The following is a 114,774-nucleotide window of genomic DNA, read 5'->3' on the forward strand; positions in this document are numbered from 1 at the left end:
CGCTGATCGGGTCCTGCAAATCGACATCCATGGGAATCACCGCATCGCCGGTGGCATATTCCAGGCCGGCGAACAACGCCGGTTCCTTGCCGAAGTTGCGCGAGAAGTTGATCAGTAGAACTTGTTCATCGGCTTGCGCCAGGGCCTTGACCTCTTCAGCCGTGCGGTCGGAACTGCCATCGTTGATGAACACGATCTCGACCTCAGCCTGGTCAAGCCTCAACTCGCGACGCACGGCCTGATAGAACAGGCTGATCGCCTGTTCTTCATTGAATACCGGAACGATCAACGAGACTTTCATGCGTTACGCTCGCGAAAGACCACGTACTTTGAAAACAGAAAGCCGAGCACCAGGCTCAATGCTGAAAAGATAGCCACCGTCAGCAGGCCGTGAAGTCTCCACACGTCGCCTGCATGGCCGACGCCCAGACTCAGCGCCCCCATGGCTCCCAAGAATAGAAGATAACCGCCGACCGACGCCTTGGCATCGAAGGTGTACAGCGCGTTCATATAGAAGGAAAACGAGGCGGCAACGCAGAAGGCTGCCAGGTTGCTGACAGCCTGACTGAAGCCGGCCCCCACGCTCAGCAGGAAGAAGATTTGCCAGTGGATCAGGGTGTTGGCGACCCCGACCACCGTGTAGCTGGAAAATCCTTTCCACAAAAGTTTCATGGTGAGCCTCCTGTTTCACGTCATAAAACTTTGAACCTGTCTACTGTCAGAAATCACAGGTTGGACCGCCTTTCAGACCAGCGGTCAGGGCTTGCCTCAACGCCAGGAGACATCCCGTAATATCCCGGTTTTGCAATTACCCGCGAATCACGCCACCCTGCGCGCCGCCGATGTGCCGCGCTACCTTTGGCACCTCGGTTACTCCTTATCTCAACACCCGTTCACGAGCCCGCCGTCATGACGTTTGAGCGCGATCACCGAATCGACTTTTTTCGCGGCCTGGCACTGATTTTCATTTTTTGGGATCACGTGCCTCAAAACCCCCTTGGCCAAATCACCCTGCGCAATGTCGGATTCAGCGATGCCGCAGAAATATTCGTGTTTCTCGCCGGCTACGCGGCCGTTCTGGCTTACGGCAAAATCCTTGGGCGCGATGGTTACCTGATCGCCTGCGTGAAGATTCTGCGGCGCGCCTGGGTGCTCTACGTGGTCCATATTTTCCTGCTGGCCATGCTGATGGGCATCGTGTTCTTCGCCAACAGCCATGTGGAAACCCGCGATCTGGTGGAGGAAATGGGCCTGCATCACTTCATCACCAACCCCCAGCAAGCGTTGACGGATGAGTTACTGCTGCGCTTCAAGCCGAACCTGATGGACCCGCTGCCGCTATACATCGTGCTGCTGGCGGGATTGCCACTGGTCCTGCCGTTGCTGGTGCGCAAGCCGTGGGCGGTCGTCGCGGTGTCATTGGCGGTGTACTTGCTGGCACCGCGGTTTGGCTGGAACCTTGCGGCCATCAAGGACGGTGTGTGGTACTTCAACCCCGTCACCTGGCAACTGCTGTTTATCCTCGGCGGCTTTGCGGCGATTCACGGGCTGCGGCCACGGTTGCCCGACACTCGCCCGCTGTTGCGCCAGCCCTTGTTTGTCAGCGCGGCGGTGTACGTGGTGGTGACCGGCGTGATTACCGTCTCCTGGCGCTGGCCGGAAATACACGATGCCGTGATGCCCGCCAGCCTGAGCAACCTGCTGTACCCGATCAGCAAGACCGATCTGTCGCCGGTCCGTCTGCTGCACTTCCTGGCGCTGGCTTATGTCACCGCCAGGCTCTTGCCCGGCAACGGCTGGACGCAAAACTGGCTGGCGCAGCAATGCTGCCGTATGGGGCGCTACTCACTGGAAGTTTTCTGCCTCGGCGTGCTGTTGGCACCCTTGGCGGACATGCTCAACGCCCTGACCGACGATGCGTTTGCCATGCAGGTTTTCACAGCGTTGGTGGGTGCCGGGGTGATGGCGTTGCTGGGGGCGTGGCTGGATTTCAACAAGCGGTTGAATCGGCCAATGTCGGTGGCGGCCGCTTAAGATCCAAACGCAAAAGCCCCGGCCAATGGACCGGGGCTTTTTCATTTCAGGCGTTACGTCTTACGAAGCCGAACGCACCGCACCCTGCGACACATTGGTCGGTTGCAGCTTGAACACGTAGAACAACACCGTCAGCAGGACCAGGAACGCCGGGCCCACATAGAGCGCCACGCGAGTGTCCGGGAAGTACGCCATCAGGCCGACCACCAGCACCAAAAACGCCAGCGCCAGGTACGAGCTGACCGGGTACAGCCACATCTTGTATTTCAGGCCGGCACGTTCGCTGGCGCTCAGGCCTTGGCGGAACTTGAGTTGGGCCAGCAGGATCATCACCCAGGTCCAGATCGCGCCGAAGGTGGCAATCGCCGTCACCCAGACGAAGACTTTTTCAGGCACCAGGTAGTTGAGCAGCACACCCAGCAACAAGGCACCGATCGACAGCAGCAAGGCGCGACGCGGCACGCCATTGTTCGAGGTCTTGGCAAAACCGGCCGGGGCCTGGCCGTTCTGCGCCAGGCTGTAGAGCATGCGCCCGGTGCTGAAGATGCCGCCGTTGCAGGACGACAGCGCCGCGGTGATCACCACGAAGTTGATGATGCCGGCGGCGGTCTTGATGCCCAGGCGCTCGAAGGTCATCACGAACGGGCTGCCCTGGGTGCCGATTTCGTTCCACGGGTAGATCGACAGAATCACGAACAACGCGCCGACGTAGAACAACAGAATCCGCCAGAACACCGAGCCGATCGCATTGGGAATGGTCTTCTGCGGGTTCTTCGCTTCACCGGCGGTCAGGCCGATCATCTCGACGCCGAGGTAAGCAAACATCACCATTTGCAGGGACATCAACACGCCTTGCACGCCGTTGGGCATGAAGCCGCCGTGCGCCCAGAGATTGGAAATCCCCAGCGCCACGCCGTCGTTGCCGAAGCCGAAAGCGATCACGCCGATACCGCCGAGCACCATCGCAATGATGGTGACGATCTTGATCAGGGCGAACCAGAACTCGAACTCACCGAAGGCTTTCACCGCGATCAGGTTGATCGAGCCCATGCTGATCAACGCAGCGAGTGCCCAGATCCAGCGCGGCACATCGGGGAACCAGACGCCCATGTACACCGCCACCGCGGTGATTTCCGCCACGCAGGTCACCAGCCACAGAAACCAGTAATTCCAACCGGTCAGGAAGCCCGCCAATGGGCCGAGGTAGTCTTGAGCATAACGGCTGAAGGAGCCGGCGACCGGGTTGTGCACCGCCATTTCGCCGAGGGCGCGCATGATCACCAGGATCGCCAGACCGCCGATGATGTAGGACAGCATGATTGCCGGGCCAGCCATCTCGATGGCCTTGGCCGAACCGAGGAACAGACCGACGCCGATACAGGCACCGAGCGCCATCAAGCGAATATGCCGTTCGCCGAGTTCGCGTTTGAGCGGGCCGCCTTGAGCGGTCTCGCCATGGGGCAGGTGATTGCCTGGCATAGGGGTACAACCTCGTCTTGTTATTGGATATGACCACCGAGTGTCGAAGCGTTGACCGGTAAGCCAATGCTTTTCTGAAACCGGGCCTGCTTCGTGGGCAAACCCGTCTTGTAGGACAAAACCTGCAAGATCAGCGGGGCGTGCAGTATAAAAAGCTTCTTACAGGGTTTTTCACTCTATAAACCACAACATTCAGCGAGAACTCTCGGGAAAAGCACGGTTTGCGGAGGGGCATTACCTGCCTAAAGCGGGATTATTCGTAACTTAAACGGCGCGGAGTATTGCACGGTAATGGTGCATCGTCATGCCCCTATCCAGCCAGCATTCGCACGGTGATGGCTCTAGCTCAACCATTCCAGCACACATCAATACTGTGGCGAGGGAGCTTGCTCCCGCTCGACTGCGCAGCAGTCGCAACACCTGTAATCCATATTTGTCAGACCGATCACGATTGCAGGGTTTAGGGCCGCTTCGCAGCCCAGCGGGAGCAAGCTCCCTCGCCACAGGAATCTCCTTCGAAAGTTTCAGAAATTTCACTCAGGAGTTGCAGCCACTTGGGAATGATTGGATAGCTAAGGTGAATTCGAACAAATACTTAAATAAGGACGCAAAGGAATGCATCCACGCCCAAATTCACATCTGTTACGCCATGGACGCTGTTCAGAACAGGGTCGGGCCTATCTGATTACTGCGGTTACTCATCAGCGCTGCTGCATTTTCACCGATTGGCGGTTGGGTCGTTTGCTGGTCGCCGAACTCAGGCGAGCTCATGAACAGGAATGGGTCAACTCGATAGCCTGGGTCGTCATGCCGGATCACTTCCATTGGCTGGTGCAACTCGAACAACGCACCTTGGCGCAACTCATGCAGGCCATCAAATCACGCAGTACTCTCACAATTAACCAAGCGTCAAACCGCCGAGGGGCCTTCTGGCAAACCGGCTATCACGACCGGGCAATTCGAGATGGCGAAGAACTCCTGCCGTTCGCTCGATACATCGTCGCAAATCCATTACGTGCAGGCCTGGTGGAAAAAATCGGTGATTACCCGCTCTGAGATGCCTGCTGGCTCTAAACACTTCCTGAAGATTACTTTGCATTGTGGCGAGGGAGCTTGCTCCCGCTCGGCTGCGCAGCAGTCGCAAAATCTGTGAACCGCATTTATCAGACCAACCGCGGTTGCAGGGTTTAGGACCGCTTCGCGACCCAGCGGGAGCAAGCTCCCTCACCACAAGGAATGATGGGAATTCGATATTTGTGTATTCACAATTTTTTCACCGAGGCCAACCACCGTCTAAGCTTCAGACAAGTCCTCTCAATCTGCGTGAATGGATCAGTCGACTATGGGCGTTTTGTGGCAAACAGATCCGAGAAAGAATGTGGTTCCGACTGAATGTGTGGATGAAGCGCCTATACCTGAAAAACCCCCTCGCAGTCGCACAAAGCACGGGTGGGGGGCGTTCTGGTTGTTGTTGCTGATAATACTGATTGTCCTGGGGCTGGCCGCGGCCAAGGAAATGCGCACGTCAAAGTTTCAATCCCGGGAACTCAGCCAATACGCCGCCACCCTGAGCTACGAGCTGAAACCCGGTCCCAGCGATGCCATTCACTATCCCGGTGCCGGTCCTTTCGACCTGCGTCTGGGTTATAGCTCCCTGGGTGAATTCCTGCCGCGACTGATCAAGCGTGACTACGTCGTGGAGTCCCAGACCCGGTTTTCCAAAAAGTTGATGGACTACACCGACAAGGGCTTTTTCGTGCCCTACGCGGAGAAAATCCAGGCTGGGTTGTCGATCACCGATTGCCGTGCGGCACCGCTTTACCAGTACAAATACCCACAACAACTGTATTCAAGCTTTGCAGCGATCCCCCCGGTGGTGGTCAACAGTTTGCTGTTCATCGAAAACCGCTTTCTGCTCGATCCCCGTCAGCCCCGGGCCAACCCTGCCGTGGATTGGCCTCGGTTCGGCATGGCGGCGTGGTCACAGGTCGCCAAGTTAATGCACTTGCCGGGCCAGTCGGCGGGCGGCAGTACCCTGGCAACGCAACTTGAGAAGTACCGGCACTCACCCGATGGCCTGACCGTGTCCGGTGCGGAAAAAATCCGTCAGATGATTTCTGCCAGTGTGCGCGCCTATCAGGCCGGACCGGACACCCTCGAAGCCCGGCAGAACGTGATTCGCGATTACCTAAACAGCGTGCCCCTGTCGGCAGTACCGGGCCACGGTGAAGTGCATGGCATGGCCGAAGGTTTGCGCGTCTGGTACGGCGCCGATTTCAACCAGGCGAACGAGCGGCTGGCCAGCAAGGAGACAGATCCGAAAAGCATGTCGGAAAAAGGTCTGGCCCTGCGTGAGATGCTGTCTTTGATGATTGCCCAGCGCCGTCCTTCCCACTACCTGACCAAGGGCCGCGATGAACTGGCCGAACTCACCGACAGCCACATTCGCCTGCTGGCACTGAATGGCGTGATCGATGCGCCACTCGCCGCATCGGCATTGGCCAGCAAAGTGACCTATCGCGACTGGCAGACACAGCCGACCATTCAGCCGATCGAAACCAACAAGGGCATCAGCGTGGCACGCAGTCGTCTGGGCGGGTTGCTCAACCGTCCGCTGTACGACCTCGATCGCCTTGATCTCTCCGCCACCAGCACCCTGCAAGGCGAGTTGCAAGCCCAGGCTACCGAGTACCTGAAGCATCTGGCCGACCCTGTGTTTGCGGCGCAGATCGGCTTGATGGGCGAACGCCTGCTGACCCCCACCAGTACCGCCCAAGTGCGCTACAGCTTCACGCTGTTCGAACTGACCCCGGACGGCTCGCGGGTGCGGGTACAGACCGACAGCACCGACCAGCCGTTCGATATCAATGAAGGCAGCAAGCTGGAACTGGGCTCCACCGCCAAGATGCGTGTGCTGACCACCTATTTGCAGATCATGGCCGAGTTGCACGATAAATACGCAACGATGACCGTCCCGGAACTGAAGAAGGTCGACGTCCCTGAACAGGACCGCCTGAGTCGCTGGGCCGTCGATTACCTGATCCAGAACAAAGACCGTAACTTGCCAGCCATGCTCGGCGCGGCCCTGGATCGCAAATACTCGGCCAGCCCCGGCGAAGCTTTTTTCACCGGTGGCGGGCTGCACACATTCGTTAACTTTCGCAAAGAAGACAACGGCCGCCTCCCTACCCTGCGTGATGCCCTGCGGGAGTCGATCAACCTGCCGTTCATTCGGTTGATGCGTGACCTGGTGCGCTACACCACGTATTCCGGCCCCAGCAGCAGCGCCGAACTGCTCAAGGACGACCGCGACCCTCGGCGTCAGGAATACCTGGCCTCGTTCGCCGACCGCGAAGGCACGTCGTTCCTGCTGAAGTTCTGGAAGAGGTACAAGAACAAGGACACCCAGGCGCGGCTCGAGACCTTCCTCGACGGCATGCGCCCGACCCCGATCCGCATGGCCGCGGTGCATCGTTATCTGTTGCCACAGGCCAGTCAGGAAAGCTTCAACATGTTCGTGCGCTCGCACCTCTCCGGCGCCAAGCTCACCGAGAAACTGACCGACGAACGCCTTCAACGGCTCTACGAAAGCTACGGCCCTGGCGCCTACGACCTGCCGGACCAGGGCTTCATCGCCAAGGTTCACCCGCTGGATCTATGGTTGATCGGCTACTTGTTGAACAACCCCGATGCCAAGTTCAGCCAGATCGTCAAAGCCAGCCAGTTCGAACGCCAGGAAGTCTACAGCTGGCTGTTCAAAAGCCGTCACAAGGGGGCCCGCGACAGCCGCATTCGCACCATTCTGGAGATCGAGGCGTTCCTCGACATTCACCAGCGCTGGCAGAAAGTCGGCTACCCGTTCGATCACCTGGTACCGTCGCTGGCCACCGCCATCGGCAGTTCCGGCGATCGCCCCGCAGCCTTGGCGGAATTGATCGGTACCATCCTCAATGACGGCGTGCGCATGCCGACGTTGCGCATCGACAGCCTGCACTTCGCAGCGAACACGCCGTACGAAACCAAACTGATCAATGACCCGGATGTCGGTAAACGGGTGATGCCTTCCGAAGTCGCCGCCGCCATGCGCGAAGCGTTGTCGCAGGTGGTGGATGCCGGCACAGCCAAACGCATCTCCGGCAGCTTCGTAACGCCCGATGGCAAACCGTTGGCCATGGGCGGCAAAACCGGTACGGGCGATAACCGCATCGAAGCCTTCGGTTCGGGTGGGCGAATTCTGAGTTCGAAATCCATTAACCGCACCGCGACTTTCGTGTTCTACATCGGCGATCGTCACTTCGGCACGATGACGGCGTTCGTGCCCGGGCAATCGGCCGAAACGTTCAAGTTCACCTCGGCCCTGCCCGTGCAAGTGCTCAAGGGGATGGCGCCGATCCTCACGCCCTATTTGCAACCGGGCAGCGCGTCACGCTGTCTCCCGGTTGAAGCGTCGAAAGTAGCCGCAGCGGATAAACAGCATTGAATAATGGGTATGCATTGCAATATTAAATGAGTCCCTTGTTTCACCCAGCACCGGTGTGGTCGCCATGCCAAGCACCGCCGCTATGGCCCCCCGGTTAGATGCCACACACTCATGGATTCACCGCTTCGAACATCAGGTGCACCGTCCCGAAGTACGAACCGGGGACGTAACCATCGGCCGGCTTCACCGCCTCGATCTCCAGCTGTACCCGCTGCCCGGCACGCGCCTGTTCGTCATTGATCACCGGCGTATCGAGCAAGGACAACAACTCCCGGTTGAACCGCACGTTCAGCTCGATACGCTCGCGCCCATTGAACAGGTAAGGCATCGCCGCCAACCGTGCAGAAATGCTGCCGTTCACATTCTTCACATCGAACGGTTCGCGCAACGAACGCAATTGGGCGGTTACCGGATTCCAGTGCATGACCTGTTCCTGCTCCAGAAACCCCGCGTTCACCGGCAGCACATAGAACGCATGGTTGGGGATGGTGACCGAGACATGAAATACCTCTTCTTCACGGATGCCCCACGCCAGGCTGCTGACCAGCAGCAAGGCTGCCCCCACCATCGTGCCAATCCCTGGTCCCGGGTAACGATTCACCCTTTCACCTCATGCTTTTTCAGCTCACTACCTTCCACCAGCGTGAAGTTGTAGTGCCGACCAGCCTGCTTCTCGAAGCTGAAGGCCTTGCCTGGCATCACATGACTTTTGATCACAGGACGGCAGTCGTTTTCATCCTTGACTGCGCAGTCCTTGAACTCGTCGACCACCACCACCGTATTACCCTTATTGGTCAACGTATAGCTAACGGCGCCGTCGTCAATTTGAGTGCTATAGCGTGTGTCCTTGGGGCGCACGAAAAAAATCGTGCCGTAGCCCGCCAGCACATTGACCCCGGCCGACAGTGATTGCTTGTATTGCTCCCGCTCTTCGGCGGGGATCGCGAATTCGTCTTCTTTTTCGGGGACGACCGGGACAAAGCGCACCCGAAAATAGCGCTCGCGATCACGCGGGCCCATGAACAGCAGTCGCGTACCCTGCATGCCGTTGGCCGGGACAATCAACCGCGCCGGGCTGGCCATCAGGCCGTCTCGGGAAGCCGCGTCGCTTTGCGGCTTGAGCTCCACTTCTTGGGGTTTACCCTGGGCGTCGTAGATGATTTCCAGAATGTTGACCTTGACGAAGGCCGTACTGTCACCGCCATTGAATACCCGTTTCAGGTAAGTACTTTTATCCCCGTCCAGGTAGTCGTAAACCACCCCTACATTGATTGCCGGTCCGGCGTGGGCGATCAGCGGCAACAATCCTGCAAACGGCAGTGCCCATCGATAGTTCATGTGCTTGTCCTCTTGGTCATATAACAGGGGGCGGGGGCAGGCGGTCTGGATAATCAGATTTCAGAATCCCAGATCACCGTGACGTTTCCGGAGTAGGTTTTGGCGGAACCGGTGAGCATTTCCTCGACTGCCGGGCGGGCGATTTCGAAGTGCAGGGTGCCCGGTTTTCGATCAACGTAATGACCGGGTTGAAAGAGTTCGGTGCCGCTGCCATCAAGCAACAACCGGCGTCGGTTGACCGGTTGACCAGCCGCGTCGGTCATGCCGTTGGGCAGCGTGACGGCGATGTCCACAGGCACCGCGCCCCCGGAGTTCAGGTCATACACCATGCAGGTGTTACCACCGTCGCCGTACTGACACTCGAGGCGCATCTTGAAGCGGCTGGAGGCCGACAGATTGAAGGTCTGATCCCGGAACAAACGCTCCGGTTTTCGGTTGCGTTGCAACCAGGCCTGCCAGCCACCTTGAGGGACCAACTCAACCCGGTTACCACCCGGAGGCACTTCCACCTTGAGGGTGTGCTCGACATTCAGGGTGAAGTTGAAGGTCATTTGGCTATCCACCGGGATCATGATGTCGCCAAAATCGAAATCGCCCCCTGGGACCATCGTGTAGGTCAGGCTGCCGACATATTGCCCGGTGGACATTTCCAGCGGCTTGGGTGTTTTAAGTTCGTAGGCATATTCGAGCGTACGATATTCCAGAGACGGGATTTCGATTCCTGGAGTGACCGTACAAGCGCCGGCACCTTCCGGCACCACCCAGAAAAAGTTGGCATTTTTGATATCCGCCGTAAAGAAGCCCGTTGCAACACAGGGCGATGGCGGCGCCCGCCAGGGTCGGTCCCAACTAACGCCAGGCCAAGCCCAAACCCCTACGCCAGGTGATCTCCAATGGCTTCCAATCCCGGCAATACGCACCTCAACCGTCGCCACTTCGCCGGTACCGACATGGGTGACTTGCACAGGTCGAAATTCCGACGGCACCTTGAACATTGCCGCACGTCGAGAATCAGGCCCCGCCGCCAGTGCAGGCATCGGTCCAGAGGCCAGCGCCCTAAAGGCCTCATCTCGCAGACTGAAAATCCCCAGCCGCTCGCATTGAGTCGGAATATGCCCCCGGCAAATGGAACTGATGGGGGTGGTGTTCTTGAATTTATTCACCTGAGGATTATTAGGATCTGGCCGAAACACTGCCGTGATCTCATGGGTCACGGCGCGTGCTGGGTCAGCGAACAGCATGCCGATTAACAGCAAGCCCCGAATGCCTTGCTCAAACTGCTTTTTCATCATCACCCCGCCTTTTGAACATTGAGAGTCGAGTCGGCGAGCGTGTCCGGCGTGCAACGCAAGTCGCCAATCATCAGAACATCCTGCTCGACGCGGGCCTTGCCCGGATCAAGACGGAACTGACACAGCAGTTGATTGCCTGAACGCACTTCCAGCGTCGGCGAACCGGCGTTCATTTCCATCGAAAAGAACCCGTCGACCTCGGTCACACCCCGACTGGCGTGGTTGATGATGTGATGCCCTCTGAGCGGTTGGCCCTGAGGGTCGACCAAGCGACCGAGCACGCTCACGGTTCTCATCACCTGCACCTTGCGATAAGCCACGCCGCCCTTGTTCAGGTGGTAGTTCATGCGGGCCGGTTGAATGGTGGCGGCCGGCACGTGATTGCCTTCGAAATCGAAGCTCACGGAGCTGTTCTTGTAAGCCGTAATCGGCACAAAGTTGCGCCCTGGGCGCAGGGCCGTGCTGGCGCCGCTCAGGTCGTCGGCACGCAGGGCGATGCCATCCACGTCCGACTCCACATCGATAATCATCCCGGCGCCGCGTCCAGTGTGCTGGCTGGTGAGAGCGATTTTCTGACCGCCCACGGCCAAGGTGCTGTTCAAGTTCAGGCCGCCGGTGAAGTCGTCGCTGAAAGAAGAGCGTTGGACGAAGGCGTCGCCTATCAGGGTGTCCGTCATGAAATTCGCGGTGCCGGACACGCCCACACCGTAAGTGTCGGTAATACCGGTGGCCGAGACGCTTTGCAGCACATGGTTTTGCAGGTCTTTGCGGTAAGTCAGCGATGCATTGTTGTCGCGCCCGCCATCGCGCGACGTACGCGAACCGATGCTGCCGGAGATTTGCTCCCCCGGTGCCCCAAGGGCCAGGCTGACGCTCAGGTCCACGCCCCGGTTGCGGTCATTGCCGCTGCTGACACTGCCCGGTCGATCAAATACGGTAAATCGCCAATTGGCATCGCTGCCAAACAGGTTGCCGCGCTGACTCCATCCCAGGTCCAGGCCCATGCCCTCGACGTTGCCTTCGCTATGCGACACGCGGGCGTTGAGCGAGGTGCGCTGGCTCAAACGATGGCTCAGCGATAACGACGAATTGCTGGTTTGGCCGTTGAAAACATTACGCTGACGAATGCGCGTACCGTCGGGCAGGGTTTCGTAAGTGTTGCGCGTATCCAGCCAACTACGATTGTGACTGGCCACCACGTTGCCCGAGCCATAGCTGTAGAGCGTTTGTAAATCGAGGCCAGTGCCGTGGTTCTGGGTTTGATAGACGTTGGCGAACAGGCTGGCGTTGTTGGCCACCGTCCAGTCGACCGAGGTGCCCAATTGCAATGAGTCGCGAACCTGACGCCCCGACATCCCAAGGATCACCCGTGGGTGCAACAGGAAGTTGAACGCGGCACCGGCCGTCATGTCGCCCTCGGCCTGTTGCTCCCAGTTGCTCAGCAGTTTGCTTTCGCGACCGGCAAACAGGTTGTAGCGCCAGCGTTCATCGTGGTTACGCCAGTTGTTGGGCTTGTAAACCAGTTCCTGGGTGGTGGAGGTGATCTGGCCGTCTTCGATCAGGCGTATTTCGACTTCATAAATACCGCCGGGCAATGGCCGGGTATCGAGGGTCTGTAAACCGGCAGGTACCGGCTGGGTATTGATCAACAAACCGTTGCGATAGATTTCCACCGACCCCAGACGATTGGCCGTGACGTAAATCGGGTAGACGCTGGGTGTGGGGGTGTTGACCGCCAGGCTGTCGGAACTGCCGTACATCACGCCGATCGCGGTATCCGGGCTGGCACCAAACGCACGCGGCTGGCGACTCAAACCCTCGGAGTTAGGGGTGAAATACCCCAGGCGCACAAACGTGCCCTGCAATTCGCGCTGGCTGTAGAGTTCGTACACCGCGTGATAGAGCTTGTCATCCTGGCCCCCCAGGCGAGCCAGTTGCATGTTCACGCTTTGGGTCCAGTTGCCCAGGCTGCCGCTGGCCTCAAGACCATAACGACCGCCCAGATCCTGCCCCTGCCCACCGTTGAGGTTCATCTGGTTGTGCAAGATCAGGCCACTGCTGCCGCCTTCGGGCAACTCGTAGTGGCGTTTGGCTTCAGTGTCGCGCTCAGCGTTTTCAGTAACGATCGATACCAGCGAATTAGCCAGGTTGTAATGCACGGCCAGCATCTGCTCTGGGCAACTGCCTTCGCAGGCGCCCAAGGCCACGCCTTTTTGCAAGTAAGCCGACCAGACTTCACGTTCACTGGCATTGAAGTGACTGTCGCTGCTATCGGTGAATTCAAGCAAGGTGATGCGATCATCGCGCGTTAAAACAATCATCGCCTCACCCAGATTTTGTTGGTCCAGTTCCACCCGAACAGCCAGCGGCACGTCAAAAAAGTGCTCTTCGAATTCCGCAGGCAAACCTTTGGCTTGTGCGAGCAAACCTCTAGGAGTTGTACTGTCTTTAGTGGGCGCAGCTAATGCACTTGCACTTGCGCACGCCCACAAAATAAGCGCAGCCGCGATCGGCGTCATCGGGAACATGAACGAAATACTCAAGTTTCGGAAACTTAAAAAAGATCCGACAGGCCGCCGATAACGACGACCTTTCGGTTTACACCATCAAACAACTAATGCGTGTAAATCACGGCTTGATGACAGGTTCATAAACGACGGTGAACGTCCCGGCAAAGTTACCGGTCTGGCTTTTCGTCGGCGTGGCGGTCCTGATCGACATTGCGCGTTGTACGCCGGCGACGGAGTCCGTTTCGTTGACGATTTCCACAGAGTCGTCAGTCAACATAACACCGCCCATGTAAACCGCCATTGGAATACCGCTAGTGCCATTGTAGAGGGTCGCAGCAGCCTGACCACCCTCGATGTAAGCATTAATCGCGCCTTTCGGATCGGTGTGCTTGAGGTTATGAACGGCACTCACAGGTCGAAAACCGGCACTGCTGTCGTTGTTATCGACCAGGACAATTTCCAGGTCCTTGCCGAAGTCGACATCCTGCGGCGCAACGTTAAAGGTGGCCGTCGGAACGAATGCACGTACGTTAATGGATTGCGAGATGGGCTCAACAGCAAATGCCATGGAAGTGTTCAGTGCCAACACAGCCAGCGGGGAGACGATTGCGAGTTTCTTGAACATTATTCTTTACCTGTTTTTCAAATTGATCGGGCCGTCGAATTGAACAAGCTGCCTTAGCCGCCACCGCTTACGAGATGATGGTGATTTGCCTCATTTCGACGCCGGGAATAGTCGATCAATTGTTCCGGAAAGTAAGCCGGAAAGTTCCTAAACCCCTGTAACCATAGTGCTATAACGCCCGAGTGAAAAAACTCTAAATAACGCAAAAGAGAAAGTACTGCTGTAAGAGACAGACTACAAAGCGCGGAGACTCGGCAATTAATGGTTCACACTCACTAACTAGCATCTGTAAGACAAGTACCACATCTACCGCAAATATTGGCTCCGATGAATCAATTAGAGAGTTTGCACTAATTCAACTTATTTACTTCAACTAAAAGCGCTGACTTTTCCAATCAATAGGTTTTTCGGCGGGGCCTGCCGGGCAAGCGGGTGGAAAGCCATTCGTCGGGGGGCATTGATCTTCAGATAAGATATATCTTAAGTTGTATCTAAACACGACGAGAGCAAGCAGAAAATGAGAGACCATCATTCCCCCCACCGCGAACACGGTGACGGCCACGACGGCTTTGAGAAGCGCCCCGGCCGCGAACGGGGTGGCCGAGGCCCGCGGGTGTTCGCCCCCGGTGACCTGAAACTGCTGCTGCTGGCGCTGATCGCCGAGCAGCCCTGCCATGGCTACGACCTGATCCGCCAGATCGAAAGCATGTTCGACGGCGCGTACAGCCCCAGCCCCGGTGTGATTTACCCGACCCTGACCTTCCTTGAAGAAAGCGAAATGATCCTGGGCGACGCCGAAGGCGGGAAAAAACGCTACACCATCACCGACGCCGGGCGACTGTCGTTAAGCGACCAGGCGATCGCACTGGATGGCGTACGGATGCGCATCGAGGTCAGCAAGCGCTCATTGCGCGGCCATGACCGCCCCGCCGAGATCCACGAAGCAGTGCATAACTTGCGTCATGCCTTGCAGATGCATCACGGCCGCTGGAGCCCGGAAGAAATCCTGCGGGTGCGCGACCTGCTCAACAACACCGCTAAAGCCATCGTCGATGGCTCTGCCGTTCAACCCGCTCAGGAGCAAGCCGAATGACTGAAGTGATCGTGCAAACCATTCACCGCGTCATGCATGAAATCAAACGCCGTCGGCTGCAAGTCGTGCGGGTGGTCGACCTGACGCCGCGCATGCGCCGCATCACGCTGGGTGGACCGGAGTTGGCGGGCTTCGTCAGTCTCGGCACGGACGACCACGTCAAACTGTTGTTCCCTCAAAACGCGGCGGAACAAGCCGCCCTGGAAACCCTGGTGCTCGGTGCCGGCAAAGACAACGGGCCGATGCCGGCGATGCGTGATTACACCCCGCGGCGCATTGACCTCGACGCATTGGAACTGGACATCGACTTCGTGCTGCACGGCGACGGCCCTGCCGCGACTTGGGCCGAGCAGGCCAAACCCGGCCAATTCCTGCACATCGGCGGCCCACGGGGCTCGATGATCGTGCCGGACATCTTCGACAGCTACTTGCTGATTGGAGACGAAACCGCCCTGCCCGCGATCGCTCGGCGGCTGGAAGGCCTGGCAGCCAATCGCCGTGCATTGGTGATCGTGGAAGTCGAGAACGGCGCCGAACAGCAACGACTGGAAAGCGCCGCGCAGATCAATGTGATCTGGGTATTGCGCGAGGGCGGTCGGAACAACTTGCTCAAGACTGTGAAGCAGCTGCAGGTGCCCAGCGGCAATCTGTACGCATGGGTGGCGACCGAGAGCAAAGTATCGCGGCAGATACGCCGGGTGTTGCTGGATGAACACGGGCTTAGCGAGCAGTCCGTCAAAGCCGTCGGCTACTGGCGGCTGGATGACAGCGACGAAGATTGATTCTGGCTGGCGGCGCTATCGGCGCCGCCCAAGCTGACGGTCGATCCCCATCACTAGCAAGGCAATCACCACAAACCCCACCAATAACCCCCCGGCATTCACAAACACCTGTGGATAACCCAGCTTGGCGACATCAATGAACGGATAGGGATAAACCGCCAGCAGATGCCCGCGCCACAACGAGTATGCGAAATACACCACGGGATAGATCACCCACGCCGCGACATGCCGCAGTCGCAATGTGCCTTTCGGTACACAGCACCACCAATACGCCAGAAACAGCAGTGGCATGACGTCATGCATCAGCTCATCGGCCAGCCATTGCCAGCCTTGCGGATGCCATAAATGGCGCAACAACACGTTGTACCCCAGGCCGACCACGGCGATGCTCACGGCAATGCCGCTACTGACCCACGGCTGTAAAAACCAGCGTCGCGCGGCCGACTCGCGGGACGTCAGCTCACACGTCAGCACGGTCGCCACCAGCGTATTGCTCAGCACGGTGAAATAGCTGAAGAAGCTGATCAGCCCACCGAGCAGGCTGGCTGCCAGCGTCCAGCGTGAGTAGAAAATCAGGTACAGCTGAATGGCCAGTCCCGCCCAGCCGAGCACCGCCGCCACAGCGACAAAACGACGCCTCGCGGCAGAACCTGGCGTCGGTGGGTTGACCATGCTCAGACCGGTCGCTTGGTGCGCATCAACTTCACGTACAAGCGTTCGACCTTCTCCCGCGCCCACGGAGTTTTGCGCAGGAAGGTCAGGCTCGACTTGATGCTCGGATCACTCTTGAAGCAGCGGATATCGATGCGCTCGGCCAGCCCCGACCATTCGTAGTGTTCAACCAGCGCGTTGAGGATTTGCTCCAGCGTCACGCCGTGCAGCGGGTTGTTGTTCTGTTCGGTCATGCCGGGCCTTCGAGCGGTGAAAGAATGGGAAGCCGCGCACCTTAGCCGAGGGGCTGGTCAGGTGGAAGGGCTCTGTGCGCTATCTGTTAAATGTAGGTGAACCCGCAAAGATCGCCTCCCGGCACTGTTACCGAATACGAAAGAATTCATGTCGTTAAAAGCGCTTTCTCTATTTGTAACAGGACATTATCCTTGCGCCCGTCAAGCTGAAACGCTTCCGCTGCCCGCGACATACTGCCGCTTCAGTTCATTTCCCAGAAAAAGACCCAGAATTACTTCCCCTATGCCTTATTTTCAAACTCCGCGAGACAGCGCTGTCTGCACCGCTATTGCCCATCGAAAAGCCCTGAACCTGATCGGCGGATTCACCGCGCTGGGCCTCGCTACTTGCACCCAGGCCGCTCCGGCTTTCGATAGTGATTCGCCGTGGATGCTCGGCGACTGGAACGGCACGCGCACCGAACTTTCGGAAAAAGGCTACGACTTCAAAGTCGATTACACCGGCGAAATGGGCAGCAATCTGCACGGCGGCTACGACCATGACCGCACCGCTCGCTACAGCGACCAGTTTGGCCTCGGCACCCACATGGACCTGCAGAAGATTCTGGGCTGGGACGACGCCGAATTTCAGCTGACCATCACCGAGCGCAACGGCAACAACATCAGCAACGACCGCATCAATGATCCGCGCGTAGGCGGGTTCACCTCGGCTCAGGAAGTCTGGGGTCGCGGACAAACCTGGCGCCTGACGCAGATGTGGTATCAGCAGAAATTCTTCGATCAAAAGCTCGACATCAAGGTCGGTCGTTTTGGCGAAGGCGAAGACTTCAACAGCTTCCCCTGCGACTTCCAGAACCTGGCGTTCTGCGGCTCGCAAGTCGGCAACTGGGTCGGCGGCATCTGGTACAACTGGCCGGTCAGCCAGTGGGCGATGCGGGTCAAATATCACCTGACGCCGGAGCTGTATGCGCAGATCGGAGCGTATGAGCAGAACCCGTCGAACCTCGATCGCGACAATGGCTTCAAGCTCAGCGGCAGTGGCACCCAGGGTGCGATCCTGCCGGTGGAACTGGTGTGGTCACCGAAGCTCAACGGCCTGCCGGGTGAATACCGCGCCGGCTATTACTACAGCAGTGCCAACGCCACCGACGTTTACAAGGACAGCAACGGTCAGCCGGCCGCCCTGAGCGGCGAGGCTTACCGCAGCGCGTCGAGCAAACACGGGGTGTGGCTGGGTGTGCAGCAGCAATTGACCAGCCGCGCCAGCGACAACTCCCGCGGCCTGAGCGTGTTCGCCAACGGCACGATGCACGACAAGAAGACCAACGCCATCGACAACTATGTCCAGGCAGGTGTCGTCTACAAAGGCTTGTTCGATGCACGCGCCAAGGACGACATCGGTTTCGCCCTGGCCCGCGTTCACGTCAACCCGGCCTTTCGCAAGAACGCCGAGGCGACCAATCAGGCCCGCGCGGTCTTCGACTACAACGACCCGTCCTTCCTGCCACCGCAGGACACCGAATACAGCGCCGAACTCTATTACGGCGTGCACGTCACGAACTGGCTGACCGTGCGCCCGAACCTGCAATACATCCGCCACCCCGGTGGCGTGGACCAGGTCGATGACGCGCTGATTGGCGGGATCAAGATCCAGTCCTCGTTCTAACCAACACCACAAACCCTGTGGGAGCGAGCTTGCTCGCGATAAGGCCAGCACAGCCAATATTGATGTTGTCTGACCCACCGCTATCGCGAGCAGGCTCACTCCTACAGGGAATGCATCAACCCAACCATTTTTATATGAACCCTGCCCGCACCGGATCGTCATCTACAGTGAACTTGCGCGGGACTACTTAAAACGTCACGGAGAACCACACTATGAGCACTGATGGTGCTTTGAGTCGAAGCCGTCTGCTGCCGAGCCTGCTCGGTATCCTGCTTCTGCTAATGGGCCTGGCCATGCTGGCCGGGGGGATCAAGCTGAGCATGCTCGGCGGCTCGCTGTATTACCTGCTGGCCGGTATCGGCCTCGCGCTGACAGGGGGGCTGCTGATCGCTGCCCGCCGCTCTGCGCTGGGGCTGTACGCAGTGGTGCTGTTCGCCAGCACCGTTTGGGCCCTGTGGGAAGTCGGCCTCGATTGGTGGCAACTGGTGCCGCGTCTGGCGATGTTGTTTGCCCTCGGTATCGTCCTGCTGCTGCCGTGGGTCCGCCGCCCGCTGCATCTCGGTGAGTTCAATCCGGTCGGCACGGGTGCGCTGAGCGCTGCCGTGGTGATTGCCGGTGTTGCCGCGCTGGCCAGCCAGTTCACCAACCCCGGTGAAATCAAAGGCCAACTGGACCGCGACGGCGTGCCGGGCATGACCAACACCGCCCCGGCCATGCCCGACGGTGACTGGAATTCCTACGGCCGCAGCGCTCACGGCGATCGTTACTCGCCACTGGCGCAGATCACCCCGCAGAACGCGAACAAGCTCGTTCCGGCCTGGACCTTCCGCACCGGCGACCTGCCAGGGCCGAACGACCCGGGCGAAACCACTGCCGAAAACACCCCGCTGAAAGTCAACGGCATGCTCTACGTCTGCACGCCGCACAGCCAGGTGATCGCGCTGGACCCGGACACCGGCAAGGAAATCTGGCGTTTCGATCCGAAGCTCTCCACGCAAAATGCGGCGAACTTCAAGGGTTGGGCGCACATGACCTGCCGTGGCGTGACGTATCACGATGACGCCGCCTACGCCTCCGAGCAAAGCCCGACTGGTGCCGCCAGCCCTGCGCCGGTCAGCAGCGTTTGCCCGCGTCGCATTTTCCTGCCGACTGCCGACACCCGTCTGATCGCCCTCGACGCCGACACCGGCAAGATGTGCGAAGACTTTGGCGACAAGGGCCAGGTTGATCTGCGCGCCAACATCGGCGGCTTCACGGCGGGCGGTTACTACTCCACCTCACCTCCAGCGGTCACTAAAGACCTGGTGGTGATTGGCGGCCACGTGACCGACAACGTTTCCACCGACGAGCCAAGCGGCGTGATCCGCGCGTTCGACGTGCACACCGGCAAACTGGTGTGGAACTGGGACAGCGGCAACCCGGACGACACCACGCCGATTGCTGAAGGCAAGGTCTACACCCGCAACTCGCCGAACATGTGGTCCATGTTCGCCGTCGACGAAAAACTCGGCATGCTTTACCTGCCAATGGGCAACCAGACCCCGGACCAGTTCGGTGGTGCGCGTACCCCTGAATCGGAACTGCACGCCGCCGGCCTGACCGCCCTCGACATCGCCACCGGTAAAGTGCGCTGGCACTTCCAGTTCACCCACCATGACCTGTGGGACATGGACGTCGGCGGCCAGCCAACCCTGATGGACCTGAAAACGGCTGACGGCGTGAAGCCAGCGGTACTCGCGTCCACCAAGCAAGGCAGCATCTACGTGCTGGACCGCAGCACCGGTAAAGCGATCGTGCCGATCAACGAAGTGCCGGTGCCGCAAGGCGCTGTCGAAGGTGATCACACTTCGCCAACCCAGCCGAAGTCCGACCTGAACCTGATGCCGCCGCCGCTGAAAGAGCACGACATGTGGGGCGTCACCCCGTTCGACCAACTGATCTGCCGGATCGACTTCAAATCCATGCGCTACGACGGCCCGTTCACGCCGCCATCGCTGCAAGGTTCGATCGTTTATCCAGGCAACTTCGGCGTGTTCGACTGGGGCGGTATCTCGGTTGACCCGGTGCGTCAGATTGCTTTCATGAACCCGGACTACATGGCGTTCAAATCGAAATTGATCCCGGCCGCCGAAATCGCCGCCCAAGGCCCGCGCAAAAGCGAAACCGAAGGCGTGCAGCCCAACAAAGGCGCGCCATACGGCGTCATCCTCGAACCCCTGCTCTCGCCACTGGGCCTGCCGTGCCAGGCACCGGCCTGGGGTTACGTGACAGCGGTCGACCTGACCACCAGCAAAATCATCTGGAAACACAAAAACGGCACCGTGCGCGACAGCTCACCGGTTCCGATCCCGTTGAGCATGGGCGTGCCTAGCCTGGGCGGTACCTTCGTCACGGCTGGCGGCGTTGGTTTCCTGAGCGGCACCCTCGACCAGTACCTGCGCGCCTACGACGTGAAAAACGGCAAGCAACTGTGGGAAGGCCGCCTGCCAGCCGGCGCGCAAACCACTCCGATGACCTACACCGGCAAGGACGGCAAGCAATACGTGCTTGTTGTTGCAGGTGGTCATGGGTCGCTGGGCACCAAGCAAGGTGACTATGTGATTGCGTATAAACTGTCCGAGTAAGTTTTAGCGGCGGTTAAAGGAAAGGCGACTCCTGTGAGGGGGTCGCCTTTTTTTCTGGCCGCTGGATTTCCGATCCACCGCACATCCCCTGTGGGAGCGAGCCTGCTCGCGATAGCGGTGTGTCTGTCGACATCAATATTGAATGAACAATGGCTATCGCGAGCAGGCTCGCTCCTACAGTTGAATTGGGTACATCTGCAAGATATTGATCGGCTGTCAGGCCGCCTTCGCGAGCAAGCCCGCTCCCACAGTGGGACGGTGTACACCCGAGGCTTCTCACCACTCATCAGGCCGAGCGTTAGCTCGCCTGCAGCTCTTGATCTTGATTCACCCGCCCCTTCACGCCCTGAGCCTGTCCGTCAACCTGTGACTACCTCCATCGGCGCCTCTACCAACGTTGATCCGCGCCACGTCAACCGCACCTGTCAAAACCCTGAACACACACCCAGAAATATCCCCTGCCATTGAAACCACCCCCCACCTGCCCCATCTAAGACCCATACCCCATTGCGCAGGTGCCCCATGAGCGACCAGCAAGAATTTCCCGAAGACCCGAGCGAATACGCCGACCCAGAGAACGCCGAACACCACTCCACCGGCAAAGGCCTCGCCCTGCCAGGCCAGAACCTGCCGGACAAGGTCTACATCATCCCGATCCACAACCGCCCGTTCTTCCCGGCCCAAGTACTGCCGGTCATCGTCAATGAAGAACCGTGGGCCGAAACCCTCGACCTGGTGAGCAAATCCGATCACCACTCCCTGGCCCTGTTCTACATGGACACGCCTCAGGAAGATCCGCGCCATTTCGACACCTCGGCCCTGCCGCTCTACGGCACCCTGGTCAAGGTGCATCACGCCAGTCGCGAAAACGGCAAACTGCAATTCGTCGCCCAAGGCCTGACTCGCGTGCGCATCCGCACCTGGCTCAAGCACCATCGCCCGCCGTACCTGGTGGAAGTCGAATACCCGCACCAGCCCACCGAGCCGACCGATGAGGTCAAGGCCTACGGCATGGCGCTGATCAACGCGATCAAGGAACTGCTGCCGCTCAACCCGCTGTACAGCGAAGAGCTGAAAAACTACCTCAACCGCTTCAGCCCCAACGACCCGTCGCCGCTGACCGACTTCGCCGCGGCCCTGACATCGGCCACCGGCAGCGAGCTGCAAGAAGTGCTCGACTGCGTCCCCATGCTCAAACGCATGGAAAAAGTCCTGCCCATGCTGCGCAAGGAAGTCGAAGTCGCGCGCCTGCAGAAAGAAATTTCCGCCGAAGTTAACCGCAAGATCGGCGAGCATCAGCGCGAGTTCTTCCTCAAGGAACAACTCAAGGTCATCCAGCAAGAGCTGGGCCTGACCAAGGACGACCGCAGCGCCGACATTGAGCAGTTCGAACAACGCCTGGAAGGCAAGGTTTTGCCGGCTCAAGCGCAAAAACGCATTGAAGAGGAAATGAACAAGCTGTCGATCCTCGAAACCGGTTCGCCGGAGTATGCGGTCACCCGCAACTACCTCGACTGGGCGACCTCGGTGCCGTGGGGCGTGTACGGTGAGGACAAACTCGACCTCAAGCACGCGCGCAAGGTCTTGGACAAACACCATGCCGGCCTCGACGACATCAAGGACCGCATCCTTGAGTTCCTCGCCGTCGGTGCCTACAAAGGCGAGATCAGCGGCTCCATCGTGCTGCTGGTCGGCCCGCCGGGCGTGGGTAAAACCAGTGTCGGCAAATCCATCGCCGAATCCCTCGGTCGGCCGTTCTACCGCTTCAGCCTCGGTGGCATGCGCGATGAAGCCGAGATCAAGGGCCATCGCCGCACGTACATCGGCGCGCAGCCGGGCAAACTCGTCCATGCGCTGAAAGATGTCGAAGTGATGAACCCGGTGATCATGCTCGACGAGATCGACAAGATGGGCCAGAGCTACCAGGGCGACCCGGCCTCGGCGCTGCTGGAAACCCTCGACCCGGAACAGAACGTCGAATTCCTCGACCACTACCTGGACTTGCGTCTGGACCTGTCGAAAGTGCTGTTCATCTGCACCGCCAACACCCTGGATTCGATCCCCGGCCCGTTGCTCGACCGGATGGAAGTGATTCGCCTGTCGGGTTACATCACCGAAGAAAAAATCGCCATCGCCAAACGTCACCTGTGGCCGAAGCAACTGGAAAAGGCCGGTGTGTCCAAAGGCAGCCTGAGTATCAGCGACAGCGCCCTCAAAGCGTTGATCGACGGATACGCCCGTGAAGCCGGCGTGCGGCAGTTGGAAAAACAACTGGGCAAACTGGTGCGCAAAGCCGTTGTGAAACTGATCGACGAGCCGAAAGCGGTGATCAAGCTCGGCCCGAAAGACCTCGAAGCCTCACTCGGCCATCCGGTGTTCCGTAACGAGCAAGTGCTGTCCGGTACCGGCGTCATCACCGGGCTGGCCTGGACCAGCATGGGTGGTGCGACCTTGCCGATCGAAGCCACACGTATTCACACTTTGAACCGTGGTTTCAAACTCACCGGGCAATTGGGTGACGTGATGAAAGAGTCGGCAGAAATCGCCTACAGCTACGTCAGCTCCAACCTGAAGTCGTTTGGCGGTGATCCGAAGTTCTTCGATGAAGCCTTCGTTCACCTGCACGTCCCGGAAGGCGCCACCCCGAAAGACGGCCCGAGCGCCGGCGTGACCATGGCCAGCGCCCTGCTCTCGCTCGCCCGAAACCAGGCGCCGAAAAAAGGCATCGCCATGACCGGCGAACTGACGCTGACCGGGCATGTACTGCCAATTGGCGGGGTGCGCGAGAAGGTGATTGCGGCGCGGCGGCAGAAGATCTTTGAATTGATTCTGCCGGAGCCAAACCGCGGTAGCTTTGAAGAACTGCCGGATTATCTGAAGGAAGGGATTACGGTGCACTTTGCCAAGCGCTTTGCGGATGTGGCGAAAATTCTGTTCTAACCCCTGTAACTGATCGTTCCCACGCTCTGCGTGGGAACGATCATCTCCCGTAGCGCCGTCACAATTTGTCTCATCTTCGGTTATGCTCGCCGTTCGTCGTGAATGCCGGAGCCACTGACCTTATGTCCCCCACCCGCCTGTTTGTCCCCCTCGCCCTCTCCTTGCTGGCCGCGTGCGCCACGCAACCGAAACAGAACGTGACCGTGGAAAAACAAAGCGAATGCCCGGTGCAACTGCACAGCGGGCAAAACCTGATCCTGACCCTGCCAAGCAACCCGACCACGGGTTACCGCTGGGCGATCCAGGATTCCGCCGGTGGCGTTTTGCGCGCACTCAGCCCCGAGGTTTACAGCAATCCGGAAGACGTGGGGATCGTCGGTAGCGCCGGCCTCTCGACCTGGCGCTTCCAATCCTTTGCCGCTGGCACGGGCCGTTTGCGCCTGACCTACTCACAACCATGGGCGCCGGAAGTACCGGCAGTGCAAACCTTCGACTGCGCAATCTCGGTTAACTGATCGTGGGCTGGCTGATTCTGGCGCTGATGGGCGCGGTGACGTTCCTCTACGGCGTCAGCGTGCATGCGGCGTTGCTCTGCCTGCTGGTCAAGCCGCTGCCGGTTTTGGCCTTGCTCGGCTGGTTGCATGATGCACCGCCCACCGAGTATCGCCGCTGGATCAGCCTTGGATTGATTTTCTCCCTGCTCGGCGATGTGTTGCTGGCGTGGCCGGGGGATTTGTTTGTGTTTGGGCTCGGGGCGTTTTTGGTTGCCCACTTGGCGTATCTGAAGGCCTATTTGAGCGATTGCCGGCGCGTGGCGCTTTTACCGTTGATCATCGCTTTGGGCGTCGGCGCGGTGTTGTTGGGCATCTTGATTTCCAATGGGCTGGGTCCATTGCTCATCCCGGTGATCGTCTACGGTCTGGCCATCAGCGCCATGCTTTGGCGGGCGCTGGCCCGGCTCGGCACTGACGTGCCCAAACGCTCGGCGCTACTGGCGGCGGCAGGTGCGGTGGCGTTTGTGTTTTCCGACAGCGTGATTGGCATCAATCGATTCGTCGCGCCGTTTCATGCCGCGCCTTACGTAATAATCCTCAGCTATTGGCTGGGGCAATGGGGGATTACGGCGTCGGCCTTTTCTCAAGAACAACGCTGACCCCTGTGGCGAGGGAGCTTGCTCCCGCCCGACCGGGCTGGCGCACCAGTGCGCAGCGCTCGCCAGATTTGGGGCTGCTGCGCAGCCCAGCGGGAGCAAGCTCCCTCGCCACAATGGATTGTCACTGTCCGCAGCGGTTTATCAGACAACCCAAGCATCCCCCCGTCAATTTGGCTAAAATGCCGGCCTTTTCCACCTATGCCGCTGGAACCGCCGTGAGCAAAGAACCCGATCGCCTTTTCGCCCAGCCTTTGGCCCAGGTGCCTGACTTCGCCTTTAACGAGGACGTGGTGCGGGTGTTCCCGGACATGATCAAACGCTCGGTGCCGGGTTATCCAACCATCGTTGAAAACCTTGGCGTGCTTGCCGCGCAGTTCGCCCAGCCAAACAGCGTGCTTTACGACCTGGGTTCGTCTCTCGGCGCCGTGACTCAGGCCCTGCGCCGACATGTACGCACTGACGGCTGCCGGGTGATCGCTGTGGATAACTCGGCGGCGATGGTTGAACGCTGCCGCGAGTACCTCAACGGTCAGGACTCGATGTTCCAGGAGTTGCTGCCGGTGGAAGTGATCGAAGGCGACATCCTCGCCCTCGAATTCCAGCCAGCCTCGGTGGTGGCGCTGAACTTCACCCTGCAATTCATCGCCCCGGAACAGCGCACGGCGTTGCTCTCGCGCATCCGCCAATCGCTGTTGCCCGGTGGCGCGCTGATTCTGTCGGAGAAGCTGCGCTTCAACGATCCCGAAGAACACGCGCTGCTCACTGATCTGCACGTCGCGTTCAAACGCGCCAACGGCTACAGCGAACTGGAAATCGCCCAAAAGCGCAGCGCCATTGAAAACGTCATGAAGCCCGACAGCCTCGAAGAACACCGCGAGCGCCTGTTGGCCGCCGGTTTCTCGAAAGTCGTGCCGTGGTTCCAGTGTCTTAACTTTGCCTCGTTGATTGCCTTGCCATGATTGATCTGTCCCCCCTCGCCCGCCGTTTGGCCGGCACCCCGCTGGCCGATTGGGCCAACACTCTGCAAGCTCAGCTCGACAAGAAAATGGAAAAGGGTCATGGCGACCTGGAGCGCTGGCAGAGTGCGCTGAATGCTTTACCGAAGATTCAGCCGAGCGAAGTCGACTTGCTCAATGGTCTGACGCTAGACACCGATTGCGACGACGAAACCCGCGTTCAGATGCGCACTGCGCTGATGGGTTTGTCGCCATGGCGCAAAGGGCCGTTCGATCTGTTTGGTGTGCATGTCGACACTGAATGGCGTTCGGACTGGAAGTGGTCGCGGGTTGCACCGCATCTGGATCTGAAGGGCAAACGCATCCTCGATGTCGGTTGCGGCAACGGCTACTACATGTGGCGCATGCTCGGCGCGGGTGCCGACAGCGTGATCGGCGTCGATCCGAACTGGCTGTTTTTCTGTCAGTTCCAGGCAGTGCAGCGTTACTTGTCCGAGCCCAATGCCTGGCACCTGCCGTTCCCTTTCGAAGACTTGCCGCCGAACCTGGAAGGCTTTGACACGGTGTTTTCCATGGGCGTGTTCTATCACCGTCGCTCGCCGATCGAGCATTTGCTGGCGCTGAAGGATTGCCTGGTCAAGGGCGGCGAACTGGTGCTGGAGACACTGGTGATCGAGGGCGATCAGCAGCAGGTATTGGTGCCGGAAGACCGTTACGCGCAGATGCGAAATGTGTGGTTCCTGCCATCAGTGCCGGCGCTGGAACTGTGGCTGCGCCGGGCAGGGTTCACTGATGTTCGTTGTGTGGACGTGAGCGTGACGACGGTCGAGGAACAGCGCGGGACGGAGTGGATGAAGTATCAGTCGTTGAGCGATTTCCTTGACCCGGAAGATCACAGCAAAACGGTTGAAGGGCTGCCGGCGCCGATGCGTGCCGTGATCGTCGCCCGTAAGTAGTCGTTACTTGCCCAGACGCTGAAGATCCCCTGTAGGAGTGAGCCTGCTCGCGATAGCGGAGTATCAGTCAATAGTGATGTCGACTGACACACCGCTATCGCGAGCAGGCTCACTCCTACAGGGGTCGGTGTTTAGTCTGTGGGTTTGGCTCTACGGGCCTTGAAGAACTCGCTCAGCACCGCCCCGCACTCCTCGGCCAACACCCCGCCTTCGTACAGCACCCGGTGATTCAAAAAGCCCTGGGTAAAAAACTGCCCCTGACTCTGCACAATCCCGGCCTTCGGCTCCAGCGCCCCATACACCACCCGCGCAATCCGCGAATGCACGATCAGCCCGGCGCACATGCTGCACGGCTCAAGCGTCACGTACAGCGTGCTGCCCGGCAGGCGATAGTTGCTGGCCGCCAACGCCGCCGCGCGGATCGCGACCATTTCGGCGTGAGCACTCGGGTCATTGCCGCTGATCGGGCAATTGAACCCCCGACCGATGATTTCACCGTCCTGCACCAGCACCGCGCCCACCGGCACTTCACCGAGCGCCGCGCCTTGAGCGGCCAGGGCCAGGGCTTCGCGCATGAAGTCACGGTCACGGCTGCGGTCGATGATTGCGGTGGGACGTATCTGACGCATCACGCCACCTCGATGGCGGCCATCAGGCCGGTTTCCATGTGGTCGATCACATGACAGTGGAACATCCAGATCCCCGGGTTATCCGCCACCAGCGCCACCTGCGCGCGCTCGTTCTTGCCCAACAGGTAAGTGTCGGTGAAATAGGGGATGACCTTGTGCCGGTTCGAGGCGATGACCTTGAAGCTCATGCCGTGAAGGTGAATCGGGTGTTGATACTGAGTCATGTTCTTCAATTCGAAAATGTAGCTCTTGCCCTTCTCGAGCTTGGCAATCGGGCGGTCGGCGCAGGTTTTGTCGGTGATGTCCCAGGCCTTGCCGTTGATCTGCCACAGGCTCGGCGGCTTGCCATTGTCGGCGTTCACCGACACCGAGCCTACCCATTCGAAATTGAAGTTGAGTTTCTCGGCATTGGCCAGGTCCGGCTCGGCCACCGGGTTGGCGGGCAGCGCGGGCGGCCATTCGGTCGGTGCATCGGTGTTCACCACCGAACGGAACGTGCCCAGTCGTACCGGGCCGTTGCGCAGGGACAACTCTCCACCGGCCGGCGGTGCCTTGATCGCCAGGCAAATGCGCATGCCCGGGCCGAGCCAGTATTCCTTGCCCAACGGGCGCGGTTCGATGGGGTTGCCGTCCAGCGCATAGATCTGCGCTTCGACGCCAGGAATGTTGAGTCGGTAGGTCAGGGTGTTGTCGAGGTTGAGCAGGCGCACCCGGGTGATCTGCCCGGCGGGCAAGTCGATCACCGCTTGCGAGACGCCATTGATCGTCGACAGGCGCCCCGCCGTGCCACCACGGGCCGCTTCGCGAGGAATGCTGAATGCGACAAAAGCGCCCTCATCATCGACGTGCCAGCTCTTGAGGCTCAGGGTCTTCTCGTACTTGAAACCGGTAGGCTCGCGCTCTTCGATGATCAGCGGGCCGACCAGCCCGCGACCGAGTTCTTCGCTGCTGTTCACATGCGGGTGATACCAGTAGCTGCCGGCGTCGGGCACGCGGAATTTGTAGTCGAAGTATTCGCCCGGCAGCACTGGAAGCTGCGAGACGTAGGGCACGCCATCCATTTCCAGCGGCAGGCGAATGCCATGCCAGTGAATGGTGGTCGCCACCGGCAGATGGTTGATGAAACGCACCCGCAGCCATTCGCCCTGACGCACCCGCAACTCGGTACCCGGCGCCGACGGGCCGAACGCCCAGGCTTCGGTCTTGTGCCCGGCCACCAGCTCAACGTCCAGCGGTGCGGCGATCAGCTCGTAGTCGTGGCCCGCGTCGGCGTCGGCCATTTTGCCCAACCAGTACCGCGACGCGCCGCCCGCTCCGACACCAACGACAACAAGACCGGCCAGGCCACCGAGGATTTGGCGACGGGTAAAGGACATGAACTCAACTACCTCTCGTATCAGCGACAGGCGCGGGGGCCTGCAAAAGGCGAATACGATACACCTGCGGATGAGAAACAGTAAGGGCAGCGCGGCGTTCTGGGACAAGTTCAAAGGCCACCCCTCACCCTAACCCTCTCCCCAGGGGGTAGAGGGGACTGACCGAGTTGTTCTTGGAGCTACATCGACCTGAAAAATCGAGTCGAACTCAGGTTTTTTCCTCGCGATTTCATGCCGAACTTTAAACCTGAAAACTATGGAGATCTGCTCCCTTCCCCCCTCTCCCCCGTGGGGAGAGGGCTGGGGTGAGGGGTGGATCTTGAATCTGATCAACTAGCGTCCGGCGACCACCGCCCCCATCAACAAATGCACAACGCCTTCGTCCAGCATCATGACTCCCGGCACACCGGCCATATTCAAAGCCTGCCGATCCATCCGCCCCACATCCCGCAACTCCACTCGCACCCTGGTCAACGCCACAGGCTGCTGCGACTTGAGGTTATCCACTCCGCCCAGTGCGGCGACGATATCCGGGGCCAGACCAGAGACAGGCTGAGCAACCACTTTCGGTTCATCCACCACCAGATCCGGGGTCAACGCTTTCCAGAACGCTCGCTGCATTTTCTCGAACATGCTCAGTTCTCCAGTACCAGTGAAGTATCGACCGTCGCCTCGTGATACAGCCGCAGCGCCTCGCGCACTTGATCGGCGCTTTCCAGGCCCAGCACTTGCTGGGCGATGGCCTGGCAGTCCAGCAGATCCACTTCGCGAACCGTCGCCTTGATCGCCGGAATCAGCGGCACGCTCACCGACAGTTCATCCACCCCAAGTCCCAGCAACAACGGCACCGCCAGCGTTTCGGACGCCATGGCGCCACACACACCGACCCATTTGCCATGGGCGTGGGCGGCCTTCACGGTGCTGGCAATCAAACGCAGCACCGACGGATGAAAACTGTCAGCCTGACTGGCCAGGCGCGGGTGATCGCGGTCCATGGCCAGGGTGTATTGGGTCAGGTCGTTGGTGCCGATCGAGAAAAAATCCACTTCAGGCGCAAACAGATCGGCCATCAGGGCTGCTGCCGGCACTTCGATCATGATCCCCAGTTTCGGCAGCTCGGTAAGGCCCAATACCAGCGCCTCTTCCTCAAGCAGTTGCCGGGCCTGTCGCAACTCCGACAGCTGCGTGACCATGGGCAACATGATGTGCAGACGGGCCAGCCCGGCGCTGCTCAGGATCGCCTTGAACTGATCGCGCAACAGCTGCGGGCGCTCCAGGCACAAACGAATCCCGCGCATGCCGAGGAACGGGTTGGTTTCGCGGTCCATCGGCACGTAGGCCAACGGTTTGTCGCCGCCGACATCCAGAGTCCGCACCACCAGATTGCGCGCCGGCCCGAGTGCTTTGGCGATGGCGCTGTAGGTTGATGTTTGCTCGTCATGGCTCGGCGCATGATTGCGATCCAGATAAAGAAACTCCGAACGCAGCAAGCCGACGCCCTCGCCTCCCAGTGCCACGGCCTGCTCCGCTTCAGCCAGCGAGGCGATGTTGGCTGTCACTTCAAAGTGGTGACCATCGCGGGTACAAGCCGCCAGCGCAGCGTGCGACAGTTCATGTTGATGGCGCTTCTGCTGACGCTGACGATTGGCTTGCAGCTGCTCGATGGCCGCCAGATCCGGGTCCAGATGCAGCTCGCCCTTGTCGGCGTCGAGCAACACTTGGGTGCCGTTGGCCAGCCCCAGGACCTGAACGGGCAACCCGCAGATCACCGGCAAACCGGACGCCCGAGCGAGGATCGCGACGTGGCTGGTAGCGCCGCCACCGACCGTGGCGAACCCCAGTACCTTGCGGGTATCGAGCCCGGCGGTCTGTGACGGCGTCAGTTGATCGGCGATCAGGATCGCCCCTTCAGGCAGCTCCATCGCCTGATCCTGTACGCCGAGGATCAGCTTGAGCACTCGCTGGCCGACATCGGCCAGGTCTGCCGCCCGCTCCGCCAGCAAGGCATTGCCCAGGCTTTTGAACAGGGTTGCCACCGACTCGGTGGCCGCGCGCCAGGCGAACCCGGCACTTTTGCCTTCGATGATCAGCGCCTCGGTCTGATCCAGCAGGCTCGGGTCTTCGAGCAGTTCTTGATGCGCCTTGAAAATCTCTGCCTGGGCATCCCCGGTGGCGTTGTCACGCAGCTGCTGCAAGGCCAGCACCGCTGCGGCCAAGGCCCGAGACAGATGCTCTCGCTCAACCTGCGGACCGACGCCGAACTCGCTGACTTCAAGTGTTTGCTCGGCGATCTGCACAACCTGGCCAAACGCCGAACCCGCCGAGGCACAGACTCCGCGCAAAACGTTCAGCGATGACGCTTCAACCGTCTCAACTTCTGCCATCGCGGCGACCGTCTCGCCACACCCGGCGGTCAGCAATTCGGACAGCGTCTTGATCGCCGCTTCAGCGTCCGGCCCCGCCGCGCTGACTTGCACAACGTCACCGTGAGCCGTCTGCAAACCCATGATCGCCACCAAGGATTTGGCGTTCGCACTCGCCTGCTGTTTATGCAGGTAAATGCTCGCCGAAAAACCTTTCGCCGCCTGAGCGAATACCGCTGCCGGTCGGGCGTGCAAGCCGTTCGGATTGGCCAGCGTCACTGGTTTGGAAAACAGTGCTTCACCCTCTTCCGGCACCGGCTCATCCGTTGCCTGCTCGATAGGCTTCAAATTCAGTAGCGGCTGACCACTGTCGACCAATCCCGCTTCCGGTGTCAGCCAAGTGAATGGCTCACCGCTGACCACCAGCATCAACGTCAGCAGGCTGCGGGCATTCAATGCAATAAAGTCGGCATCGAATTCGATCAGCGACTGCCCCACGTCAACCTGCTGGCCCTCCTCCACCAACCGCGTGAAACCCTTCCCCGCCAGGTTCACCGTGTCGAGCCCAATGTGCATCAACACCTGCACACCGTTTTCGTCGGTGATGCTGATCGCATGCCCGCTGGCCTGCACATTGCTGACAACCCCTGCCAGCGGCGCGCACAACGTCGTTGAAGTCGGATCGATGCACAGGCCATCGCCGATCACGCGGCTGGAAAACACCGGATCGGGCACAACGTCCAGTGGCATCAATACGCCGGACAGGGGCGCGTGCAGTTGCAATTGTTGGGGTGTGGCCATGACGTCACCTGCTGTTTTGTTCTTTGAAGTGCCGATGGAGCGCGAGGCTCCGACAGCATCGCTTATTTCCACCAGTACTCGACCTGCAATCCGACGTTCGAACCGTGTCGCGCCGTGCCAAAGGTGCCGGTGTCGGACAATGCCGAACCCGCCGCCAGTTCATTGGCCGCCCGTTTGGCCGCCTCGTTCCAGCTCGCATAGGTGTAATACAGACGCACCTCGGGGCGCGCCCAGAATTCCGGGCCTTTGGGCGACCAGGTCGGGGCGAAGGTGAACTTGCTCAGCTTGCGCGTGCCGCCCGTGGCTTCGACCTGATCGTGACCCAGTTCGGTCACCAGTTTGAACTGCTCGGTGATCGCATAGGTCGGGCGCACGCCCAGGGAAATCCAGTTCTGATCACTGCCGTCCTGGCGAATGTCTTTCTGATAGACCGCCTCGACCTGTCCGCCAAATCGCGGCGTCACTTGCCAGTCGAAGAACTCCACCACCCGGTAACTTTTGTTGCTGTCGTCCAGCTTCACGTTACCGGTATAGCCCAACCCGGTGCCGGGGCCTTCGCCGTACTGGAAGGCCAGTTTGTTCTTGCCGCCCAGAAAACCTTTCTGCACATGCTGGGTGGTGATCGCCCAGCCACGGTGAGCGTCGCGGCTGTCGGGTTTGTCGATGTAACTCAGGCCGAACTCCAACGCACCGCCAGGGTTGGTGTTGAAGCCGGCGACGTTGAAATCGTGTCGGTTGATGTAGTCCTTCTGGTACAGGTTGTCCTTGCGCGAGAAGGCATAGCTGTATTTCAGATCGCCGATCAGTACGTCCTCGATACCGCCGCCGGTGGCGCTCTGGTTCCAATAGTAGAAATCGGAAATGTGGATGTCGTTCCGTTTGTAGTATCGCCGGCCAGCCCACAACGAACCGCCGTTCAGGCTGGGCATGTTCGACCATTGCGCGTACGCCTGCGGCATGCGCACCGAGCCGTTGTCACCGTTGAAGGTCAGGTCCTTGTCGTACTGGTTGTACAACGAAGCCATGCCATCGACGCTCAGCACCGAACCGTCATCCAGGGTGTACAAATCCTGGCGCAACTCCAGTTCGGCGTACTGCTCACATTCGTTGCCCAAGCGGTATTTGGTCTGCGCACCCGGGAGTTGGAAACACTGCTGTTTACCGCTGTTGACCGAGGTCCCGACGCCACTGCGCAAGTAACCGGCGAACTCCAGCGCCTGGGCCGAAAGAGGCAAAGCCAGGCACACGCCCGCCACTACAAGGCTGCGATTTATTGTTGTTTTCAAGAGCTACCCCATTATTTTTATTGTGTGCAGCGGCAAAATCGGCGCGCAAAACTCCCCCGCGCAGCGTGCTGCGTATTTTTTTGAGTCGGTGTTTTTTTGTGGTCGGTCAGTCGGTCATGTGCAGCACGAACGACTCATAAGGCCGTAAGAGGACCTGACTGTTTCGCACCGGACTGTCCGGGTAATTACTGATGACCAGACGCTGGGCCATCGCTTCTCTGATCACTTCATCCGGCAGTTCGACTTCGCATGGCGTGCCGTAGAAGTTGTTCAGCACCAGCAACCGTTCGCCACTGCCCTCACGCACGTACGCCCAGATTTGCGCGTGCTCTGGCAACAACTGCCGATAGACCCCCTCGGACATCAGCGCCTCAGTGCGACGCAAGGCGATCAACTGACGGTAGTGATGCAGCACCGAATCCGGGTCATCGAGCTGAGCGGCAACGTTGATCTGCCCGGCGTTCGCCGGCACCCCGATCCACGGCTCGACAGCGCTGAAACCCGCATTGGGCTCGGCATTCCAGTGCATCGGCGTACGGCCGTTATCCCGGGACTTCTGCATGATCGCCGCCATGTTGTCGGCATCACTGACTCCGGCGTCGCGCTTGAGGCGATGGATGTTCAGCGTCTCGACATCGCGGTACTGATCGATGTGATCGAAGCCCGGATTGGTCATGCCCAGTTCCTCGCCCTGGTACACGAACGGCGTGCCCTGGAGGAAGTGCAGTGCCGTGCCGAGCATCTTCGCCGAGAGCACCCGATATTCACCGTCATGACCAAAACGCGAGACCACCCGTGGCTGGTCGTGGTTACACCAAAACAGCGCATTCCAGCCACCGCCGGCCTGCATGCCGGTTTGCCAATCGGAGAGAATGCGCTTGAGTTCAAGGAAATTGAAATCGGCACGAATCCACTTCTGCAGGTTCGGGTAATCAACCTTCAGGTGATGGAAGTTGAAGGTCATCGACAGCTCTTTCGACTCTGGCCGCGAGTAACGAATGCAGTGTTCCAGACTGGTGGAAGACATCTCACCGACGTTGATCAGGTCATGACCTTCGAAGACTTCGCGGTGCATTTGCTGCAAGTATTCGTGCACGTTCGGGCCGTCGGTGTAGAAGCGTCGACCGTCGGTGTTGTCCTCGGGGAAGTCCGCCGGTTTGGAGATCAGGTTGATCACGTCCAGACGGAACCCGCCTACGCCCTTGTCGCGCCAGAAACGCATCATCTTGAAGACTTCGGCGCGCACCTTGGGGTTATCCCAGTTCAGGTCGGCCTGAGTGTGATCGAACAGGTGCAGGTAATACTGACCGGTCTGGGCTTCGTATTCCCAGGCCGAACCACCGAACTTGGACTCCCAGTTGTTCGGCTGGTCGCGCCAGATGTAGAAATCCCGGTATGGGTTGTCGAGGCTGCTGCGGGCCTGCTGGAACCAGGGGTGCTCGATGGAGGTGTGGTTGACCACGATGTCGAGCATCAACTTGATCCCGCGCTTGCCGGCCTCGGCGATCAGCAATTCGCAATCGGCCATGGTCCCGTAACTCGGATCGATGGCGTAGTAATCACTGATGTCGTAGCCGTTGTCGCGCTGGGGCGAACGCAGGAACGGCGTGATCCACAGGCAATCGACACCCAGCCAGTGCAGGTAATCGAGCTTGGCCACAACGCCCAGCAAATCACCCGTGGGGTTGCCGGCGTGGCTGTGAAAACTCTTCGGGTAGATCTGGTAGATCACCGAACGTTGCCAGTCTTGCATGGCGGATTCCTTCAACAAATTGATGTGGCGACCGTCAGGCAACCCGATATCCCGGCCGAACAATCTTCATGCTCAACCCGCAGGTCAGAACAAACGGCACGACCATGGCAATGACCATCCCGATCACGAACATCGGAATGAACTGCGGAATGATCGAGATAAAACCGGGCAAGCCGCCGACGCCGATCGCCGAGGCCTGGACCTTGTTCAGCGACAGGAAAATGCAGCCCAGGGCCGAACCGATCAGGGCTGCATAAAACGGAAATTTGTAACGCAGGTTGACCCCGAACATGGCCGGTTCGGTGATGCCGAAATAAGCGGAAATCGCCGAGGTCGAGGCCATGCTTTTGTCCCGCACATTACGGGTCATGTAGAACACCGCCAGTGCCGCGCTGCCCTGGGCAAGGTTGGACATGACGATCATCGGCCAGATGAAGGTCCCGCCCTGGGTGGAGATCAGCTGCAAGTCGACCGCAAGAAACATGTGGTGCATGCCGGTGATCACCAACGGTGCGTAGAGCAAACCGAAAATCGCCCCGCCGACCATTGGCGCCAAGTCAAACAGCATGACCACGCCTTCGGTGATCAGAATCCCCAGATGCCGGGTCACCGGGCCGATCACCGCCAGCGCCAGCACGCCGGTCACAACGATGGTGGTGATCGGCACCACCAGCAATTGCACCGCGTTCGGCACCCGCGCCCGCAGCCATTTCTCGATGACGCTCATCACATAGGCCGCCATCAGGATCGGCAGGATCTGCCCTTGGTAACCGACCTTCTCGATCTGGAACAACCCCAGGATGTCGAAGTACGGCAGGCTCTGCCCGTCCAGCCCGGCCACCGCTTTACCGTAGTTCCAGGCATTGAGCAGATCGGGGTGCACCAGCATCAGGCCAAGCACGATGCCAAGGATTTCGCTGCCGCCAAACCGCTTGGCCGCCGACCAGCCCACCAGCGCCGGGAGGAACACAAACGAGGTGTTGGCCATGAGGTTGATCAGGCTCCAGAGCCCGTCAAGCTTCGGGTAGGCGTCCAGCAAGGTCTGGCCCTCGATGAACATGCCCTTGGCGCCGATCAGGTTGTTGATGCCCATCAACAGGCCGGCAATGATCAGTGCCGGCAGAATCGGCATGAACACATCGGAAAACACCCGCACCAGACGCTGCATCGCGTTGATCTTGTCGGCACTTTTTTGTTTAACGTCGGCGATGGTCGAGGCCGCGAGACCGGTTTGACGGCGCAGTTCGGCGTAGACCTTTTCGACTTCACCTGGGCCGATGACCACTTGGAACAGGCCGCCGGTGAAGAACGAGCCTTTGACCAGATCGATCTGGTTCAACGTGGCGCTGTTGACCAGGCTTGGGTCCTTGAGGGCCAGGCGCAAGCGTGTGACGCAGTGCGCGGCCTGCTCGATGTTGTCGTTGCCACCGAGGCTTTGCAGCAGCTCGCTGGCGATATTCGGATAGTCGTGGCTCATGCTTGTTCTTCCGCTGTAGTTTTTTGTTATTGGCAGCACGCCGAAACGAAAAGTACTCGTCTGTACGAGTTAAAGCAACAACTCGTACAGACGAGTTTGATTTTGTTTATCCTGAACCCGACAGGCGGCGAACTTTCCTACCTCAAAAGTCAAAGAAACCTAACGCCGCATGGACAAACCCCTACCCTGCCCTTAAGGTTCGAAACCTTGAGCACAGCGCGGTACAGAGCCATCCCCATGAGTAAATACAACCAGATCTACAGCGATCTGCTTGCCAGCATCACGACCGAACGTCTGGAACGCGGCGCCCGGTTGCCTTCCGAAACGGAACTGATGGACAGCTATCAGGCCAGCCGCGGCACCGTGCGCAAGGCCATCGAGCAATTGCAGGAGCGCGGTTTCGCCCAGAAAGTCCACGGCAAAGGTACGTTCGTGCTGTCGACCAACCCGATCGAATTCCAGTTGGGCGGCATCGTCAGCTTCCAGGAGACGTACCCGCGCCTGGGCAACGACGTCAGCACCGACGTGGTCGAGTTCACTCAAATCCCTCTCGAAGGCCCCTTGCTTGAACACATCAAGGCCGAAGAAGGCAGCCTGATCACACGGATCAAACGAGTGCGGCGGATCGACGGCAAACGCGTGATCCTCGACATCAACCATTTCGTCAGTGATGTGATTCCAGGCCTGTCCCGCGACATCGCCGAGCACTCGATCTACGCCTTCATCGAGCAGACCTTGCAACTGCAAATCGCCTACGCCCAGCGCACTATTGAAGCGGTGCCCCGGAGCAAGGACGACCAGCAACACCTGGACCTCGACGGCCAGAGCCATGTGATCGTGGTCAGCAACCAGACGTTTTTGCAGGACGGACGGCAGTTCGAGTACACCGAATCGCGGCACACCCTGGACAAGTTTTACTTTTCCGACATTGCGCGGCGCTGAGCCTGATTCTGGTACTCGCCAACTCCTACGTCTTGCGTCAGCAACTGACCACCAACAGCTAGCCAGTGCCTTACAGATGGAATCGATGCCCCTTGAGATAGTGAGCGCCCTCTTGGCAACCTCTCAAGGCGAGCATCATGGACGATACTCAAGACATAACCCTGCCCGACGCTACCGATGCGCTGGCCCTCCTGGCCCTGATCCCTGATCTGGTAACCGATTGCCCCGACCTGCACGCCATGGCGTATCAGGTCGCCAAGGACATTCTCGTCCAGCACAGCATCACCGATATCGAACCCGACAAAGTCTACTGGCATCGGTTTAATGCCGCTCAAAGCAGCTCGAAGACCTTTACCGGCTGGCAGCATGTGTTTGAAACCCCCAGGGAGTCGATGACCTTCCCGCAACTGGTCATGCAGCGTTTCAGTGTCCACGACCAGGACAACGGGGACCTGCTGGACGTTGACAGCGGTTTCTACCGTGCCGACGGCAATGCCGGAAACTACGACGAAACCAACGAGATTCGCCTGCATGCCCGGGATGTGTTGAACACCTTTTGGGATGTCAATTTCGCTGAGCGTTACAAAACGGCCATCGCGACGTTCTGGGAAAAGCACAGTGACAACTTCCGTGCGTTGGCCAAGTGCACGTTCATTGCCAAAGCCATTGAAGACTACGAGAAGGGTCACTTGACCCGAGAACACTTCACCACCGTGCTCAGGGCTGTTGTCGGTAATGTCAGCAGGCCGCTCACCTGGCAAATGCTGCTGGACGAGGCGCCAGCGGGCAGCGGTTTATCGATTCGCACGTTTTGCATTGATCACTTCGTGTCGACGGACATCCTCAGCATCACTGACGACAGTGATCTGAACATTCTCTACGTTCCGGGCGAACCCAGAGGGTTTCACTGTTTTAACAAAGTCGAGGAACTGCACGAATGGCTGGTCAACGAGGTCAAGGACGCTGAAGGCCGCGAACGCATGCTCATGCACTTCAAACAGGAAGAGCGGGATATCCTTCAGGAAAAGCCTGCTTCGCTGGGGCATAAGCTGGCCAACTTCACCGGCATTGGTCTGATCGCTCATTTCCTGGAGAACACGGAATATGAAAATGTCGGCCTCACCCACGCCTATGACGTTCTAACGAGTGACAATGAAGCCGCGAACGTTCATTTGCTCCATTACCGTGGCGAGAAGATTGCCGGTGATGCGTTCACCCATCTGAACCGGTCCACTCATGAGCGCATGCTCAGCGACGCCAATTACCTGCTGCACTCCAACGGCGAGATCAGGAAAAAGCTGTGGATAGGCTATCTCAATGCCTTCAACCACACCTTCGGGCCGATGGCCGCCCTTGCATGGCCGGCAGCACTGGTTGTCGTTGGCGCGGGCATTGCCAATGTCGGCCTGCACATCGATCAAGCCATCAACGCGACTACCCCTGCGGAACGCAAGGCAGCCATTACCGGTGCCATTCTCGGTAGCGTGGACGTACTGTTCAACTTGCCATTTTTACGAGGGGCGGCCGAACTCGCAGAAGCAGCGGAAGCCGAGGAGGTACTCACGGCCGAGAAAGATCCAGCAGAGTCGGGCGTAACAGTAAATCCCCCCGTCGAAGCCATTGCCCCCCGCCCAAGCGATTCCGACATATTGGCGCCTTTTGAAACCAATGAAATTCTCGATGGCGATTCCCCAACCAACGCCGAAGGCAAGTTTCAAGGTATCTATCAGCCTGAGACAGGCGGTAATTACATTGCCGTCGGTGACAGTTTCTACCTGGTGCGCTACAGCAATGACATGAGGGCCTGGACAATCGTCGACCCGGTCAACCCCTACTCCTTTTACCGCAACATACCGGTGCGCCTGAATGAACAGGGTGAATGGACGGCCCTCACGCGTCCCGGCCTGGCGGGAGGTGGCAGGTTTTCAGATTTTTTTGCCAGGGCCGAGCCGTCACTCCCGGACTTCGATGCACCGGCGACTGCATACGATGTTCCGCAGGACATCAAGCCAGCCCTCAAACAGGCGGCCAAGGGTATGGCCGCGAAGGGGGATTTGAAGGACGGATTTGTCAATCTCAACAATCCGAACAATGAGCTGGAAGCCTTCAAGAGACTGCGCCGAACGCTGCACGACGACGCCGTGACCTTCTATTCGCAACCGCCGCTGCGACCCAGACCGCCCCTTCCATCGTTCATCGCGAATGCAAAGATCAAGGACATCATCAAGACGCTTTTCAAGCGGTCACAGAGCCTGGTCATCGGTGAAAACCACTCCAGCGTGGGCAGCAAACAGTTTCTGATCGAGAACATGAGCGTGCTGCGCAAACAAAAGGTCAAAACCTTGTACATGGAGCATCTGCTAACCGATTTCCATCAAGCTGACCTGGACGTGTTCAATCGCACCGGGGTGATGTCCGAGGACCTGCAAAGCTATCTCAAGAACCTTGACGCAGGTTTTTCGACTGACCCCAGCGAACAATTCACCTTTGAGCAGGTGGTCAGGACAGCACAAAAAAACAACATACGCGTTCAGGCCATCGACTGCCTGGCCAGTTACCGCAGCACCGGTATTACACCGGCCAGTATCAATTTTCGGCAAAAAATGATGAATTTTTTCGCCCGACAAGTCATCGGCGCCGACCAGACGGCCAGAGGCGCACATAACTGGGTGGCGTTGGTCGGGAACTCCCACGCCAATACCTATGACGGCGTTGCGGGAATCAGCGAGCTTGAAGGCAGCATCGGGCTGCGTATTGAAAGCGTAGGCCCGGACGAGCTCGGCGGTATCAAGGTCGACCCGGGGGTGTCCGACGGGCCCCGCCCGGGGCAAGCAGCCGGTTTTGCCAAAAATGACTTGTTGCTGCAAATTCCGACGCCGAAAAGCGTGATCCTGGCGCAAAGGCTCGAGGATGGGCTACCCAGGCCTGGCACGTACACCCTCAGCACCAGTACCGGCGAACCCTTGCTGGTTCACCGCAGCAGAACCCTCACCAACAGAATCATCACCAGTAACGGCATCATCACTCGGGGAAAACTCCTCCGAACGCCCATAAAACATGATGCCGCCGGGTACTACGTCGAACGGGATACCTGGCAGATCAACGGCCGACGCTTTCAAACGCTAGAGAACTTGAGTTCAGCCTTGCACAGAATGGGCATGACCCCTGTCCGACTACCCGGCGTCTAAAACGCAAAAAGGCCGTGTGAACAGTGTTCACACGGCCTTTTCAGTTACCTGCGATCAAGCCATCAAGGCTAGTGCAGGATCATTCCCACTCAATCGTCGCCGGCGGCTTGCTCGACACGTCATAAGTAACGCGGGAGATGCCTTCGATTTCGTTGATGATGCGGCCGGAAACAGTCTCCAGCAGTTCGTAAGGCAGGTGTGCCCAACGCGCGGTCATGAAATCGATGGTTTCTACGGCACGCAGGGCCACGACCCAGGCGTAACGACGGCCATCGCCGACAACGCCAACCGATTTCACCGGCTGGAACACCACGAATGCCTGGCTGACCTTGTGGTACCAGTCGGCCTTGCGCAGTTCTTCGATGAAGATGTGGTCGGCGCGACGCAGCAGGTCGGCGTATTCCTTCTTCACTTCACCGAGGATCCGCACGCCCAGGCCCGGGCCCGGGAACGGGTGACGGTAGACCATGTCGTACGGCAGGCCGAGTTCCAGGCCCAGACGACGGACTTCGTCCTTGAACAGCTCGCGCAGGGGTTCAACCAGCTTGAGGTTCATTTCTTCCGGCAGGCCACCCACGTTGTGGTGCGACTTGATCACGTGCGCCTTGCCGCTTTTGGCGCCAGCCGACTCGATCACGTCCGGGTAGATGGTGCCTTGGGCGAGGTACTTGATGTTGTCCAGTTTGTTGGACTGGGCATCGAATACGTCGATGAAGGTACGGCCGATGATTTTGCGCTTTTTCTCTGGATCGCTTTCGCCAGCCAGGTTGTTCAGGAACTGTTCTTCGGCGTTGGCGCGGATCACTTTGACGCCCATGTTCTCGGCGAACATGGCCATCACTTGCTCGCCTTCGTGCAGACGCAGCAGGCCGTTGTCGACGAAGACGCAGGTCAGCTGGTCGCCGATGGCTTTGTGCAGCAGCGCGGCAACCACCGAGGAGTCAACGCCGCCGGACAGGCCGAGCAGTACGTTGTCGGTGCCGACCTGGGCGCGAATGTTGGCGATGGCGTCTTCAGCAATCTTCGAAGGCGTCCACAAGGCTTCGCAGCCGCAGATGTCGAGGATAAAGCGCGAGAGGATGCGACCGCCCTGCTTGGTGTGGGTCACTTCCGGGTGGAACTGCACGCCGTAGTAGCCACGAGCATCGTCGAACATGCCAGCGATCGGGCAGCTTGGGGTGCTGGCCAGGATGTGGAATTCCTGAGGCATCTTGGTGACTTTGTCACCGTGACTCATCCACACGTCGAGGCCGAACAGGCCGTCGGCGTCGATGTGGTCTTCGATGCCGTCGAGCAGACGGCTTTTGCCGACCACGTCGACACGGGCGTAACCGAACTCACGCAGCTCGGAACCTTCGACCTTGCCACCCAGCTGTTCAGCCATGGTCTGCATGCCGTAGCAGATACCGAAGACCGGTACGCCCAGGTCAAACACCGCTTGTGGGCAGCGAGGGCTGTTGGCTTCGTGCACGGACTCGGGGCCGCCAGCGAGAATGACGCCTTTTGGAGCGAATTCGCGAATCGCGTCTTCATCCATATCGAACGGATGCAGTTCGCAGTACACGCCGATTTCACGCACGCGGCGGGCAATCAGCTGGGTGTACTGGGAACCGAAATCGAGGATCAGGATGCGGTGAGCGTGAATGTCGAGGGCCATGTGGTCAGTCTCGTCTATGCAGTTCGGTGAAGAGAATTCAGAAACAACTCGGGGCTGAAAACAGCCCCGGTTACTTAACTTATTGCTGGAAGGCTCAACCTACGCGGTAGTTTGGCGCTTCTTTGGTGATCTGTACGTCGTGAACGTGGGATTCGGCCATGCCAGCGCCGGTGATCCGCACGAACTCAGGCTTGGTGCGCATTTCTTCGATGTCGGCACTGCCGGTGTAACCCATCGAGGAACGCAGGCCGCCCATCAGTTGATGGATGATGGCGCTCAGTGTGCCCTTGTAAGGAACACGCCCTTCGATACCTTCCGGAACCAGTTTCTCGGCGCCTGCCGAGGAGTCCTGGAAGTAACGGTCGGAGGAGCCTTGAGCCTGGGACATGGCGCCCAGCGAACCCATGCCGCGGTAAGCCTTGTACGAACGACCCTGGAACAGTTCGATCTCGCCCGGAGCTTCTTCAGTACCGGCGAACATCGAGCCCATCATCACGCAGGAAGCACCGGCAACGATGGCCTTGGACAGGTCACCGGAGAAACGGATGCCGCCGTCGGCGATCAACGGAACGCCAGTGCCTTCGAGGGCAGCGGCGACGTTGGCGATGGCGCTGATTTGCGGGACGCCGACACCGGCGACGATACGGGTGGTGCAGATCGAGCCAGGGCCGATACCGACCTTGACCGCATCGGCTCCCGCTTCGGCCAGAGCCTTGGCGGCAGCGCCGGTGGCGATGTTGCCGCCGATGACCTGCACTTCAGGGAAATTCTGTTTGACCCAGCGAACGCGGTCGATCACACCTTTGGAGTGACCGTGAGCGGTGTCGACCACCACCACGTCAACGCCGGCATTGACCAGGGCGGCTACGCGATCACCGGTGTCTTTACCGGTACCGACAGCAGCGCCAACACGCAGACGACCTTGGTCGTCCTTGCTGGCCAGCGGGTATGCCTTGGCTTTTTCGATGTCGTTGACGGTCATCATGCCTTTGAGGGCGAATTTGTCGTCGACGATCAGCACGCGTTCGATGCGGTGTTTGTGCAACAACTCACGGACGTCGTTCTTGTCGGCGCCTTCCTTGACCGTGACCAGACGCTCTTTAGGCGTCATCACTTCACGGACGGAGGCGTCCAGACGGTTTTCGAAACGTACGTCACGGGAAGTGACGATGCCGACCAGGTCGCCATCGTGCAGTACCGGAACGCCGGAGATGTTGTGCATGCGGGTCAGTTCGAACAGTTCACGAACCGTGGCGTCAGCCTCGATGGTGATCGGGTCCTTGACCACGCCGGCTTCATAACGCTTGACCTTGCGCACTTCGGCAGCTTGCTGCTCGATGGTCATGTTCTTGTGGATAATGCCGATGCCACCTTCCTGAGCCATGGCAATTGCCAGACGGGCTTCAGTAACGGTGTCCATGGCGGCAGAAACCAGAGGAATATTCAGCTCGATGCCACGGGTTAGGCGGGTCTTGAGACTGACTTCGTTAGGAAGCACCTCGGAATAACCAGGCACTAGGAGAATGTCGTCGAATGTCAGAGCTTCTTGGCTGATACGCAGCATCGCGGGGGCTCCCGAGCGGGAAAATGGAAGCGCGCCATTATAGTCAGACACCCCCTCGGGTTCAATGTAAAACTCTGTCTATTATTAGCATTACTGATATACGGGGATTGTCGTCTCCTACAGCTCGACTTTTACCCAACTGACAGGCTGATCGAGCCAATCGGCAAATTCGTCGATAAAGCTCTGTTTGAACCCGGCCTCGGCCCAGTTGTTGAAGATAAAGCCCAGGTTGGAAAAGCCGCATTCCTGCAAGAAAAGAAAGCCGTTGATGTCATCTTCATGCCCGCACTCCGGACACGTGAAGTTATCGGTGCGCCCCGGCATCCAGTCTTCCAGGCTTTCGAACAGCGCTTCGCCGACTTCCTTGCGGCACTCGGCGCAACCCGCCTCTTCAAGGAAACCCTTGGCCGGCGTATAGATGCAGCGCTTGGTGATGATTTCCAGGCCATTGACCGGTTCGCCGAACGGCAGCGCTTCAGGATGCAGCACTACCGCGCGGGCACCGTCGGCGATCGCATGAGCCATGCGGTTGCCAGTGCGACCACACGTGGTCAGTTCTTCTTTGATGATGTTCTTGCGCACTAGCCAACGCACGACCGCCCGGGCCCGGGGTTCGTGTACCGGCAGTGTGGAGATTTTCGGGACAATAATGCTTTGCGAGTTCATGGGTGCAGCCTACTGCGTTAAATAGAAAGTTCTGCGGTGTGCCACCCGCGATAGCGTCAGGGCGGCCGGCAGCTTAATACCTGACGAAATCCGGTCAAGCACTCAAATAACGTCCGATCAAGGCAATTCCGCTGGCCAGCACCAACCAGGTCACCAGCCGCACAAACGCCTCGCGGGACAATCTCATGGTCAACCGCCGGCCGATCCACAGCCCCAATGCCATGGCCGGCAACAAACACAGCGCTAACAACAATAAGGGTAGCTCGGCATACACACCCGCGACAGCAAACAGGCTCAAGCGCACCACGGTGCTGCAACTGATCAGCGCACTCTGGGTCGCCCGGGCCGCCTCTTTGGGCAGGCGACTGTTCAAGTAGATCGCATATAAAAAGCCGCCGCTGCCAAACAATGCCCCGAACATCCCGCCCACCGTGCCCATCGGCACCGCCCACGCGGCGGATAACTGCGTCGGGCGGGTTTTGACCCACAGGCTGTAAATCGCATACGCGCTGATAAACAGCCCCATCAGCAGCAGCAACACGTCGGATTTCAGGTTCAGCAGAAAGATCACCCCCAGTGTGCAACCCACCGCCATGCAAGGCAGCAACCGCAACAACTCAGGCTTCGCCACATCCCGTCGCGAAGGCAGCAAATTGCCAAACGCCGCGACGAAATCCAGCAGCACCAACAACGGCACGATCTTCGACAGCGGCATGAACAGGATCAGAATCGGCCCCGCCACCAACGCGGTGCCGAAACCGGCAATACCGAACACGATGTAGGCCAGGGCAATGCCCAGCGCGATTACCAGCCAATCCGTAGCGCCGAATGGCCATTGGTTCAACAACTCGAATGCATTCATTGCATGTCTTCCTTGAGTCCGGGCCCCGACTTTACCCTTGTAGGAGTGAGCCGGCTCCGGGCGGCGTTCCGACGATAGCGGTTTAGCATTCAATACTGTTGTCGACTGATACACCGCTATCGTCGGAACGCCGCCCGGAGCCGGCTCACTCCTACAGGGGAATTTCGCTGATTCATGGAGATTGATCGTCGAATGCCTTTAAACTGCGCCCCATGATTAAAGATCCCTTTGCAAGACTCGGCCTGGACCGTGAAGTCCTGACTGTCAGCCAGCTCAACGGCCGCGCGCGGGTGTTGCTCGAAGACGTGTTCAGCAACATCTGGGTCGAAGGCGAAATCTCCAACCTCGCCCGCCCGGCGTCCGGCCACGTGTATTTCACCCTCAAGGACAGCGGTGCCCAGGTGCGTTGCGCACTGTTCCGGCAGAACGCGGCGCGGGTTCGCCAGGCGCTGAAGGATGGCCTGGCGGTCAAGGTCCGCGGCAAGGTTTCGCTGTTCGAAGGCCGTGGCGACTATCAGCTGATCCTCGATACCGTGGAGCCGGCCGGTGACGGTGCGCTGCGTCTGGCGTTCGATGCGTTGAAGGAAAAACTCAGCGCCGAAGGCCTGTTCAGCGCCGAACGCAAAGTGCCGCTGCCGGCGCATCCGCAACGCATCGGCATCATCAGCTCGCCCACCGGCGCGGTGATTCGCGACATCATCAGCGTATTCCGCCGCCGTGCGCCGCAGATTCAACTCACGTTGATCCCCACTGCCGTGCAGGGCCGCGAAGCCACTGCGCAGATTGTCCGCGCCTTGAAACTGGCGGACGCCCGTGGTTTCGACGCGTTGATCCTGGCCCGTGGCGGCGGCTCGCTGGAAGACCTCTGGTGCTTCAACGAAGAAGCCGTAGCCCGCGCCGTCGATGCCTGCGTGACGCCGATTGTCAGCGCCGTCGGCCATGAAACCGATGTGTCGATCAGTGACTTCGTGGCCGACGTCCGCGCGCCGACGCCGTCCGCCGCCGCCGAACTGCTCGCGCCGGATTCCAGTGACCTGGTCCGCCGGCTCGAAAGCCTGCATCGACGGCTGGTGATGCGTATCCGCGATCGCTTGATGCGTGATCGACTGCGCCTGGAAGGCATGTCCCGTCGCCTGCGCCATCCCGGCGAACGTCTGCGCCAGCAAGCGCAACGCCTGGATGATCTGGACATGCGCATGCGTCGCGCCTTCGAACGCAGCCTCAATACCCGTCGCGAACGCTTGATCCGTCTGGAAACCCGCCTCTCCGGGCAACATCCGGGACGGCAACTGGCGATGCTTCGTCAGCGCCTCGACAGCCTTGCCGAACGCCTGCCCCGTGCCATGCGCGAAGGGCTCAAATCCCGTCGCCTGCAACTGCAAAGCCAGATGCAGACGCTGCATGTGGTCAGCCCTTTGGCGACCCTTGGCCGTGGCTACAGTATTTTGCTGGACGAACGCGGCAACGCGATCCGCAACGCCGCGCAAACCCACAACGGTCAGCGCCTGAAAGCCAGACTTGGCGAAGGCGAACTGCAAGTGCGGGTCGAAGACAATCACCTGACGCCTGTCACCCTTTCTTTACTGGATTGATCCATGCCGCGTTTTTTAGCTCCGCTGCTGTTGCTGTGCCTGACCCTCAATGCCCACGCCGACAGTTACATCACCCGCCTGTTGAACAAACCGGTGCCGGGCGGCGTGGCCGTGGTGGATCTGGGGGCCGCTGCGCAGGCGCCGAAGGCCAGTTATCAAGGCAAGCCTGTGTTGGTGATCAAGGAACAGAACAATTGGCTGGCGATTGTCGGTGTGCCGCTGACGGTTAAACCGGGCACGCAGCAGGTCAGCAGTGGCGGTCGCACTCTGAATTTCAACGTGGGTAACAAGAAATACCCGGAACAGCACATCACGTTGAAGAACACGCAGCAGGTCAATCCGAACCCGGAGAATCTCAAGCGCATCGAGGGTGAGTTGGCCGAACAGATCCAGGCTTATCGCAGCTTCAGCCCGAACACCCCGAGCAACCTGTTACTGGACAAACCGGTCAACGGTCCGCTGTCGAGCAAGTTCGGCGTGCGTCGCTTCTTCAATGGTGAAGAGCGTAATCCTCATGCTGGCCTGGACTTCGCCGTGCCGGCCGGTACGCCGATCAAGACCCCGGCTGCCGGCAAGGTGATCCTGATCGGCAACTACTTTTTCAACGGCAACACGGTGTTTGTCGATCACGGACAGGGTTTTATCAGCATGTTCTGCCATATGTCCAAAATCGACGTGAAGGTGGGCCAGCAATTGGCCCGTGGTGGAGTGGTCGGCAAAGTGGGTGCCACCGGGCGCGCGACCGGGCCGCATATGCACTGGAACGTCAGCCTGAATGATGCACGGGTGGATCCGGCCATCTTTATAGGTGCATTTCAGCCATAAATAGTTGTTGAGGCTGCCGGCCTCATCGCGAGCAGGCTCACTCCTACATTGGATTTGTGTACGCCATAGATCACCTGTAGGAGTGAGCCTGCTCGCGAAGGCTGCATCACAGGCACCACTTATTCAGCCTCCAGATCCTCAATCCCATGAATTTCCCGGTGCGCCAGGCATTCCTTGATCCAGGCCTGGGTTTCCTCCGAGAAGCCCGCCAACTCTTCAGCGCTGATCAACTCATGAGTACACAGCCCCAGCAAGTGAGCAGGCGCGTCATTACGTGAGTGACGGAAAACGCCAAACGCCCAATACAGCTCCTGTTGACCCGCCTTCAGCCTTTCCTCACTGGTTTCAATACGCTCGTAAGGCGCAATGCTTTTATCCAGCACGATGCGCTCGACCTCGTCCATGATCCGGATGCATAGCCGCTCATGGGCCAACGGACGCAATGCGCTGTAAAGCTTCCAATCTGACTCGTTCATGGTCGACTCCTGCCTGCCAGTAGTCCTTGGGTAGGCTTTAAGAATAGCCGCGCTGACACACCCCAACACCGAAAGCCTTCAATTGCGCATCGCTCAAACCTCGCGCAAACATAAAAACAATCACCGCCATTCACCGCAATAAAATCTCGATAACCACGACTTTTAGAGGATTCCTCTCAATTTTTTTCGACCGCTTGCCATCCTTCACCCTCGCGGTTAGGGTTGAAGGCATGAAAACCTCTCACACCCTCATTCAGCTTCGCCAGCACCGCAGCCTGTGCCTTGTCAGTGCACGACTGCCAGGCTGAATCGCGGTGCCTCGTCCTACGCTTTATCCCCAGAACATTTGATCCACCGGCAGGCCGCCTTTTTTCGGCCCACACAATAAGGATTTCCCGATGAGCATGCTCAAAGACCCGTCTTCGAAATACCGCGCGTTCCCGACCATCGACATCCCGGACCGCACCTGGCCGTCGAAGACCATTACCGCCGCGCCGATCTGGTGCAGCTCCGACCTCCGTGACGGCAACCAGTCGCTGATCGAGCCAATGGACGCGGTCAAGAAGCTGCGTTTCTGGAAAACCCTGGTGTCGGTCGGTGTGAAAGAAATCGAAGCGTCGTTCCCGGCGGCTTCGCAAACCGACTTCGACTTCGTGCGCACCCTGATCGAAGGCAACCACATCCCGGACGACACCACCATTCAGGTGCTGACCCAGGGCCGTGAAGATTTGATCGAGCGCACCTTCGAATCCCTGCGCGGGGCGAAAAAAGCCATCGTTCACCTGTACAACGCCACCTCCCCTTCCTTCCGTCGCATTGTCTTCAATCAGGACAAGGAAGGGGTCAAGGCCATCGCCGTGAACGCGGCCAAGCTGTTCGTCAAATATGCCGCCCAGCAGCCGAACACCGAGTGGACCTTCGAATACTCGCCAGAAACCTTCAGCGCCACCGAGCTCGAGTTCGCCAAAGAAGTCTGCGACGCCGTCATCGAAGTCTGGAACCCGACGCCTGAGCACAAGGTGATTCTCAACCTGCCAGCCACCGTCGAATGCGCGACCCCGAACATCTATGCCGACCAGATCGAATGGTTCGGCCGTCACATCAACCGTCGTGACAGCGTGATCATCAGCCTGCACACCCACAACGACCGTGGCACTGGCGTTGCGGCGACCGAACTGGGCCTGATGGCCGGTGCCGACCGTGTCGAAGGCTGCCTGTTCGGCAACGGCGAACGTACCGGTAACGTCGACCTCGTGACCGTGGCATTGAACCTCTACACCCAGGGCATTCACCCTGAGCTGGACTTCTCCGACATCGACGGCGTGCGCAAAGTCGTCGAAGAATGCAACCAGATCCAGGTGCACCCACGTCACCCGTATGTCGGCGACCTGGTTCACACCGCGTTCTCCGGCTCGCACCAGGACGCCATCCGCAAGGGCTTCGCCCAGCAGAAACCGGACGCCCTGTGGGAAGTGCCGTACTTGCCGATCGACCCGGCCGATATCGGCCGCAGCTACGAGGCGGTCATCCGCGTCAACAGCCAGTCGGGCAAGGGCGGTATCGCTTACCTGCTGGAACAGGAATACGGCATCAGCTTGCCGCGTCGCATGCAGATCGAGTTCAGCCAGGTTGTACAGCGTGAAACCGACCGTCTGGGCCTCGAGATGACGGCTCAGCAGATCCACGCGCTGCTGCACAGCGAGTACTTGCAGGCCAACACCCCGTACGCGCTGGTCAGCCATCGCCTGCAGGAAGAAAACGGTCACAGCGCCGTCGAAGTGGAAGTCTCGGGCAAAGGCCAGGGCGAAACCAACCTGCACTGGCGTGGCAAGGGCAACGGTGCTTTGGAAGCGCTGGTGGCCGGTCTGCCGATTCCGGTTGAAATCATGGACTACAACGAACACGCCATCGGTGCGGGCACCAACGCCAAAGCGGCGGCCTACATTGAACTGCGTGTGAACGGTGAACGTGCGGTGCACGGCGTCGGTATCGATGAAAACATCACCACCGCCAGCTTCAAGGCCCTGTTCAGCGCGCTGAACCGTTCCCTGAGCCAGCCGGAAGCGAAAGCGGCGTAAGCCTTCGCTGAAACGCAAAAGGCCCCGAGGTGCGAACCTCGGGGCCTTTTTGTTTGCCTGTATTTTTTGTGTCGCCTGTCATGGCCTCATCGCGGGCAAGCCCGTTCCCACATGGGATTGTGGTGTACACAAAATCTATGTCACACCGGTCAACTGTGGGAGCGGGCTTGCCCGCGATGAGGCCATGACAGGCAGCGAATATCTCAGGTGAACTCGAATGTATCGGCATCCAGATTCGCTGGAAAGCGTGTTCGATAAGCCTGAAGATCTGCAGCGTTCAGAACAACCTGGAACACGCCATCGGCTTCGCCCGCACTGAGCAAGGTTTCACCCTGGAAATCCAGCACCTGGCTGTCGCCGGTGTAGGCAAAACCTTTGCCGTCAGTACCAATGCGATTCACCGCCGCCACGTAGCAAAGGTTTTCGATCGCCCGCGCTGGCAGCAAACGGTTCCAGTGCTGACGCCGTGCTCCCGGCCAGTTCGCGGTGTACAGCAGCAAATCGGTGTCCTGAGCGTCGCGGCTCCACACCGGGAAGCGCAGGTCGTAGCAAATCAGCGGACGCACCCGCCAGCCTTTGAGTTCGAACTGCACCTGCCGCTCGCCGGGGGTGAAGTGGTTGTGCTCGCCGGCCATGCGAAACAGATGGCGCTTGTCGTAGTGCCACACCTCCCCGTCCGGCCGCGCCCACAACAGGCGATTGCGATGGCTGCCGTCAGCTGCCTGGACGATCAGGCTGCCGGTGATCACCGCATCCAGTTTCGCTGCCTGAACTCGCAGCCATTTGCTGGTCGGACCATTTTCCGACTCGGCGAGGGTCTCGGACTCCATCGAAAAACCGGTGGTGAACATCTCCGGCAGGATGATCAGGTCAGCCCCGCGAGCCTGTTCCAGCAACGACTCGAAATGCTCCAGATTGGCCTGACGATCGTGCCAGGCCAGGGTGGTCTGGATCAGCGCGATGTTCAGATTGGGCAGTGCACTCAGATCACGCATAATTTTGCCGCTGCTTCACGCAGGGTCTCCTCGCGTTTGGCGAAGCACAGGCGCACCAGGCGCTGGCCTTCGGGCGGGGTCTGGTAGAACACCGAGATCGGGATGCTCGCCACGCCATGTTCGCGGGTCATCCACAACGCCATCTCGACATCATTGAGGTCCGGGCGGATCTGCGAGTAATCGACCAACTGGAAATACGTGCCGGTCACTCGGGTGAAACTGAAACGCGACGGCGCCAACAGATCGCAGAACAGATCGCGCTTGGCCTGATAGAAAGCCGGCAGTTCTTCGACATGTTCCGGATGCTCGGCCATGTAGTCGGCCAAGGCATATTGCAGTGGCGTCACCCCGCAAAAACTGACGTATTGGTGAACCTTGCGCAGCTCGGCGGTGAGGGCCGGCGGTGCGACCACGTAGCCGGTTTTCCAGCCAGTGACGTGATAGGTCTTGCCGAAGGAGCTGACCACGAAAGCACGCGGGTACAGCTCTTCGTGATTCAACACGCTGACGTGAGGCACGCCATCGAACACCAGGTGTTCGTAGACCTCATCGCTGATGACATAGATGTCGCGGTCGCGAATCAATGCCGCCAGCTGATCCAGTTCGGCACGATTGATCAGCGCGCCGCTTGGGTTATGTGGGGTGTTGAGGATGATCATCCGCGTGCGTGGGGTAATGGCTTCACCGAGCTTCTGGAAGTCGATGGCGAAGTCGTTCAGGCCCAACTGCACGTGCACGCAGCGACCACCGGCCAGCTCAACCGAAGGCTCATAACTGTCGTAGGCCGGATCAAAGACGATCACTTCGTCGCCGCTGTGGATAACCGCCTGAATGGCGCAAAAGATCGCCTGGGTGGCACCGGGCGTGACGGTCACTTCATGGTCGGCATCCACATTGACGCCATAGCTGCGGGCGATCTTCGCCGCAATCTGCTGACGCAATGCCGGAAGACCGGTCATCGGCGAATACTGGTTGTGGCCATTGGCGATATGCCGACCGACCGCATCGCACAGGGCCTGCGGCGCATCGAAATCGGGAAAACCCTGGGACAGGTTCAGCGCCCCGGTTTGCGCCGCGAGCTGAGACATCTGAGTGAAGATAGTGATGCCGACATTCGGCAGCTTACTGGTGATCATCGGTGATTCCCTGCTCTACACCCGGCTCTACGGCGGCACGGGAGAGCCCGAGAATAGCCCAAACGACAGGCATGAAAAAGGGCGCCATTGGCGCCCTTCTTCTAAAACATTCACCGCATACCTGTGGCGAGGGAGCTTGCTCCCGCTGGACCGCGAAGCGGCCCCAATATCTACAACCGAGATTGTTCAGTCAGAACGAGTCGGCCGGTTTTTTACGACTGCTGCGCAGCCGAGCGGGAGCAAGCTCCCTCGCCACAACAGCCCCCACACCCGAAGGTGTGGGGTTGTGAATCAACGCTTGTCGCGGCGCTTTTTGTCGGCTTTCTTGTGGTGCGACATCATGCGACGCTTCTTGTTGACCTGACGGTCGGTGAGCGAGGTCTTGTTACCTTCGTACGGGTTCTCGCCGCCCTTGAACTCGATGCGGATCGGCGTACCGACCAGCTTCAACACGCGACGGTAAGTGTTTTCCAGGTAACGGACGTACGACTTCGGCACTTTCTCGATCTGGTTACCGTGGATCACGATGATCGGCGGGTTAGCACCACCCAAGTGGGCATAACGCAGCTTGATCCGGCGGTTGTTGACCATCGGCGGCGCGTGCTCGCCAACCGCATCTTCCAGAATCGTGGTCAGGCGGTTGGTTGGCCAGCGGGTGACCGCAGACTTGAACGAGTTCTGTACGGAGGCGTAGAGGTTGCCCACGCCCGTGCCGTGCAGGGCCGAGATGAAGTGAATGTCGGCGTAGTCAACGAAGAACAGTCGACGTTGCAGCTCGACCTTCACGAAGTCGCGTTCGCTCGGCGTCATGCCGTCCCACTTGTTGATCGCGATCACCAGCGCACGACCCGACTCAATGGCGAAGCCCAGCAGGTTGAGATCGTGATCGACCACACCTTCGCGGGCGTCCATCACAAAGATCACCACGTTGGCGTCTTTGATCGCCTGCAGGGTTTTCACCACGGAGAATTTTTCGACTTCTTCGTGGATCTTGCCGCGCTTGCGCACACCGGCGGTGTCGATCAGCGTGTACTTCTCGTCGTTACGCTCGAACGGGATGTAGATACTGTCGCGGGTGGTGCCGGGCTCGTCATAGACGATTACCCGGTCTTCACCGAGCATGCGATTGACCAGGGTCGACTTGCCGACGTTCGGGCGTCCGATGATCGCGATCTTGATCCCGTCTTTTTCGCTAGGGCCAGGAATGCGCTTGGCTTCCTCACCTTCGGCAACGATCTCTTCCTCGCCTTCTTCCAGCTCGTCAGCGTCTTTCGGGAAGTCGCTGAGGGCGATTTCCAGCATCTGGGTGATGCCACGACCATGAGCACCAGCGATCGGAATCGCGTGGCCCATGCCCAACGGGGCGAATTCGGCGCGGGCCATTTCAGGGTCGATGTTGTCGACCTTGTTGGCAACCACGTAAGAACGCTTGTTACGCTTGCGCAAATGCTCGGCGATCATCTGGTCGGCGGCGGTGAAACCGGCCTTGGCATCTACCAGGAACAGAACGACATCCGCTTCTTCAATGGCCAGCAGCGACTGCTCGGCCATTTTTTCGTCCATACCGTGCTCGTCACCGGAGATACCGCCGGTGTCGACCAGAATGTAGGAACGCCCTTGCCACTTGGCCTCACCGTATTGGCGATCACGGGTCAGACCGGACAAGTCGCCAACGATGGCGTCACGAGTCCTGGTCAGGCGGTTGAACAAGGTGGACTTGCCGACGTTCGGTCGGCCCACCAGGGCGATTACGGGAACCATGCGGCTCTCCACTTCGTTATTTCAGAAAATACAAAAGCCGCTGCGAGGCAGCGGCTGGTGCTCGGGGCAGCGCTTGAGGGCGCTGCGAACCCCGTGTTATGGGGCTGCCTGGGGGTTAACCCCAAGCATAGTCAAACCTTTACTTAATGGTCAGGGCTTCCAGTTTGCCGCTGTTGCCATACAGATAAATCGTGTCACCCACCACCAGCGGACGGGCACGCAGGCCGTCGCTGTCGATGCGCTCGCGGCCGACGAAACGACCGTCCACCTGGCTCAGCAGATGCAGGTAACCTTCCATATCACCGACTGCAACATAGCTGGAGAACACTTCCGGAGCCGACAGTTGACGACGGGCCAACGAATCATTGCTCCACAAGGCTGTGGTGGAACGTTCGTCGACGCCTTCAACGGTGCCCGAAGACAGGCTCACGTAGACGTTGCCAAAACCCTGGGCGACACCGGCATAGCTGGAAGCATCACGCTGCCAGAGCTGACGACCGCTTTCCAGGTCCAGTGCCGCAACGCGACCCTGATAGCTGGCGACATACAGCGTACCGCCGGACAGCAGCAGGCCGCCGTCGATATCGACAACGCGCTCCAGTTCCGAACGACCTTGCGGAATCGCTACACGTTGTTCCCATACCGGCACGCCGTTGGAAATATCGAGAGCGACCACTTTACCGGTCGACAGGCCAGCCACCGCGAGGCGGTTGGTGACGATCGGCGCACTGGTGCCGCGCAGGGTCAATACCGCCGGAGTGCTGTCATACAACCAGCGCTGGGTGCCGGTAGCGGCATCCAGACCGATCAGACGGTCATCCTGAGTCTGAACAACAACGACATCACCGTTGTTGGCCGGCGGTGCGAGGACTTCACTGGACACGCGAGCGCGCCATTTCTCTTCACCGTTGATGGCGTCCAGGGCAACGATTTCACCCTTGATCGTACCGATCAGGAGCAGACCGTAACTGACGCCGACAGCGCCGGAAACAGGCAGTTCGAGATCTTTCTTCCATTTGACGTCGCCATTGCTGCGATCCATCGCCATCACCACACCGGTGACGTCGGCGGCATAGATGGTATCGCCATCGATCGCCGGAACCAGCATGTTGTACGAATCGCCCTGACCGTTACCGATCGAACGACTCCACTGCTTTTGCAGAACTACTTCTTCTTTGAAGTCGGTCAACTCGGCCGGTGGCAGTTCTTTTTTGCTGTTGCTGCTGCAACCCGCGGCCAATATGGCCAGAGCCAGCAATGCTGCATGTTTCCAACGAATCACGTCACGCATCCCCTTTGGCCAGGTCGTCCAGCTTGATTTGTAGGCCACCCACTGCCGCTTCATCCGACAGTGCCGCCTTGGCTTTTTGATACGCCGCGTTCGCTTCGTCTGTACGACCCAACTGCACCAGCAGGTCGCCTTTGAGTTCTTCACGAGTGGCCAGGAATGCTTTATCGGCATCGCCTTCGAGCAGTTTCAGGGCTTCATCGGCCTTGTTCTGCGCGGCCAGCACCTGGGCCAGACGCTGACGAGCAATTTCGCCCAGCGCCGGGTTGGCCGGTTTGGCAACAATGGCTTTCAGCTCGCTGGCTGCGTCATCCAGCTTGCCGCTGTCGACCGCGACTTTTGCCACGAACAGGCTGCCGTACTGCGCGTAAGCGCTACCGCCGAACTCGCTGTTGAGCTTGCCGGCCAGGTCCGCAACACGGGCGGCATCAGGCTTGCCGTCTGGCGTCAGCGTGGTTTCCAGCAGTTGCTGATAGAGCATCGAGGCGCCTTGCGACTGATTGCTCTGATACTTGTGAAAGGCCTGCCAGCCGAACACGATGACCAGCGCCAACAGGCCGCCAGTGACCAGGGGCTTGCCGTTGCGTGTCCACCAGTCCTTCAAATCCGACAGCTGTTCGTCTTCGGTACTCGACACCCCAATACTCCTTAATCGCTAAATCGGCTGTTTGACAGCTTCAACCCTGCACGACGCAGGTGGCCAGGTGTGCAGCAAGCGCATCCCAGGCAATGCTTTGTTGTTCGCCCTGGCCACGCAGGGGTTTGAAACCTACCACTTGCTGGGCCATTTCGTCGTCACCGAGGATCAGCGCGTACAACGCACCGCTCTTGTCGGCTTTCTTGAATTGGCTTTTGAAGCTGCCGGCGCCGGCATTCACTTGCAGGCGCAGGTTGGGCAATTGATCACGAACACGTTCACTCAGGGCCAGACCGGCCAGCTCGGCGGCTTCACCGAAGGCGCAGAGGTAAACGTCGACCTGACGGGAAATCTCTTCCGGGATCTGCTCCAGGGTTTCAAGCAACAGCACCAGGCGCTCGATGCCCATGGCGAAACCAACGCCAGGGGTCGGCTTGCCGCCCATCTGCTCCACCAGACCGTCGTAACGACCACCGGCACACACGGTGCCCTGGGCGCCCAGCTTGTCGGTGACCCATTCGAAAACGGTCTTGCTGTAGTAATCCAGCCCGCGAACCAGCTTTGGGTTGATCACGTAAGGAATGCCGGCGGCGTCCAGGCGAGCCTTGAGGCCCTCGAAGTGCACGCGGGATTCTTCGTCGAGGTAGTCGGCCATTTTCGGCGCGTCGACCAACACGGCTTGAGTGTCAGCGTTCTTGGTATCCAGAACCCGCAAAGGGTTGGTCTTCAGGCGGCGCTGGCTGTCTTCGTCCAGCTTGTCCAGGTGGGCCGAGAGGAACTCGACCAACGCTTCGCGATAACGACCGCGGGACTCGGCAGTGCCCAGGCTGTTGAGTTCGAGCTTGACCGCATCACGGATGCCCAGCTCGCCCCACAGGCGCCAGGTCAGCACGATCAGCTCGGCATCGATGTCCGGACCGTCGAGGTTGAAGACTTCGCAACCGATCTGGTGGAACTGGCGATAACGGCCTTTCTGCGGACGTTCGTGGCGGAACATCGGGCCGATGTACCAGAGTTTCTGCACCTGGCCACCGCCGGTGATGCCGTGCTCGAGCACTGCACGCACACAGGCCGCTGTACCCTCGGGGCGCAGGGTCAGGGAGTCGCCGTTGCGGTCGTCGAAGGTGTACATCTCTTTTTCGACGATGTCGGTTACTTCACCGATGGAACGCTTGAACAGCTCGGTGAACTCGACGATCGGCATGCGGATCTGCTTGTAACCGTAGTTATCCAGCAAACGCGAGACGGTGCCTTCGAAATGACGCCACAGGGGAGTCTGCTCGGGCAGGATGTCGTTCATGCCACGTATGGCTTGCAGAGACTTGCTCACTATAAATCCTTAAATTCGTTCGGCTCTTCAGTCGGGCTCAGCCGCGCGCGATAACCGCTGCGTCAGCTTCGACCTTTTCGGCCGCTTTCTGGCGGATCAAGCGTTCAAGCTCATCCACCAGATTGTCATTCGTCAGTTTCTGCGACGGCTTGCCGTCGATGTAAATCAGGTTCGGTGTGCCGCCGGTCAAGCCGATATGGGCTTCCTTGGCTTCACCCGGCCCGTTGACCACGCAACCGATGACCGCGACATCCAGCGGCACCAGCAGGTCTTCGAGGCGCCCTTCCAGCTCGTTCATGGTTTTGACCACATCAAAATTCTGCCGCGAGCAGCTTGGGCAGGCAATGAAGTTGATGCCACGGGAACGCAGATGCAGGGACTTGAGAATGTCGTAGCCGACTTTCACTTCCTCGACCGGGTCGGCCGCCAACGAGATGCGAATAGTATCGCCAATCCCTTCGGCGAGCAGCATACCGAGGCCCACGGCGGATTTCACTGTGCCTGAACGCAAACCACCGGCTTCGGTGATGCCCAGGTGCAGCGGCTGGACGATTTCCTTGGCCAGCAAGCGGTAAGCGGCGACGGCCATGAACACGTCGGAGGCTTTCACGCTGACCTTGAAGTCCTGGAAGTTCAGACGCTCAAGGTGCTCGACGTGACGCAGGGCAGATTCAACCAGTGCAGCCGGGGTCGGCTCGCCGTATTTCTTTTGCAGGTCTTTTTCCAGGGAACCGGCGTTCACGCCGATGCGGATCGGAATCCCGCGATCACGGGCGGCATCGACTACCGCACGCACGCGGTCTTCGCGACCGATGTTGCCCGGGTTGATGCGCAGGCAGTCAACACCCAGTTCGGCTACACGCAGAGCGATCTTGTAGTCGAAGTGGATGTCGGCAACCAAAGGGACTTTGACCAGTTTCTTGATCTTGCCGAAGGCTTCGGCGGCATCCATGTCGGGCACGGAAATTCGCACGATATCGACGCCAGCCGCTTCCAGACGATTGATCTGGGCCACGGTGGCGGCTACGTCATTGGTGTCGCTGTTGGTCATGCTCTGCACAGCGATAGGCGCATCGCCGCCAACGGGCACGTTACCGACCCAGATCTTGCGGGATTCGCGACGTTTGATTGGAGATTCGCCGTGCATGACTTATTGACCCAACTTCAGGCGAGCAGTCTCGCCACTGGTGAACGGAGCGACATCAACCACCTTGCCGTTGTAGCTGACCTGCGCGCCACGGGCGAAGCCCAGACGCACGGTAAACGGTGGTTTGCCGCTCACGGAAACGTTTTCGCCTTTGCGCTTGAGACCGCTCAACAACACCTTGCCAGTGCCATCGGTCACTTGCGTCCAGCAATCGGAAGTGAATTGCAGTTGAACCTGGCCTTGGCCGGCAACCGGAGCCGCCGCTGCTGGAGCGGGGATGGTCGGAGTCACCGAAGCGCTCGCCGGCGGGGTTGATACAACCGGAGCCGTCGGGGCTGGCGCGGCCGGAGTCGCGACAACCGGAGCGGTGCTGTGGGCAGGTGCAACAGGCGTTGGTGCTGGTGCTACCGGTGCAGCAGGCGTAGTCGCTTCAGCTTCGGCCGGTGCTTCACTCGAATTCTCGGCTTGCGGCAACGCAAGAGCGGTTGTGCCTTCAGTCTGTCCTTCCGCGACAGCCTGGTCTTCCGGCTCGTCCAGCGGATGGATCTGGGTGGTGCCGTCAGCGCCTTCGACTTCAACGTGTTCCGGGCTCAGGCTGGTCAGGTCTTTGGTGCGCAATGAGGTTTGATCCTGCCACCAGACAAAACCACCACCAATCACCGCGATCAGCAACAGCAGGCTGACAATTCGCAAAATGGTGTGGGAAACCCGAACCGGTTCTTCGATACGTCCCAGGCTATGAACGTTGCTGCCCTGGGAGTCGGTGCCGGTGGATTGGTCGAACTGTTGGACCAGTACGGCTTGATCCATGCCGAGCAATTTCGCGTAGGCGCGAATATAACCGCGAGCAAAGGTATGCCCAGGCAGCTTGTCGAAAGCGCCGGCTTCCAGATTGCTCAGGGAATTGACGGTGAGGTTGAGCTTGAGGGCCACTTCGGCCAGCGACCAGCCATTGCTTTCGCGAGCCTGGCGCAAAGTCTCACCGGGATTAACGCGATTCGCTGCTACAACTTCGGGATGCGCCGCTTTCATCATTGCTCCGACAGGTATTGCTGATATTCCGGCGTACCGGGATAGAGTCGTTTTAGTTGCAGGCCAAAACTGGCGGCCTTGTCGCGATCTTCAAACACTTTTGCCAGCCGAACGCCGAGCAATAGACTACGTGCATTTTGCTCGGTGAGCAGGCTAAAACGATCGTAATAGTCACGCGCGGGCACATAATGCCTGTCTTCGAAGGACAACTCAGCCATTTCCAGCAATGCACGTGGCTGTTGGCGATTCAAACGCAGGGCTTTTTCCAGCTGCTGCTGGGCCAGATCACGCTGCCCCAGCTTCGAAGCGGTCATTCCGAGGTTCTCGAACACCCGCGAACGCTCAGGATACAAGGTATCGGCGGCGGCCTGTTCAAAGCGCTCGTAAGCTTCTTTGTAGCGTTTCTCTTCGTAAAGAAAACTGCCGTAGTTGTTCAGGATTCGCGCATCGTTGGGGCGGGAAGACAACGCCTTGCGAAAATGCTGATCCGCCAGCTCCGGTTCCATCTCGGCCTGGAATACCAGGCCCAGCGCAGCGTTGGCATCCGGATCCGAGTCATCCAGATCCAGCGCTTTCTTCAACGGTACTTTCGCCCGTTCGGTCATGCCTTGCTGCAAGTACCCCAAGCCCAGCTGCACATAGGCAACGCGCGCCTCATCGCGGCCCTTGCTGGTCTTCATCGGGTTGAAATCGCCCGACAGGACACAACCAGCACACAGGCTGGCCAACAGCAAAAGCAGCGCTAAGCGCAGGGACATAGAGATCCTCTCTTAATTATTGTTCGCAGCGTTCTGTGCGATATCGTTTTCGGCGCTTAACTCACGCACGGCGATATAACGCTCGCTGCGACGGGTGCGATCCAGCACCTGCCCTACCAATTGGCCACACGCGGCATCGATGTCTTCACCGCGGGTGGTGCGTACGGTGACATTGAAGCCGGCATGGTGAAGCTGATCCTGGAAACGACGAATCGCGTTGTTGCTCGGGCGCTCGTAACCGGAATGCGGGAACGGGTTGAACGGAATCAGGTTGATCTTGCACGGGATGTTCTTGAGCAACTCGATCATTTCGACCGCGTGTTCGACCTTGTCGTTGATGTCCTTGAGCAACGTGTACTCAATGGTCAGTACGCGCTTCTCGCCCAGGGACGACATGTAGCGCTGGCACGACTCGAGCAGCATCTTAAGCGGATACTTCTTGTTGATCGGCACCAATTGGTTACGCAATGCGTCGTTCGGTGCGTGCAGGGACAACGCCAGGGAGACGTCGATGTGCTTGGACAGCTCATCGATCATCGGCACCACACCCGAGGTAGACAGGGTTACGCGGCGCTTGGAGATCCCGTAGCCCAGGTCATCCATCATCAGATGCATGGCAGCCACGACGTTGTCGAAGTTCAGCAGCGGCTCACCCATGCCCATCATCACCACGTTGGTGATGGCACGGTCGGCGGTCGCCGGGATGCTGCCGAACGATTTATTGGCAATCCACACCTGGCCGATGACTTCGGCGGCAGTGAGGTTGCTGTTGAATCCTTGCTTGCCGGTGGAGCAGAAACTGCAATCCAGGGCACAGCCTGCCTGGGACGAAACGCACAAAGTGCCGCGTTTGCCCTGGGGAATGTACACGGTCTCGACGCAGCTGCCGGACGCCACGCGCACCACCCACTTACGGGTGCCGTCGGTGGAGATGTCCTCGCTGACCACTTCAGGACCACGAACCTCGGCAATAACCTTGAGCTTGTCGCGCAAGGCCTTGCTGACGTTCGTCATGGCGTCGAAATCATCGACGCCAAGGTGGTGAATCCATTTCATTACCTGACCGGCACGGAAACGCTTCTCCCCGATTGAGTCGAAGAATTTTTCCATTTCCAGCTGAGTCAGACCCAGCAGGTTGGTTTTTACAGTCGATGTAGTCATGGATTCACCTTCACTCTTAAGCCAATGCTTAGCGAGTGGTTACTTCAGTAGCTGCGAAGAAGTACGAGATTTCGCGAGCAGCAGCGGCTTCGGAGTCCGAACCGTGTACAGCGTTGGCGTCGATGGAATCAGCGAAGTCAGCGCGGATGGTACCGGCAGCAGCTTCTTTAGGGTTGGTAGCGCCCATCAGCTCACGGTTCAGAGCGATAGCGTTTTCGCCTTCCAGAACCTGAACGACAACCGGACCGGAGATCATGAAAGCAACCAGGTCGTTGAAGAAACCACGAGCGCTGTGCTCAGCGTAGAAGCCTTCAGCTTCAGCTTTGGACAGTTGCTTCAGTTTCGAAGCTACAACGCGCAGGCCAGCTTTTTCGAAACGAGTGGTGATCTCGCCGATAACGTTTTTTGCAACAGCGTCAGGCTTGATGATGGAGAAAGTACGTTGAACAGCCATGGTGTAACTCCAGAAACGGTAATTTGCGAAAAATTAAACCCGCGAATTATACGCGGGTTCTTTGGTATTGCCTAACTGCGTACGGCGCAGACTCAGTCTGCTTCTTCGATCCAGGCGGCCTGAATGGCTTCAAGCACCTTCTCGCCACCGCGGGTCGGATCATCACTGAACTCCGGCAATGCCAGCACCCATTTGTGCAGATCGACGAAGTTCACATAACGCGGATCCACATCCGGCTTGGATTCAGCCAGCTGGATCGCGATTTCCAGCACATCAACCCATTTCAGACTCATTTCGGTTCCTTGAATCAGTGCGGCGCTTCAGCCGCATGGTTGACCGAGTATTTCGGAATTTCGACAGTCAGGTCTTCATTTCCGACGATAGCCTGACAGCCTAGACGCGATTGCGCCTCCAGACCCCAGGCACGATCCAGAAAGTCTTCTTCCAGCTCGTCCGCCTCTTCCAGCGAGTCAAAGCCTTCACGAATGATGCAATGACAGGTGGTGCAGGCGCAGACGCCGCCACAGGCGCTTTCCATCTCGATATGGTGTTCGTGGGCCAGCTCGAGAATGGATGTGCCAGGCTCAGCCTCCACAACCATACCTTCCGGGCAGAACTTCTCGTGTGGCAGAAAAATGACCTGTGGCATCGTTATTCCTCAATCTCATTCAGGTTGCGCCCCGCCAGCGCGGCTTTCACCGTCGAGTCCAGGCGGCGGGCAGCAAAGGCGTCGGTCACTTGCGACAGACGTTTGGTCTGCTGCTCGATGGCGTAACCATCGGTGCCTTTCATCAATTCGGTCAGTTCCTGCATCTGCAATTCGATGACCATGCGCTCTTCGGCGTCGAGCAAACGCTCGCCATCGACATCGAGGGCACCCTGCACCGCTTCGATCAGGCGCTGGGCATCGACCTGCTGTTCACGCAACACCCGAGCGACCTTGTCGTCGTTGGCGTGCTGGAACGAGTCCTTGAGCATTTTGGCGATTTCGCCATCCGTCAGACCGTAGGACGGCTTGACCTGGATGCTGGCCTCAATGCCCGAACCCAGCTCGCGGGCAGAAACACTGAGCAGACCGTCAGCATCGACCTGGAAGGTCACGCGAATCTTCGCCGCACCGGCAACCATCGCCGGAATGCCGCGCAATTCGAAGCGCGCCAGGGAGCGGCAGTCGCTGATCAGCTCGCGCTCGCCCTGCAATACGTGGATCGCCATGGCCGACTGGCCATCTTTATAAGTCGTGAAGTCCTGAGCGCGGGCGACAGGGATGGTGGTGTTGCGCGGAATCACCTTCTCCATCAGGCCGCCCATGGTTTCCAGCCCCAGGGACAACGGAATCACGTCAAGCAACAGCAACTCATCGCCATCACGCTTGTTGCCAGCCAGGGTATCGGCCTGGATCGCGGCACCAATGGCCACCACTTGATCCGGATCGATTTCGGTCAGCGGCTCGCGACCGAAGGCTTCAGCGACGGCTTCGCGAACACGAGGCACACGGGTCGAACCGCCGACCATGACCACTGCATGCACTTCTTCCAGCTCGACGCCGGAATCACGCACAGCGCGGCGACAGGCTTTCAGGCTGCGAGCAACCATCGGCTCGATCAGCGCATTGAAGGCTTCACGGGTCAGCTCGGCTTTCCAGTCGCCATAAGCGACTTCAACGGTCGAGGCATTGGTCAGGGCTTCTTTGGCCGCGCAAGCGGTTTGCAGCAGATGGCGTTGCGCACCCGGATCAAGGTCGGCGGACAAACCGGCGCTCTCGATGATCCAGCCAGCGATTGCGTGATCGAAGTCATCGCCGCCCAGCGCACTGTCGCCGCCGGTAGCCAAAACCTCAAACACACCGCCGGTCAGGCGCAGAATCGAAATATCGAAGGTGCCGCCACCCAGGTCATAAATAGCGACCAGGCCTTCAGCGTGTTGATCCAGACCGTAAGCCACAGCGGCGGCGGTCGGCTCATTGAGCAGACGCAGCACATTTAGACCGGCCAGTTTGGCCGCATCCTTGGTGGCTTGACGCTGAGCATCGTCGAAGTAGGCCGGAACGGTGATCACCGCGCCTACCAGTTCGCCACCCAACGTCGCTTCGGCGCGCTGACGCAACACTTTCAGGATATCGGCAGAGACTTCGACCGGGCTTTTCGGGCCCTGGATCGTGTCGATGAACGGCATGTGCGATTCGCCGCCGACAAAGCGGTACGGCAGTTGATCGCCCAATTGCTTGACGTCGGACAGACCACGACCCATCAAGCGCTTGACCGACAGCACGGTGTTCAAGGGATCGGTGGCGGCAGCCAGCTTGGCCGACTCGCCGACCTCGACACGATCGGCGTGGTAGCGCACGGCAGACGGCAGGATGACCTGCCCGTCTGCGTCAGCCAGAGGTTCGGAAAGACCACTGCGCAACGCAGCGACCAGCGAATTGGTAGTACCCAAGTCGATCCCCACAGCCAGACGACGCTGGTGCGGTTGAGGACTTTGGCCGGGTTCGGCGATCTGCAGTAGGGCCATCGTTATCAGGACTTATCTGTATATCAGGCGTGCGACCGGAGCGGCACTGGGTTAATCGTCGAGGCGCTCTTCTAACTGGCGCACTTCGTAGGTGAGCTTGTCGAGGAACTGCATGCGCCGCATCAGGCGTTCGGCCTGTTCACGTTGCGCTGCATCATCCCAACAGGCTGCGAAGCTTTCGTTCAGTTCATCCTGCGCAGTCTTCAGGCGACGCTTGAACACTGCAACACCCGCCAGGTCGGCGCTGTCTTGCAGGTCTTCGAGCTCTTCACGCAGCTCCATCTGCTGCAGAAGAAACTCCGGATCATGCACCGTGACCTCCAGCGGCAGCTCGCGACCGCCCATGGCGAGCAAGTAACGCGCGCGCTTCGGGGGACTTTTGAGCGTCTGGTAGGCCTCGTTGAGGCTCGCGGATTGCTCTAGCGCCAGCCGCTGCTCGCGCTCGGAAGCGTCTGCAAAGCGGTCCGGATGAACACCGCGCGCCAACTCACGGTAGCGCGTGGCCAACTGATCGAGATCCAGACGGAAGCTCGGTTTCAGCTCAAATAAAGCGAAATGACAAGGAGTACCCACGCGCAGCCTCAGATGTTGAAGCTTTCGCCGCAGCCACATTCACCGCGCACGTTGGGATTGTTGAACTTGAAGCCTTCGTTCAACCCTTCCTTGACGAAATCGAGTTCGGTGCCGTCCAGGTAGGCCAGGCTTTTCGGGTCGATGATCACTTTCTCGCCGTGACTTTCGAACACCTGATCCTCTGCAACCACCTCGTCGACAAACTCCAGCACGTAGGCAAGGCCGGAACAGCCTGTGGTGCGAACACCCAGACGAATCCCTTCACCTTTGCCGCGCCCGTTGAGGGAGCGTCGCACGTGTTGAGCAGCCGCTTCTGTCATGCTGATAGCCATCGGTGACTCCTTACTCGTCGCCAAATCTTGAAAGTCAGATCAAGCCTTTCTTCTGCTTGTAGTCGCGAACGGCCGCTTTGATAGCGTCTTCAGCAAGTACGGAGCAGTGAATTTTTACTGGCGGCAGAGCCAGTTCTTCGGCCAACTGAGTGTTTTTGATGGTCTCTGCTTCATCCAGAGTCTTGCCTTTCATCCACTCGGTCGCCAGGGAGCTGGAGGCGATAGCCGAACCGCAACCGTAGGTCTTGAACTTGGCGTCTTCGATGATGCCTTGCTCGTTGACCTTGATCTGCAGGCGCATCACGTCGCCGCACGCCGGAGCGCCGACCATGCCGGTGCCGACATCAGGGTCTTCCGCGTCCATCTTGCCGACGTTGCGCGGGTTCTCGTAGTGGTCGATGACCTTTTCGCTGTAAGCCATGATTCTTAATCCTCACTCATCAGAGAGTCGCTCTTGAGCCCTGAAAACCTGCGTCTTACAGGGCCGGTTTGCGGCGACTTGAAATCAGTGTGCCGCCCACTCGATTTTCGAAATGTCGACACCGTCTTTGTACATGTCCCACAGCGGCGACAGAGTGCGCAGCTTGGTAACGGCCTCGCAGACTTTCTGCGCGGCGTAGTCGATTTCTTCTTCGGTGGTGAAACGGCCGAAGGTGAAGCGAATCGAGCTGTGTGCCAGTTCGTCGTTGCGGCCCAGGGCGCGCAGTACGTACGAAGGCTCAAGGGAAGCCGAGGTGCAGGCCGAACCGGACGAAACCGCCAGATCCTTGAGCGCCATGATCAGCGACTCGCCTTCAACGTAGTTGAAGCTCAGGTTCAGGTTGTGCGGTACGCGGGCGGTCATGCTGCCGTTGACGTACAGCTCTTCCAGGCCTTCGACCTGTTTGAAGAAGCGATCGCTCAAGGCCTTGATGCGGATGTTCTCGGCAGCCATGTCTTCCTTGGCTACGCGGAAGGCTTCGCCCATGCCGACGATCTGGTGGGTCGCCAGGGTGCCGGAACGCATGCCACGTTCGTGACCGCCGCCGTGCATGGTCGCTTCGATGCGAACACGCGGCTTGCGGCTCACGTACAGTGCGCCGATGCCTTTAGGGCCGTAGGTTTTGTGGGCAGAGAACGACATCATGTCGACTTTCAGCTTCGACAGGTCGATATCAACCTTGCCGGTGGACTGAGCCGCGTCAACGTGGAACAGGATGCCCTTGGAACGGGTCAGTTCGCCGATGGCTGCGATGTCGTTGATGGTGCCGATTTCGTTGTTCACGTGCATGACCGAAACCAGGATGGTGTCGTCACGCAGGGCAGCTTCGATCATCTCTGGAGTGACCAGACCATCAGTGCGAGGCTCGATGTAGGTAACTTCGAAGCCTTCACGCTCCAGTTGGCGCATGGTGTCGAGGACAGCCTTGTGCTCAATCTTGGTGGTAATCAGGTGTTTGCCTTTGGTGGCATAGAAATGCGCCGCACCCTTGATTGCCAGGTTGTCGGACTCGGTGGCACCGGAGGTCCAGACGATTTCACGCGGATCGGCGTTGACCAGGTCAGCGACCTGACGACGAGCGTTTTCGACGGACTCTTCAGCTTTCCAGCCGAACACGTGGGAACGGGACGCCGGGTTACCGAAGTTTCCGTCAACCAGCAGGCATTCACTCATTTTTTGCGCTACACGCGGATCAACCGGGGTGGTCGCAGAGTAATCAAGGTAAATCGGCAATTTCATGGACTATCTCCTAAATCAGGCTGGCTGGCGTGCCGCTAGCTCTTTGGCTGTCATTCGACGGCGGACGCTTCAATCTTGTCCAGGCGCGGCGCTTTGCTGTTGCAACGGCGCTGATCCTGACGCTGGGCTACTTCTTGTACCTCACGGCGAGTGACAAGGTCAGCCAAGCTGATACCGCTGAGAAATTCGTGAATCTGCAGGCTCAGATCGCACCACAAGTGGTGGGTCAGACAGGTGTCGCCTTGATGGCAATCACCTTGGCCCTGGCATTTGGTGGCATCGACCGATTCGTTCACCGCATCGATCACCTGAGCGACCTGGATACCCTGCATGTCGCGCGACAGCTGATAGCCGCCGCCTGGACCACGGACGCTGGACACCAGATTGCTGCGGCGCAATTTGGCGAAGAGCTGCTCGAGGTAGGACAGGGAGATGCCTTGGCGCTCGGAGATATCGGCCAGGGACACCGGCCCGTGCTGCGCGTGTAACGCCAGGTCAAGCATGGCAGTCACGGCGTATCGGCCTTTTGTAGTCAGTCGCATGGACAATTACCACGGAGTTCGGAATGGGGCGAGTATGCAATTCCCGAGTATTTAAGTCAACTATAAGACCTAGTGCTTTAGTCAGGAATACCCGCAAAAGAGCGGGCGCATCATAGCAAAGGCTGGCCGCGAACAGCCAGCAATACCGAGTCATCGTTCTTCGCGAGCAGGCTCACTCCTACAGGGAAACGCATTTCAAATGTAGGAGTGAGCCTGCTCGCGATTGAAGTCGACTCGATTTAGCTGGCCTGGCTCTGATCCTTGTCCTTTACACAGGCGAAGTCTTCTTCGCGCAACTCAGGCAGATCTTTCGCACAGTAATTGCTGCCCAAGTCCTTCAGCGCCCCGCACATCCCTTCCAGACGACCATCAACAGCCTGCAGGTGATCAAGCAATTGATTAATGGCACGCGCCACCGGGTCCGGCATGTCTTCGCCAACACCGTAGGCATCGAATCCGATCTTCTCGGCCATGGCCTTGCGCTTGGCGTCCTGCTCTTCATCGGATTTGACGATGATCCGCCCCGGAATACCAACCACTGTCGCCCCGGCCGGAACCGCCTTGGTGACCACAGCATTGGAACCGACCTTGGCTCCCGCACCAACGGTGAACGGGCCAAGCACCTTGGCGCCCGCCCCTACTACAACGCCATCTTCAAGCGTCGGATGACGCTTGCCCTTGTTCCAGCTAGTGCCACCCAGGGTCACGCCCTGATAAAGGGTGACGTCATTGCCGATCTCAGCGGTTTCACCGATGACAATGCCCATGCCATGGTCAATAAAGAAGCGACGACCGACCTTGGCCCCCGGATGAATCTCGATCCCGGTCAACCAGCGACCGAAGTTCGACACCAGTCGCGCCAGCCACTTCCAGCCCATGCCCCACAGGGCCGACGACAAGCGGTGGATCCAGATGGCGTGCATGCCCGGGTAGCACGTCAGAACTTCAAAGGCGTTGCGCGCTGCCGGATCACGATGGAAAACACTCTGGATATCTTCACGCAAACGCTCGAACATTTTTAATCCTTCCGCTTAAGAAGCTCACCACGGGCCGCTTTCTGGGTTTCCGTGAGGATGCCACGCAATATATTCATTTCCGCCCGGCTGACCGAGCTGCGTCCGTACAACCGGCGCAGGCGCGCCATCAAGTGCCGTGGTTTTTCCGGATCGAGGAATTCAATGGCCACCAGGGTTTGCTCCAGGTGCTCATAGAATCGCTCCAGCTCATCCATGGTCGCCAGCTCACCACTTTTGGTGGACGCCACTTCATCCTTCTCGATCTTGCTCGGCTGGCCTTGGGCCGCGAGCCAGGACATACGCACTTCATAACTCAACACCTGCACCGCCGCCCCAAGGTTCAGCGAGCTGAACTCAGGGTCTGATGGGATGTGCACGTGATAATGACATCGCTGCAGCTCTTCATTGGTCAGGCCAGAATCTTCACGACCAAAGACCAAGGCAATCTCGGCTCCCGACGCAGCTTCCTCGACCACTTTCGTTCCGCATTCGCGGGGATCGAGCAACGGCCAGGGAATGCGACGGTCACGGGCGCTGGTGCCGAGCACCAGATTGCAGCCGACCAAGGCATCTTCCAAGGTGGCGACGATTTGCGCGTTTTCAAGGATGTCACCGGCACCGGAAGCACGAGCATCGGCTTCGTGATGCGGGAACAGCCGCGGTTCGACCAGCACCAGCCGCGACAGGCCCATGTTCTTCATGGCACGCGCAGCCCCGCCGATATTCCCGGGATGGCTGGTATTGACCAGGACGACACGAATGTTATGCAGCACGGGAGGCGTTCTCGAACACAAATTTGGGAGCCGAATCTTACAGTTCATCCTACCGTTAAGCTATGAAAGCGAACACTGACCTTCACCTGTAGAAAAGTTCTGATAGAATGCCCGGCTTTCTTTAACAACCTTAGGTGACACATCCATGCAGCCCATGCTGAATATCGCGCTGCGCGCCGCCCGCAGCGCCAGTGAATTGATCTTCCGCTCCATCGAGCGCCTGGATACCATCAAGGTCGACGAAAAAGACGCCAAGGATTACGTATCCGAGGTGGATCGCGCCGCCGAACAGAAAATCATCGACGCGCTGCGCAAGGCCTACCCTACCCACGGCATTCTCGGCGAAGAAACCGGCATGCACCCGGGCAGCGGCGAAGGCGAAGACTACCTGTGGATCATCGACCCACTGGACGGCACCACCAACTTCCTGCGCGGCATTCCTCACTTCGCTGTCAGCATCGCCTGCAAATACCGCGGTCGCCTGGAACACGCTGTTGTTCTGGACCCGGTTCGCCAGGAAGAATTCACCGCCAGCCGTGGTCGCGGCGCCCAACTGAACGGTCGTCGCCTGCGCGTCAGCGGCCGCACCAGCCTGGACGGCGCCCTACTGGGTACCGGCTTCCCGTTCCGCGATGACCAGATGGACAACCTCGACAACTACCTGGGCATGTTCCGCGCCCTGGTTGGCCAGACTGCCGGCATCCGCCGCGCTGGCTCGGCGAGCCTGGACCTGGCTTACGTAGCGGCCGGCCGTTTCGACGCATTCTGGGAGTCGGGCCTGTCCGAGTGGGACATGGCTGCAGGCGCCCTGCTGATTCAGGAAGCAGGCGGCCTGGTGAGCGACTTCACCGGCGGTCACGACTTCCTTGAGAAAGGCCACGTCGTTGCCGGTAACACCAAATGCTTCAAAGCAGTACTGACGGCCATCCAGCCGCACCTGCCGGCCTCGCTGAAGCGCTAAGCGAGCAGCCACAAAAAAGCACCCTTCGGGGTGCTTTTTTTATGCCTGGAATTTGCCCCTGCCACACCACAGACCCAATGTAGGAGTGAGCCTGCTCGCGATAGCGATGTATCAGTCACCAACTATTTCGAATGATAGATTGCTATCGCGAGCAGGCTCACTCCTACAGGGGATTTGTGGTGATGCATAAATTGCAGGCACAAAAAAAGCACCCCGCAGGGTGCTTCTTTTTTTACTCTTGAACCCGAGTACTTAGCGATTCTGTTCGTTCTGCCCCAGGATCAGCTTGCCTTCCTTGTCGACCGGAATCTGGTTACCCGGATCGCGATCCATCCGCACCTTGCCTTCCTTGCCGTCCAGCGAATAACGGACGTCGTAACCCACGACCTTGTCACTGATGTCATTCACGGTGTTACACCGCGTCTGAGTCGTGGTGTAGGTGTCGCGTTCCTGCATGCCTTCCTGAACCTTGTTGCCGGCATAACCACCACCGACAGCGCCTGCAACCGTAGCAATCTTCTTGCCGGTGCCGCCGCCGATCTGATTACCCAACAGACCACCCGCCAACGCACCAACCACGGTACCGGCGATCTGGTGTTGATCTTTCACCGGCGCTTGCCGGGTTACTGCAACGTCCTTGCATACTTCACGTGGCGTCTTGATTTGTGTCTTGACCGGTTCAACGGCTAAAACCTGCGCATATTCAGGGCCGCTTTTAACCAGCTTGTAGGTGGCAACAGCACCACCGGCAGTTACACCGACAGCACCCAATACCGCACCAACCAGCAACGACTTGTTCACATGAACCTCCTGACCATCACATACGGGACAAGCCCGCGCTTCTCCTAGCCTTGGAGCAAAAAAAAAGGCGCGAGTTCAATACTCGCGCCTTTTCGACCGACAGCTGGAAAACGATGCCGTTATGGGCGGTCGTCGACTTCCTTATCGGTAGCCACTGTAGGAATCAGATCCTCAGTGCTCAGGTTCAGCCAGATCAGCACCACGTTGGCGATGTAGATCGACGAGTAGGTACCCGCCAGAACACCGACGAACAACGCAATGGAGAAGCCGAACAGGTTGTCGCCACCAAAGAACAGCAGCGCAGCAATCGCCAGCAAGGTGGAGATCGACGTCGCCATGGTCCGCAGCAGGGTTTGCGTAGTCGAGATGTTGATGTTCTCGATCAGGCTGGCCTTGCGCAGCACACGGAAGTTCTCACGAACCCGGTCGAATACCACGATGGTGTCGTTGAGCGAGTAACCGATGATCGCCAATACCGCCGCCAGCACCGTCAGGTCGAAGGTGATCTGGAAGAACGACAGGATACCGATGGTCACGATCACGTCGTGGATCAGCGAAACGATGGCACCGACCGCGAACTTCCACTGAAAGCGGAAAGCCAGGTAGATCAGGATGCCGCCCAGCGCCATCAGCATGCCGAGGCCGCCCTGGTCGCGCAGCTCTTCACCGACCTGAGGGCCGACGAATTCGACGCGTTTGACCGTCGCCGGGTTGTCGCCGCCGACTTTCAGCAGCGCTTCTGCCACTTGATGACCCAGCTGCGGATCTTCACCCGGCATACGCACCAGCAAATCGGTAGTCGCACCGAAGCTCTGCACGATTGCCTCGTGATAACCCGAAGTGGCCAGTTGCTCACGCACTTTGGTGACGTCGGCCGGACGCTCGTAGGTCAGCTCAATGAGCGTACCGCCGGTGAAGTCCAGACCCCAGTTCATGCCCTTATGGAAGACACTGAATATTGCCAGTGCAGTAAGGAACAATGTGACGCCGAACGCAAAGTTGCGAACGCCCATGAAGTTGATTGTACGTAACATGGCAGCCCCTTAAATCCACAACTTCTTGAAGTCACGACCGCCGAAGATCAGGTTGACCATCGCGCGGGTCACCATGATGGCCGTGAACATCGAGGTAAAGATCCCGAGGGACATGGTCACTGCGAAGCCTTTGACCGGGCCGGTGCCCATCGCAAAGAGAATCCCGCCGACCAACAAGGTTGTCAGGTTGGCGTCGAGAATCGCGGTGAATGCCCGGCCGAAGCCTTCGTTGATTGCCCGTTGTACGGTCATGCCCGCCGCGATCTCTTCACGTATCCGCGAGAAGATCAGAACGTTGGCGTCGACAGCCATACCCATGGTCAACACGATACCGGCGATACCCGGCAGGGTCAGCGTTGCACCCAGCAGCGACATCAGGGCCAGCAACAGCACCATGTTCACCGCCAGAGCGACGGTGGCGATGATGCCGAAGAAGCGGTAGATGGCCATGATGAACAGCGAGACAAACAGCATGCCCCACAACGAAGCATCGATACCCTTGACGATGTTGTCAGCACCCAGGCTTGGACCAATGGTGCGCTCTTCAGCGAAGTACATCGGTGCAGCCAGACCACCGGCACGCAGCAGCAGCGCCAGTTCGGACGACTCGCCCTGGCCGTTCAGGCCAGTGATGCGGAACTGAGCACCCAGCGGCGACTGAATGGTCGCCAGGCTGATGATCTTTTTCTCTTCCTTGAACGTCTGGACCGGTACGTCTTTCTCGACGCCGTTAACCACTTGCTTGACGTAAGTGGTCACCGGACGTTGCTCGATAAAGATCACCGCCATGCTGCGACCGACGTTGCTGCGAGTCGCACGACTCATCAGCTCGCCACCGTGGCCATCCAGACGGATGTTCACTTCTGGCGTGCCATGCTCGCCGAAGCCAGCCTTGGCGTCAGTTACCTGGTCACCAGTGATGATCAGGCCACGCTCGATCTGTGCTGGCGGACGCTTGCCTTCACGGAACTCGAAGGTTTCGGAAGTGGCTTTCGAAGCGCCTGGCTCAGCAGCCAGACGGAACTCAAGGTTGGCCGTCTTGCCGAGGATACGCTTGGCTTCGGCGGTGTCCTGCACGCCCGGCAGCTCAACCACGATGCGGTTAGCGCCCTGACGCTGAACGATTGGCTCGGCAACACCCAGCTCGTTGACGCGGTTACGTACCGTGGTCAAGTTTTGCTTGATGGAGTATTCACGGATTTCCGCCAGCTTGGCCGGGGTCATCGCCAGACGCAGCACCGGTTGGCCATTGAGGTCGGCCGGAACAATGTCGAAATCGTTGAAGCTCTTGCGGATCAGCGCGCGGGCCTGTTCGCGGGAAGCTTCATCACTGAAACCCAGCTGAATGGCACCGTTGAGTTGCGGCAGGCTGCGATAGCGCAGTTTCTCTTTACGCAACAGGCTCTTCACATCGCCTTCATAGACTTTCAGGCGCGCATCGAGCGCTTTGTCCATGTCCACTTCCAGCAGGAAGTGCACGCCACCGGACAAGTCCAGACCCAGCTTCATCGGGTGCGCGGCCAGGCTGCGCAGCCATTGCGGGGTGGTTTGTGCCAGGTTCAGTGCAACGACGTAGTCATCACCCAATGCCTTGCGCACGACGTCTTTGGCAGGTAGCTGATCTTCAGCCTTGGTCAGACGAATCAGACCGCCCTTGCCGTTTGCTGCCAGGGTGGCAGCCTTGACGTTGATCCCGGATTCCTTGAGCGCTGCGCTCACGCGATCCAGATCAGCCTGATTGACTTGCAGCGCAGTGCTTGCACCGCTGACCTGAATGGCCGGGTCATCAGGATATAGATTGGGAGCGGAATAAATCAGACCGACCGCCAGCACCGCCAGGATCAGAATGTATTTCCACAGAGGGTATTTGTTCAGCATCACGCCGCCCGCTTATGACGCGGGGCGCCTTGCGCGCCCCGTCGATTGAGTAGAAGTTGAAACTTAGATCGCTTTTAGCGTGCCTTTTGGCAGCGTGGCGGCGATGGCGCCTTTCTGGAACTTCATTTCGATGGTGTCGGAAACTTCCAGAACAACGAAGTCGTCTGCCACTTTAGTGATCTTGCCGGCGATACCACCGGTGGTCACAACTTCGTCGCCTTTCTGCAGGCTGCTCAGCAGGTTTTTCTGCTCTTTGGCGCGCTTGGCCTGTGGACGCCAGATCATCAGGTAGAAGATGACCAGGAAACCGACCAGGAAAATCCACTCGAAACCGCCACCCATTGGGCCTGCAGCTGCCGGTGCAGCAGCGTCAGCCATGGCATTAGAGATAAAAAAGCTCATTTAGCACTCCAGTTGCAAATGTTGAATCTTGGGGTCAGAAAACTCAGTCCAAAGGCGGAACAGGTAACCCGCGTTTGGCGTAGAAGGCATCGACAAAGGCGGCCAATGTACCCTGTTGAATAGCCTCGCGCAAACCAGCCATAAGCACCTGGTAATGGCGCAAATTGTGGATGGTATTCAACATGCTACCCAGCATTTCGCCGCACTTGTCCAGATGGTGCAGATAAGCACGGGAGAAGTTCTGGCAGGTGTAGCAATCGCAGGTCGGATCCAGCGGCGAATCATCATGGCGATGGAACGCGTTACGGATCTTCAGCACGCCTGTATCAATGAACAGATGCCCATTGCGGGCATTACGGGTTGGCATCACGCAATCGAACATGTCCACACCGCGGCGCACACCCTCAACCAGATCTTCCGGTTTGCCAACGCCCATAAGGTAACGAGGTTTGTCAGCCGGCATCTGACCCGGCAGGTAATCCAGCACCTTGATCATCTCGTGCTTCGGCTCGCCCACCGACAGACCGCCGATGGCCAGACCATCGAAACCGATATTGTCGAGACCTTCCAGGGAGCGCATGCGCAAATCCTGGTGCATGCCGCCCTGAACGATGCCGAACAGCGCCGCCGTGTTGTCGCCATGGGCTTCTTTCGAACGCTTGGCCCAACGCAACGACAACTCCATCGATACCCGCGCGACGTCTTCGTCAGCCGGGTACGGGGTGCATTCGTCAAAGATCATCACGATGTCCGAGCCCAGATCGCGCTGGACCTGCATCGACTCTTCCGGGCCCATGAACACTTTGGCGCCGTCGACAGGAGAAGCGAAGGTCACGCCCTCCTCCTTGATCTTGCGCATGGCGCCCAGGCTGAACACCTGGAAACCGCCGGAGTCAGTCAGAATCGGGCCTTTCCACTGCATGAAATCGTGCAGGTCGCCGTGTTTCTTGATCACTTCGGTGCCAGGACGCAGCCACAAGTGAAAGGTGTTACCCAGAATGATTTCCGCGCCCGTGGCGGTGATATCCCGCGGCAACATGCCCTTGACCGTGCCATACGTGCCCACCGGCATGAACGCCGGGGTCTCGACGGTACCGCGTGGGAAGGTCAAACGACCGCGACGAGCCTTGCCGTCAGTAGCAAGCAACTCAAACGACATACGACTTTGGCGACTCATTCTGTTTCCTCAGGGCCACGTGGTGCGGGATTACGGGTGATAAACATCGCATCACCGTAGCTGAAAAAGCGGTATTCGTTGTCAACGGCGGCTTTGTAAGCAGCCATGGTCTCGGGATAACCGGCGAACGCCGAAACCAGCATCAACAGCGTGGATTCGGGCAAATGGAAGTTGGTGACCAGGGCGTCGACCACATGAAACGGCCGGCCCGGGTAGATAAAGATGTCAGTGTCGCCACTGAACGGCTTGAGCACGCCATCGCGCGCGGCACTTTCCAGGGAACGCACGCTGGTGGTCCCCACCGCCACCACACGACCACCGCGAGCACGGCAAGCCGCGACGGCATCGACCACGTCCTGGCCGACTTCCAGCCATTCGCTGTGCATGTGGTGGTCTTCGATCTTCTCGACGCGCACCGGCTGGAACGTGCCCGCACCGACGTGCAAGGTCACGAACGCCGTCTCGACGCCCTTGGCGGCAATCGCCTCCATCAGCGGCTGATCGAAATGCAGCCCCGCAGTCGGTGCGGCTACCGCGCCCAAACGCTCGGCGTAGACCGTCTGATAACGCTCGCGGTCCGAGCCTTCATCCGGGCGGTCTATATAAGGAGGCAACGGCATGTGCCCGACGCGATCGAGCAGCGGCAACACCTCTTCGGCGAACCCCAGCTCGAACAACGCATCGTGACGCGCCAGCATCTCAGCCTCGCCACCGCCGTCGATCAGGATCTTCGACCCCGGCTTCGGCGACTTGCTGGAGCGCACATGCGCCAGCACGCGATGACTGTCGAGCACCCGCTCCACCAGGATTTCCAGCTTGCCGCCGGAAGCCTTCTGGCCAAACAGCCGCGCCGGAATCACCCGGGTATTGTTGAACACCATCAAATCGCCCGGGCGCAAATGCTCGAGCAAATCAGTGAATTGACGGTGTGCCAGGGCGCCGCTGACCCCATCAAGGGTCAACAGGCGACTGTTGCGACGCTCAGCCAAAGGATGGCGAGCGATCAGCGAATCAGGGAGTTCGAATGTAAAGTCAGCAACGCGCATGATGGGGTTCGTCTAGCAGGGGCCGGAAGTCTAGCCGAAATAGTGAAAATTCTCTATGTACCTGATTGACCGACGGTAATCTCATCTCTATACTTCGCCGCCATTGAGCCCTGATGGCGGAATTGGTAGACGCGGCGGATTCAAAATCCGTTTTCGCAAGAAGTGGGAGTTCGAGTCTCCCTCGGGGCACCAAAATTAAGAAAGGTCTTGCTTTGCAAGGCCTTTTTTTTCGCCTGTAGAAAAGTGAGCCCACCCCGTCGATCCGTAGGAGCCGGCGTGCTGGCGATTCTTTTGATCCCCTCGCTTGTTTTGGCGGGTACGACAATCCTCAAGGATTCATCCCATGGAACTGCTGCTTGAAACTGTTGCTCTGTTCTGTCTCAAGCTGACTTATGAGACGGAGGGGTCGAGTCCGATTCTGCGGGATGATCCGATCATGAGCGATTACGAGCGGGAGGTATTTGGGTTGCTGGTGCGTCGGGGGGATGTTGAGGGTATTCAGTTTAGAGTGGCACATTGTGTAAGTCTGGCGCTGGACGCTATAGGAGGGGCTGAAATGCCACTGGGGCGTGAGCTGCATCGGTTGTCAGCTGATTTCAGCAGTGCGCGGACAATGGAACAGCTTAATGCGCCGCTCATCGCGCTTAAGGATTACTTGAAAGACATTCAGTGAATGATCGGAGTGAGGCAAAGTTTAGTAACCCTTTACACCGACTAGTGCTGGCTAGGGACTTGGCTGATATGGAAATCTATCTGCCCACTTTTCAATTGCGTCAGCAGACAGCAACGAAAGATCTTTTCGGCATCACAAGGACGTATCAATGCGGCAAATCGCCCTCAGCAACAAGCCACTCAGAGGCATTCCCCGCCGCCTTCGCGCTCTGGAACGCTGGGCCTCCAGTTTTCGCGACGAGTTTTACCCGCGATCCGCGCACATGGAGCGCTACACACATTGGAAGATCCCGGTGCACGCGGCCTTGGTTCAAGGCCCTCAAGCCAGGATCGAAGTTCAGGCCTTCTGCATTCAGCAACTGCTCGAAGCCGCTAGCCACCTGTCCAACGCTGCTGACCACTCACAGGGTTACTACCGTGTCGCCTGCCTGCTGGTGTGGCCATGGGTTCATCAGAGCGAAGTCACTATCTTCTATGACCGGGACTATTATCTGGGTTTTCTCGGTGAAACTAACGCTCTGATGCCAGAGCGGATCAGTCATTATCTTGCGTTGCACACACCAGCGAACTTCATCGAGCACGGGCATGACGTAACTCAACCTGACGATGAGGTCGCAGTACAGTGGTGGTGCATCGGGGAACTCGCCTGACGGATTTGGCGAGCAGGCTCGCTCCGACAGAGATTGCGGTGAGCTGACAGGCATCGGTTGGCCCGAGTGTGTGAATAATAAATCTGCCCCCTTTTCCGTCCAAAATTGGACGGAAAATATATCCGTCGCCTTTCCCCCTCGCAATTAACGAAATCGCATCGAATTTCAGCCCGAATATCATTTACGCAAGTAAAACAAACCTTGCTTCAAGCTTGTGCAGCAACTCAAACGTATTTAGAAATGGAACGTTTAGCTGCTCACAAATATTCGGGATGATGAATTTTCGTCTGGCGTCGCGATTCAGCCTTTCGTGAGTGACTAAAGTCGCTCCTGTCGTCATAGCCTTTGCAATAAGCCAAGGGTCTGCTCCCGCTAAAAATTCGTCCATGGCGCCTATCTTCATACTCGGCGCTTGATTTGCGACAAGCTCAACTACTTGCGCGAATCCTTCTTGCGTAGCGTCATCGGTGGTGATGTGGAAGAAACCAGCGTTCTCCTTAGCCCAATCAGCCAGTTCGTCATTCCGTTTGGTTAGCTCATCCATTACGGGGGCGATGCTGGATAAAGCCAACGCTTCATTTTTCAGCAATAGCCATTGCCAAAAGCCAGGACAGATCTTCATGCCGTAGTAACGGTTCTTGGCTTCGATCAGCGTGTTAGCGTCGAGTAGATGATTCATTCCGTGATCTTGCTGGCTAGGGTCCTTAATTTGGCAGGTTGCACGCCGAGCAAATGTCCCGCATCGCGCAGCAGCATCCGGCCACTCATTGCTTCAGTCAGCACTGCCTTACTTAGGCGAGGGCTATTTTTCGCGGTGGCGTTGCGGTAATAGTCACCCGCTCCACCTTTATCATCCTGAAAAGTTTTGAGGATCATTCGATAGTAAGCGCTGTATTGCGCCGGGCTTAAATATCCAAGATCCAATGCGCGGCGACCAATCGCCAATTTACTGATGTGAAACCGAGTTGCCAGCGGAGCCAGGTTGTCTTCCCAGCTAACATCAGCGTTCCACAGGGCGCGGAATTGGGCTTCGGGAGCCAGAAACTCGCCTGCAACTGCATTGCAGAATCGCTCCTCCTCTCGACCATTCGCGGTGCTCCCGTCGGACACTCCGCTGCTACCAATCCAGATATGGGCCAGTTCGTGGAGCAAAGTGAACAGCCGTGCGGTGGGGGCGTCGGAACTGTTGACGAATACAACGGGGGCGTAGGCGTTACTGATGGCGAAACCCCGAAACTCGCTCACTTCAAGTTTACGATGGGTGTTTCCTAGCGCAATGCCACTGCGCATCACCAAAATGCCAGCCGCTTCTGCGGCGTCGATCAAGGCACGACTGTATTTGTCGTAATCCAATCGAGCAGCGTCAGGGTTCACGCCGAGGGTCCGGCGGATGTCGTCCACCACCTCGGCGACTTGAGATCGGCTATTGAAGCGACCGACAAATGCCAACGGCTGATGATCTTGGTTTTGCAGATACTCCAGGTACCAATCCTGCTTTCGTATGGAATCCCTGACAGTGTCCAACAGTTCCAGACTGGGACGTTGAGGCGCAACCCCACCGACGGTCCGAAGATCAGGTAAAGGCAGTTGTTCGACGGGAGGCTGCTGAAGAAACAGGAAGCCAAAAGGAATGTGAGCGAGACTCGCCCACTTCTGAGCCTGGAGGAATGTTGGTTTGGTCTCGCCAGACTCCCATTCCTGTACTCGATAGGGTTTCACTGGCAACTTTTTAGCAACCTGCTCAGTGGAGAGACCTGCGCGCTCACGAGACCAGGTGAGCAGGCTTGGATTGACTAAGGCGGCTTGGCTCATAGGGTCGCAGGCAATTCAGACAGGGCTGGTAAACGTTCGAGAGCATCCTTGGCAGATGCATCCGACTGACGCTTGTTCCAGTTATCTGTCATTGCCTTTCTCCTTGGCTATTAAAAATCTGGTGGCAGCGGCTACAGATTAGTCGAAAAGCAGCGCTAACTAAGGTTGAAGCGCGCGATTATGGGGTAACTTCGCAACCACCCGAAGCGCAAATTTGTAACCCGCAGACAGAAGGTATTGACCTGTTTCAATGCATTTCATGATGCAAGTGCGACTCGCCCCGAAGGTTGCAGGAATTAGATCTCCACGATACCCTCCCACCGTCGCTGCCAATTCAGCGACCGGGTGTGGAAACCCGTGTAATTCAAGGCGCAACAGCGCCCCCATCACGTCTGCCGGCGCTTTTTTTGTGCCTGCGGCGTGAGTTATGGCGGCTGTGCGTGGGACGTCTTCGGGCGTGCCGGTTTCCTTGATTCCCGGTTTTCCACCCTGCGCACAGCTGTCACCCATTCGTGTGGAAACGAATGTGGCAGCTCCCCATATCAAGGAGTCTGATAATGCGCAGCATCAATCCGTACAAATTTTGGCTTTTCCCTCAACGCAATTCCCAATCGCGTAACACCCTCCCCGACCGCCTCTCCCTCATCGGAGGTGGCCAATGACCGATCAACCAGAACTCAAAACCATCGGCCTAACCCCCGCCATCTACTGCGCGGATCAACCACTCTTCCACGTCACCCACGGCGTTCCCCTCGGTGATGCCCTATCCATGGCCTCTGACTTTCTGTTTCTCGCCAAGAAGCTGACCGAAGATGCTGCTTACGCCAAAGACACCGACCGCCACGCCTGGGCTGCGCATTATTTGACGGCGATGAGCAAGGCGGTTGTGGATGATGCGGTGAAGGTGCTGAATCGGGATCGGGATAATGAGCTGGCGTCTAAGCGGGCAGGGGCGAAGGCTGAGGGGTAGTGGGCGAAGCGCCGGGGTAACTTTCGGGTTCAAAAGTTAGGCGCGATGTTATGGGAGCGGGCTTGGTTGCGGTGGGTGGGGTATTCAGCGGGATAGGTGGATGCCTTGCGTTTTTCGCGAGCGAGCTCGTTCCTACAAGGGGTTGTGGTCACTTCAGGGTTTTGCGTTGGTTGGGCTGGCGCTTTCGCGAGCAGGCTCGCTTCCACAGGGGGGTTGTGGGTTGACTGGGATTGGGGATTTGCTCCCCTTCCAGTAGCAACCAAGCATGACTTCACGCCGTCGGCTTACCCGGCTCTTCCTGCCCCGCCGCCCGCACGGCAACCTCAATCGCCCGAACACTGATCGCTGCAAATATCGCTGTCATCAGCACCCCGTTGAACCCCAGCAAAATCGCCAGAATCCGCGAGACGCCAAGTTTCGGCACGAGCTCTCCATAGCCAATGGTCAAACCGGTCACGAAGCCGAAATAGATGCCGTCAAAAGGATCCCAGCCCTCCAGGTAGCTGATGATGAAGCCGAACAGCACGATCAAAAAAAACAGTACGGAAAAGATCGGCCAGACAACACGCAAGTAGAACCCGATTGCTTTGAAGAATTCTCGACGGACGTGCGATGCATGAGTGGGCTTCATGTCATGGGCTTCCTGAGGTTTGCCTGAGGGGCAGGCGTATTAACACTCCATCAGCTTGGCACAAGCACTGGAAACTCGTGCATCAGCAGCGGATCGGGGTGGTTCAAGCATGATTCGCGATAACGCTGCACATTGTGCCCCGACCATTTAGGGACGACGCCTCCGGCCGCACTCTTCTAGACTTAATGGATAGTCGTAGGCAGAACCGAACACGTCGCTTTGGTGCAGATGAATCAAAAGCAGCGTGGCAAGCTGCCTTAATGCCCTTATAGAGGTGCGGCGAAGACCGTGCCGGGCACAACAAGATGCCCATTCAGGGTGCCCTGGCCACCGGCCTGAAATTGCCACGATACCGTGACGTGGTGTGAGTGCCGCAGCCGACACTTTCGGACGACCGACAACCATCTGGTTTGTCCGTGACCGTGAGGATTGCTGAATGCCTGATGAGAGTTTGCACCTGCCTGTGGTCAACACCCTGCTGGAGCGCCACAAGGGCACTCCGGGTGCACTGTTGCCCATTCTTCATGATATTCAGGAACGCATCGGTTACATCCCCGATGTGGCCATCCCCGAAATTGCTCACGCCCTCAATCAGAGTCAGGCGGAGGTTCGCGGGGTGATCAGTTTTTACCATGATTTCCGTACTGCGCCGCCGGCCAAGCATATCTTGCGGCTGTGCCGGGCCGAGTCCTGCAAGAGCCGCGGTGCCGAGCAGCTCGCGGCGCAGTTGCGCGAACGTCTGCAACTGGATGACCACGGCAGCAGTGCCGATGGCAGCATCAGTTTGCGTCCGGTGTATTGCCTCGGCGCTTGTGCCTGCTCGCCCGCCCTGGAGCTGGATGGCCGGGTGCATGCGCGGCTCAGTGCTGAGCGTCTGGATGCCTTGCTCGACGCTTGCCAGGAGGATGCATGATGCCGGCTTTCTATTTGTCCTCTGATTCGGTGGCCCGTGCCGTGGGTGCCGAAGAGATTGCGGTGGCCCTTATCACCCATGCCCGGGGACGCTTTGTGCCCCTGGAGTTGCAGCGCACCAGCTCGCGCGGCCTGTATTGGCTGGAACCGCTGCTGGAAGTGGACAGCCCGCAAGGACGGATCGGTTTCGGCCCGTTGACTGCGGCCGATGTGCCGTCAGTGCTCGATGCCTTGCAAGGCGAGCCGTCTGCTCATCCCCTGGCTTTGGGCCTGGTGGAAGAGTTGCCCTACTTGAAGACGCAACAACGCCTGCTGTTCGCCCGCGCCGGTATTACCCAGCCGCTGTCGCTGGACGATTACCTGGATCATGGAGGTTTCGAGGGTTTGAAAAGAGCCGTCACCATCGGTGGCGAACAGACTGCGACTGAGGTATTCGATTCGGGCCTGCGCGGCCGTGGCGGCGCGGCCTTCCCCGCCGGGATCAAATGGCGCACGGTCCGCGCCACCCAAGCTGCTCAGAAATACATTGTGTGCAATGCCGATGAGGGCGACTCAGGCACCTTCGCCGACCGCATGTTGATGGAAGGCGACCCCTTCCTGCTGATCGAAGGCATGGCCATTGCCGGCCTCTGCGTCGGCGCCACCTACGGCTACATCTATGTGCGCTCGGAATATCCGGATGCCGTAATTATCCTGCGCAACGCGCTGCAAATTGCCCGTTCGAACGGTTATCTCGGCGCCAATGTCGCCGGCAGCGGTCAGGCTTTCGATATGGAAGTGCGCGTCGGTGCCGGTGCTTACATCTGCGGTGAAGAAACCGCGCTGCTGGACTCGCTCGAAGGCAAGCGCGGGATCGTCCGCGCCAAGCCGCCAATCCCCGCGTTGCAAGGGCTGTTCGGCTTGCCGACGCTGGTGCACAACGTGCTGACCCTCGCTTCGGTGCCGCTGATTCTGGCCAAGGGTGCGCAGTTCTATCGCGATTACGGCATGGGCCGCTCCCTCGGCACGATGCCCTTCCAGTTAGCGGGCAATATTCGTCACGGCGGGCTGGTGGAACGGGCCTTTGGCCTGACCCTGCGGGAACTGGTGGAAGACTACGGCGGCGGGACAGCCAGTGGCCGACCGCTGAAAGCTGCGCAGGTCGGCGGCCCGCTCGGCACATGGGTGCCGCCGTCGCAATTCGATACGCCGCTGGATTACGAAGCGTTCGCCGCCATCGGCGCGATGCTCGGTCACGGTGGTGTGGTGGTGGCAGATGACACGCTGGATATGGCCCAAATGGCGCGTTTCGCCATGCAGTTTTGCGCCGAGGAATCCTGTGGCAAATGCACGCCGTGCCGCATCGGCTCGACCCGGGGCGTGGAGGTGATCGACCGCCTGCTCGCCGCGCCGGACCAGAGCGGTCGCGAAGAGCAGGTGATCATCCTCAAGGACCTGTGCGACACGATGCAATACGGTTCGCTGTGTGCGTTGGGCGGCATGGCCCCGTTTCCGGTGGCCAGCGCCCTCAAGTATTTTCCCGCTGACTTCGGTCTGCAGCCCTCGGAGGCTGACCAATGATCACTGTATTCGACCCGAAAACCGATATGGACCTGGGCACGCCAGCCCGCGAAAGCCAGGTGCAGGTCACCCTGAACATCGACGGCCGCAGCATCAGCGTGCCCGAAGGCACCTCGGTGATGCGCGCCGCTGCGCTGCTGGGCACCACGATTCCTAAACTGTGCGCCACCGACAGCCTGGAAGCCTTTGGCTCCTGCCGCATGTGCCTGGTGGAAATCGACGGCATGCGCGGCTACCCCGCGTCCTGCACCACGCCGGTGACTGAAGGCATGACCGTGCACACCCAGACGCCGAAGCTTGCGACCCTGCGCCGCAATGTCATGGAGCTGTACATCTCCGATCACCCGCTGGATTGCCTGACCTGCTCGGCCAACGGCAACTGCGAGTTGCAAACCGTCGCCGGCCAGGTCGGCTTGAGGGAAGTGCGTTACGGCTATGAAGGCGAGAACCATCTGGACGACGTGAAGGACACGTCCAACCCCTACTTCGACTACGACCCGAGCAAGTGCATCGTCTGCAACCGCTGCGTGCGTGCCTGTGAAGAAACCCAAGGCACGTTTGCCCTGACCATTACCGGACGCGGTTTCGAATCCCGCGTGGCCGCTGCTGGCGGTGATAATTTCCTCGACTCGGAATGCGTGTCCTGCGGCGCCTGTGTGCAAGCCTGCCCCACCGCGACCCTGATGGAAAAAAGCGTGGTCGAACTGGGTCAGCCGGAACGTAGCGTGATCACCACCTGTGCCTATTGCGGCGTGGGCTGCTCGTTCCGCGCCGAGATGAAAGGCGACCAACTGGTGCGCATGGTTCCGGACAAAAACGGCCACGCCAACCACGGTCACTCCTGCGTCAAAGGGCGCTTTGCCTGGGGCTACGCCACCCACCCGGATCGCATCACCAAGCCGATGATCCGCAAAAACATCAACGATCCCTGGCAGGAAGTCAGCTGGGATGAAGCGGTGACCTACGCCGCCAGCGAATTTCGCCGGTTGCAGCAAAAATACGGTCGCGATTCCATTGGTGGCATCACCTCCAGCCGCTGCACCAACGAAGAAACCTACCTGGTGCAAAAACTGGTGCGCGCCGCGTTCGGCAACAACAACGTCGACACCTGTGCGCGGGTCTGCCACTCGCCGACCGGCTATGGTCTGAAACAAACCTTGGGCGAGTCCGCCGGCACCCAGAGTTTCGACTCGGTGATGCAGGCCGACGTGATCCTGGTGATGGGCGCCAACCCCAGCGACGCCCACCCGGTGTTCGCCTCCCAGCTCAAACGCCGCCTGCGTGAAGGCGCGCGACTGATCGTCATCGACCCACGACGCATTGATCTGGTGGACTCGGTGCATGCCCGCGCCGAACTGCACCTGGCCCTGCGCCCGGGCACCAACGTCGCCATGCTCAATGCGTTGGCCCACACCATCGTGACCGAAGGCCTGCTCAACCAGCCGTTTATCGACGCACGTTGCGAGGGCAACGATTTTGCGCGCTGGAGCGAATTCGTCAGCCGCGCGGAAAACTCGCCGGAAGCCCTTGGACCTGTCTGCGGCGTAGAACCTGCCGACATCCGCGCCGCCGCCCGCCTGTATGCAACCGGTGGCAATGCCGCGATCTATTACGGCCTCGGCGTCACCGAACACAGTCAGGGCAGTACGGCTGTGATGGGCATCGCCAACCTGGCGATGGCCACTGGCAACATCGGCCGCGAAGGCGTGGGCGTGAACCCGCTGCGTGGGCAGAACAACGTTCAGGGTTCCTGCGACATGGGCTCCTTCCCCCACGAGCTGCCCGGCTACCGCCACATCTCCAACGAAGTGGTACGGACGCAGTTCGAACAGGCGTGGAATGTCACTTTGCAACCCGATCCGGGCCTGCGCATTCCCAACATGTTCGAGTCTGCGCTGGCCGGCAGTTTCAAGGGCTTGTATTGCCAGGGCGAAGACATCGCTCAGAGCGATCCGAATACCCAGCATGTCACCGCGGCCCTGTCGGCCATGGAGTGCGTGGTGGTGCAGGACATTTTCCTCAACGAAACCGCCAGGTTCGCCCACGTGTTCCTGCCGGGCGCTTCGTTCCTGGAAAAGGACGGCACTTTCACCAACGCCGAACGACGCATCTCGCGGGTACGCAAAGTCATGGACCCTCTGGGCGGCAAGGCCGACTGGGAGGGCACCGTGGCCCTGGCCAACGCCCTGGGCTACCCGATGAACTACAAACACCCATCGGAAATCATGGATGAAATCGCCAGCCTGACGCCGACCTTCACCAACGTCAGCTACGCCGCACTGGACAGCCACGGCAGCCTGCAATGGCCGTGCAACGCCGAGGCACCGGACGGCACGCCGACCATGCACATCGAGGAATTCGTGCGCGGCAAAGGGCGTTTCATGCTCACCGGCTACGTGCCCACCGAGGAAAAGGTCAACAATCGCTATCCGCTGCTGCTGACCACCGGTCGCATCCTCAGCCAGTACAACGTCGGCGCTCAGACTCGACGGACCGAGAACGTCGCCTGGCACGATGAAGACCGTCTGGAAATCCACCCGACCGACGCCGAGAGTCGTGGCATCAACGAAGGTGACTGGGTCGGCATCGGCAGCCGCGCTGGCCAGACCGTGCTGCGTGCGCGGGTCACCGAACGGGTCGCCCCAGGCGTGGTGTACACCACCTTCCACTTCCCGGAATCGGGGGCCAACGTCATCACCACCGACAACTCCGACTGGGCCACCAACTGTCCGGAGTACAAGGTCACGGCCGTGGAAGTCAGCCGCGTCTACCACCCTTCCGAGTGGCAAAAACGCTATCAGGCATTCAGCGACGAACAGGATCGTCTGCTTAAAGAACGCCGTCAGGCACGTGGTGCCAAAGCCGAGGTGCGCCGATGAGTACGGACAACCTGATCAAGATGGTCAACCAGATCGCCCAGTACTTCGCCACCGAACCCGACCAGCAACAGGCCGTGCTCGGTGTGCGTAATCACCTGCAGATGTACTGGACGCCCGGCATGCGCAAGGAGTTGCTGGCCTGGCAGACGGAGCATCAGGGGGCAGACTTGCACCCACTGGCGCAGGCAGCGGTCAGTGGGGCGGGCTGGGAGGCTTAAGCTCACACGAGCCTTGGGGAGGATTGCCCCTTGGCCTGATGACTGAAAACTGAAAACTGAAAACTGTGGCGAGGGAGCTTGCTCCCGCTGGACTGCGCAGCAGGCCCATTCTTTTTGAAGATAAGGGGGCCGCTTCGCACCCCAGCGGGAGCAAGCTCCCTCGCCACAAGTTTTTTGATCATTTCGACAATATGTGAGCGGTATCGTGAGTCTTTCGGGACTAATGCACCGGCAACACAACCAACGCCTCCAACCCGCCCTTCGACCGATTACGCAGTGTCAGCTCGCCTCCGTGTTCCAGCACAATCGCCCGCGCCGCCGATAACCCCAAACCAACGCCCCCCGTGCTTTTGTTCCGCGAACCTTCCATGCGGAAGAACGGTGCAAAAACCTGTTCAAGACTGGCCTCCGGAATACCCGGCCCACGGTCCAGCACTTTGATCCTCACCTCACCGGCTCCGGGAATCAGTTCCATCGCTGGCTCACTCCCGTACTTGATCGCGTTATCCAGCAGATTGGTCATCACCCGCTTAAGCCCCAGCGGTCGCCCGAAATACACCCACCGCAGCGGCCCACTGAAAGCAATCTCGACACCCTGATCACGGTAATCATCCAGCAGCGTTTGCAGCAGTTCCGCCAGATCAAACTGGGTCGCCGGCTCAAGCCGGGCATCATCGCGGAAGAACTCCAACGCCGAGTTGATCATCGCCTGCATTTCATCCACATCACGAAACAACCGCTGCTGTTGCTCGCTGTCTTCTATGAATTCGCCCCGCAAACGCATCCGCGTCAGAGGCGCGCGCAGGTCGTGGGAGATGGCGGCGAGCATTTGTGTGCGGTCGCGGATGAAGTGTTGCAACTGGGCCTGCATAGCGTTGAAGGCGAGAATTGCCTGGCGGATTTCCTGTGGGCCCAGCGGTTCGATGGGTGGGGCGCGGAAGTCCACGCCGAAGCGTCGGGCACCTTCGGCAAAGTGCTGCAACGGCGTGGCAAGGCGCCGGGTGGCGATCAGCGCGACCAGGGCGGTGGAGATCAGCACCAGCAGGATCACGATCAGGTAGCGTGGCGTTTCGTCGAGGCCCCAACTGCGCGAGGGCGCGGAGAACATCAGCCATGTCGAATCCGATAGCTCGATCAGCAGCGCGTAATGCGCGTCCGCCGTGTGCTCCGTCCAGTCGGCTGGCTCATAGGCTTCGATGCGCCGGTCAGGGGCTCTGAGCATCGGCTGCAGAATGGTCGAGCCGATGTCGGACTTCGGATCGTCCACGGCCGGCAGATTGAGATCGTGGCGGTCCGGGTGCCAACTGACGGTGAAGCCGTTCTCGCTGGCGGCTTGCGCCAACGGGTTGCGCAGGGGCGCAGGAGCGGCCTCGATGATGCGGCTGATGGCGGCAGCTTTTTCCAGCAGGCCGGTTTCGGTCAGCGGCGGGCGCGCCCAGACGCCGGCCAGTTGAATAAACAGCCCGTTGAGCGCCAGTGAAATGAGCATGGCCAAAATGATCGTCAAGGCGATCCAGCGCGCGACCGTGTCCCGACGAATCCGCTTCAACCAACTCATCGCCGCGTCACGCTGGGCGTGAACAGGTAACCGCCGTTGCGCACGGTGCGTATCATCGCCGGCCGTTTGGTGTCGGACTCGAGTTTGCGCCGCAGGCGGCTGACTTGAACGTCGATGCTGCGATCGAACGCTTCATGGCAATGCCCACGCGCCAGGTCCAGCAATTGCTCGCGGGTGAGGATGCGCTGCGGGTGTTCGACGAAGACCAGCAGCAAGTCAAACTCACCGGCCGACAGCGGAATCATCACATTGTCCGGCGAACGCAGCTCCCGACGGGTGACGTCCAGGTGCCAGTCGGCGAAGTCGATCAGCGGCCGTGGCCGTTCCTGCGATACCGGACGGCGCTCGTCCACGCGGCGCAGCACGGCGCGCACGCGGGCCAGCAGTTCGCGGGCGTCGAAGGGTTTGGTCAGGTAATCGTCAGCGCCCAGTTCCAGGCCGACCACCCGGTCGCTGAGTTCACCCATGGCCGTGAGCATGATCACCGGCATTGCGTAGCGAATCCGCAGTTGCTGGCACAGAATCAGCCCGCTGTCCCCCGGCAACATCACGTCAAGAATGATCAGGTCTGGCGGCTGGCGCTCGATGGCCGCCCACAGCGACGCGCCGTCGGTGGCGACTTCGACGCTATAGCCGTGTTGCACGAAGAATTTTTTCAGTAGATCGAGGACCTCAAGGTCGTCGTCCACAATTAAAAGACTGTTCACCAAAGGTCACTTAAGGGGCGAATGGAACCGCCATCTAAAACTATTCACGGCAGCGCGTCATATATTTCAATCCTGCAATAAACCAGACATCTTTGAGCAAGGCTTGGGGCTCAGCATCTCGGCGAATTCCTCCCGAGAATCGCGTCCATGTTGCCTTTCAAGTGTGCTCCCTGGCTGACCCGCAACACCTCGATTGCTGTGCTGACCGCAGGCCTGGCGGGCTGCAGCAGTCAGCCGCCGTCCACCACCGAGGTGAGTTGCGCCGACATCGCCTATTCGGTGTACGACCCGGCGGAACCATTCAATCGTGGGGTCTTCGCGTTTAACCGGGTGGTCGATGACTACGCCCTGGCGCCGGTCGCTCGCGGCTATCGCTACTCGCCGGACTTTTTCCAGACCGGTGTGCATAACTTTGTCACGAACTTTGGCGAGCCCAAGGTGTTCATCAATGACCTGCTGCAAGGCAACCCGATGCGCTCGGCCAATACACTGGGGCGTTTCGTGCTCAACACCACCGTCGGCGTGGTGGGCTTGATCGACGTCTCCGGCATGGCCGGCATCCCGCGTCACGACGCAGATTTCGGTCAGACATTCGGCGTGTGGGGCATCGGCAACGGGCCGATCGTCGAACTGCCTTTGCTCGGCACTTCCAACAGCCGCGACGCCGTCGGCCGCGTGCTCGGTTTTGTGATCGATCCGTTCGGTAGCAACAGCGACACCGTGGACACGTTGTCCACCATCAGCACTGTCGGCGGCATCGTCGATGACCGCGCAGAAGCCTTACCGCTGACCGACAGCCTGCAAAAACTGCCGGACTACTACAGCGCGTTACGCAACGTAGTCGCCGAGCATCGTGCCGCTTACGTGGTCGATGGCAAACAAGGCTCGGCGCAGACAACCAAACATCAATGCACAGGAGCACCGGCCGATGGTTTCTGAAGGCAATAGCCTGATTCTGCAGCAACGGGTCATCCAGCCCGACCCGGCCACTTTGAACTGTCGGGAAATTACCCTGCGCCTGTCAGCGGACTGTCGCCATCTGGTACTCACCCGCTACACCGAACACTATGGCCCGGCGCTGGTGCGATGGATCGAGCGTAGCCACACGGTGTCCGTGACGGAGCTGTTTCGCTGGCTCGTGGCCAATGGCGAGACGGATGTAATAAAGGCCGACAGCGAGCAGTTGCCTTGATTGTCAGATTCGGGCCCGTTGCGTTTCATTGACGTCAGCTGCGTTATCATCCCGCGCTTCTCTGTTCCAAAAACCCGGATATCCATGTCTTTGCCGCTGCCTGACAATCATCAATCCCTGCCACCCGTCCTGGTCGGGCCGCTGTTGCGGCGGCTGGAACCGACGCGGTTGGTGATGTGGCTGGTGGGGTCGCGGGCGTTGACGCTGACGTTGTGTCTGCAAGATCGCGACGCTATCCACCTCGATGCGAGACAGTGCACGGTCATTGCGGTGGGCACCCAGGCCTTTGTTCATTTGATCGACGTGTCGCTGGACACCGCCCTACCCTGCGACACGTTAATCGAATACGACCTGCTGATTGACGACACTGGCGCCGGCATCGCCGATTGGGCCCCGCACTTGCTGTACCGCAACGCCCGTTGCCCAAACTTCGTCCTGCGTAAACGGGCCGATCATCTGTTGCACGGCTCCTGCCGCAAACCTCACCATCCGGCCCCGGACGGTTTGCTGTGCGTCGATCGTTTGCTGGAGGCCGAGCCGGACGCACACAAACGCCCGGCGCTGTTGATGATGAGCGGCGATCAGGTTTATGCCGACGATGTCGCGGGCCCGATGCTGCGAGCCATCCATGCCTTGATCAAGCGACTGGGGCTGTTCGAAGAGCACCTCGAAGGCGCGGTGGTCAGCGACAGCGCCAAGCTCTACGAGCACCCCGCCAGCTACTACCATCGTGCGGATTTGTTACCGGCGCTGGAGAGCAACGAAACCCTGCGCGAGCGATTTTTCGGTGGGGCGCGTAAGCCGATTTTCACCAGCAGCAGTGCCGATAACCATCTGGTGACGTTCGCCGAAGTCATGGCCATGTACCTGCTGGTCTGGTCGCCGACACCCTGGACCTTGATCGCCCCGCAACCACCGGCACTGACGCCTGCAAGACGCGAGCGTTATGCCCTTGAGCAGACGCGCATCGATGGCTTCCAGGCCGGTCTGGGAGGCGTCGCCCGAGCACTCGCTCACCTGCCGTGCCTGATGATTTTCGACGACCACGATATTACCGATGACTGGAATCTTTCCGCGCAATGGGAGGAAACGGCCTACGGCCATCCGTTCTCCCGGCGCATCATCGGCAACGCGCTGATTGCTTACATGCTGTGCCAGGGCTGGGGCAACAACCCGGATGCGTTCGGCGCGGTGCTGAATAAGGCGGGAGGATTGAGCGCGACCGGGCATGACCGCTACCTTGACAGTGACATTCAGGACGCGTTGATTGATGAACTGCTGAGATTTCAGAACTGGCATTACGTGTTGCCCACCCGCCCGGCCATCGTCGTGCTCGACACCCGCACCCGGCGCTGGCGCAGTGAGATGAACCTCAAGCAGCCTTCGGGTCTGCTGGACTGGGAAGCCCTCAGCGAACTGCAACAGGATCTGCTCGATCACCCTTCGGCAATCATCGTTTCGCCGGCACCGATCTTCGGCGTAAAACTGATCGAAACCGTGCAGCGCGTCTTCAGTTGGTGCGGTTATCCCCTGCTGGTGGATGCCGAAAACTGGATGGCCCATCGCGGTGCGGCCCAGGTGATCCTGAACATTTTCCGACACTCGCGCACACCCGGTAACTACGTGGTGCTGTCGGGTGATGTGCATTATTCCTTCGTCTACGAAGTACTGATCCGACACCGCAAGGCCGGCCCGCGCATCTGGCAGATCACCAGCAGCGGTATCAAAAACGAATTTCCGCCGGCGCTGCTCGAGTGGTTCGACCGCCTCAACCGCTGGCTCTACTCGCCCCGCTCGCCGCTCAACTGGCTGACCAAACGCCGACGCATGCGCATTGTTCCCCATGTCCCGGAACATGCTGAAGCGGGTGAACGACTTTGGAATTCGGCGGGGATCGGGCAAGTGTTCTTTAATGAAAAAGGACAGCCGCAAGAGATCTATCAGCACAACTCAAACGGTTCGCCGAAGACCCGGATGGTTGCGCCTGAGAATGATGACTGAAGGCTGATCGTTCCCACGCTCTGCGTACAAGATCGGCGTTGCTCATGAACCTCACCCGAACCCTGATCATCGGCAACTCCGGTTCCGGCAAAAGCTGGCTGGCCGAACGTCTGGCCAACCACCTGCAAGTGCCGTGGGTCGATCTCGATTCGATTCACTGGTTGTCCGACGAACACAGCATCGCCCGCCCCCGTGCCGAGGCGCTGGGCATGGCACGGGTGGTGGCCAGTGAAGAGCGCTGGGTGATCGAAGGCGTTTACGGCTGGATCATCAGCGAACTCTTGCCCCGGGCGACAGCACTGATCTGGCTGTGTCTTGATGATGAAGAATGTGTCGCCAATGTTCGTCAGCGAGAAGCACAGCGGGACAAGAATGACGAGTTGTTGATTGCGTTGCTCGACTGGGCCGGCAGCTATCGTATGCGCGAAGAGTCCAGTGGATTTGCCGCGCATCAGCGTCTGTTCGAAGAGTTTAGCGGTTCGAAACGGCAACTCGTGAGCCGAGCGCAAATGAATGATTTTATCCATTCTCCACCCCGCACCTGGCGCATTTGAGCGCTGGGGATGGCGTGTTAATCGGATCGGGATTACATCGATCACGGAAACGTCTCGAAGAATCATCGGCGATACTCAGTACAAACGTAGATGCATCGTCTGCGTAACGACCACTCGTAGGTATCACCTTGTCATCCTGTACTCATTTCTGTACGTTCTTTGCATTGAGCGAGGACTACAACATGCAAACCATTAACTACACCACAGCACGTGCACACCTTGCAGAAACCATGGATCGGGTAAATGAAGACCGCGCCCCATTGTTGGTAACGCGCCAGAAAGGCGAACCCGTGGTGATGATGTCTCTGGCGGAATACAACGCCCTCGAAGAGACAGCCTATCTGCTTCGTTCTCCTGCCAATGCTGAACGTCTGATCAAATCGATCGGCAACCTGCGAGCAGGGAAAACCAAAGCAAGGCAACTCATCGAAGAATGAATATCGAGTTCACTACAGAAGGTTGGGACGACTACCTATGGTTCCAACAAAACGACAAGGCCGGCCTCAAACGAATCAACCTGTTGATTAAAGCGATTCAGCGGGAGCCATTTGAAGGCGTGGGTAAACCTGAGCCGCTCAAACACAATTTGAGCGGCTTCTGGTCTCGGCGAATCACTGCCGAGCATCGCTTGGTCTACGCAGTCGAGGACGGTGAAATACGCATCGTGATGTGTAGATACCACTACTGAGATAAATCTCAGGCCACTTTCACCGCCCGACAAACCCCTCTGACAATCATCTCCACTTCCCGCTCATCAATTGTCAGCGGCGGCAGCAAGCGAATGGTCTTGCCCCGTGTCACGTTGATCAGCAAACCGTGATCCCGCGCTGCGATCAGGGTCAGGTCGCGAATCGGCTGTTTGAGTTCGATGCCAATCATCAATCCCAGGCCGCGGATCTCCAGGACGTTCGGGTCGTCCGCCAATTCGATGCGCAATCTGGCCAGCAAACGCTCGCCCTGAAGTTTGGCGTTTTCCAGCAGCCCTTGTTCTTCGATGATTTCCAGCACGGTGCAACCGACCCGGCAGGCCAGTGGATTGCCGCCGAAGGTGCTGCCGTGACTGCCGGGGGTAAAGAGGTCGGCGGCTTTGCCTCGGGCCAGGCAGGCGCCGATTGGAATACCGTTGCCGAGGCCTTTGGCCAGGGTCATGACGTCCGGAACGATGCCTTCGTGCTGAAAGGCGAACCACTGGCCGGTGCGGCCAATGCCGGTCTGGATTTCGTCGAGCATCAACAACCACGAGCGCCGAGTGCAGAGTTCGCGAATGGCTTTCAAATAACCGGGCGGGGCCATTTGGACACCACTTTCACCCTGAATCGGTTCCATCAGGATCGCCACAATGCGCAGGCCGTGAGTTTGCTGCACCTTTTCCAGCGCCTTGAGGTCACCGAATGGCACTTTGACGAAGTCCCCCGGCAACTCGTTGAAGCCCAGGCGCACGGCCGGGCCATCACTGGCGGACAAGGTGCCCAGGGTCCGGCCGTGAAAAGCGTTTTCCATGACCACCACCAGCGGTTGTTCAATGCCTTTTTGCCAGCCATACAACCGAGCGAGTTTCAGCGCCGTCTCGTTGGCTTCGGCACCGGAGTTGTTGAAGAAGGCTCGCTCCATGCCCGCCAATTGCGTCAATTTCTGCGCCAGCCGCTGTTGCCAATCAATGCTGTAGAGGTTGGAAGTGTGCAACAGCAACCCGGCCTGTTCGCTGATGGCCGAGACAATTTTCGGATGGGAGTGACCGACGTTGGTCACTGCCACGCCCGCCACCGCGTCCAGGTATTCACGACCCGCCTGATCCCACAGGCGTGTGCCCAGGCCCTTGCTGAAACCCAAGGCCAAGGGTTGGTAAGTGGTCATCAGGCAGGCGGCGGTCATGACATTAAGCTCCATCAATGGTCGGTGTTTTTGCAGTATGGTTAGCCACCTGAGCTAGATAAACGCTGCAACACTTCAATCATTTTAAAGCTGGGCTTGATAATGGATTTATTCCAGGCAATGACCGTTTACGTCAAAGTGGTGGAAACCGGCAGCATGACCGCCGCCGCGTTGCAGTGCGAAATGTCCACCACCATGGTCGGCAATCACCTGCGGGCGCTGGAGCAACGCCTGGGTGTGCGCCTGCTCCACCGAACGACGCGACGCCAGCGGTTAACGGAATTTGGCACTGCGTATTACCAGCGCTGCCTCGAAGTGCTGGGGCTGGTGGCCGACTCCGAACGGTTGGCCGAGCAAGCCCTCGACGAACCCAGTGGCACCTTGCGCATCACCGCACCGCTGACGTTCGGCAGCGAAAAACTGGCGCCAGCCCTGAGTGAATTCACCCTGCTGTGTCCACGCGTCAAATTGGATGTGGTCCTCACCAATCGCCGTCCGGACCTGATCGAAAACGGTTTCGACGTGGCATTTCGTCTGGGCAATACCGAGGAGGCCCACTTGATCGCCCGTCCACTCCTCGACTACAGCCTGACCATGTGTGCATCACCGGAGTACCTGGCGCGCAAAGGCACACCGCAGAAACCTGACGATCTGCAACACCACGACTGTCTGTCCTTTGCCTATCCGGCCGGGGATGACTGGCAGTCGGTGGAAAAACATTGGCGCCTGACCGGTCCCGAAGGCGAAGTGGCGGTAGCGGTCAATGGACCGATGCTGATCAACAGTTCGGCAGGACTGCATCAAGCGGCGCGAACCGGCATGGGCATCGTTGTGTTGCCTGATGCGTTGATGGAGCAAGATCTCAAGGACGGAAAACTGGTGGCATTGATGCCCAATTACTTGCCGCCGAGCCGACCGATGAACCTGATGTATGCCCAGGATCGCTACCGTTTGCCAAAACTGCGTAGTTTCGTCGACTTTGCCTTGCAGAGATGGGGCAAGCACTAGCGGGCTCAATACGCCATCGACTAATCTCCTCGACAGGCGGGTCACTTAGATATCAGGGCGGCAGGGAGTGCGGAGATGGGTGAAGCGTCGAATATCGAGCCATTGAAGTTCAATCTGTCGGATTTGAACGAAGACATGCTGCACACCATTCTGGAGCTGGTCAGCGACGGCATCTGGGACTGGAACGCCAACACCGGGTTCGTCTATCGCAACCCCGGGTGGTACGAGATGCTCGGCTACCCGCCTCATTCCCTGGATAACAACGTGTTGACCTGGGAAAACGTGATCCATCCCGACGATTACCAGCAGGTCATGACGCTGTTCGATGACTACCTGAATCAGCGCGCACCCGGCTATCAGGCCGAGTATCGCTGCCGCATGCAGAATGGCAGCTATATCTGGATCGAAGACCGTGGCTACGTACTGGCACGCAATGCCGACGGCTCGGTGGCGCGGATGGTCGGCGCGCACCGCAGCATTGAAGACAAGAAGCGTCTGTACGAAGCACTTGAACGGCGCAACCAATCCCTGGAAGCGATCGTTGAAGAACGCACCCGAGAACTGTCTCGCGTCAATCAGCAACTGCAAATCCAACTCGAAGAAAACCGAAAACTGGCGGAAACCGACACACTGACCTCAATCGCCAATCGTTACCTTCTGGAAAAAGCCCTGCCCCAGGAATGCGACCGCGCCCAACGCTTTCGACAACCGCTGTCGCTGATTGCGATGGACATCGACGACTTCAAGAACATCAACGATCACTATGGCCACGCGCTGGGCGATGCAGCATTGGTGCAGGTGATCGAGAGCGTGAAGCACTGCGTACGCGAGGGTGATCTGCTCGCCCGTTGGGGTGGCGATGAGTTCATCCTGATCCTTCCCAATACACCACTCGCCGACGCCCGGACCCTCGCCGAACGTATCCGCCATGACCTCGCAAGCCTGCTGCCAGTGGGGGACTTTCAAGTGACCATGAGTTTTGGCGTGGTTCAGCGCTTTGACGAAGAACAACAGACCGGACTGCTGGCCAGGGCCGATCAGGCGCTGTATCGGTCGAAGATCGCGGGCAAGAATGTGATTTCCGGATGAACAACGCCTTGCATGTCCGCGATGTACTCCCTTCGGAAGTCGAGTCCGTGCGCCTTTTCCTGGGGCAAAACGGATGGGCTCACCGCACAGGTTCCGCTAAACATTTTGCTCAGTTGATCACTCACTCCCAACGCACAGCCCTTGCTATGAAGGACTCCAAAATTATTGGTTTTGCCCGAGGCATCACAGACGGCCTATCAAACGGTTATCTGTCGATGGTCGTTGTCTGTGGACAACATCGACGTGAAGGTGTCGGGCGCGCGCTGGTCGAGCATGTCATGGGCGAGAACACCGACATGACCTGGGTTCTGCGAGCAGGCCGGGAAGGTGCTTCGGATTTCTTTTCAAGCCTGGGGTTTGAAACCTCGACCATTGCGATGGAGCGCCCGCGTCGTAAATAGCCAACCCGCCATTCACATCCCCGCCTTCACCAACACCGGTTTCTCCTGGTACCGATCCGGATAAAGCTTTTTCAGCTGCGCGACCTTCGGTAGATCGTTGATCACAATGTACGGATAGGTCGGGTGCTCGGTCAGAAAGTCCTGATGTTCCTCCTCCGCCGGGTAGAAACCGTTGTAGGTCTCCAGCTTGGTGACAATGGGTTTGTTGAACGAACGAGTAGCGTCCAGCTGGGCGATGTAGGCCTGGGCGACACGTTGCTGTTCGCTGTTTTCCGGGAAAAGCGCCGAGCGATACTGAGTGCCGTGGTCAGGTCCCTGACGGTTGAGTTCGGTAGGGTTGTGAGCCACCGAGAAGTAGATTTGCAGCAAGGTACCGTAGCTGACCTGACGGGGGTCGAAGGTGACTTCGACGGATTCCGCATGACCGGTATCGCCACTGCTGACCCGCTCGTACTGAGCCGTGTTGGCTGCACCGCCGGCGTAACCGGAGACCGCATTCTTCACCCCTTTGACATGCTGGAACACACCTTGAACGCCCCAGAAGCAACCGCCAGCAAACACTGCGGTTTCGCTGTGGGCCTGGGTGGTTTCGTCGAGGGTGGGTGGAGGAATGATGACCGCGTCTTCCGCCGCACCGAAGGAGAACGCCAGGCATTGGCCGATGACGCCGGCACCGGCCAGGCCCAACAGGGTGCGGCGCCAGGTGAATAGGGTTTTCATGAGGCTGATTCCTGAATGAATGGGATGACGATCAACCGAACGTAAACGCATACGCCGACACTCCGGAGTCGAGAAACTCGATGCTGAAGGTCCGATCCGTCACGCCACCGGTTTGGCGCACCAATTGGTACAAGCGTTGTTCAGTCACGCTGCCGCTACCGTCGGGCGCCACGTCGGTACCGTGGGCATCGCCGGGGACTTTTCCGTCAATCAACACTTTGAAACGCACCGGTTTACCGTCAGTGCCAGGCCCCAGCACCAGGTGCAGATCGCGGGCATGGAAGCGGTAGACGATGCGACTGGCCGGGGCGCTAGAAGTCGCTCGCTCCGAGCCGACATTCCATTGACCGGCCAGGCTCCAGTCGTTGAGTGCCAATTGTGATGGAGCGCTATAGGCCGACACTTTGTCCGGCACCAGGCTGGTTTCAGGCACGAAATGCTCGGCACGCTGGTAGCCGACATAGGTTTCCGGCGATTGCACTTCGTTCATGTCAGGAGCCAGTTGAACACCTTCGGCGCTGGCATTGATCAGGCCGTCCGCGACCTTCGCGGCACCTGCTTCGCGCAGCAGTTGCTGGATCACCCGCTCCGATTCGGCGTACTCGCCCTCGCCAAAATGGTGATAACGGATGCGACCTTGAGCGTCGGCAAAGTAGTGGGCCGGCCAGTATTGGTTGTTGAACGCTCGCCAGACCTTGAAGTCATTATCGATGGCCACCGGGTAGTTGATGCCCAGGTCCTTCATGGCTTTGGTGACATTGCCTACGTCTCGCTCGAAAGCAAACTCTGGCGCATGGACGCCAATCACCACCAATCCCTGATCGCGGTACTTCTCGGCCCAAGCCTTCACATAGGGCAGTGTGCGCAGGCAATTGATGCAGGAGTAAGTCCAGAAATCCACCAGCACGACTTTGCCTTTCAAGGCCTGCGCTGTGAGGGGTGGCGAGTTGAGCCATTGCACCGCGCCATCCAGCGGTGGAAGGTTGCCTTCAATCGGCAATGCGTCCGGCGCTTTGTCAGCCGCTTTCATTGCACTTCCCGAACTCGGAACCTGCGCCATCATCGCCCCGCTACCATTTGGTGATTTGCCGGCCAGCCGCCCCACCAACGCCTGCTCGATACCGCCGGTGGACGCCGTCGAAACCCGCGCCAGAATCCCGGTGTCGAGCCCCAGGGCGATGGCCGCGACACCGGCCAGCATCATGGCGCCCAGACCTCGACGCAGCCACTCGCCAGCGCCGATGGAACGCTTCATTGCCGCAAAGACTTTACCGCCCAGCAGCAACGCCACCGCGAGGGAAGTTGCAGCACCCGCGGCGTAGGCCAGCAACAACAAGGTGGTTGCGATGCTTGCCCCTTGCAGCGCTGCCCCGGTCAGCAACAGACCCAGAATCGGCCCGGCGCACGGCGCCCAGAGCAGGCCCGTGGCGACACCGATCAGGAACGAAGCGCCGGGACGCGGCCGTGCATCGGCGCCCGCGGCTTCCGACAACCGACTGCCCGCTGCCACCAGTGGTCGGGTCAGACGCTCGGCCAATTGAGGCAACAACAGCGTCAGCCCGAACAGAGCAACGAACAGCAACGCGAGCCAGCGACCATACTGATTGACTTGCACCACCCAACCACCGCCCACCGCCGCCAGCGAGGCGACGAGCGCAAAAGTCAGTGCCATTCCCGCCAATAGCGGCAACCCGCTCTTCATAAACGGCTGCCCGGTGCGAGCGAAGACAAAGGGCAGCACCGGCAGGATGCACGGGCTGACAATCGTCAGCACACCACCGAGATAAGCGAGGACCAGAAGCCACATAACGTCGACCTGCAAAAATGAGTGGAAGGGAGTACCCGCGGATCAAGCCGTCTGCGGCACAAACGTCATCGCAAGGCCGTTCATGCAGTAACGCAAACCGGTGGGTTTTGGCCCATCGTCGAAAACATGGCCCAAATGACCGCCGCAACGCCGGCAGTGGACTTCTTCGCGCAGCACCCCGAAGGAACGGTCCTGACGAGTGGCCACCGCCTTGTCCAGCGGTGCCCAGAAACTCGGCCAACCGGTTCGGCTGTCGAACTTGGTCGCGGAAGAAAACAGCGGCAGCTCGCAACCGGCACAGGCAAACGTACCTTCGCGGTGCTCATTGTTCAGCGGGCTGCTGTAGGCCCGTTCAGTGCCCTCTTCGCGCAGGATTTCGTACTGCTCGGCGCTGAGCATGGCGCGCCATTCACTATCGCTGTGAGTCACCTCGAACACCTCCGCCGCGCCGGCATCACTGACCAGTGCAGAACGCGCGGCAAATTTTGGCAATACACCGATGACCAGGGCTGCAGCGCCTAGCCCGCCGCTTGCTACGAGAAACTGTCGCCGTGAAAACATGGTCGTCTCCGAAAATTCCAGGGGCCTGTCATGGAACACAGCCTAGGCTTGGGTTGATCGCCAAATCCTCACGAGAAGTTAAACAATTCGTGATAACTCAGGCCCCGAAAAACCCGCACAATGCGCTCATTGCGCCGAAGGATTGAGCTTGATGGAACAGACCAAACGCGTCCTTGTGGTCGAGGACGACCTGCATATCGCCGACCTTATCTGCCTGCATCTACGCGATGAGCAGTTCGAGGTGGTGCACTGCGCCGATGGCGATGAAGGCATGCGCCTGCTGCAGCAAGGAAGCTGGGACGCACTGATCCTCGACCTGATGCTGCCCGGCGTCGACGGCCTGGAAATCTGCCGCCGCGCCCGCGCCATGGCCCGCTACACACCGATCATCATTACCAGTGCGCGTTCCAGCGAAGTGCACCGGATTCTCGGGCTCGAACTCGGCGCCGACGATTACCTGGCCAAACCCTTTTCGATGCTCGAACTGGTGGCCCGGGTAAAAGCCCTGTTGCGACGGGTCGACGCCATGGCCCGCAACCTGAAAATGGACGCCGGCAGCCTGATCACGGACGGCCTCGCCATCGACCCGATCACGCGCGATGTGTCCCTTGACGGTCGCCGCCTCGACCTCACGCCACGGGAGTTCGACCTGTTGTATTTCTTCGCCCGTCAGCCCGGCAAAGTGTTCTCGCGCATGGACCTGCTCAACGCCGTCTGGGGCTACAGCCATGAAGGCTACGAGCACACGGTCAACACTCACATCAACCGCCTGCGGGCAAAGATCGAGGCCGATCCGGCGCAACCGGCGCGCATCCTCACGGTGTGGGGACGCGGCTACAAATTCGCGGCCAGGGAGGTGCAGACGTGAAACTGACCCTGACTCAGCGCCTGTCTCTGGTATTCGCCCTGTTGCTGCTGGTGTGCTGCGGCACGTCGGCCTGGATGCAGGTGCGGTCCAACAAGATGCATGAGCTGGAAGTGGTGCAAGGGTTGTCGCGGGATCTGGCCCGGCACATCGCCCATGACACCGTGCTGATGGACACCCAAGGCCTGATGCCCGACGCCGTGCGCGACCTGTTCAGCCAACTGATGCTGGTCAATCCCAGTGTCGAGGTCTATCTGCTCGACCCCGAGGGCCGGATTGTCGGCAGTGCTGCGCCCGAGGGTCGGATACATCGGGAGCGGGTCGACCTGACGCCGATCCAGCGTCTGCTCAAGGGCGATGCCCTGCCGATTCTCGGCGACGATCCGCGCAGCGTCGATGGCCGCAAAGTGTTCAGCGCCGCGCCATTGCAGGTCAATGGCAAACAGGTGGGTTATCTCTATGTAGTGCTGCTCAGCGAAGAACACGACCGCTTCGCCGAACGCGGCGCCACCAGCGCCGCGCTGAATACCGCGCTGTTGTCCATCGGGCTGGTGGCGTTGCTGTGCCTGATTGCCGGTCTCACGGCATTCGCCCTCATCACCCGACCTTTGCGCCGTTTGACCGAAACCGTCAGCCGGTTCGACATTGATGGCGCTCCGGTAACGCCACCTGCATCCGCTCCGATGGAAAAAGCCGCCAGCCACGATGAAATTGCCATACTCGACGCCACCTTCCGGCAGATGCAGGCACGCCTCGGCGAGCAATGGCGCTCATTGACCCGCCAGGATCAGGAACGCCGCGAACTGGTGGCCAACATCTCCCACGACCTGCGCACGCCTCTGGCCTCGCTGCACGGTTATCTGGAAACCTTGTCGCTCAAGGACGCCACGTTGTCCCCCGCCGACCGCCGCCGTTACCTGGGCATCGCGCTGGATCAAAGCCGCAAGGTCGGTGGTCTGGCGCAATCGCTGCTGGAACTGGTGCGCCTGGAACATGGCTTCGTGCAACCGGTACTGGAGCGCTTCTCGCTGACCGATCTGGTGCAGGACATTTTCCAGAAGTTCGAACTGACGGCCGAGGCGCGTCACGTCGAACTCAAGGCCACCTTCGCATCCAATGTTTCGGCAGCCTGCGCCGACCTTGGCTTGATCGAGCGGGTGCTCACAAACCTGTTCGACAACGCCCTGCGTCACACCCCGCAAGGGGGAGAAGTCGAGCTCAGCCTGCGCCCTCAAGGACCTTTTATCGAAGTCACCGTCAGCGACACCGGCCCCGGCATTGCTGCCGAATTGCGCGAAGGTCTGTTCCTGCGCCCGTTCAACATTGGCGGCGCACGGCGTGACGGTGGACTGGGGTTGCGGATCGTGCACCGGATCCTGCAATTGCACGGCCGCGAGATCCAGCTGGTTGATGTTCCCGGCCGCGGCGCGACCTTCCGCTTTTCGTTGGCGGTGGATCAGCAAACGGCCGAGCAATTGGCGGTGCGGTCGATGAATCTGAATTCGCTGGGGAAATAGTCGACTGCCAGGGCTGCAGCAACGGCTAATATCCCGGCACCCATTTCGGCAAGGACGCTGCACGATGCTCAACACCCTGCAAAACACCCCATTGTGGGTGTACGCGATTTTTCTACTGCTGTGCTACTACGGTGTCAAAGCCCTGTCCCCGACCCGTGAAAGCAAAACTTCATTGTTCGTCACAGCGCCGATTTTGCTGGTCTGGTCACTGTATTCGCTGAACCTGACGCTGAACCGCCACTCTTGAGATGTTGCTGCTCAAGGCGTCGGCTTCGGGTTTTGTCTGTGGACTGATCAGCGGTCGGGCGTTGAAGTTTTATCGGCTGCTGCTGGCACTTCAGGCAAAACGCCCTCAGATAGCCGCCGGTTAAAAGCCGCGGTGCCAAAAATGATGACCAGCCGCCTGTTCATCCGTGACAACGCCGCCTCGGTCCAATAGATTAGGCGGCCTGAAAAGGCCCAGAGCTTTCTCGCCTCAATCCAAGTTAAAAGAAGTAGTGAAATTTCAATGTCCGATTCCAATACCGCTGAATCCGTAGTCACCTTGTCGTCCAAAGCGGAATACGAAAACTCCATCAATCTTTCACAGCACGTGCCCCAGGCCAAGACCATCAGCGAGATGGTCCTGGACGCTTTCCAGTCCACCCGGGAAAGCGACCAGATCCGCGAGCTGCGCGCCGCGATTCGCCAGGCTCACGACAGCTTCGACGACGATAAAGCCTACGATTTGATGGGCGAACTCAAGCAGCTCAAGGACGCCGAGGCTGCCGACATTGCCGCCCTGGAAGACTTGAGCAGCAAATTCCCGATCAGCCGGATTCTCTCCAGCTTCAAGGACGACCCGGCCTTTCAGGAATTGGTCTATGGCCTCGCACTGAAAGTGCTGAACCAGACCCACCAGGCCATCAGCAACCCGAGCAGTAGCAAAAGCAAGGCTGCTCGCGCCAAGAAAGATGTCGAAGTGTTCACCATCAGCAAAGACGGCATCAGCGTCACGCTGCCGCTGCGCACCCCGCGTTCGCGACTGAACGTTGACCGTGAGGCACTGGAGTTCCTGGGCTTTACCTTCGTCGGCGAAGGCGAAGAAGCGGAGCTGGAAAGCGAGACCTTCCTGGACAACGCCGGGGCCGAACAAGCAGTTAACCGCAAGAACATCATCACCGCGCTTCAGCAGCAAACCGCGTTCGATGGCTTCAGCATCGCCGCGCAGTAACACGTTCCATCAGTAGCGCTTTCAGCGCCACTGACCCAAGAGCCCCGCCCTAGAGCGGGGCTTTTTATTGCCCGTGATTTTATAAAATCGACAATTCCCCTTCCTGTCGTTATCGCCCACACCAAGACAGTTGCAAAGTGCCACCCCGTTCGGCAATCAATGCCCAAAGGCACTCATGCCACGGTGATTCGGCGCCAGAAAAACACTTTTCCTTAACCCTTCAGCACCACGGGTCCGCCTGCAGGGAGCGTCAACTCACTTTCCAGCCCAAGACTTCAGTGGTGCGATTGCTGAGGTCATCATGAACACAACTCCCCTTTACCGTCAGTTGGCCAACCACTACCTCGACGCGATCCGCAGCGGCACCTTGAAAACCGGTGAACGATTTCCCTCCATTCGGCTGATGATGGAAAAACACGCCGTCAGCCTGTCGACCGCCGTGCAGGTTTGTCGTGAACTCGAGGACTGTGGCGTGCTGGAAGCCCGGCCGCGCTCCGGCAACTACATTCGCCAGCCCGATACGTTGCGAAAACCCATCCCGATCACGTCTCCCCCGCCGCTGGACACCGGTGTCTACGTCGGCATTCACGAGCAGGTGTCATCGGTCCTCAAAGCCAGTCAGCGCGCGACGATCAAGGTCAATTTCGCCAGTGCCTTCTGCGCGTCGGAACTCTATCCGTTGAAGATCCTGCAAGATCATATGATCAAGGCGCTGCGTCACGATCCGCACTTGCTCGGCGCGGCGGGCTCCACCTGCGGCAACAGCACATTGCGCAGCATTCTTGCGCGACGGGCGCTGACCGCAAAGTCCAACCTGCCAGCGGAAAAGATCGTGATCACCAACGGCGCGACCGAAGCGATCAACCTGGCCTTGCGCGCGGTCACCCAACCGGGTGACACCGTGGCTGTGGAGTCACCGACCTTTTACGGCTTGCTGCAAATTCTCGAAAGTCTAAACCTGCGGGTGCTGGAGGTCCCGGCGACTGCGCACGCCGGAATCAATCTGTTCGCCCTTGAACAATTGCTCCAAGGCCCCGAACGGATTCAGGCGCTGATCGTCATTCCCAACCTGCAAAATCCGCTGGGCAGCATCATGCCCGACGCCAACAAGGCGCGGCTGGTACAACTGTGCGCCGAGCACGCCACGGTGTTGATCGAAGACGACACCTATGGCGATCTGGTGGATACCGAGCAGCCGCTGTCCACGCTCAAGCACTGGGACCGCACCGACAACGTGATCTATTGCGCATCCCTGAACAAAACCCTGGCACCGGGCATTCGCCTGGGCTGGATCAGCGCGGGGAAATGGCACGACCGCGTGGAAATGCTCAAACACACCCAGTCCCGGGGATGTGAGGCGTTGTCGCAATTGGCGGTCAGTGCGTTCATGAAGACACCGTCCTACGAACGTTACCTGCGCCGTTTGAGGAAAATCCTGACTCAACAACGCCAGCAAATGAGCGCGGCGATTATTCGCTACTTTCCCGCCGGCACCTGCGTGACCACCCCTCGAGGCGGTACGTTGTTATGGGTGGAACTGCCGCGCCACCATTCATCCATGGCGTTTTTCCATGAGGCATTGAAGGCCGGCATCCAGATTTCACCTGGGGATATCTTTTCCAACGCCCAGCGTTTCAATCACTTTGTGCGCATTGGTTGCGGCGCGCCGTATTCACCGCGGATAGATGAAGCCCTGGCGACTCTCGGCCAACTCCTCAAAAACCAGCGATGAACACACCCACTGTAGGAGCGAGGCTTGCCCGCGAAGAACGATAATGCGGTCAGTCTGACCGACCGCGTAATCGTTCTTCGCGGGCAAGCCTCGCTCCTACAGGGTTCAGCGTTGGGTTCAGATTGGGTTTTGGTGCAGGCAAATGATGTGCGGATCGTCATTCCAATGCGGGAAGCGCTCGGCAATCAGTGGGTCATGACCGGGGATGACGTGATCCTCGCCGTCGGCCAGGCTGTCGATCAAGCTGAACGCCTCAAGCGTCTGCGCCAGATCATCCAGAATCGGAAACGGACTGCGCTGACGGATGTTGGCCCACAAGTGCGCGGCATCCGAGGCCAGAACAATCCACCCGCGCGCGGTGTTCACCCGCACCACCTGGCTACCCGGTGTATGCCCGCCCACCGGGTGCAACGTCACACCGGGAACCACCTCCACCGTGCCGGTGTGCAAGCGCATCCGGCCTTCAAACAGCGGTGGAAGCGCCGACATCACGTCGTCGACCTCGTAGGTTTTGTTCACCGTGTGATGGGCCATTTTCGGCCCGGTGCAGAAGCGCAGTTCCGCTTCTTGCAAATGCACCGTGGCCTTGGGGAAAAGCCCCAGGTTGCCAGCGTGATCCCAGTGCAAATGGGTGAGGATCAGGTTGTCGACCTGCGCCGGATCAATATCCAGTTGGCGTAGGGATTCTTCCGGCAGGCGATACATCTGACGGTTGCGCCGGTCTGCCGTGGCCGGTTGAAAACAGGTGTCGACCACGATCACCTGCTGCTCGTTACGAATGACCCAGAAGTAATAATCCAACGGCATCGACGCATTCGGATCGCCGCAGCAGGCATCGTAGAGAAAGTTCTCCCGGGCGGTGCGTTGGGCATTGGCGCCGACACGGATCGCGAATACTTCGTACACAGGAACGGACATATTCACCTCCTGGTTCAGGCCGCTGCGGTGGTTTTGAGGGTCGGACGGAAGTCGAAATCGATCTCGTCGCTTATCCCCAGATCCTGGGCCAGACGGTGCAGGCCACTGTAGTCCCGCATGATCGTGGCGTTCTTGTTGCTCTCCCGGGTGTCCGCGATGATCAGCGCGGCATCCTCGACCCCTAGCTGCGTGAGAATCGCCTCCCACATCGAGTAGTCCTGGGCGACAAAGGCACTCAGCGCCACCGACAACGTGCGAGCGAAAAACGCCCGTTGGGTCGGCTGCATGTTCGCGTACATGACCTTCGCCACTTCAGCGAGAATCTTGCTGTGGGCATATTCGTCGCGGTTATGCAGTTCGGCCACGCGGCGGTTTTGCGGTTGAATGCTCTGGTCATCGGCCAGCAAATCCAGATAGGCGTTGACGCTGATCTCGGCCACCACCGCAAAGGTGATCGCCGCGAGGTCGCGCTGCCACTGCTCCGGCAGTTCTTCGCGCAGGGCGATCAGCCGCAGGTAGGTGACCGACGGCGGCAGATCCAGATCCTGATCGAGCGCCCGCTCCAGCTTGGTCCGTTCGATGGCCCGCAGGTGCATGAGCGTGTGGTAGTGCTCGTCGATCAACGTCTGTTGCATGGCCTCGCGAAAATGCCAGTCATCCTTGCCCAGGTATTGATTGGCGATGACGCTCAGCGCCGGGTTCACCACGTGTTCTTCGGCGGTCACCGTGCGCAGGTTGTAGCCGATCCAGCCCCAGGTCACCACGGTGCTTTTGAGTTCTTCGCTCAGGGTCTGGAATTTCGGATGATGGAAAAACGGCACCATGCACTCCGGGTAATCCGGGCGCGTCGGGTCGAATGCTTCGCTGGCCTCGGCCTTGTCCGGTGCACACACGGTGGCTCTTTTGGTCCACGCCTGATTCAGTCGCACGACCAGTTGATGATCGACCTTGGCGATCTCGATTGCTGTTTGCATGACGCGATACCTGTAGGACGCGTACCCGATGACGGGTACGCCAATAGAATTAAGGGCGACGGATGAATCAGGCCAGCCAATAGCGGGTCAGGTTTCGCGCCGGGTCAGTGTATCGGCTACGGGCGTGGATCATTCGCCAGTTGTCCCAAATCAGCATGCATCCGTCGGGAATCAGCACCGGGGTGTTGTGCTCGACGAAATACGCTTCGCCCAGGACTGCAAACCTGGCCAGTGGCGAGGCGCTGTTGGCGACTTGCGAGTGCAGCAGGGCTTCCTTGGAAGGATTCACATCGCCGTAGTGAAACTGGTTGTAGCTGAAGCGGAAAATGTCCCCGTCCTCTGTAGGCGTCAGGATGTATTCCTTGACCCGCCGTTGCGCGGCTTCACCGGGTTTGGCGGTAGCGACGAATTCCACAGGCGTGTCGTCGATCCATTCACGCAGCTCGGGGTCGGTGCGTTCGAGAAACGCCAGCAATTCATAACCATCCACCAGCCCTGTATGCCCGCCACCACACGTAGCCTGTTGATGACAATGCAACGCCAGGTAACGCGGCGGCGGTCCATATACCGGTGCTTCGGTGTGTGGGCCGATGCCGTTCATGCTCTGGGAATACGGCAAGTCTTCGTACCCCGGCTTGCGGGTGATGGCGAACGCGGTCTGCCCGTTGAATTGCGGAATGACCGGGCCGAACTCATGCAGCGTGCCGAGCACATCGTCGGCGAACTCGTCCGGCGTCAGCACTGTCCAGCCTCGCGCCGACAACTCTTCGTGGCGGTGGCCCAGTGAAACGTAAGGTTTAGACGCAACAATCCCTTGATCTGACATGGTGAGATTCCTGGCGGTTTATCAGGCGTTGACGGTTGAGGTGTAGGCGGCAATGAATTCACGGCAGGCGTTGCCCGGTCGATAGTGATGTTCATCGATGCGCTGCACGGGTGTGATTTCGGCAGCGGTACCGGTAAGAAAACACTCGTCGAAGTCGCCAAGCTCCGTAGGAACAATGGTTCGCTCCACCACCTGGTAATCCAGCGCCTTGGCCAGTTCGATGACGGTCTGACGGGTAATGCCGTTGAGGAAACAATCCGGCACCGGGGTGTGCAACGTCCGACCTTTGACGAAGAACACGTTGGCGCTGGTGGCTTCGGCAACGTTGCCGCGCCAATCGAGCATCAAGGCGTCGTGGTAACCGCTGTTTTCAGCATCGTGCTTGCTCAGCGTGGCGATCTGATAATGCCCGGATGCCTTGGCTTCAAACGGGCTGCAGCTCGGTGGTGGACGACGCCACTCGGCGGTTTTCAAGCGAATGCCGGCCATGTGCCCGGCCGGGTCGAAATAGCTCGGCCATTGCCAGCAGGCGATCGCCACATGGACGCTGTTGAAGCGGGCCGAGGTGGAAATCATTTCACTGCCGCGCCATGCCACCGGCCGCAGATAGCCGTCGACCACGTTGTTGCGTTGCAGCAGCTCATGGCTGGCCGCTTCCAGCTCGGCCAGCTCATAGGGAATGACGAAATCCATCAACTGAGCCGAGCGATACAAACGCTCGCTGTGTTCGCGCAGTTTGAAGATCTTGCCGTTGTAGACACGCTCCCCTTCATACACCGTGCTCGCGTAATGCAGGCCGTGGGTCAGCACATGCAGACGGGCCTGGGACCACTCGACAAACTCGCCGTCGAGCCAGATGAAACCTTCTCGCTGATCAAACGGAATACCGCTCATATCCATATCTCCTGATGAATCGTCCTACGCCGTTTCGAGCAGAACCGGTATTAATTCGGGCGCCGGCGCAACCACAAGATCAGGCTCGGGCTGAAAGAAGAACAAGCGCTCGCCGAACGCCGGCCGCAACTCATCGAACCAGGTCGCTTGCGGATCGAAGCGCGCATAGAACGTGCGCAACACCCATTGCGGATCGCGCGCCTGGAGGAACTGCAGCACGAAGACTTTTTCCCCGGCCACGGTTTCGATGCCGTTGATCAACACCTTGCCGTAGAAGGTGCTCATGGACGGACCGCGAACCGTGCGCGCCAATCCGGACACCGTGCGATACGCCGCCTGAAAGATCTCGAATGCCCGGGCCAGCGGCATCGCGAAGTAATGGCTGGGGCCGGTATCGCGCTCGACAAACATGTAATAAGGCACGGCGCCGAGCCGCACGCCTTCGGTCCAGAGCGCGGCCCAATCAGCAGGGTTCTCGTTGATGTGCCGAATCACCGGCGCCTGCATGCGCAACGTCGCGCCGCTGGAACGAATGCGTTCGATGGCCTGGCGGGCGATGTCCTGACGGATCTCCACCGGGTGGTTGTAGTGCCCCATGATCGAGAGATTTTTCCCCGCCGCGACGATCCGCTTAAACAGCTCCAGCAGCTCGGGCGCGTCCTTGTCGCTGACAAACCGTTGCGGCCAATACGCCACGGATTTGGTGCCGATGCGGATGTTTTTCAGGTGGGGCAAATCCAGTAACGGCTCGATGTACCCGGCCAGCGAACGGGTGTTCATGATCATCGGATCGCCTCCGGTGATCAGCACATCGGTGACTTCGGTGTGCACCCGCAGGTAACTCACCAGCTCCTGGGATTCGCGCGCATTGAATTTGAGTTCTTCTTCGCCGATGAACTGCGCCCAGCGGAAACAGAACGTGCAGTAGGCGTGGCAGGTCTGACCGGCGCCGGGGAAAAACAGCACGGTTTCGCGGTACTTGTGCTGAATACCCGGTAGGACTTTTCCGTCTAGGGTCGCGCCGTTGTGGGTCAGTTGCCCGGCCGGATGCGGGTTCATGCGCAACCAGATCGCCTCGATCCGCCGCTTGATGGCGACGGCGTCATCCCGTTCGATCAGTTGCTTGAGCGACGCGTACTCGTCCGGCAGCAGCATGTCCTTGTGGGGAAAGGTCATGCGGAAAATCGGATCGTCCGGGATGTTGTTCCAGTCGATCAACGTGCCCAGTACATATTCATTGGTGCGAAACGGCATGACCCGGGCCACGACGGTCATGGCTTCCTGCAACGCTGGCGTCAGTTTCTGCCAGTACGGTGTGTCTCGAATGGTGCGTGAGTTATAGGGCTTGTAGCGTTCCTGCTCCGACATTCCCTGCATGGCAGCGCTCCTGGTGATTAGCTGGCAGTTCTTACTGGATGGCCGGCGCGGCGCGCTCTATGTCCATCCATGCCCGAACACTGTCGCGATCCCACTGGCGGCGGACATACGCGGCGAGTCGGGAAGGAACCTGATCACCATTGGCGACCAGTCGGTTGAGCATGATTGCCAGGTCGGTGTCGGCAATGCTCCAGTCACCGAACAGATGCTCGGCGCCTCCCTCCAGCAATCGATCGGCGACAAAGAACAAGCGGTCGACGGCGGCCAGGGCATCGTCGGACAGCGGGGTATCTTTTTTGCCGAAATAAATAAGGTCTGCCGGGCGTTCTTTGCGAATGACCAACAAATCACTGCGCAACCAGGCCTGGAGTTGACGGGCGCGGGCGCGCTGTTTGATGTCCTGCGGTAATAGTTTGTTATGCCCCGGCGCTATTTCTTCCAGGTATTCGGTAATGGCCGAAGATTCCGACAATGCGAAATCCTGGTGAACCAGCGTGGGAATCCTGCAGGTCAGCGAAAGATTACGGTAAGTCGCCTGGTAGTTTTCTCGCGACTTCAAATCCAGCGTGACCAGTTCAAACGGAAGTTGCTTTTCCTTCAATGCAACAAACGCCGACATCGCAAAGGCACTGACAAAATCCGCACCAACATACAGTTTAAGCTTTGCACTTTCCATAGAACGCTCCCTTGCATTAACCACATTAATCCGTTGCCTTGGAAGTGATCGTAGTTAGTTGCTCAAGCGCTGAACAGATACAGAAATTATCTGTTTCTATCGATACAGAAAGTTCAAAAACGCAGGTCGCCCGGAGGATTTTTCAGGGTCGCAGAAAAGAAAAAGGGAGTCAGCGAACGCTGACTCCCTGGTGTACAACGAAGGGAAAATGACGGTTGGACAGTGATCAGGCCTGGCGATCGCCCAGACTGGAAAGCGACGCCATCTGCGGCATGTTACTCATGTTGAGCATCGCCAGCGGCTCGTCGTCGCTGGTGTTGACGAAGCCGTGCCGGGTCCATGCCGGCACCAGCAGCACATCGCCCATGCTGACGTTCACTTCGTCGGCATCGCCCAAGGTCAACGCGCCGCGCCCGGACTGAATGATAAAAAGGTGCCACCACGAATGAGCATGCCCGTTCAACACCGCGCCCGGTTTCAACCATTGCATGGACACCGCCATCCCTGGCGTCAACTTGCAACCTTCGATGCTGTTGTCGTGAGCCAGCGCGACAATATCGACTTCGCTGGCCTCGAGGCTCTGACGCATGTCGGTCAGTTCACCCCTCTTCCACACCTGTGCACTGACCGGAGGCTGGTGCAAACTCTGACGAAAATCCTTATATGAAAAAAACGCACCTTGAACGTTATTCATCGCGAGTTCCAACTTATGTTGTCGACTTTAATGACCGAACCTTAGGCCAACCATTCAGTGCTGTAAAGCCGAACAACTAACACTTATAACGCTGACGGTTTCAGCGCTGCAATCATGTCGACTTCTATCGCGGCATTTTTCGGTAATTGATAAACACCCACGGTCGTTCGAGTATGTTTACCGGCGTCCCCCAACACATGACTGAATACATCCGACGCGCCGTTGGCCACTTCGCTGAGATCAACAAAGTCTGCCGTGGATTTCACATAGACCGTTACCCGTATCAGCGACTTTATTTTATCCAGCGAACCAATGGCATCAACGATCAGCGCCAGCCCGCGCATCGCGCTGATGCTGGCTGCCGTTTGAGCATCCGCCATGCTCAATTCCAGGCCGACTCTGCCGGGGTACTGGATTTTGCCGTTCATGCGCGGCACCAGGCCACTGATGTACAGCTCATCGTGATGCCGAACCAGCGGGGCATAATGCCCGCCGGCGGTGTTCTCGCCGTAGATGTCATAGCCGAGCTCTTTTGCCAGGTCGATGAAACGCTCATCACAGCTCTTTTGCTCAATCATTTACCAAACCCTCTGAATCAATAATGCAAAAAAACGCAGGCCCCACCGGCTCAACCACAAGAAGCCCTCGTCGCCGGTGCCAGGCACGTGACTTCAACGCGTGACTCGATCGCCTCTGCCAGCCGCAACAGGTTGTCGCTGAGTTGTCCGTAGTCCTTGCTGAACAACACGATGTGGCCGATGAATGAGGTGTTGTCTTTCACCAATGCCGTGACCGAATCACCGACGCGCTTGGCATACACCGCTTCCACCAGTTCGATGTTCAGTTTCCGGGCCAGCGATTCGATGTCTGGCGTGGCGCGTAAAAGACCGCCGGCCGGTGCCCTGAGCAGACGGATGCCGCAATAACCTCGGGCGACGGGATCGTGGTGTTCGGTCTTGCCTTCCACCGCCCATCTGACCCAGCGTTCCCAAGGATCGAAATCCACGAACGCCAGACGGGCCAGGTCCCAGATGTGCATGCCGCCGGGGCGCATGTTGGTTTCCACTGCCGAGGTCAGGCCATCGGTGCGCAGGAAAACTTCGTTGTGGTAGGCGCCGTTATCCAGCGAGACCAGCCCGGACATGTGATGTCCCGCAGCCGCCAATCGAGCCTGCACGTCGGCCGTCAACGGCGCAGGCACCACTTGCTGGATTTCCGCGCGATAGGCGCCTTCAGTGGTGGTTTTTTCGGTAACCCAAGTGCTGCCTGCCACGTAATCCCAGCTGTATTCCCGGGCGTTCTGGATCAGTTCTTCGAGCACGATGCCGCCTTCGCGATACGGCTTGAGTGCGTGCCAGGCCTCGTCGCATTCGGACGGATGATGGATGACCCGACACCCTCTGCTCGCCCCTTCACACGCCGGTTTGATAAATGCCTTGCCGCCCAGTTCGATGACCCGCTGGCGCAGTTCCGGCAGGCTCTCGATGCGTGCGGAAAACACCGGCCGGTAATGCTCCGGTGCAGTGCTGGCAGCCGCTTCCAGCTTGCGAAAGATCTGCTTGTCCAGCCCCGCCCGTGCCTCGCCCGGGGTGATGCCGGGCAGGCCGAAATGGGAAGCCAGCGCGGCGCCGAGCAACACGCCACGGTCGGAAAAAGGCAGAACTCCGATCAGTTTCCAGCGATCGGCGTTCAAACACCCCACCACCAGTTCGAGGGAGGCCGCTACCGCTTCAGGCGCCAGTGAAGTGCTGCAGACGTGATCGGCCACCTGCTCGTCATCGGGCTGAATCTTGTCGACCAGCAGGATGAGCCGGGCGTTATAGAGCGTTTTGCAGAGCTCGCGCAGTTTCTGGATGTCGTGAACCCGATTGCCGTTGTACCCGACCACGACTACGCATGATGTCGTATTCATGAAGCCTCCGACCTGTGAAGTGAATAGCGCAACCGCGCTGAGTCAGTCGTGCAACGACGCATTGGATTTACGGTTGAGGTAGTACCAGGCCAGGATCCCGCCCGCGCCAATGGCGGCCAGCACCAGTGCGTTGTACGGCGGCGGCACGACCCGCATGATCAGTACCGTCAGCCCGGCGCCAACGCCGAGGGAGACTTCCTTGACGAACATGTTGTTTTGTTTGACGGAGAAGTAATCGAGGTAGCTGAACGCACATTCGGCGAGGGACAGCAGCGCCACCCAGATCAACGCGCCGGCGAGGGTTTCGACGTGAAAAGCGGCCGGAGACGAAAGCACCGCAAAACCGCCGACGATGATCCCGATCACCGCGACCACCTTGAAGCGCCCGGTGCGTTCGATCAGTTTCATCATCGGCACCTGAGCGAACACCACCACCGCGCTGTTGAGGATCAGCATCAGGCCATACCAGGCCGGTAATTCACCGGTTTCGAGCAGGATGGCTTGCGGCAGGATCGAGAACACGCCGAACAGTTTGATCCCCATGATGATGCCGGCGATCACCCACG

The 114,774-nt window shown here is 59.0% G+C and carries 107 protein-coding genes and 1 tRNA gene (2 of these 108 running past the window's edge); 40 read left to right on the forward strand and 68 right to left on the reverse strand.

What is annotated here, in order from left to right; all coding sequences use genetic code 11:
* Both QF010_RS04885 and QF010_RS04890 read right to left on the reverse strand, forming a co-directional pair.
* Positions 1-301, reverse strand: partial view of a glycosyltransferase family 2 protein gene (locus tag QF010_RS04885; protein WP_429510980.1) — the 5' portion only. 641 nt of this gene lie to the left of the window's left edge; only the first 301 of its 942 coding nucleotides appear in the window; the start codon lies at positions 299-301; the stop codon falls past the left edge of the window.
* Entirely contained in the window at positions 298-672 is a 375-nt protein-coding gene (locus tag QF010_RS04890; RefSeq protein WP_033057427.1) for a GtrA family protein, read from the reverse strand. The genes QF010_RS04885 and QF010_RS04890 overlap by 4 nt, the downstream gene beginning before the upstream one ends.
* 237 nt (positions 673-909) lie before the next feature.
* Here QF010_RS04890 and QF010_RS04895 point away from each other — a divergent pair, with 237 nt between their 5' ends.
* The gene (locus QF010_RS04895; RefSeq protein WP_429532522.1) at positions 910-2,034 is read left to right on the forward strand and encodes an OpgC family protein; all 1,125 of its coding nucleotides are present in this window, start codon (positions 910-912) and stop codon (positions 2,032-2,034) included.
* Between the two features lie 60 nt (positions 2,035-2,094).
* On the opposite strand, the gene QF010_RS04900 is transcribed toward QF010_RS04895, so the two are convergent.
* Positions 2,095-3,513 carry an amino acid permease gene (locus QF010_RS04900; RefSeq protein WP_429532523.1) on the reverse strand — a complete coding sequence of 473 codons (1,419 nt, stop codon included), beginning with the start codon at positions 3,511-3,513 and terminating at the stop codon, positions 2,095-2,097.
* A gap of 615 nt (positions 3,514-4,128) precedes the next feature.
* On the opposite strand from QF010_RS04900, the gene QF010_RS04905 reads away from it, so the two are divergent.
* Complete coding sequence (locus tag QF010_RS04905) at positions 4,129-4,569, forward strand: REP-associated tyrosine transposase (RefSeq protein WP_429532524.1); 441 nt, start codon at positions 4,129-4,131, stop codon at positions 4,567-4,569.
* A 286-nt stretch (positions 4,570-4,855) separates the two neighbouring features.
* The gene (locus QF010_RS04910; protein WP_033057421.1) at positions 4,856-7,993 is read left to right on the forward strand and encodes a transglycosylase domain-containing protein; all 3,138 of its coding nucleotides are present in this window, start codon (positions 4,856-4,858) and stop codon (positions 7,991-7,993) included.
* A 109-nt stretch (positions 7,994-8,102) separates the two neighbouring features.
* Here the strand turns inward: QF010_RS04910 and QF010_RS04915 are convergent, their stop codons facing one another.
* The 5 genes from QF010_RS04915 to QF010_RS04935 form a co-directional block, all read right to left on the reverse strand.
* Positions 8,103-8,594 carry a CS1 type fimbrial major subunit gene (locus tag QF010_RS04915; protein ID WP_231670541.1) on the reverse strand — a complete coding sequence of 164 codons (492 nt, stop codon included), beginning with the start codon at positions 8,592-8,594 and terminating at the stop codon, positions 8,103-8,105.
* Positions 8,591-9,331: a pilus assembly protein gene (locus QF010_RS04920; RefSeq protein WP_033057418.1), complete on the reverse strand. Its 741-nt coding sequence runs from the start codon at positions 9,329-9,331 to the stop codon at positions 8,591-8,593. Before QF010_RS04920 ends, QF010_RS04915 begins: the two co-directional genes overlap by 4 nt.
* Before the next feature lie 53 nt (positions 9,332-9,384).
* Positions 9,385-10,620 carry a hypothetical protein gene (locus QF010_RS04925; RefSeq protein WP_033057417.1) on the reverse strand — a complete coding sequence of 412 codons (1,236 nt, stop codon included), beginning with the start codon at positions 10,618-10,620 and terminating at the stop codon, positions 9,385-9,387.
* A gap of 2 nt (positions 10,621-10,622) precedes the next feature.
* Positions 10,623-13,151 carry a CS1-pili formation C-terminal domain-containing protein gene (locus QF010_RS04930; RefSeq protein ID WP_429532630.1) on the reverse strand — a complete coding sequence of 843 codons (2,529 nt, stop codon included), beginning with the start codon at positions 13,149-13,151 and terminating at the stop codon, positions 10,623-10,625.
* A gap of 100 nt (positions 13,152-13,251) precedes the next feature.
* Positions 13,252-13,758, reverse strand: coding sequence for a CS1 type fimbrial major subunit (locus QF010_RS04935; protein WP_429510987.1), 507 nt, complete (start codon positions 13,756-13,758; stop codon positions 13,252-13,254).
* Between the two features lie 517 nt (positions 13,759-14,275).
* On the opposite strand from QF010_RS04935, the gene QF010_RS04940 reads away from it, so the two are divergent.
* Together QF010_RS04940 and QF010_RS04945 are read left to right on the forward strand one after the other, a co-directional pair.
* Positions 14,276-14,851: a PadR family transcriptional regulator gene (locus QF010_RS04940; RefSeq protein WP_429532525.1), complete on the forward strand. Its 576-nt coding sequence runs from the start codon at positions 14,276-14,278 to the stop codon at positions 14,849-14,851.
* Positions 14,848-15,633, forward strand: coding sequence for a siderophore-interacting protein (locus tag QF010_RS04945; RefSeq protein ID WP_429532526.1), 786 nt, complete (start codon positions 14,848-14,850; stop codon positions 15,631-15,633). Before QF010_RS04940 ends, QF010_RS04945 begins: the two co-directional genes overlap by 4 nt.
* A gap of 15 nt (positions 15,634-15,648) precedes the next feature.
* On the opposite strand, the gene QF010_RS04950 is transcribed toward QF010_RS04945, so the two are convergent.
* Positions 15,649-16,305 (reverse strand): Pr6Pr family membrane protein, encoded by a 657-nt coding sequence (locus QF010_RS04950; protein WP_429532527.1) that lies wholly within the window; start codon positions 16,303-16,305, stop codon positions 15,649-15,651.
* A gap of 2 nt (positions 16,306-16,307) precedes the next feature.
* Positions 16,308-16,538: a VF530 family protein gene (locus tag QF010_RS04955; RefSeq protein ID WP_007944895.1), complete on the reverse strand. Its 231-nt coding sequence runs from the start codon at positions 16,536-16,538 to the stop codon at positions 16,308-16,310.
* A 283-nt stretch (positions 16,539-16,821) separates the two neighbouring features.
* Between QF010_RS04955 and QF010_RS04960 the strand changes: the two genes are divergently transcribed.
* From QF010_RS04960 to cmoB, 7 genes are all read left to right on the forward strand, one after another.
* Positions 16,822-18,204, forward strand: coding sequence for a carbohydrate porin (locus QF010_RS04960; protein ID WP_033057408.1), 1,383 nt, complete (start codon positions 16,822-16,824; stop codon positions 18,202-18,204).
* Between the two features lie 212 nt (positions 18,205-18,416).
* Positions 18,417-20,828 (forward strand): glucose/quinate/shikimate family membrane-bound PQQ-dependent dehydrogenase, encoded by a 2,412-nt coding sequence (locus QF010_RS04965; RefSeq protein ID WP_429532528.1) that lies wholly within the window; start codon positions 18,417-18,419, stop codon positions 20,826-20,828.
* Positions 20,829-21,350: 522 nt separating this feature from the next.
* On the forward strand, positions 21,351-23,768 hold the full coding sequence (gene lon / locus QF010_RS04970) for an endopeptidase La (RefSeq protein ID WP_429510993.1): 2,418 nt from the start codon (positions 21,351-21,353) through the stop codon (positions 23,766-23,768).
* Positions 23,769-23,890: 122 nt separating this feature from the next.
* Positions 23,891-24,283 (forward strand): protease inhibitor I42 family protein, encoded by a 393-nt coding sequence (locus QF010_RS04975; RefSeq protein WP_429532529.1) that lies wholly within the window; start codon positions 23,891-23,893, stop codon positions 24,281-24,283.
* Between the two features lie 2 nt (positions 24,284-24,285).
* Positions 24,286-24,921: a lysoplasmalogenase gene (locus QF010_RS04980; protein WP_429532530.1), complete on the forward strand. Its 636-nt coding sequence runs from the start codon at positions 24,286-24,288 to the stop codon at positions 24,919-24,921.
* Between the two features lie 179 nt (positions 24,922-25,100).
* Positions 25,101-25,880 carry a carboxy-S-adenosyl-L-methionine synthase CmoA gene (gene cmoA, locus QF010_RS04985; protein WP_176471601.1) on the forward strand — a complete coding sequence of 260 codons (780 nt, stop codon included), beginning with the start codon at positions 25,101-25,103 and terminating at the stop codon, positions 25,878-25,880.
* Complete coding sequence (gene cmoB / locus QF010_RS04990) at positions 25,877-26,833, forward strand: tRNA 5-methoxyuridine(34)/uridine 5-oxyacetic acid(34) synthase CmoB (RefSeq protein ID WP_429532531.1); 957 nt, start codon at positions 25,877-25,879, stop codon at positions 26,831-26,833. The genes cmoA and cmoB overlap by 4 nt, the downstream gene beginning before the upstream one ends.
* A gap of 131 nt (positions 26,834-26,964) precedes the next feature.
* On the opposite strand, the gene tadA is transcribed toward cmoB, so the two are convergent.
* From tadA to treP, 7 genes are all read right to left on the reverse strand, one after another.
* Entirely contained in the window at positions 26,965-27,462 is a 498-nt protein-coding gene (gene tadA, locus QF010_RS04995) for a tRNA adenosine(34) deaminase TadA (protein WP_033061505.1), read from the reverse strand.
* Positions 27,462-28,838, reverse strand: a complete 1,377-nt coding sequence (locus tag QF010_RS05000) for a multicopper oxidase family protein (protein ID WP_429532532.1) — start codon at positions 28,836-28,838, stop codon at positions 27,462-27,464. The genes tadA and QF010_RS05000 overlap by 1 nt, the downstream gene beginning before the upstream one ends.
* A gap of 333 nt (positions 28,839-29,171) precedes the next feature.
* Entirely contained in the window at positions 29,172-29,471 is a 300-nt protein-coding gene (locus QF010_RS05005; protein ID WP_429510997.1) for a PTS sugar transporter subunit IIB, read from the reverse strand.
* Between the two features lie 2 nt (positions 29,472-29,473).
* Complete coding sequence (ptsP, locus tag QF010_RS05010) at positions 29,474-32,002, reverse strand: phosphoenolpyruvate--protein phosphotransferase (protein ID WP_429510998.1); 2,529 nt, start codon at positions 32,000-32,002, stop codon at positions 29,474-29,476.
* A gap of 62 nt (positions 32,003-32,064) precedes the next feature.
* Positions 32,065-33,288, reverse strand: coding sequence for a maltoporin (locus tag QF010_RS05015; RefSeq protein ID WP_429532533.1), 1,224 nt, complete (start codon positions 33,286-33,288; stop codon positions 32,065-32,067).
* 106 nt (positions 33,289-33,394) lie between these two features.
* Positions 33,395-35,041: an alpha,alpha-phosphotrehalase gene (treC, locus tag QF010_RS05020; protein WP_429532534.1), complete on the reverse strand. Its 1,647-nt coding sequence runs from the start codon at positions 35,039-35,041 to the stop codon at positions 33,395-33,397.
* Positions 35,042-35,075: 34 nt separating this feature from the next.
* On the reverse strand, positions 35,076-36,518 hold the full coding sequence (gene treP, locus QF010_RS05025) for a PTS system trehalose-specific EIIBC component (RefSeq protein ID WP_429532535.1): 1,443 nt from the start codon (positions 36,516-36,518) through the stop codon (positions 35,076-35,078).
* Between the two features lie 237 nt (positions 36,519-36,755).
* Between treP and treR the strand changes: the two genes are divergently transcribed.
* Entirely contained in the window at positions 36,756-37,460 is a 705-nt protein-coding gene (treR, locus tag QF010_RS05030; protein ID WP_033061491.1) for a trehalose operon repressor, read from the forward strand.
* Between the two features lie 137 nt (positions 37,461-37,597).
* Positions 37,598-40,648 (forward strand): membrane-targeted effector domain-containing toxin, encoded by a 3,051-nt coding sequence (locus QF010_RS05035; RefSeq protein WP_429532536.1) that lies wholly within the window; start codon positions 37,598-37,600, stop codon positions 40,646-40,648.
* Between the two features lie 79 nt (positions 40,649-40,727).
* Here QF010_RS05035 and guaA read toward each other — a convergent pair whose 3' ends face one another.
* From guaA to QF010_RS05055, 4 genes are all read right to left on the reverse strand, one after another.
* Positions 40,728-42,305: a glutamine-hydrolyzing GMP synthase gene (gene guaA / locus QF010_RS05040; protein ID WP_033061488.1), complete on the reverse strand. Its 1,578-nt coding sequence runs from the start codon at positions 42,303-42,305 to the stop codon at positions 40,728-40,730.
* Positions 42,306-42,399: 94 nt separating this feature from the next.
* Positions 42,400-43,869, reverse strand: coding sequence for an IMP dehydrogenase (gene guaB / locus QF010_RS05045; protein WP_008147785.1), 1,470 nt, complete (start codon positions 43,867-43,869; stop codon positions 42,400-42,402).
* A 117-nt stretch (positions 43,870-43,986) separates the two neighbouring features.
* Positions 43,987-44,535 carry a hypothetical protein gene (locus QF010_RS05050; RefSeq protein WP_033061486.1) on the reverse strand — a complete coding sequence of 183 codons (549 nt, stop codon included), beginning with the start codon at positions 44,533-44,535 and terminating at the stop codon, positions 43,987-43,989.
* Positions 44,536-44,629: 94 nt separating this feature from the next.
* Entirely contained in the window at positions 44,630-45,397 is a 768-nt protein-coding gene (locus tag QF010_RS05055; protein WP_429532537.1) for a sulfite exporter TauE/SafE family protein, read from the reverse strand.
* A 212-nt stretch (positions 45,398-45,609) separates the two neighbouring features.
* Here QF010_RS05055 and xseA point away from each other — a divergent pair, with 212 nt between their 5' ends.
* Together xseA and QF010_RS05065 are read left to right on the forward strand one after the other, a co-directional pair.
* On the forward strand, positions 45,610-46,989 hold the full coding sequence (gene xseA / locus QF010_RS05060) for an exodeoxyribonuclease VII large subunit (RefSeq protein WP_429532538.1): 1,380 nt from the start codon (positions 45,610-45,612) through the stop codon (positions 46,987-46,989).
* 3 nt (positions 46,990-46,992) lie between these two features.
* Positions 46,993-47,814, forward strand: coding sequence for a peptidoglycan DD-metalloendopeptidase family protein (locus tag QF010_RS05065; protein ID WP_429532539.1), 822 nt, complete (start codon positions 46,993-46,995; stop codon positions 47,812-47,814).
* 119 nt (positions 47,815-47,933) lie between these two features.
* Here QF010_RS05065 and QF010_RS05070 read toward each other — a convergent pair whose 3' ends face one another.
* Positions 47,934-48,290, reverse strand: coding sequence for a hypothetical protein (locus QF010_RS05070; RefSeq protein WP_429532540.1), 357 nt, complete (start codon positions 48,288-48,290; stop codon positions 47,934-47,936).
* A gap of 398 nt (positions 48,291-48,688) precedes the next feature.
* On the opposite strand from QF010_RS05070, the gene leuA reads away from it, so the two are divergent.
* Positions 48,689-50,368 carry a 2-isopropylmalate synthase gene (gene leuA, locus QF010_RS05075; RefSeq protein ID WP_033061480.1) on the forward strand — a complete coding sequence of 560 codons (1,680 nt, stop codon included), beginning with the start codon at positions 48,689-48,691 and terminating at the stop codon, positions 50,366-50,368.
* A 203-nt stretch (positions 50,369-50,571) separates the two neighbouring features.
* On the opposite strand, the gene QF010_RS05080 is transcribed toward leuA, so the two are convergent.
* From QF010_RS05080 to trmJ, 21 genes are all read right to left on the reverse strand, one after another.
* Positions 50,572-51,363, reverse strand: coding sequence for an amidohydrolase (locus QF010_RS05080; protein WP_429511003.1), 792 nt, complete (start codon positions 51,361-51,363; stop codon positions 50,572-50,574).
* Positions 51,351-52,499, reverse strand: a complete 1,149-nt coding sequence (locus QF010_RS05085) for a pyridoxal phosphate-dependent aminotransferase (protein WP_033061479.1) — start codon at positions 52,497-52,499, stop codon at positions 51,351-51,353. Before QF010_RS05085 ends, QF010_RS05080 begins: the two co-directional genes overlap by 13 nt.
* Positions 52,500-52,790: 291 nt before the next feature.
* Positions 52,791-54,260 carry a ribosome biogenesis GTPase Der gene (gene der / locus QF010_RS05090; protein WP_033061477.1) on the reverse strand — a complete coding sequence of 490 codons (1,470 nt, stop codon included), beginning with the start codon at positions 54,258-54,260 and terminating at the stop codon, positions 52,791-52,793.
* 139 nt (positions 54,261-54,399) lie between these two features.
* On the reverse strand, positions 54,400-55,551 hold the full coding sequence (gene bamB / locus QF010_RS05095) for an outer membrane protein assembly factor BamB (RefSeq protein ID WP_429511005.1): 1,152 nt from the start codon (positions 55,549-55,551) through the stop codon (positions 54,400-54,402).
* Positions 55,544-56,185 carry a tetratricopeptide repeat protein gene (locus QF010_RS05100; protein ID WP_033061474.1) on the reverse strand — a complete coding sequence of 214 codons (642 nt, stop codon included), beginning with the start codon at positions 56,183-56,185 and terminating at the stop codon, positions 55,544-55,546. Before QF010_RS05100 ends, bamB begins: the two co-directional genes overlap by 8 nt.
* A 40-nt stretch (positions 56,186-56,225) precedes the next feature.
* Complete coding sequence (gene hisS, locus QF010_RS05105; RefSeq protein WP_033061472.1) at positions 56,226-57,515, reverse strand: histidine--tRNA ligase; 1,290 nt, start codon at positions 57,513-57,515, stop codon at positions 56,226-56,228.
* A 37-nt stretch (positions 57,516-57,552) separates the two neighbouring features.
* The gene (ispG, locus tag QF010_RS05110) at positions 57,553-58,662 is read right to left on the reverse strand and encodes a flavodoxin-dependent (E)-4-hydroxy-3-methylbut-2-enyl-diphosphate synthase (protein WP_008147751.1); all 1,110 of its coding nucleotides are present in this window, start codon (positions 58,660-58,662) and stop codon (positions 57,553-57,555) included.
* A 3-nt stretch (positions 58,663-58,665) separates the two neighbouring features.
* A complete protein-coding gene (locus QF010_RS05115) occupies positions 58,666-59,694 on the reverse strand; it encodes a RodZ domain-containing protein (protein WP_033061471.1) in 1,029 nt (342 codons plus the stop codon).
* Positions 59,694-60,452: a type IV pilus biogenesis/stability protein PilW gene (gene pilW, locus QF010_RS05120; protein WP_033061470.1), complete on the reverse strand. Its 759-nt coding sequence runs from the start codon at positions 60,450-60,452 to the stop codon at positions 59,694-59,696. Before pilW ends, QF010_RS05115 begins: the two co-directional genes overlap by 1 nt.
* A 12-nt stretch (positions 60,453-60,464) precedes the next feature.
* Entirely contained in the window at positions 60,465-61,613 is a 1,149-nt protein-coding gene (rlmN, locus tag QF010_RS05125) for a dual-specificity RNA methyltransferase RlmN (protein ID WP_033061468.1), read from the reverse strand.
* Positions 61,614-61,641: 28 nt separating this feature from the next.
* A complete protein-coding gene (gene ndk, locus QF010_RS05130; RefSeq protein WP_007903599.1) occupies positions 61,642-62,067 on the reverse strand; it encodes a nucleoside-diphosphate kinase in 426 nt (141 codons plus the stop codon).
* 92 nt (positions 62,068-62,159) lie between these two features.
* Positions 62,160-62,360: a Fe-S cluster assembly protein IscX gene (iscX, locus tag QF010_RS05135; RefSeq protein ID WP_008147746.1), complete on the reverse strand. Its 201-nt coding sequence runs from the start codon at positions 62,358-62,360 to the stop codon at positions 62,160-62,162.
* Between the two features lie 14 nt (positions 62,361-62,374).
* Complete coding sequence (gene fdx, locus QF010_RS05140) at positions 62,375-62,716, reverse strand: ISC system 2Fe-2S type ferredoxin (protein WP_033061467.1); 342 nt, start codon at positions 62,714-62,716, stop codon at positions 62,375-62,377.
* Between the two features lie 2 nt (positions 62,717-62,718).
* Entirely contained in the window at positions 62,719-64,581 is a 1,863-nt protein-coding gene (gene hscA, locus QF010_RS05145) for a Fe-S protein assembly chaperone HscA (RefSeq protein ID WP_429511008.1), read from the reverse strand.
* A gap of 51 nt (positions 64,582-64,632) precedes the next feature.
* Positions 64,633-65,154 carry a co-chaperone HscB gene (gene hscB, locus QF010_RS05150; protein WP_008070981.1) on the reverse strand — a complete coding sequence of 174 codons (522 nt, stop codon included), beginning with the start codon at positions 65,152-65,154 and terminating at the stop codon, positions 64,633-64,635.
* A gap of 8 nt (positions 65,155-65,162) precedes the next feature.
* The gene (gene iscA, locus QF010_RS05155; RefSeq protein ID WP_007903589.1) at positions 65,163-65,486 is read right to left on the reverse strand and encodes an iron-sulfur cluster assembly protein IscA; all 324 of its coding nucleotides are present in this window, start codon (positions 65,484-65,486) and stop codon (positions 65,163-65,165) included.
* A gap of 34 nt (positions 65,487-65,520) precedes the next feature.
* Entirely contained in the window at positions 65,521-65,907 is a 387-nt protein-coding gene (gene iscU / locus QF010_RS05160) for a Fe-S cluster assembly scaffold IscU (RefSeq protein WP_003443374.1), read from the reverse strand.
* An 84-nt stretch (positions 65,908-65,991) separates the two neighbouring features.
* Positions 65,992-67,206, reverse strand: a complete 1,215-nt coding sequence (locus tag QF010_RS05165) for an IscS subfamily cysteine desulfurase (protein ID WP_033061463.1) — start codon at positions 67,204-67,206, stop codon at positions 65,992-65,994.
* A gap of 50 nt (positions 67,207-67,256) precedes the next feature.
* Entirely contained in the window at positions 67,257-67,748 is a 492-nt protein-coding gene (iscR, locus tag QF010_RS05170; RefSeq protein WP_007903581.1) for a Fe-S cluster assembly transcriptional regulator IscR, read from the reverse strand.
* 239 nt (positions 67,749-67,987) lie between these two features.
* The gene (cysE, locus tag QF010_RS05175) at positions 67,988-68,764 is read right to left on the reverse strand and encodes a serine O-acetyltransferase (protein ID WP_033061461.1); all 777 of its coding nucleotides are present in this window, start codon (positions 68,762-68,764) and stop codon (positions 67,988-67,990) included.
* Between the two features lie 2 nt (positions 68,765-68,766).
* Positions 68,767-69,537 (reverse strand): tRNA (cytosine(32)/uridine(32)-2'-O)-methyltransferase TrmJ, encoded by a 771-nt coding sequence (gene trmJ / locus QF010_RS05180; protein WP_429511009.1) that lies wholly within the window; start codon positions 69,535-69,537, stop codon positions 68,767-68,769.
* A 145-nt stretch (positions 69,538-69,682) separates the two neighbouring features.
* Here trmJ and suhB point away from each other — a divergent pair, with 145 nt between their 5' ends.
* The gene (gene suhB / locus QF010_RS05185) at positions 69,683-70,498 is read left to right on the forward strand and encodes a type III secretion system regulator SuhB (protein WP_033061458.1); all 816 of its coding nucleotides are present in this window, start codon (positions 69,683-69,685) and stop codon (positions 70,496-70,498) included.
* A 252-nt stretch (positions 70,499-70,750) separates the two neighbouring features.
* Here suhB and QF010_RS05190 read toward each other — a convergent pair whose 3' ends face one another.
* The 6 genes from QF010_RS05190 to queA all read right to left on the reverse strand — a co-directional run bounded on the left by QF010_RS05190 (position 70,751) and on the right by queA (position 76,836).
* Positions 70,751-71,299, reverse strand: a complete 549-nt coding sequence (locus QF010_RS05190; protein WP_033061457.1) for a glycine zipper 2TM domain-containing protein — start codon at positions 71,297-71,299, stop codon at positions 70,751-70,753.
* Between the two features lie 119 nt (positions 71,300-71,418).
* Positions 71,419-72,333 carry a protein translocase subunit SecF gene (gene secF, locus QF010_RS05195; protein ID WP_033061455.1) on the reverse strand — a complete coding sequence of 305 codons (915 nt, stop codon included), beginning with the start codon at positions 72,331-72,333 and terminating at the stop codon, positions 71,419-71,421.
* A 9-nt stretch (positions 72,334-72,342) separates the two neighbouring features.
* Positions 72,343-74,211: a protein translocase subunit SecD gene (gene secD, locus QF010_RS05200; protein WP_033061453.1), complete on the reverse strand. Its 1,869-nt coding sequence runs from the start codon at positions 74,209-74,211 to the stop codon at positions 72,343-72,345.
* A 63-nt stretch (positions 74,212-74,274) separates the two neighbouring features.
* Positions 74,275-74,613 (reverse strand): preprotein translocase subunit YajC, encoded by a 339-nt coding sequence (gene yajC / locus QF010_RS05205; protein WP_111450288.1) that lies wholly within the window; start codon positions 74,611-74,613, stop codon positions 74,275-74,277.
* Between the two features lie 43 nt (positions 74,614-74,656).
* Positions 74,657-75,772, reverse strand: a complete 1,116-nt coding sequence (gene tgt / locus QF010_RS05210; RefSeq protein WP_161990833.1) for a tRNA guanosine(34) transglycosylase Tgt — start codon at positions 75,770-75,772, stop codon at positions 74,657-74,659.
* Positions 75,773-75,786: 14 nt separating this feature from the next.
* Positions 75,787-76,836, reverse strand: coding sequence for a tRNA preQ1(34) S-adenosylmethionine ribosyltransferase-isomerase QueA (gene queA / locus QF010_RS05215; protein WP_429511010.1), 1,050 nt, complete (start codon positions 76,834-76,836; stop codon positions 75,787-75,789).
* A 107-nt stretch (positions 76,837-76,943) separates the two neighbouring features.
* On the opposite strand from queA, the gene QF010_RS05220 reads away from it, so the two are divergent.
* The 3 genes from QF010_RS05220 to QF010_RS05230 all read left to right on the forward strand — a co-directional run bounded on the left by QF010_RS05220 (position 76,944) and on the right by QF010_RS05230 (position 78,158).
* Positions 76,944-77,028 (forward strand) — tRNA-Leu (locus tag QF010_RS05220).
* 151 nt (positions 77,029-77,179) lie between these two features.
* On the forward strand, positions 77,180-77,509 hold the full coding sequence (locus tag QF010_RS05225; RefSeq protein WP_429511011.1) for a hypothetical protein: 330 nt from the start codon (positions 77,180-77,182) through the stop codon (positions 77,507-77,509).
* A gap of 148 nt (positions 77,510-77,657) precedes the next feature.
* On the forward strand, positions 77,658-78,158 hold the full coding sequence (locus QF010_RS05230; RefSeq protein WP_429511012.1) for a DUF3916 domain-containing protein: 501 nt from the start codon (positions 77,658-77,660) through the stop codon (positions 78,156-78,158).
* A 181-nt stretch (positions 78,159-78,339) separates the two neighbouring features.
* On the opposite strand, the gene QF010_RS05235 is transcribed toward QF010_RS05230, so the two are convergent.
* Positions 78,340-78,837 carry a DUF4411 family protein gene (locus QF010_RS05235; RefSeq protein WP_429532541.1) on the reverse strand — a complete coding sequence of 166 codons (498 nt, stop codon included), beginning with the start codon at positions 78,835-78,837 and terminating at the stop codon, positions 78,340-78,342.
* Positions 78,834-79,970, reverse strand: a complete 1,137-nt coding sequence (locus QF010_RS05240) for an ImmA/IrrE family metallo-endopeptidase (protein WP_429532542.1) — start codon at positions 79,968-79,970, stop codon at positions 78,834-78,836. The genes QF010_RS05235 and QF010_RS05240 overlap by 4 nt, the downstream gene beginning before the upstream one ends.
* Positions 79,971-80,628: 658 nt before the next feature.
* On the opposite strand from QF010_RS05240, the gene QF010_RS05245 reads away from it, so the two are divergent.
* Positions 80,629-80,940: a DUF3077 domain-containing protein gene (locus QF010_RS05245; protein WP_033061446.1), complete on the forward strand. Its 312-nt coding sequence runs from the start codon at positions 80,629-80,631 to the stop codon at positions 80,938-80,940.
* A gap of 271 nt (positions 80,941-81,211) precedes the next feature.
* Here QF010_RS05245 and QF010_RS05250 read toward each other — a convergent pair whose 3' ends face one another.
* Positions 81,212-81,571: a potassium channel family protein gene (locus QF010_RS05250; RefSeq protein ID WP_033061444.1), complete on the reverse strand. Its 360-nt coding sequence runs from the start codon at positions 81,569-81,571 to the stop codon at positions 81,212-81,214.
* Between the two features lie 436 nt (positions 81,572-82,007).
* On the opposite strand from QF010_RS05250, the gene QF010_RS05255 reads away from it, so the two are divergent.
* Genes QF010_RS05255 through QF010_RS05270 form a run of 4 tightly spaced genes read left to right on the forward strand, consistent with a single transcriptional unit; the run spans position 82,008 to position 87,140 of the window.
* Positions 82,008-82,484: a formate dehydrogenase subunit gamma gene (locus QF010_RS05255; protein ID WP_429532543.1), complete on the forward strand. Its 477-nt coding sequence runs from the start codon at positions 82,008-82,010 to the stop codon at positions 82,482-82,484.
* Positions 82,481-84,043 carry a formate dehydrogenase beta subunit gene (locus QF010_RS05260; RefSeq protein ID WP_082459275.1) on the forward strand — a complete coding sequence of 521 codons (1,563 nt, stop codon included), beginning with the start codon at positions 82,481-82,483 and terminating at the stop codon, positions 84,041-84,043. The genes QF010_RS05255 and QF010_RS05260 overlap by 4 nt, the downstream gene beginning before the upstream one ends.
* Positions 84,040-86,922 carry a formate dehydrogenase subunit alpha gene (gene fdhF / locus QF010_RS05265; RefSeq protein ID WP_429532544.1) on the forward strand — a complete coding sequence of 961 codons (2,883 nt, stop codon included), beginning with the start codon at positions 84,040-84,042 and terminating at the stop codon, positions 86,920-86,922. The genes QF010_RS05260 and fdhF overlap by 4 nt, the downstream gene beginning before the upstream one ends.
* The gene (locus QF010_RS05270) at positions 86,919-87,140 is read left to right on the forward strand and encodes a formate dehydrogenase subunit delta (protein WP_033061439.1); all 222 of its coding nucleotides are present in this window, start codon (positions 86,919-86,921) and stop codon (positions 87,138-87,140) included. The genes fdhF and QF010_RS05270 overlap by 4 nt, the downstream gene beginning before the upstream one ends.
* 220 nt (positions 87,141-87,360) lie before the next feature.
* On the opposite strand, the gene QF010_RS05275 is transcribed toward QF010_RS05270, so the two are convergent.
* Together QF010_RS05275 and QF010_RS05280 are read right to left on the reverse strand one after the other, a co-directional pair.
* A complete protein-coding gene (locus tag QF010_RS05275) occupies positions 87,361-88,698 on the reverse strand; it encodes an ATP-binding protein (protein ID WP_429532545.1) in 1,338 nt (445 codons plus the stop codon).
* Entirely contained in the window at positions 88,695-89,405 is a 711-nt protein-coding gene (locus QF010_RS05280) for a response regulator (RefSeq protein WP_033061436.1), read from the reverse strand. Before QF010_RS05280 ends, QF010_RS05275 begins: the two co-directional genes overlap by 4 nt.
* Positions 89,406-89,552: 147 nt before the next feature.
* Between QF010_RS05280 and QF010_RS05285 the strand changes: the two genes are divergently transcribed.
* The 6 genes from QF010_RS05285 (at position 89,553) to QF010_RS05310 (ending at position 93,840) form a co-directional block, all read left to right on the forward strand.
* The gene (locus QF010_RS05285; protein ID WP_429532546.1) at positions 89,553-90,344 is read left to right on the forward strand and encodes an MlaA family lipoprotein; all 792 of its coding nucleotides are present in this window, start codon (positions 89,553-89,555) and stop codon (positions 90,342-90,344) included.
* Positions 90,334-90,597, forward strand: a complete 264-nt coding sequence (locus QF010_RS05290; protein ID WP_046056936.1) for a hypothetical protein — start codon at positions 90,334-90,336, stop codon at positions 90,595-90,597. Before QF010_RS05285 ends, QF010_RS05290 begins: the two co-directional genes overlap by 11 nt.
* An 84-nt stretch (positions 90,598-90,681) precedes the next feature.
* Complete coding sequence (locus QF010_RS05295) at positions 90,682-92,598, forward strand: alkaline phosphatase D family protein (protein WP_429532547.1); 1,917 nt, start codon at positions 90,682-90,684, stop codon at positions 92,596-92,598.
* 44 nt (positions 92,599-92,642) lie between these two features.
* Complete coding sequence (locus QF010_RS05300; RefSeq protein ID WP_429532548.1) at positions 92,643-93,152, forward strand: P-loop NTPase family protein; 510 nt, start codon at positions 92,643-92,645, stop codon at positions 93,150-93,152.
* A gap of 182 nt (positions 93,153-93,334) precedes the next feature.
* Positions 93,335-93,589, forward strand: coding sequence for a type II toxin-antitoxin system prevent-host-death family antitoxin (locus tag QF010_RS05305; RefSeq protein WP_082069261.1), 255 nt, complete (start codon positions 93,335-93,337; stop codon positions 93,587-93,589).
* Complete coding sequence (locus QF010_RS05310; RefSeq protein WP_033061429.1) at positions 93,586-93,840, forward strand: Txe/YoeB family addiction module toxin; 255 nt, start codon at positions 93,586-93,588, stop codon at positions 93,838-93,840. Before QF010_RS05305 ends, QF010_RS05310 begins: the two co-directional genes overlap by 4 nt.
* A gap of 8 nt (positions 93,841-93,848) precedes the next feature.
* Here the strand turns inward: QF010_RS05310 and QF010_RS05315 are convergent, their stop codons facing one another.
* Positions 93,849-95,024, reverse strand: a complete 1,176-nt coding sequence (locus QF010_RS05315; protein WP_033061428.1) for an aspartate aminotransferase family protein — start codon at positions 95,022-95,024, stop codon at positions 93,849-93,851.
* 102 nt (positions 95,025-95,126) lie between these two features.
* Here QF010_RS05315 and QF010_RS05320 point away from each other — a divergent pair, with 102 nt between their 5' ends.
* From QF010_RS05320 to QF010_RS05330, 3 genes are all read left to right on the forward strand, one after another.
* Complete coding sequence (locus QF010_RS05320) at positions 95,127-96,032, forward strand: LysR family transcriptional regulator (RefSeq protein ID WP_429511026.1); 906 nt, start codon at positions 95,127-95,129, stop codon at positions 96,030-96,032.
* Positions 96,033-96,107: 75 nt separating this feature from the next.
* On the forward strand, positions 96,108-97,121 hold the full coding sequence (locus QF010_RS05325) for a sensor domain-containing diguanylate cyclase (protein ID WP_429532549.1): 1,014 nt from the start codon (positions 96,108-96,110) through the stop codon (positions 97,119-97,121).
* Complete coding sequence (locus QF010_RS05330) at positions 97,118-97,522, forward strand: GNAT family N-acetyltransferase (RefSeq protein WP_429532550.1); 405 nt, start codon at positions 97,118-97,120, stop codon at positions 97,520-97,522. Before QF010_RS05325 ends, QF010_RS05330 begins: the two co-directional genes overlap by 4 nt.
* Before the next feature lie 12 nt (positions 97,523-97,534).
* Here the strand turns inward: QF010_RS05330 and msrA are convergent, their stop codons facing one another.
* The 3 genes from msrA to msrB are packed head-to-tail and all read right to left on the reverse strand — an operon-like array spanning position 97,535 to position 100,610.
* Entirely contained in the window at positions 97,535-98,242 is a 708-nt protein-coding gene (gene msrA / locus QF010_RS05335; protein ID WP_429532551.1) for a peptide-methionine (S)-S-oxide reductase MsrA, read from the reverse strand.
* Positions 98,243-98,273: 31 nt separating this feature from the next.
* Positions 98,274-100,049, reverse strand: a complete 1,776-nt coding sequence (locus tag QF010_RS05340; protein WP_429532552.1) for a cytochrome c biogenesis protein DipZ — start codon at positions 100,047-100,049, stop codon at positions 98,274-98,276.
* A gap of 42 nt (positions 100,050-100,091) precedes the next feature.
* Complete coding sequence (gene msrB, locus QF010_RS05345; RefSeq protein ID WP_429511031.1) at positions 100,092-100,610, reverse strand: peptide-methionine (R)-S-oxide reductase MsrB; 519 nt, start codon at positions 100,608-100,610, stop codon at positions 100,092-100,094.
* A 151-nt stretch (positions 100,611-100,761) separates the two neighbouring features.
* On the opposite strand from msrB, the gene QF010_RS05350 reads away from it, so the two are divergent.
* From QF010_RS05350 to QF010_RS05370, 5 genes are all read left to right on the forward strand, one after another.
* Positions 100,762-101,478 carry a response regulator transcription factor gene (locus QF010_RS05350; protein WP_429532553.1) on the forward strand — a complete coding sequence of 239 codons (717 nt, stop codon included), beginning with the start codon at positions 100,762-100,764 and terminating at the stop codon, positions 101,476-101,478.
* Positions 101,475-102,992 (forward strand): sensor histidine kinase, encoded by a 1,518-nt coding sequence (locus QF010_RS05355; RefSeq protein ID WP_429511032.1) that lies wholly within the window; start codon positions 101,475-101,477, stop codon positions 102,990-102,992. Before QF010_RS05350 ends, QF010_RS05355 begins: the two co-directional genes overlap by 4 nt.
* Before the next feature lie 64 nt (positions 102,993-103,056).
* Entirely contained in the window at positions 103,057-103,239 is a 183-nt protein-coding gene (locus QF010_RS05360; RefSeq protein WP_429511033.1) for a hypothetical protein, read from the forward strand.
* A 261-nt stretch (positions 103,240-103,500) separates the two neighbouring features.
* Complete coding sequence (locus QF010_RS05365) at positions 103,501-104,205, forward strand: hypothetical protein (RefSeq protein ID WP_429532554.1); 705 nt, start codon at positions 103,501-103,503, stop codon at positions 104,203-104,205.
* A 301-nt stretch (positions 104,206-104,506) separates the two neighbouring features.
* Positions 104,507-105,937, forward strand: coding sequence for an aminotransferase-like domain-containing protein (locus tag QF010_RS05370; RefSeq protein WP_429511035.1), 1,431 nt, complete (start codon positions 104,507-104,509; stop codon positions 105,935-105,937).
* Between the two features lie 117 nt (positions 105,938-106,054).
* Here QF010_RS05370 and QF010_RS05375 read toward each other — a convergent pair whose 3' ends face one another.
* From QF010_RS05375 to QF010_RS05420, 10 genes are all read right to left on the reverse strand, one after another.
* On the reverse strand, positions 106,055-106,855 hold the full coding sequence (locus QF010_RS05375) for an N-acyl homoserine lactonase family protein (protein WP_033061073.1): 801 nt from the start codon (positions 106,853-106,855) through the stop codon (positions 106,055-106,057).
* Between the two features lie 14 nt (positions 106,856-106,869).
* Entirely contained in the window at positions 106,870-107,829 is a 960-nt protein-coding gene (locus QF010_RS05380) for a diiron oxygenase (RefSeq protein WP_033061072.1), read from the reverse strand.
* A gap of 67 nt (positions 107,830-107,896) precedes the next feature.
* Positions 107,897-108,655 (reverse strand): TauD/TfdA family dioxygenase, encoded by a 759-nt coding sequence (locus QF010_RS05385; protein ID WP_429532555.1) that lies wholly within the window; start codon positions 108,653-108,655, stop codon positions 107,897-107,899.
* Positions 108,656-108,676: 21 nt separating this feature from the next.
* Positions 108,677-109,549, reverse strand: a complete 873-nt coding sequence (locus tag QF010_RS05390; RefSeq protein ID WP_429511038.1) for a branched-chain amino acid aminotransferase — start codon at positions 109,547-109,549, stop codon at positions 108,677-108,679.
* A gap of 24 nt (positions 109,550-109,573) precedes the next feature.
* On the reverse strand, positions 109,574-110,926 hold the full coding sequence (locus tag QF010_RS05395; RefSeq protein ID WP_429511039.1) for a KamA family radical SAM protein: 1,353 nt from the start codon (positions 110,924-110,926) through the stop codon (positions 109,574-109,576).
* A gap of 31 nt (positions 110,927-110,957) precedes the next feature.
* Positions 110,958-111,602, reverse strand: a complete 645-nt coding sequence (yfcF, locus tag QF010_RS05400) for a glutathione transferase (RefSeq protein ID WP_429532556.1) — start codon at positions 111,600-111,602, stop codon at positions 110,958-110,960.
* A 226-nt stretch (positions 111,603-111,828) separates the two neighbouring features.
* The gene (locus QF010_RS05405) at positions 111,829-112,296 is read right to left on the reverse strand and encodes a cupin domain-containing protein (RefSeq protein WP_429532557.1); all 468 of its coding nucleotides are present in this window, start codon (positions 112,294-112,296) and stop codon (positions 111,829-111,831) included.
* Positions 112,297-112,379: 83 nt separating this feature from the next.
* Positions 112,380-112,874 carry a RidA family protein gene (locus QF010_RS05410; protein WP_033061063.1) on the reverse strand — a complete coding sequence of 165 codons (495 nt, stop codon included), beginning with the start codon at positions 112,872-112,874 and terminating at the stop codon, positions 112,380-112,382.
* 50 nt (positions 112,875-112,924) lie between these two features.
* A complete protein-coding gene (locus QF010_RS05415; protein WP_429532558.1) occupies positions 112,925-114,208 on the reverse strand; it encodes a biotin carboxylase in 1,284 nt (427 codons plus the stop codon).
* Positions 114,209-114,250: 42 nt separating this feature from the next.
* Positions 114,251-114,774, reverse strand: the 3' end of a protein-coding gene (locus tag QF010_RS05420; protein WP_033061060.1) for an MFS transporter. Its footprint extends 577 nt past the window's final position; only the last 524 of its 1,101 coding nucleotides appear in the window; its start codon lies off the right edge, out of view — the gene reads right to left on this strand; it ends in the stop codon at positions 114,251-114,253.

The organism is Pseudomonas silensiensis, from assembly GCF_050434865.1.
Lineage (GTDB): Bacteria > Pseudomonadota > Gammaproteobacteria > Pseudomonadales > Pseudomonadaceae > Aquipseudomonas > Aquipseudomonas fluorescens_W.

What these genes read in the sequence shown, in the direction of transcription:
- QF010_RS04905 (WP_429532524.1), top strand. Translation starts at nt 4,129, where the DNA reads ATGCATCCACGCCCAAATTCACATCTGTTACGCCATGGACGCTGTTCA.
- QF010_RS04930 (WP_429532630.1), bottom strand. Translation starts at nt 13,151, where the DNA reads ATGTTCCCGATGACGCCGATCGCGGCTGCGCTTATTTTGTGGGCGTGC.
- QF010_RS05240 (WP_429532542.1), bottom strand. Translation starts at nt 79,970, where the DNA reads ATGAGCCAAGCCGCCTTAGTCAATCCAAGCCTGCTCACCTGGTCTCGT.
- QF010_RS05050 (WP_033061486.1), bottom strand. Translation starts at nt 44,535, where the DNA reads ATGAACTCGCAAAGCATTATTGTCCCGAAAATCTCCACACTGCCGGTA.
- lon (WP_429510993.1), top strand. Translation starts at nt 21,351, where the DNA reads ATGAGCGACCAGCAAGAATTTCCCGAAGACCCGAGCGAATACGCCGAC.
- ptsP (WP_429510998.1), bottom strand. Translation starts at nt 32,002, where the DNA reads ATGGCCACACCCCAACAATTGCAACTGCACGCGCCCCTGTCCGGCGTA.
- rlmN (WP_033061468.1), bottom strand. Translation starts at nt 61,613, where the DNA reads ATGACTACATCGACTGTAAAAACCAACCTGCTGGGTCTGACTCAGCTG.
- QF010_RS05005 (WP_429510997.1), bottom strand. Translation starts at nt 29,471, where the DNA reads ATGTTCGAGAAAATGCAGCGAGCGTTCTGGAAAGCGTTGACCCCGGAT.
- guaA (WP_033061488.1), bottom strand. Translation starts at nt 42,305, where the DNA reads ATGGCCCTCGACATTCACGCTCACCGCATCCTGATCCTCGATTTCGGT.
- QF010_RS05285 (WP_429532546.1), top strand. Translation starts at nt 89,553, where the DNA reads ATGTTGCCTTTCAAGTGTGCTCCCTGGCTGACCCGCAACACCTCGATT.
- QF010_RS05245 (WP_033061446.1), top strand. Translation starts at nt 80,629, where the DNA reads ATGACCGATCAACCAGAACTCAAAACCATCGGCCTAACCCCCGCCATC.
- QF010_RS05375 (WP_033061073.1), bottom strand. Translation starts at nt 106,855, where the DNA reads ATGTCCGTTCCTGTGTACGAAGTATTCGCGATCCGTGTCGGCGCCAAT.
- QF010_RS05065 (WP_429532539.1), top strand. Translation starts at nt 46,993, where the DNA reads ATGCCGCGTTTTTTAGCTCCGCTGCTGTTGCTGTGCCTGACCCTCAAT.
- der (WP_033061477.1), bottom strand. Translation starts at nt 54,260, where the DNA reads ATGGTTCCCGTAATCGCCCTGGTGGGCCGACCGAACGTCGGCAAGTCC.
- suhB (WP_033061458.1), top strand. Translation starts at nt 69,683, where the DNA reads ATGCAGCCCATGCTGAATATCGCGCTGCGCGCCGCCCGCAGCGCCAGT.
- QF010_RS04960 (WP_033057408.1), top strand. Translation starts at nt 16,822, where the DNA reads ATGCCTTATTTTCAAACTCCGCGAGACAGCGCTGTCTGCACCGCTATT.
- QF010_RS05260 (WP_082459275.1), top strand. Translation starts at nt 82,481, where the DNA reads ATGATGCCGGCTTTCTATTTGTCCTCTGATTCGGTGGCCCGTGCCGTG.
- QF010_RS05405 (WP_429532557.1), bottom strand. Translation starts at nt 112,296, where the DNA reads ATGAATAACGTTCAAGGTGCGTTTTTTTCATATAAGGATTTTCGTCAG.
- QF010_RS04955 (WP_007944895.1), bottom strand. Translation starts at nt 16,538, where the DNA reads ATGACCGAACAGAACAACAACCCGCTGCACGGCGTGACGCTGGAGCAA.
- tadA (WP_033061505.1), bottom strand. Translation starts at nt 27,462, where the DNA reads ATGCGTCAGATACGTCCCACCGCAATCATCGACCGCAGCCGTGACCGT.
- QF010_RS04935 (WP_429510987.1), bottom strand. Translation starts at nt 13,758, where the DNA reads ATGTTCAAGAAACTCGCAATCGTCTCCCCGCTGGCTGTGTTGGCACTG.
- QF010_RS05320 (WP_429511026.1), top strand. Translation starts at nt 95,127, where the DNA reads ATGGATTTATTCCAGGCAATGACCGTTTACGTCAAAGTGGTGGAAACC.
- QF010_RS05165 (WP_033061463.1), bottom strand. Translation starts at nt 67,206, where the DNA reads ATGAAATTGCCGATTTACCTTGATTACTCTGCGACCACCCCGGTTGAT.
- tgt (WP_161990833.1), bottom strand. Translation starts at nt 75,772, where the DNA reads ATGTCGTTTGAGTTGCTTGCTACTGACGGCAAGGCTCGTCGCGGTCGT.
- QF010_RS05350 (WP_429532553.1), top strand. Translation starts at nt 100,762, where the DNA reads ATGGAACAGACCAAACGCGTCCTTGTGGTCGAGGACGACCTGCATATC.
- QF010_RS05085 (WP_033061479.1), bottom strand. Translation starts at nt 52,499, where the DNA reads ATGATCACCAGTAAGCTGCCGAATGTCGGCATCACTATCTTCACTCAG.
- pilW (WP_033061470.1), bottom strand. Translation starts at nt 60,452, where the DNA reads ATGTCCCTGCGCTTAGCGCTGCTTTTGCTGTTGGCCAGCCTGTGTGCT.
- cmoB (WP_429532531.1), top strand. Translation starts at nt 25,877, where the DNA reads ATGATTGATCTGTCCCCCCTCGCCCGCCGTTTGGCCGGCACCCCGCTG.
- QF010_RS05295 (WP_429532547.1), top strand. Translation starts at nt 90,682, where the DNA reads ATGTCTTTGCCGCTGCCTGACAATCATCAATCCCTGCCACCCGTCCTG.
- QF010_RS05380 (WP_033061072.1), bottom strand. Translation starts at nt 107,829, where the DNA reads ATGCAAACAGCAATCGAGATCGCCAAGGTCGATCATCAACTGGTCGTG.
- QF010_RS04925 (WP_033057417.1), bottom strand. Translation starts at nt 10,620, where the DNA reads ATGAAAAAGCAGTTTGAGCAAGGCATTCGGGGCTTGCTGTTAATCGGC.
- treP (WP_429532535.1), bottom strand. Translation starts at nt 36,518, where the DNA reads ATGAGCCACGACTATCCGAATATCGCCAGCGAGCTGCTGCAAAGCCTC.
- cmoA (WP_176471601.1), top strand. Translation starts at nt 25,101, where the DNA reads ATGCCGGCCTTTTCCACCTATGCCGCTGGAACCGCCGTGAGCAAAGAA.
- QF010_RS05035 (WP_429532536.1), top strand. Translation starts at nt 37,598, where the DNA reads ATGGACGATACTCAAGACATAACCCTGCCCGACGCTACCGATGCGCTG.
- QF010_RS04900 (WP_429532523.1), bottom strand. Translation starts at nt 3,513, where the DNA reads ATGCCAGGCAATCACCTGCCCCATGGCGAGACCGCTCAAGGCGGCCCG.
- QF010_RS05255 (WP_429532543.1), top strand. Translation starts at nt 82,008, where the DNA reads ATGCCTGATGAGAGTTTGCACCTGCCTGTGGTCAACACCCTGCTGGAG.
- hscA (WP_429511008.1), bottom strand. Translation starts at nt 64,581, where the DNA reads ATGGCCCTACTGCAGATCGCCGAACCCGGCCAAAGTCCTCAACCGCAC.
- fdx (WP_033061467.1), bottom strand. Translation starts at nt 62,716, where the DNA reads ATGCCACAGGTCATTTTTCTGCCACACGAGAAGTTCTGCCCGGAAGGT.
- QF010_RS05275 (WP_429532545.1), bottom strand. Translation starts at nt 88,698, where the DNA reads ATGAGTTGGTTGAAGCGGATTCGTCGGGACACGGTCGCGCGCTGGATC.
- QF010_RS04890 (WP_033057427.1), bottom strand. Translation starts at nt 672, where the DNA reads ATGAAACTTTTGTGGAAAGGATTTTCCAGCTACACGGTGGTCGGGGTC.
- QF010_RS05365 (WP_429532554.1), top strand. Translation starts at nt 103,501, where the DNA reads ATGTCCGATTCCAATACCGCTGAATCCGTAGTCACCTTGTCGTCCAAA.
- iscU (WP_003443374.1), bottom strand. Translation starts at nt 65,907, where the DNA reads ATGGCTTACAGCGAAAAGGTCATCGACCACTACGAGAACCCGCGCAAC.
- QF010_RS05410 (WP_033061063.1), bottom strand. Translation starts at nt 112,874, where the DNA reads ATGATTGAGCAAAAGAGCTGTGATGAGCGTTTCATCGACCTGGCAAAA.
- QF010_RS05325 (WP_429532549.1), top strand. Translation starts at nt 96,108, where the DNA reads ATGGGTGAAGCGTCGAATATCGAGCCATTGAAGTTCAATCTGTCGGAT.
- yajC (WP_111450288.1), bottom strand. Translation starts at nt 74,613, where the DNA reads ATGAGCTTTTTTATCTCTAATGCCATGGCTGACGCTGCTGCACCGGCA.
- QF010_RS05270 (WP_033061439.1), top strand. Translation starts at nt 86,919, where the DNA reads ATGAGTACGGACAACCTGATCAAGATGGTCAACCAGATCGCCCAGTAC.
- QF010_RS04910 (WP_033057421.1), top strand. Translation starts at nt 4,856, where the DNA reads ATGGGCGTTTTGTGGCAAACAGATCCGAGAAAGAATGTGGTTCCGACT.
- QF010_RS05300 (WP_429532548.1), top strand. Translation starts at nt 92,643, where the DNA reads ATGAACCTCACCCGAACCCTGATCATCGGCAACTCCGGTTCCGGCAAA.
- QF010_RS05340 (WP_429532552.1), bottom strand. Translation starts at nt 100,049, where the DNA reads ATGTGGCTTCTGGTCCTCGCTTATCTCGGTGGTGTGCTGACGATTGTC.
- QF010_RS05330 (WP_429532550.1), top strand. Translation starts at nt 97,118, where the DNA reads ATGAACAACGCCTTGCATGTCCGCGATGTACTCCCTTCGGAAGTCGAG.
- QF010_RS05370 (WP_429511035.1), top strand. Translation starts at nt 104,507, where the DNA reads ATGAACACAACTCCCCTTTACCGTCAGTTGGCCAACCACTACCTCGAC.
- treC (WP_429532534.1), bottom strand. Translation starts at nt 35,041, where the DNA reads ATGCAAGACTGGCAACGTTCGGTGATCTACCAGATCTACCCGAAGAGT.
- QF010_RS04945 (WP_429532526.1), top strand. Translation starts at nt 14,848, where the DNA reads ATGACTGAAGTGATCGTGCAAACCATTCACCGCGTCATGCATGAAATC.
- fdhF (WP_429532544.1), top strand. Translation starts at nt 84,040, where the DNA reads ATGATCACTGTATTCGACCCGAAAACCGATATGGACCTGGGCACGCCA.
- QF010_RS05230 (WP_429511012.1), top strand. Translation starts at nt 77,658, where the DNA reads ATGCGGCAAATCGCCCTCAGCAACAAGCCACTCAGAGGCATTCCCCGC.
- msrA (WP_429532551.1), bottom strand. Translation starts at nt 98,242, where the DNA reads ATGAAAACCCTATTCACCTGGCGCCGCACCCTGTTGGGCCTGGCCGGT.
- QF010_RS04950 (WP_429532527.1), bottom strand. Translation starts at nt 16,305, where the DNA reads ATGGTCAACCCACCGACGCCAGGTTCTGCCGCGAGGCGTCGTTTTGTC.
- QF010_RS05055 (WP_429532537.1), bottom strand. Translation starts at nt 45,397, where the DNA reads ATGAATGCATTCGAGTTGTTGAACCAATGGCCATTCGGCGCTACGGAT.
- QF010_RS05250 (WP_033061444.1), bottom strand. Translation starts at nt 81,571, where the DNA reads ATGAAGCCCACTCATGCATCGCACGTCCGTCGAGAATTCTTCAAAGCA.
- QF010_RS04940 (WP_429532525.1), top strand. Translation starts at nt 14,276, where the DNA reads ATGAGAGACCATCATTCCCCCCACCGCGAACACGGTGACGGCCACGAC.
- leuA (WP_033061480.1), top strand. Translation starts at nt 48,689, where the DNA reads ATGAGCATGCTCAAAGACCCGTCTTCGAAATACCGCGCGTTCCCGACC.
- QF010_RS05305 (WP_082069261.1), top strand. Translation starts at nt 93,335, where the DNA reads ATGCAAACCATTAACTACACCACAGCACGTGCACACCTTGCAGAAACC.
- QF010_RS05360 (WP_429511033.1), top strand. Translation starts at nt 103,057, where the DNA reads ATGCTCAACACCCTGCAAAACACCCCATTGTGGGTGTACGCGATTTTT.
- QF010_RS05415 (WP_429532558.1), bottom strand. Translation starts at nt 114,208, where the DNA reads ATGAATACGACATCATGCGTAGTCGTGGTCGGGTACAACGGCAATCGG.
- QF010_RS05390 (WP_429511038.1), bottom strand. Translation starts at nt 109,549, where the DNA reads ATGAGCGGTATTCCGTTTGATCAGCGAGAAGGTTTCATCTGGCTCGAC.
- xseA (WP_429532538.1), top strand. Translation starts at nt 45,610, where the DNA reads ATGATTAAAGATCCCTTTGCAAGACTCGGCCTGGACCGTGAAGTCCTG.
- QF010_RS05395 (WP_429511039.1), bottom strand. Translation starts at nt 110,926, where the DNA reads ATGCAGGGAATGTCGGAGCAGGAACGCTACAAGCCCTATAACTCACGC.
- guaB (WP_008147785.1), bottom strand. Translation starts at nt 43,869, where the DNA reads ATGCTGCGTATCAGCCAAGAAGCTCTGACATTCGACGACATTCTCCTA.
- bamB (WP_429511005.1), bottom strand. Translation starts at nt 55,551, where the DNA reads ATGCGTGACGTGATTCGTTGGAAACATGCAGCATTGCTGGCTCTGGCC.
- msrB (WP_429511031.1), bottom strand. Translation starts at nt 100,610, where the DNA reads ATGTTTTCACGGCGACAGTTTCTCGTAGCAAGCGGCGGGCTAGGCGCT.
- treR (WP_033061491.1), top strand. Translation starts at nt 36,756, where the DNA reads ATGAGTAAATACAACCAGATCTACAGCGATCTGCTTGCCAGCATCACG.
- secD (WP_033061453.1), bottom strand. Translation starts at nt 74,211, where the DNA reads ATGCTGAACAAATACCCTCTGTGGAAATACATTCTGATCCTGGCGGTG.
- QF010_RS04965 (WP_429532528.1), top strand. Translation starts at nt 18,417, where the DNA reads ATGAGCACTGATGGTGCTTTGAGTCGAAGCCGTCTGCTGCCGAGCCTG.
- ndk (WP_007903599.1), bottom strand. Translation starts at nt 62,067, where the DNA reads ATGGCTGTTCAACGTACTTTCTCCATCATCAAGCCTGACGCTGTTGCA.
- QF010_RS05315 (WP_033061428.1), bottom strand. Translation starts at nt 95,024, where the DNA reads ATGACCGCCGCCTGCCTGATGACCACTTACCAACCCTTGGCCTTGGGT.
- yfcF (WP_429532556.1), bottom strand. Translation starts at nt 111,602, where the DNA reads ATGGAAAGTGCAAAGCTTAAACTGTATGTTGGTGCGGATTTTGTCAGT.
- QF010_RS04895 (WP_429532522.1), top strand. Translation starts at nt 910, where the DNA reads ATGACGTTTGAGCGCGATCACCGAATCGACTTTTTTCGCGGCCTGGCA.
- iscA (WP_007903589.1), bottom strand. Translation starts at nt 65,486, where the DNA reads ATGGCTATCAGCATGACAGAAGCGGCTGCTCAACACGTGCGACGCTCC.
- secF (WP_033061455.1), bottom strand. Translation starts at nt 72,333, where the DNA reads ATGTTACGTACAATCAACTTCATGGGCGTTCGCAACTTTGCGTTCGGC.
- QF010_RS05070 (WP_429532540.1), bottom strand. Translation starts at nt 48,290, where the DNA reads ATGAACGAGTCAGATTGGAAGCTTTACAGCGCATTGCGTCCGTTGGCC.
- QF010_RS05000 (WP_429532532.1), bottom strand. Translation starts at nt 28,838, where the DNA reads ATGTCCTTTACCCGTCGCCAAATCCTCGGTGGCCTGGCCGGTCTTGTT.
- QF010_RS05115 (WP_033061471.1), bottom strand. Translation starts at nt 59,694, where the DNA reads ATGAAAGCGGCGCATCCCGAAGTTGTAGCAGCGAATCGCGTTAATCCC.
- cysE (WP_033061461.1), bottom strand. Translation starts at nt 68,764, where the DNA reads ATGTTCGAGCGTTTGCGTGAAGATATCCAGAGTGTTTTCCATCGTGAT.
- QF010_RS05385 (WP_429532555.1), bottom strand. Translation starts at nt 108,655, where the DNA reads ATGTCAGATCAAGGGATTGTTGCGTCTAAACCTTACGTTTCACTGGGC.
- queA (WP_429511010.1), bottom strand. Translation starts at nt 76,836, where the DNA reads ATGCGCGTTGCTGACTTTACATTCGAACTCCCTGATTCGCTGATCGCT.
- iscX (WP_008147746.1), bottom strand. Translation starts at nt 62,360, where the DNA reads ATGAGTCTGAAATGGGTTGATGTGCTGGAAATCGCGATCCAGCTGGCT.
- QF010_RS04975 (WP_429532529.1), top strand. Translation starts at nt 23,891, where the DNA reads ATGTCCCCCACCCGCCTGTTTGTCCCCCTCGCCCTCTCCTTGCTGGCC.
- ispG (WP_008147751.1), bottom strand. Translation starts at nt 58,662, where the DNA reads ATGCACGGCGAATCTCCAATCAAACGTCGCGAATCCCGCAAGATCTGG.
- QF010_RS05310 (WP_033061429.1), top strand. Translation starts at nt 93,586, where the DNA reads ATGAATATCGAGTTCACTACAGAAGGTTGGGACGACTACCTATGGTTC.
- QF010_RS04920 (WP_033057418.1), bottom strand. Translation starts at nt 9,331, where the DNA reads ATGAACTATCGATGGGCACTGCCGTTTGCAGGATTGTTGCCGCTGATC.
- QF010_RS05225 (WP_429511011.1), top strand. Translation starts at nt 77,180, where the DNA reads ATGGAACTGCTGCTTGAAACTGTTGCTCTGTTCTGTCTCAAGCTGACT.
- iscR (WP_007903581.1), bottom strand. Translation starts at nt 67,748, where the DNA reads ATGCGACTGACTACAAAAGGCCGATACGCCGTGACTGCCATGCTTGAC.
- QF010_RS05290 (WP_046056936.1), top strand. Translation starts at nt 90,334, where the DNA reads ATGGTTTCTGAAGGCAATAGCCTGATTCTGCAGCAACGGGTCATCCAG.
- QF010_RS05235 (WP_429532541.1), bottom strand. Translation starts at nt 78,837, where the DNA reads ATGAATCATCTACTCGACGCTAACACGCTGATCGAAGCCAAGAACCGT.
- QF010_RS05080 (WP_429511003.1), bottom strand. Translation starts at nt 51,363, where the DNA reads ATGCGTGATCTGAGTGCACTGCCCAATCTGAACATCGCGCTGATCCAG.